The 111,151-nt window shown below is 64.9% G+C and carries 107 protein-coding genes and 1 pseudogene (2 of these 108 cut by a window edge); 72 read left to right on the forward strand and 36 right to left on the reverse strand.

What is annotated here, in order from left to right:
• The 7 genes from ACT89O_RS13635 to ACT89O_RS13665 form a co-directional block, all read left to right on the forward strand.
• Window positions 1-83 carry the end of a PrpF domain-containing protein gene (locus ACT89O_RS13635; RefSeq protein WP_487260320.1) on the forward strand. It extends 1,192 nt beyond the left edge of the window, so only the last 83 of its 1,275 coding nucleotides appear in the window; its start codon lies beyond the left edge, outside the window; it ends in the stop codon at window positions 81-83.
• Between the two features lie 77 nt (window positions 84-160).
• Complete coding sequence (locus ACT89O_RS13640; protein ID WP_487260321.1) at window positions 161-1,024, forward strand: isocitrate lyase/PEP mutase family protein; 864 nt, start codon at window positions 161-163, stop codon at window positions 1,022-1,024.
• A gap of 166 nt (window positions 1,025-1,190) precedes the next feature.
• Window positions 1,191-2,573, forward strand: coding sequence for a sensor domain-containing protein (locus ACT89O_RS13645; RefSeq protein WP_436129225.1), 1,383 nt, complete (start codon window positions 1,191-1,193; stop codon window positions 2,571-2,573).
• Between the two features lie 94 nt (window positions 2,574-2,667).
• Window positions 2,668-3,135, forward strand: a complete 468-nt coding sequence (locus ACT89O_RS13650; RefSeq protein WP_055397820.1) for a CopD family protein — start codon at window positions 2,668-2,670, stop codon at window positions 3,133-3,135.
• A gap of 58 nt (window positions 3,136-3,193) precedes the next feature.
• Complete coding sequence (locus ACT89O_RS13655; protein ID WP_055397818.1) at window positions 3,194-3,871, forward strand: hypothetical protein; 678 nt, start codon at window positions 3,194-3,196, stop codon at window positions 3,869-3,871.
• Window positions 3,872-3,993: 122 nt separating this feature from the next.
• A complete protein-coding gene (locus tag ACT89O_RS13660; protein WP_487260322.1) occupies window positions 3,994-5,838 on the forward strand; it encodes an ABC transporter ATP-binding protein in 1,845 nt (614 codons plus the stop codon).
• Window positions 5,839-5,952: 114 nt separating this feature from the next.
• The gene (locus tag ACT89O_RS13665) at window positions 5,953-6,294 is read left to right on the forward strand and encodes an EthD family reductase (RefSeq protein WP_055397811.1); all 342 of its coding nucleotides are present in this window, start codon (window positions 5,953-5,955) and stop codon (window positions 6,292-6,294) included.
• Here ACT89O_RS13665 and ACT89O_RS13670 read toward each other — a convergent pair.
• A complete protein-coding gene (locus ACT89O_RS13670; protein WP_487260323.1) occupies window positions 6,291-8,285 on the reverse strand; it encodes a tetratricopeptide repeat protein in 1,995 nt (664 codons plus the stop codon). The two genes, ACT89O_RS13665 and ACT89O_RS13670, sit on opposite strands and share 4 nt — an antisense overlap.
• A 266-nt stretch (window positions 8,286-8,551) precedes the next feature.
• On the opposite strand from ACT89O_RS13670, the gene ACT89O_RS13675 reads away from it, so the two are divergent.
• Entirely contained in the window at window positions 8,552-8,821 is a 270-nt protein-coding gene (locus tag ACT89O_RS13675; RefSeq protein WP_487260324.1) for a helix-turn-helix domain-containing protein, read from the forward strand.
• A gap of 93 nt (window positions 8,822-8,914) precedes the next feature.
• Here the strand turns inward: ACT89O_RS13675 and ACT89O_RS13680 are convergent, their stop codons facing one another.
• Entirely contained in the window at window positions 8,915-9,913 is a 999-nt protein-coding gene (locus ACT89O_RS13680) for a Bug family tripartite tricarboxylate transporter substrate binding protein (RefSeq protein WP_487260325.1), read from the reverse strand.
• 102 nt (window positions 9,914-10,015) lie between these two features.
• The gene (locus ACT89O_RS13685; protein WP_487260326.1) at window positions 10,016-11,128 is read right to left on the reverse strand and encodes a lactonase family protein; all 1,113 of its coding nucleotides are present in this window, start codon (window positions 11,126-11,128) and stop codon (window positions 10,016-10,018) included.
• 371 nt (window positions 11,129-11,499) lie between these two features.
• On the opposite strand from ACT89O_RS13685, the gene ACT89O_RS13690 reads away from it, so the two are divergent.
• The 4 genes from ACT89O_RS13690 to ACT89O_RS13705 all read left to right on the forward strand — a co-directional run bounded on the left by ACT89O_RS13690 (window position 11,500) and on the right by ACT89O_RS13705 (window position 15,206).
• A complete protein-coding gene (locus tag ACT89O_RS13690) occupies window positions 11,500-12,471 on the forward strand; it encodes a Bug family tripartite tricarboxylate transporter substrate binding protein (RefSeq protein ID WP_121506279.1) in 972 nt (323 codons plus the stop codon).
• A 69-nt stretch (window positions 12,472-12,540) separates the two neighbouring features.
• Window positions 12,541-13,452 carry a 5-dehydro-4-deoxyglucarate dehydratase gene (gene kdgD / locus ACT89O_RS13695; protein ID WP_487260327.1) on the forward strand — a complete coding sequence of 304 codons (912 nt, stop codon included), beginning with the start codon at window positions 12,541-12,543 and terminating at the stop codon, window positions 13,450-13,452.
• Window positions 13,453-13,594: 142 nt separating this feature from the next.
• The gene (locus tag ACT89O_RS13700) at window positions 13,595-14,068 is read left to right on the forward strand and encodes a nuclear transport factor 2 family protein (RefSeq protein WP_487260328.1); all 474 of its coding nucleotides are present in this window, start codon (window positions 13,595-13,597) and stop codon (window positions 14,066-14,068) included.
• A gap of 169 nt (window positions 14,069-14,237) precedes the next feature.
• Window positions 14,238-15,206 (forward strand): 2-hydroxyacid dehydrogenase, encoded by a 969-nt coding sequence (locus ACT89O_RS13705; protein WP_487260329.1) that lies wholly within the window; start codon window positions 14,238-14,240, stop codon window positions 15,204-15,206.
• 101 nt (window positions 15,207-15,307) lie between these two features.
• Here the strand turns inward: ACT89O_RS13705 and ACT89O_RS13710 are convergent, their stop codons facing one another.
• Window positions 15,308-16,174: a LysR family transcriptional regulator gene (locus ACT89O_RS13710; protein ID WP_487260330.1), complete on the reverse strand. Its 867-nt coding sequence runs from the start codon at window positions 16,172-16,174 to the stop codon at window positions 15,308-15,310.
• 93 nt (window positions 16,175-16,267) lie between these two features.
• Between ACT89O_RS13710 and ACT89O_RS13715 the strand changes: the two genes are divergently transcribed.
• Window positions 16,268-16,696 carry a nuclear transport factor 2 family protein gene (locus ACT89O_RS13715; RefSeq protein ID WP_487260331.1) on the forward strand — a complete coding sequence of 143 codons (429 nt, stop codon included), beginning with the start codon at window positions 16,268-16,270 and terminating at the stop codon, window positions 16,694-16,696.
• Here the strand turns inward: ACT89O_RS13715 and ACT89O_RS13720 are convergent.
• Window positions 16,674-17,600, reverse strand: coding sequence for a LysR family transcriptional regulator (locus ACT89O_RS13720; protein WP_487260332.1), 927 nt, complete (start codon window positions 17,598-17,600; stop codon window positions 16,674-16,676). The two genes, ACT89O_RS13715 and ACT89O_RS13720, sit on opposite strands and share 23 nt — an antisense overlap.
• A 108-nt stretch (window positions 17,601-17,708) precedes the next feature.
• On the opposite strand from ACT89O_RS13720, the gene metE reads away from it, so the two are divergent.
• Entirely contained in the window at window positions 17,709-20,087 is a 2,379-nt protein-coding gene (gene metE / locus ACT89O_RS13725) for a 5-methyltetrahydropteroyltriglutamate--homocysteine S-methyltransferase (protein ID WP_487260333.1), read from the forward strand.
• 12 nt (window positions 20,088-20,099) lie between these two features.
• Here metE and ACT89O_RS13730 read toward each other — a convergent pair whose 3' ends face one another.
• Window positions 20,100-21,053, reverse strand: a complete 954-nt coding sequence (locus ACT89O_RS13730) for a ketopantoate reductase family protein (RefSeq protein WP_487260334.1) — start codon at window positions 21,051-21,053, stop codon at window positions 20,100-20,102.
• 149 nt (window positions 21,054-21,202) lie between these two features.
• Here ACT89O_RS13730 and ACT89O_RS13735 point away from each other — a divergent pair, with 149 nt between their 5' ends.
• The 7 genes from ACT89O_RS13735 (at window position 21,203) to ACT89O_RS13765 (ending at window position 27,962) form a co-directional block, all read left to right on the forward strand.
• Window positions 21,203-21,550: a TA system antitoxin ParD family protein gene (locus tag ACT89O_RS13735; protein ID WP_487260335.1), complete on the forward strand. Its 348-nt coding sequence runs from the start codon at window positions 21,203-21,205 to the stop codon at window positions 21,548-21,550.
• Window positions 21,551-22,192, forward strand: a complete 642-nt coding sequence (locus tag ACT89O_RS13740; protein ID WP_487260336.1) for an ATPase — start codon at window positions 21,551-21,553, stop codon at window positions 22,190-22,192.
• A 214-nt stretch (window positions 22,193-22,406) separates the two neighbouring features.
• Window positions 22,407-22,919 (forward strand): MarR family winged helix-turn-helix transcriptional regulator, encoded by a 513-nt coding sequence (locus ACT89O_RS13745; RefSeq protein ID WP_462386957.1) that lies wholly within the window; start codon window positions 22,407-22,409, stop codon window positions 22,917-22,919.
• A gap of 63 nt (window positions 22,920-22,982) precedes the next feature.
• On the forward strand, window positions 22,983-24,437 hold the full coding sequence (locus ACT89O_RS13750) for an efflux transporter outer membrane subunit (protein ID WP_487260337.1): 1,455 nt from the start codon (window positions 22,983-22,985) through the stop codon (window positions 24,435-24,437).
• Between the two features lie 184 nt (window positions 24,438-24,621).
• Window positions 24,622-25,947, forward strand: a complete 1,326-nt coding sequence (locus ACT89O_RS13755; protein ID WP_487260338.1) for an EmrA/EmrK family multidrug efflux transporter periplasmic adaptor subunit — start codon at window positions 24,622-24,624, stop codon at window positions 25,945-25,947.
• A 15-nt stretch (window positions 25,948-25,962) separates the two neighbouring features.
• A complete protein-coding gene (locus tag ACT89O_RS13760) occupies window positions 25,963-27,591 on the forward strand; it encodes a DHA2 family efflux MFS transporter permease subunit (RefSeq protein ID WP_487260339.1) in 1,629 nt (542 codons plus the stop codon).
• 212 nt (window positions 27,592-27,803) lie between these two features.
• Window positions 27,804-27,962, forward strand: coding sequence for a DUF3309 family protein (locus ACT89O_RS13765; protein ID WP_007856361.1), 159 nt, complete (start codon window positions 27,804-27,806; stop codon window positions 27,960-27,962).
• Window positions 27,963-28,101: 139 nt separating this feature from the next.
• On the opposite strand, the gene ACT89O_RS13770 is transcribed toward ACT89O_RS13765, so the two are convergent.
• From ACT89O_RS13770 to ACT89O_RS13800, 7 genes are all read right to left on the reverse strand, one after another.
• Complete coding sequence (locus ACT89O_RS13770) at window positions 28,102-28,680, reverse strand: EF-hand domain-containing protein (protein WP_487260340.1); 579 nt, start codon at window positions 28,678-28,680, stop codon at window positions 28,102-28,104.
• 129 nt (window positions 28,681-28,809) lie between these two features.
• Window positions 28,810-29,187 carry a PH domain-containing protein gene (locus ACT89O_RS13775; protein ID WP_487260341.1) on the reverse strand — a complete coding sequence of 126 codons (378 nt, stop codon included), beginning with the start codon at window positions 29,185-29,187 and terminating at the stop codon, window positions 28,810-28,812.
• A gap of 48 nt (window positions 29,188-29,235) precedes the next feature.
• Window positions 29,236-29,688, reverse strand: coding sequence for a YiiD C-terminal domain-containing protein (locus ACT89O_RS13780; RefSeq protein ID WP_436129205.1), 453 nt, complete (start codon window positions 29,686-29,688; stop codon window positions 29,236-29,238).
• A 52-nt stretch (window positions 29,689-29,740) separates the two neighbouring features.
• The gene (locus tag ACT89O_RS13785; protein ID WP_436129204.1) at window positions 29,741-30,532 is read right to left on the reverse strand and encodes an expansin EXLX1 family cellulose-binding protein; all 792 of its coding nucleotides are present in this window, start codon (window positions 30,530-30,532) and stop codon (window positions 29,741-29,743) included.
• Window positions 30,533-30,537: 5 nt separating this feature from the next.
• Entirely contained in the window at window positions 30,538-31,107 is a 570-nt protein-coding gene (locus tag ACT89O_RS13790) for an NUDIX hydrolase (RefSeq protein ID WP_121506264.1), read from the reverse strand.
• Between the two features lie 125 nt (window positions 31,108-31,232).
• Window positions 31,233-32,069 carry a sensor histidine kinase gene (locus ACT89O_RS13795; RefSeq protein ID WP_487260342.1) on the reverse strand — a complete coding sequence of 279 codons (837 nt, stop codon included), beginning with the start codon at window positions 32,067-32,069 and terminating at the stop codon, window positions 31,233-31,235.
• Window positions 32,070-32,130: 61 nt separating this feature from the next.
• Window positions 32,131-32,874: a LuxR C-terminal-related transcriptional regulator gene (locus ACT89O_RS13800; RefSeq protein ID WP_121422759.1), complete on the reverse strand. Its 744-nt coding sequence runs from the start codon at window positions 32,872-32,874 to the stop codon at window positions 32,131-32,133.
• Window positions 32,875-33,442: 568 nt separating this feature from the next.
• Here ACT89O_RS13800 and ACT89O_RS13805 point away from each other — a divergent pair.
• From ACT89O_RS13805 to ACT89O_RS13820, 4 genes are all read left to right on the forward strand, one after another.
• Entirely contained in the window at window positions 33,443-33,916 is a 474-nt protein-coding gene (locus ACT89O_RS13805) for a hypothetical protein (RefSeq protein ID WP_431149364.1), read from the forward strand.
• A 147-nt stretch (window positions 33,917-34,063) separates the two neighbouring features.
• A complete protein-coding gene (locus tag ACT89O_RS13810) occupies window positions 34,064-34,498 on the forward strand; it encodes a hypothetical protein (RefSeq protein WP_436129202.1) in 435 nt (144 codons plus the stop codon).
• Window positions 34,499-34,538: 40 nt separating this feature from the next.
• Window positions 34,539-36,293 (forward strand): DUF4384 domain-containing protein, encoded by a 1,755-nt coding sequence (locus ACT89O_RS13815; protein WP_487260343.1) that lies wholly within the window; start codon window positions 34,539-34,541, stop codon window positions 36,291-36,293.
• Between the two features lie 46 nt (window positions 36,294-36,339).
• Window positions 36,340-37,539, forward strand: coding sequence for an SEL1-like repeat protein (locus tag ACT89O_RS13820; protein WP_487260344.1), 1,200 nt, complete (start codon window positions 36,340-36,342; stop codon window positions 37,537-37,539).
• A 111-nt stretch (window positions 37,540-37,650) separates the two neighbouring features.
• On the opposite strand, the gene ACT89O_RS13825 is transcribed toward ACT89O_RS13820, so the two are convergent.
• Window positions 37,651-38,547, reverse strand: a complete 897-nt coding sequence (locus tag ACT89O_RS13825) for a LysR family transcriptional regulator (RefSeq protein WP_487260345.1) — start codon at window positions 38,545-38,547, stop codon at window positions 37,651-37,653.
• Between the two features lie 478 nt (window positions 38,548-39,025).
• On the opposite strand from ACT89O_RS13825, the gene ACT89O_RS13830 reads away from it, so the two are divergent.
• The 21 genes and pseudogenes from ACT89O_RS13830 to ACT89O_RS13930 all read left to right on the forward strand — a co-directional run bounded on the left by ACT89O_RS13830 (window position 39,026) and on the right by ACT89O_RS13930 (window position 60,888).
• Window positions 39,026-39,868 (forward strand): collagen-like protein, encoded by an 843-nt coding sequence (locus tag ACT89O_RS13830; RefSeq protein WP_199726989.1) that lies wholly within the window; start codon window positions 39,026-39,028, stop codon window positions 39,866-39,868.
• Entirely contained in the window at window positions 39,865-40,716 is an 852-nt protein-coding gene (locus tag ACT89O_RS13835) for an aspartyl/asparaginyl beta-hydroxylase domain-containing protein (RefSeq protein WP_487260346.1), read from the forward strand. The genes ACT89O_RS13830 and ACT89O_RS13835 overlap by 4 nt, the downstream gene beginning before the upstream one ends.
• On the forward strand, window positions 40,704-41,729 hold the full coding sequence (locus ACT89O_RS13840) for a sulfotransferase family protein (protein ID WP_487260347.1): 1,026 nt from the start codon (window positions 40,704-40,706) through the stop codon (window positions 41,727-41,729). Before ACT89O_RS13835 ends, ACT89O_RS13840 begins: the two co-directional genes overlap by 13 nt.
• Window positions 41,726-42,916 (forward strand): ABC transporter substrate-binding protein, encoded by a 1,191-nt coding sequence (locus ACT89O_RS13845; RefSeq protein WP_487260348.1) that lies wholly within the window; start codon window positions 41,726-41,728, stop codon window positions 42,914-42,916. Before ACT89O_RS13840 ends, ACT89O_RS13845 begins: the two co-directional genes overlap by 4 nt.
• A gap of 11 nt (window positions 42,917-42,927) precedes the next feature.
• Window positions 42,928-43,473 (forward strand): phage tail protein, encoded by a 546-nt coding sequence (locus ACT89O_RS13850; protein ID WP_487260349.1) that lies wholly within the window; start codon window positions 42,928-42,930, stop codon window positions 43,471-43,473.
• Between the two features lie 306 nt (window positions 43,474-43,779).
• A complete protein-coding gene (locus ACT89O_RS13855; protein WP_055396084.1) occupies window positions 43,780-45,303 on the forward strand; it encodes a CoA-acylating methylmalonate-semialdehyde dehydrogenase in 1,524 nt (507 codons plus the stop codon).
• Window positions 45,304-45,470: 167 nt separating this feature from the next.
• Window positions 45,471-45,893 (forward strand): lysozyme inhibitor LprI family protein, encoded by a 423-nt coding sequence (locus tag ACT89O_RS13860; RefSeq protein WP_487255174.1) that lies wholly within the window; start codon window positions 45,471-45,473, stop codon window positions 45,891-45,893.
• 42 nt (window positions 45,894-45,935) lie between these two features.
• Window positions 45,936-47,102: an acyl-CoA dehydrogenase family protein gene (locus ACT89O_RS13865; protein ID WP_487260350.1), complete on the forward strand. Its 1,167-nt coding sequence runs from the start codon at window positions 45,936-45,938 to the stop codon at window positions 47,100-47,102.
• 280 nt (window positions 47,103-47,382) lie between these two features.
• Entirely contained in the window at window positions 47,383-47,847 is a 465-nt protein-coding gene (locus ACT89O_RS13870; RefSeq protein ID WP_487260351.1) for a TfoX/Sxy family protein, read from the forward strand.
• A gap of 30 nt (window positions 47,848-47,877) precedes the next feature.
• Entirely contained in the window at window positions 47,878-48,279 is a 402-nt protein-coding gene (locus ACT89O_RS13875; protein WP_487260352.1) for a DUF488 domain-containing protein, read from the forward strand.
• Window positions 48,280-48,372: 93 nt separating this feature from the next.
• Window positions 48,373-49,287, forward strand: a pseudogene (gene mmsB / locus ACT89O_RS13880) (3-hydroxyisobutyrate dehydrogenase); the annotation flags it as partial.
• Between the two features lie 246 nt (window positions 49,288-49,533).
• Window positions 49,534-50,193: a hypothetical protein gene (locus ACT89O_RS13885; protein ID WP_487260353.1), complete on the forward strand. Its 660-nt coding sequence runs from the start codon at window positions 49,534-49,536 to the stop codon at window positions 50,191-50,193.
• Window positions 50,194-50,317: 124 nt separating this feature from the next.
• Entirely contained in the window at window positions 50,318-51,745 is a 1,428-nt protein-coding gene (locus ACT89O_RS13890) for a phosphoribosyltransferase-like protein (protein ID WP_487260354.1), read from the forward strand.
• Window positions 51,746-51,881: 136 nt separating this feature from the next.
• A complete protein-coding gene (locus tag ACT89O_RS13895) occupies window positions 51,882-52,307 on the forward strand; it encodes a hypothetical protein (RefSeq protein ID WP_487260355.1) in 426 nt (141 codons plus the stop codon).
• Window positions 52,308-52,418: 111 nt separating this feature from the next.
• Window positions 52,419-52,826 (forward strand): DUF2946 family protein, encoded by a 408-nt coding sequence (locus ACT89O_RS13900; protein ID WP_487260356.1) that lies wholly within the window; start codon window positions 52,419-52,421, stop codon window positions 52,824-52,826.
• A 245-nt stretch (window positions 52,827-53,071) separates the two neighbouring features.
• The gene (locus ACT89O_RS13905) at window positions 53,072-55,264 is read left to right on the forward strand and encodes a TonB-dependent siderophore receptor (RefSeq protein ID WP_487260357.1); all 2,193 of its coding nucleotides are present in this window, start codon (window positions 53,072-53,074) and stop codon (window positions 55,262-55,264) included.
• 18 nt (window positions 55,265-55,282) lie between these two features.
• Window positions 55,283-56,896, forward strand: coding sequence for an ABC transporter substrate-binding protein (locus tag ACT89O_RS13910; RefSeq protein ID WP_487260358.1), 1,614 nt, complete (start codon window positions 55,283-55,285; stop codon window positions 56,894-56,896).
• Complete coding sequence (locus tag ACT89O_RS13915; RefSeq protein ID WP_252635680.1) at window positions 56,893-57,861, forward strand: ABC transporter permease; 969 nt, start codon at window positions 56,893-56,895, stop codon at window positions 57,859-57,861. Before ACT89O_RS13910 ends, ACT89O_RS13915 begins: the two co-directional genes overlap by 4 nt.
• Complete coding sequence (locus ACT89O_RS13920) at window positions 57,858-58,700, forward strand: ABC transporter permease (protein WP_487260359.1); 843 nt, start codon at window positions 57,858-57,860, stop codon at window positions 58,698-58,700. The genes ACT89O_RS13915 and ACT89O_RS13920 overlap by 4 nt, the downstream gene beginning before the upstream one ends.
• Complete coding sequence (locus ACT89O_RS13925; protein ID WP_487260360.1) at window positions 58,697-60,142, forward strand: ABC transporter ATP-binding protein; 1,446 nt, start codon at window positions 58,697-58,699, stop codon at window positions 60,140-60,142. The genes ACT89O_RS13920 and ACT89O_RS13925 overlap by 4 nt, the downstream gene beginning before the upstream one ends.
• Entirely contained in the window at window positions 60,139-60,888 is a 750-nt protein-coding gene (locus ACT89O_RS13930) for a glutamine amidotransferase (protein ID WP_487260362.1), read from the forward strand. The genes ACT89O_RS13925 and ACT89O_RS13930 overlap by 4 nt, the downstream gene beginning before the upstream one ends.
• A 163-nt stretch (window positions 60,889-61,051) precedes the next feature.
• Here the strand turns inward: ACT89O_RS13930 and ACT89O_RS13935 are convergent, their stop codons facing one another.
• The 4 genes from ACT89O_RS13935 to icd all read right to left on the reverse strand — a co-directional run bounded on the left by ACT89O_RS13935 (window position 61,052) and on the right by icd (window position 68,476).
• Complete coding sequence (locus ACT89O_RS13935; RefSeq protein ID WP_487260363.1) at window positions 61,052-64,669, reverse strand: EAL domain-containing protein; 3,618 nt, start codon at window positions 64,667-64,669, stop codon at window positions 61,052-61,054.
• 18 nt (window positions 64,670-64,687) lie between these two features.
• Window positions 64,688-65,083, reverse strand: coding sequence for a response regulator (locus ACT89O_RS13940; RefSeq protein WP_055396057.1), 396 nt, complete (start codon window positions 65,081-65,083; stop codon window positions 64,688-64,690).
• The gene (locus ACT89O_RS13945; RefSeq protein ID WP_055396055.1) at window positions 65,080-66,933 is read right to left on the reverse strand and encodes a PAS domain S-box protein; all 1,854 of its coding nucleotides are present in this window, start codon (window positions 66,931-66,933) and stop codon (window positions 65,080-65,082) included. Before ACT89O_RS13945 ends, ACT89O_RS13940 begins: the two co-directional genes overlap by 4 nt.
• Window positions 66,934-67,216: 283 nt before the next feature.
• Entirely contained in the window at window positions 67,217-68,476 is a 1,260-nt protein-coding gene (gene icd / locus ACT89O_RS13950; protein ID WP_055396054.1) for an NADP-dependent isocitrate dehydrogenase, read from the reverse strand.
• A 199-nt stretch (window positions 68,477-68,675) separates the two neighbouring features.
• Between icd and ACT89O_RS13955 the strand changes: the two genes are divergently transcribed.
• Together ACT89O_RS13955 and ACT89O_RS13960 are read left to right on the forward strand one after the other, a co-directional pair.
• The gene (locus ACT89O_RS13955; RefSeq protein WP_055396052.1) at window positions 68,676-68,921 is read left to right on the forward strand and encodes a hypothetical protein; all 246 of its coding nucleotides are present in this window, start codon (window positions 68,676-68,678) and stop codon (window positions 68,919-68,921) included.
• Window positions 68,922-69,078: 157 nt separating this feature from the next.
• Entirely contained in the window at window positions 69,079-69,576 is a 498-nt protein-coding gene (locus tag ACT89O_RS13960) for a DUF192 domain-containing protein (protein WP_055396050.1), read from the forward strand.
• A gap of 283 nt (window positions 69,577-69,859) precedes the next feature.
• On the opposite strand, the gene ACT89O_RS13965 is transcribed toward ACT89O_RS13960, so the two are convergent.
• Together ACT89O_RS13965 and xseA are read right to left on the reverse strand one after the other, a co-directional pair.
• Complete coding sequence (locus ACT89O_RS13965) at window positions 69,860-70,441, reverse strand: superoxide dismutase (RefSeq protein WP_121420283.1); 582 nt, start codon at window positions 70,439-70,441, stop codon at window positions 69,860-69,862.
• Window positions 70,442-70,651: 210 nt separating this feature from the next.
• On the reverse strand, window positions 70,652-71,977 hold the full coding sequence (xseA, locus tag ACT89O_RS13970) for an exodeoxyribonuclease VII large subunit (RefSeq protein ID WP_487260364.1): 1,326 nt from the start codon (window positions 71,975-71,977) through the stop codon (window positions 70,652-70,654).
• A 352-nt stretch (window positions 71,978-72,329) separates the two neighbouring features.
• On the opposite strand from xseA, the gene ACT89O_RS13975 reads away from it, so the two are divergent.
• The 6 genes from ACT89O_RS13975 to adk all read left to right on the forward strand — a co-directional run bounded on the left by ACT89O_RS13975 (window position 72,330) and on the right by adk (window position 76,555).
• Entirely contained in the window at window positions 72,330-72,974 is a 645-nt protein-coding gene (locus ACT89O_RS13975) for a MotA/TolQ/ExbB proton channel family protein (RefSeq protein WP_055396044.1), read from the forward strand.
• A gap of 106 nt (window positions 72,975-73,080) precedes the next feature.
• The gene (locus ACT89O_RS13980) at window positions 73,081-73,515 is read left to right on the forward strand and encodes an ExbD/TolR family protein (protein WP_176886095.1); all 435 of its coding nucleotides are present in this window, start codon (window positions 73,081-73,083) and stop codon (window positions 73,513-73,515) included.
• 5 nt (window positions 73,516-73,520) lie between these two features.
• Window positions 73,521-74,585 (forward strand): tetraacyldisaccharide 4'-kinase, encoded by a 1,065-nt coding sequence (gene lpxK / locus ACT89O_RS13985; protein WP_487260365.1) that lies wholly within the window; start codon window positions 73,521-73,523, stop codon window positions 74,583-74,585.
• Window positions 74,586-74,655: 70 nt separating this feature from the next.
• Window positions 74,656-74,838: a Trm112 family protein gene (locus ACT89O_RS13990; RefSeq protein ID WP_010458810.1), complete on the forward strand. Its 183-nt coding sequence runs from the start codon at window positions 74,656-74,658 to the stop codon at window positions 74,836-74,838.
• The gene (gene kdsB / locus ACT89O_RS13995; protein ID WP_487260366.1) at window positions 74,835-75,671 is read left to right on the forward strand and encodes a 3-deoxy-manno-octulosonate cytidylyltransferase; all 837 of its coding nucleotides are present in this window, start codon (window positions 74,835-74,837) and stop codon (window positions 75,669-75,671) included. The genes ACT89O_RS13990 and kdsB overlap by 4 nt, the downstream gene beginning before the upstream one ends.
• 227 nt (window positions 75,672-75,898) lie before the next feature.
• Entirely contained in the window at window positions 75,899-76,555 is a 657-nt protein-coding gene (gene adk / locus ACT89O_RS14000) for an adenylate kinase (protein ID WP_121420288.1), read from the forward strand.
• Between the two features lie 121 nt (window positions 76,556-76,676).
• Here adk and ACT89O_RS14005 read toward each other — a convergent pair whose 3' ends face one another.
• From ACT89O_RS14005 to ACT89O_RS14015, 3 genes are read right to left on the reverse strand one after another with little or no spacing between them, the layout of a single operon-like run.
• Window positions 76,677-77,147, reverse strand: coding sequence for a DUF6152 family protein (locus tag ACT89O_RS14005; protein WP_487260367.1), 471 nt, complete (start codon window positions 77,145-77,147; stop codon window positions 76,677-76,679).
• Between the two features lie 24 nt (window positions 77,148-77,171).
• Window positions 77,172-77,594 (reverse strand): hypothetical protein, encoded by a 423-nt coding sequence (locus ACT89O_RS14010; protein ID WP_055396033.1) that lies wholly within the window; start codon window positions 77,592-77,594, stop codon window positions 77,172-77,174.
• A gap of 17 nt (window positions 77,595-77,611) precedes the next feature.
• Complete coding sequence (locus ACT89O_RS14015) at window positions 77,612-78,562, reverse strand: asparaginase (RefSeq protein ID WP_487260368.1); 951 nt, start codon at window positions 78,560-78,562, stop codon at window positions 77,612-77,614.
• A gap of 89 nt (window positions 78,563-78,651) precedes the next feature.
• Between ACT89O_RS14015 and lexA the strand changes: the two genes are divergently transcribed.
• The 3 genes from lexA (at window position 78,652) to ACT89O_RS14030 (ending at window position 81,177) form a co-directional block, all read left to right on the forward strand.
• Entirely contained in the window at window positions 78,652-79,326 is a 675-nt protein-coding gene (gene lexA / locus ACT89O_RS14020; protein WP_176886099.1) for a transcriptional repressor LexA, read from the forward strand.
• Window positions 79,327-79,499: 173 nt separating this feature from the next.
• Window positions 79,500-79,988, forward strand: a complete 489-nt coding sequence (locus tag ACT89O_RS14025) for a hypothetical protein (protein ID WP_487260369.1) — start codon at window positions 79,500-79,502, stop codon at window positions 79,986-79,988.
• Between the two features lie 181 nt (window positions 79,989-80,169).
• Window positions 80,170-81,177 carry a D-2-hydroxyacid dehydrogenase family protein gene (locus ACT89O_RS14030; protein ID WP_121420292.1) on the forward strand — a complete coding sequence of 336 codons (1,008 nt, stop codon included), beginning with the start codon at window positions 80,170-80,172 and terminating at the stop codon, window positions 81,175-81,177.
• A 287-nt stretch (window positions 81,178-81,464) separates the two neighbouring features.
• Here the strand turns inward: ACT89O_RS14030 and ACT89O_RS14035 are convergent, their stop codons facing one another.
• Both ACT89O_RS14035 and ACT89O_RS14040 read right to left on the reverse strand, forming a co-directional pair.
• The gene (locus tag ACT89O_RS14035) at window positions 81,465-82,592 is read right to left on the reverse strand and encodes a branched-chain amino acid ABC transporter substrate-binding protein (RefSeq protein ID WP_121420293.1); all 1,128 of its coding nucleotides are present in this window, start codon (window positions 82,590-82,592) and stop codon (window positions 81,465-81,467) included.
• Between the two features lie 131 nt (window positions 82,593-82,723).
• The gene (locus tag ACT89O_RS14040) at window positions 82,724-82,924 is read right to left on the reverse strand and encodes a hypothetical protein (protein ID WP_055396105.1); all 201 of its coding nucleotides are present in this window, start codon (window positions 82,922-82,924) and stop codon (window positions 82,724-82,726) included.
• Here ACT89O_RS14040 and ACT89O_RS14045 point away from each other — a divergent pair.
• Complete coding sequence (locus ACT89O_RS14045; RefSeq protein ID WP_370628673.1) at window positions 82,923-83,060, forward strand: hypothetical protein; 138 nt, start codon at window positions 82,923-82,925, stop codon at window positions 83,058-83,060. The two genes, ACT89O_RS14040 and ACT89O_RS14045, sit on opposite strands and share 2 nt — an antisense overlap.
• A 280-nt stretch (window positions 83,061-83,340) precedes the next feature.
• Here the strand turns inward: ACT89O_RS14045 and ACT89O_RS14050 are convergent, their stop codons facing one another.
• Window positions 83,341-83,775 carry a DNA polymerase III subunit chi gene (locus ACT89O_RS14050; RefSeq protein ID WP_121420295.1) on the reverse strand — a complete coding sequence of 145 codons (435 nt, stop codon included), beginning with the start codon at window positions 83,773-83,775 and terminating at the stop codon, window positions 83,341-83,343.
• A 7-nt stretch (window positions 83,776-83,782) separates the two neighbouring features.
• Complete coding sequence (locus ACT89O_RS14055; protein WP_121506227.1) at window positions 83,783-85,279, reverse strand: leucyl aminopeptidase; 1,497 nt, start codon at window positions 85,277-85,279, stop codon at window positions 83,783-83,785.
• 73 nt (window positions 85,280-85,352) lie between these two features.
• Between ACT89O_RS14055 and lptF the strand changes: the two genes are divergently transcribed.
• The 5 genes from lptF (at window position 85,353) to ACT89O_RS14080 (ending at window position 90,207) form a co-directional block, all read left to right on the forward strand.
• Entirely contained in the window at window positions 85,353-86,456 is a 1,104-nt protein-coding gene (gene lptF, locus ACT89O_RS14060; protein WP_121420296.1) for an LPS export ABC transporter permease LptF, read from the forward strand.
• Complete coding sequence (gene lptG / locus ACT89O_RS14065) at window positions 86,453-87,559, forward strand: LPS export ABC transporter permease LptG (RefSeq protein WP_055396018.1); 1,107 nt, start codon at window positions 86,453-86,455, stop codon at window positions 87,557-87,559. Before lptF ends, lptG begins: the two co-directional genes overlap by 4 nt.
• Before the next feature lie 33 nt (window positions 87,560-87,592).
• Complete coding sequence (locus ACT89O_RS14070; protein WP_055396016.1) at window positions 87,593-87,973, forward strand: sirohydrochlorin chelatase; 381 nt, start codon at window positions 87,593-87,595, stop codon at window positions 87,971-87,973.
• A 64-nt stretch (window positions 87,974-88,037) separates the two neighbouring features.
• Complete coding sequence (locus tag ACT89O_RS14075) at window positions 88,038-88,979, forward strand: CysB family HTH-type transcriptional regulator (RefSeq protein WP_010458783.1); 942 nt, start codon at window positions 88,038-88,040, stop codon at window positions 88,977-88,979.
• Between the two features lie 55 nt (window positions 88,980-89,034).
• On the forward strand, window positions 89,035-90,207 hold the full coding sequence (locus ACT89O_RS14080) for a pyridoxal phosphate-dependent aminotransferase (RefSeq protein WP_487260370.1): 1,173 nt from the start codon (window positions 89,035-89,037) through the stop codon (window positions 90,205-90,207).
• Between the two features lie 21 nt (window positions 90,208-90,228).
• Here ACT89O_RS14080 and ACT89O_RS14085 read toward each other — a convergent pair whose 3' ends face one another.
• Complete coding sequence (locus tag ACT89O_RS14085; RefSeq protein ID WP_487260371.1) at window positions 90,229-91,131, reverse strand: DMT family transporter; 903 nt, start codon at window positions 91,129-91,131, stop codon at window positions 90,229-90,231.
• 500 nt (window positions 91,132-91,631) lie between these two features.
• Here ACT89O_RS14085 and kdpF point away from each other — a divergent pair, with 500 nt between their 5' ends.
• The 6 genes from kdpF (at window position 91,632) to ACT89O_RS14115 (ending at window position 99,806) form a co-directional block, all read left to right on the forward strand.
• Window positions 91,632-91,727, forward strand: a complete 96-nt coding sequence (gene kdpF / locus ACT89O_RS14090; RefSeq protein WP_010458774.1) for a K(+)-transporting ATPase subunit F — start codon at window positions 91,632-91,634, stop codon at window positions 91,725-91,727.
• A complete protein-coding gene (gene kdpA / locus ACT89O_RS14095; protein ID WP_487260372.1) occupies window positions 91,724-93,517 on the forward strand; it encodes a potassium-transporting ATPase subunit KdpA in 1,794 nt (597 codons plus the stop codon). The genes kdpF and kdpA overlap by 4 nt, the downstream gene beginning before the upstream one ends.
• A gap of 21 nt (window positions 93,518-93,538) precedes the next feature.
• Window positions 93,539-95,605 (forward strand): potassium-transporting ATPase subunit KdpB, encoded by a 2,067-nt coding sequence (gene kdpB / locus ACT89O_RS14100; RefSeq protein ID WP_121420302.1) that lies wholly within the window; start codon window positions 93,539-93,541, stop codon window positions 95,603-95,605.
• A 51-nt stretch (window positions 95,606-95,656) separates the two neighbouring features.
• The gene (gene kdpC, locus ACT89O_RS14105; RefSeq protein WP_487260373.1) at window positions 95,657-96,274 is read left to right on the forward strand and encodes a potassium-transporting ATPase subunit KdpC; all 618 of its coding nucleotides are present in this window, start codon (window positions 95,657-95,659) and stop codon (window positions 96,272-96,274) included.
• 67 nt (window positions 96,275-96,341) lie between these two features.
• Window positions 96,342-99,074 (forward strand): DUF4118 domain-containing protein, encoded by a 2,733-nt coding sequence (locus ACT89O_RS14110; RefSeq protein ID WP_487260374.1) that lies wholly within the window; start codon window positions 96,342-96,344, stop codon window positions 99,072-99,074.
• A gap of 21 nt (window positions 99,075-99,095) precedes the next feature.
• Entirely contained in the window at window positions 99,096-99,806 is a 711-nt protein-coding gene (locus tag ACT89O_RS14115) for a response regulator (protein ID WP_121420305.1), read from the forward strand.
• A 187-nt stretch (window positions 99,807-99,993) separates the two neighbouring features.
• Here ACT89O_RS14115 and ACT89O_RS14120 read toward each other — a convergent pair whose 3' ends face one another.
• On the reverse strand, window positions 99,994-100,944 hold the full coding sequence (locus ACT89O_RS14120) for a helix-turn-helix transcriptional regulator (RefSeq protein WP_121506217.1): 951 nt from the start codon (window positions 100,942-100,944) through the stop codon (window positions 99,994-99,996).
• A 95-nt stretch (window positions 100,945-101,039) separates the two neighbouring features.
• Between ACT89O_RS14120 and ACT89O_RS14125 the strand changes: the two genes are divergently transcribed.
• The gene (locus ACT89O_RS14125) at window positions 101,040-101,648 is read left to right on the forward strand and encodes a glutathione S-transferase family protein (RefSeq protein ID WP_487260375.1); all 609 of its coding nucleotides are present in this window, start codon (window positions 101,040-101,042) and stop codon (window positions 101,646-101,648) included.
• Between the two features lie 24 nt (window positions 101,649-101,672).
• On the opposite strand, the gene rng is transcribed toward ACT89O_RS14125, so the two are convergent.
• The 7 genes from rng to ACT89O_RS14160 form a co-directional block, all read right to left on the reverse strand.
• On the reverse strand, window positions 101,673-103,160 hold the full coding sequence (gene rng, locus ACT89O_RS14130; protein ID WP_487260376.1) for a ribonuclease G: 1,488 nt from the start codon (window positions 103,158-103,160) through the stop codon (window positions 101,673-101,675).
• Between the two features lie 30 nt (window positions 103,161-103,190).
• Window positions 103,191-103,805 carry a Maf family protein gene (locus tag ACT89O_RS14135; RefSeq protein WP_487260377.1) on the reverse strand — a complete coding sequence of 205 codons (615 nt, stop codon included), beginning with the start codon at window positions 103,803-103,805 and terminating at the stop codon, window positions 103,191-103,193.
• 93 nt (window positions 103,806-103,898) lie between these two features.
• Window positions 103,899-104,366 (reverse strand): 23S rRNA (pseudouridine(1915)-N(3))-methyltransferase RlmH, encoded by a 468-nt coding sequence (gene rlmH / locus ACT89O_RS14140; RefSeq protein WP_010458753.1) that lies wholly within the window; start codon window positions 104,364-104,366, stop codon window positions 103,899-103,901.
• Window positions 104,367-104,422: 56 nt separating this feature from the next.
• Window positions 104,423-105,295 (reverse strand): ribosome silencing factor, encoded by an 873-nt coding sequence (gene rsfS / locus ACT89O_RS14145; RefSeq protein WP_431149415.1) that lies wholly within the window; start codon window positions 105,293-105,295, stop codon window positions 104,423-104,425.
• Between the two features lie 194 nt (window positions 105,296-105,489).
• Complete coding sequence (gene hemF, locus ACT89O_RS14150) at window positions 105,490-106,461, reverse strand: oxygen-dependent coproporphyrinogen oxidase (RefSeq protein ID WP_487260378.1); 972 nt, start codon at window positions 106,459-106,461, stop codon at window positions 105,490-105,492.
• Window positions 106,461-107,741 carry a phosphoribosylamine--glycine ligase gene (gene purD, locus ACT89O_RS14155; protein WP_487260379.1) on the reverse strand — a complete coding sequence of 427 codons (1,281 nt, stop codon included), beginning with the start codon at window positions 107,739-107,741 and terminating at the stop codon, window positions 106,461-106,463. Before purD ends, hemF begins: the two co-directional genes overlap by 1 nt.
• A gap of 229 nt (window positions 107,742-107,970) precedes the next feature.
• Window positions 107,971-108,690, reverse strand: a complete 720-nt coding sequence (locus ACT89O_RS14160) for a YebC/PmpR family DNA-binding transcriptional regulator (RefSeq protein ID WP_010458745.1) — start codon at window positions 108,688-108,690, stop codon at window positions 107,971-107,973.
• 71 nt (window positions 108,691-108,761) lie between these two features.
• Here ACT89O_RS14160 and ACT89O_RS14165 point away from each other — a divergent pair, with 71 nt between their 5' ends.
• Both ACT89O_RS14165 and ACT89O_RS14170 read left to right on the forward strand, forming a co-directional pair.
• The gene (locus ACT89O_RS14165) at window positions 108,762-110,282 is read left to right on the forward strand and encodes a helicase HerA-like C-terminal domain-containing protein (RefSeq protein ID WP_218299828.1); all 1,521 of its coding nucleotides are present in this window, start codon (window positions 108,762-108,764) and stop codon (window positions 110,280-110,282) included.
• A gap of 189 nt (window positions 110,283-110,471) precedes the next feature.
• Window positions 110,472-111,151, forward strand: the 5' portion of a protein-coding gene (locus tag ACT89O_RS14170; protein ID WP_487260380.1) for a glycine-rich domain-containing protein. 127 nt of this gene lie beyond the right edge of the window; the window shows 680 of its 807 coding nt (coding positions 1-680); it begins with the start codon at window positions 110,472-110,474; its stop codon lies beyond the right edge, outside the window.

Below are 111,151 nucleotides of genomic sequence, written 5' to 3' on the forward strand. Positions count from 1 at the left end.
GGACAGTGACCAAGGCCCTCATGAGCCGCAGCGCCCGCATCCTGATGGAAGGCTGGGTGCGTGTGCCTGGCGGTATTTTTTGAGTTTTTTGGCCCCTTCCGCCCGTCCATCAAGCCTTAACAGCTACAAAAACAGTAGCAAATCAAGTCCCTTGCAATTCATGAACACCAAACAACAACTCAAGGCCCTGGCCCACGCCCGCCGGGGTGTCATCGTGCCCGGCGCGTTCAACGCGCTTTCCGCCCGTGTCGTGGCCGACCTGCGCTTTGAAGCCATTTACATCACCGGCGCAGGCGTCACCAACATGTGGTTCGGCCTGCCAGACCAGGCCTTCATGGGCCTCACCGACATTACAGACCACACGGCCCGCATCCGCGATGCGGTGGAGCACCTGCCGCTCATCGTCGATGCCGACACCGGTTTTGGTAACGCCCTCAATACCTACCATGCGGTGCGAACACTGGAGCGCGCAGGTGCCGACTGCATCCAGCTCGAAGACCAGGTCAGCCCCAAGCGCTGCGGGCACTTCAGCGGCAAGGAGGTGATCAGCACCGACGAGATGCTGGGCAAGATCAAGGCCGCCGTAGACGCTCGCCGCGACCCCAACACCCTCATCCTGGCACGCACGGATGCCTGCGCCACCCAGGGCTTTGAAGCGGCAGTGGAGCGCGCCCAGCGTTTTCAGGAGGCGGGCGCCGACATCCTGTTTGTGGAGGCCGTCACCACGCTGGACGAGATCCGCGCCCTGCCCCAGCGGCTGGCCGCGCCCCAACTGATGAACATGGTGATCGGCGGCAAGACGCCCATCACCAGCGCTGAAGAACTGGCCGCCCTGGGCTACGGCCTGGTGCTGTACGCCAACGCCGCGCTGCAGGGCGCGGTGGCGGGCATGCAGAAGGCGCTGACCGTGCTGCGCGACACCCAACGCATTGATGAAGACCCCGCCCTGGTGGCGCCGTTTGCCGAGCGCCAGCGGCTGGTCCAAAAAATGGCCTGGGATGCGCGGGAAGAGAAATACACCTAAAAAATGCCTACAGCGCTTTAACTACAAGCGCCAAAAGCTATTAATTTGATAGCAATCGGCACTCGCTTAATGGATATCCCTTGGGTTGCGGGCTGCATCCATGCCGCACAACAAGGGGGCGCACGGCACAATGGGTCTTCTTGGCACCTTGTGCGCGCTACCCTTCATGCAAAGCATCCCTTCTGAAAACGTGGTGGACCTGCTGCTCGACGCGGTCTGCGTCGTCCATGTGGACAGCACCATTGAGTTTGTAAGCCCGGCGTTCGAGCGCATCTTTGGCTACGCCCCCGAGGAAGTCATTGGCAAACGCATGTTCGACCTGGTGCACCCTGAAGACCTGGCCGTCACCCAAAGCCAGGCGCAGCGTGTGATGGATGGCCATCTGCAGTTGCAGTTTGAAAACCGCTATGTGCGCAAGGATGGCTCCATCGCGCACGTCCGCTGGACTGCGCGCTGGTTGCCTGACAAGCAGCGGCGGCTGGCGGTGGCGCACGACATCACCGAGCGCAAGTTCACCGAGTCCATGCAGGCGGTGATCTATGCCATCTCCGAAGCCGCTCACACCACACACAACCTGCAGGCGCTGTTCCAGCACATCCACCAGATCATCGGGCGCCTGCTGCCTGCCACCAACTTCGCGGTCGCGCTCTACGACGCCTGCAGTGATTCGTTGAGTTTTCCGTACCACGTCAATGAACCGGGCGCCGCCCCCACGCCCCCGGCGCCAGTGCAGGATGCGCTGTGTGCCGAGGTGATCCACAGCGGCAGCACCCTTCTGTTGACGCCCGATACCCCCAACAACGCCGACCCCCGCGCCGCGCAACTGCGCCGGCAGCTACCCCAGGAACACGCACCGCTCTACTGGCTGGGCGTGCCGCTGCAAACCCAGAAAGGCGCCATTGGTGCGCTGGTGCTGCAAAGCTACAACGAGCAGGGCCGCTACACCGAAAAGGACAAGGAACTGCTGCAGTTTGTCTCCACCCAGGTCGCAGCCGCCATCGAGCGCAAGCAGATGCACGAGCGCCTGGAGCACATGGCGCAGTACGACCAGCTCACGCACCTGCCCAACCGCCAGCTGTTTCTGGACCGACTCAAGACCGCACTGGCCCGCGCGCGGCGCGACCAAAGCCTGCTTTCGCTGCTGTTCCTCGACCTGGACGACTTCAAGCAGGTCAACGACAGCCTGGGCCATGCCATGGGCGACCTGCTGCTGCAGCGGGTGGCCCAGCGGCTGCTGGAGTGCGTGCGCGGCTCGGACACCGTCGCGCGCCTGGGGGGCGACGAATTTGTGGTGCTGCTCGAAGGCGGCCATGCCCGCGAACACGCCGCCGCAGCGGCCGACAAGATCCTGGCAGCCTTCGGCCAGCCATTTGACCTGGAAGGTATCCGCCTGAGCATCCAGCCGAGCATCGGCGTGGCCATCTACCCCGAGCATGGGGGCGAAGAACACCGGTTGCTGGGCCATGCCGACGAGGCGATGTACCTGTCCAAGAAAAGCGGCGGCAACCAGGTGCGGGTGGCTTCACCCCGGGATGGGCTGGTGCCTTGACGCTGGTTGCCGCACCGCCAGCCTGCTAAGCAGACCCGCCGCGCCCTCTCTCTTTTACTTCCACCCAAACCCTTTATTCCAAACGTTCCACGCCATGCTCTACAACGCGCTCCAGCTCGCCCATGTCCTGTCCATCATCGTGTGGATCGGTGGCATGGTGTTTGCCCATTTCTTTTTGCGCCCCGCAGCGCAGTCGCTGGAGCCCCCGCAGCGCGTGCGGCTCATGCACGATGTGCTGCAGCGCTTTTTCGCCGCCGTGGGAGTGGCCGTGCTGGTGGTGCTGGGCAGCGGGCTGTGGATGATCGGCCGCGTGGCCAAACAAACGGTGCAGGCCGGGGGCAGCTTTGCCATGCCACTGGACTGGACCATCATGGCCACGCTGGGCCTGGCGATGATGGTCATCTTCGGGCACATCCGGTTTGCGCTGTTCCGACGCCTGCAGCGGGCGGTGGCTGCATCGGATTGGCCCGCCGGCGGCAAGGCCCTGGGCAGCATCCGCAGCTGGGTGGGCGTGAATCTGGCCCTGGGCGTGGTGATCGTGGTGGTCACGCTGCTCGTCTAACGGTGGGCGCCCGCAAGCGACCTGTTGGCCACCACACGCCCTGCGCTGTACCCCATTGATGAAACGCATTGCCTGGATCTCTTGTGCGGCCCTGGCCGTGTGCCTGCTCACCGCAGGCGCGGCCAGCTGGTGGGCGCAGCACCGCGTTGACAGTGCCCTGGCACAGACGGCACAACTGCAGCGCCAAGTGACCGAACTCAACAATGCGCTGCTGGGCTATACCCGCTACACCAGCTACCTCACCGCAGGCAAACAGACGCTGGCCGAGCAGATGAAGCTGCTCGCCGCCACCGTGGTCCGCGAAGAAGGCGCCACGCAGATCATCGAAAAATCGGTGCTGGGCATCGCATCCACCGGGGTAGTGGCCATCACCTACACCGCCGAATACGCCTTCGGCTTTGACCTGCGCCCCGAAAGCTACGAGCTGCACGCCACCAACGGCGGCATCGAGGTGCACATCCACCGCCCCGCGCTGGTGGCCGCACCAGCCGTTACCAACCTGAAGCACCGCATCCTCTCGGGCGGGCTGCTGACCGACAACAAGGGCGCTGTCATCAAGCTGAGCCAGGAGGCCGCCAAACGCGCTCGCCAGCAGGGCGAGGCCATGGCGTCCGATCCGGCCGTGCTGGCGCTGTGCGAAAAAAGCCTGACCGAGTTTCTGTACGGCTTTCTGACCAAACAGCCCGGCGTGAAGCAGGTGCCGCGCATCCGCGTGGTCTACAAACCGTCGGCGTAGGGGCCTGCTCCTACCCCAATTCCCCACCCATGGGGCTGACCCTCATGGTCCTGAGTGCATTGCGGCCGGGCGCCACAGAGCGGTACCACCGCACGTACCATGGTGGACAAGGAGTTCTGACTTTGTTCCGTTTTTTCGAAAGCCGCCTTCCCCCCTATCCCCCCGCCGAACCTCACCTGCCCCCCAAAGACTTCATGGCCTTTGTGTGGGATGGCACCCGTGGCCTGCGTGGCTATGTAGCAGCTATGGCAGGCCTGTCTGCGGCCATTGCCATCTATGAAGCGCTGCTGTTTGCGGTGCTCGGCCATGTGGTGGACTGGATCTCCAGCACGGCCCCGGGTGCGCTGTGGGCCGAGCGCAAAGGAGAGTTGATGGGCATCACCGCCCTGCTCCTGGCCTCGGTGCTGCTGGTGGCCGTGCAGACCAGCATCAAGCACCAGGTGCTGGCCATCAACTTCCCACTGCGCTTGCGCTGGAACTTTCACCGCCTGATGCTGGGCCAGAGCATGGCGTTCTACGCGGACGAATTCGCGGGCCGCATCACCACCAAGATCATGCAGACGGCCCTTGCCGTGCGCGACATGATCTTCACGACCACCGACGTGGTGATCGGCATGGGCATCTACCTTGTCACAATCCTCGTGTTGCTGGCCGGGTTCGACGCGCGGCTGCTGGCGCCTTTTGCCGCTTGGATGGTGGCCTATGGCCTGGCCTGCAGGTACTTTGTGCCGCGCCTGGGCAAGGTGGGCAAGGCGCAGGCCGATGCGCGCTCGGTAATGACCGGGCGCATTACCGACGCGTACACCAACATCGCCACCGTCAAGCTGTTCTCGCACACGCGGCGCGAATCTGAATTCGCCCGTGCCGCCATGGACGCGTTCAAGCTCACGGGCTATGCCCAGATGCGCCTGGTGAGCCGGTTCGAGATCGTGAACCACATCCTGGTGGTGGCCATGATCCTCAGCGCCTGCGGCACCGCGCTGTGGCTGTGGTCGGCGGGCGAAGTCGGTGCCGGTGCCGTGGCCGCCGTCACCGCCATGACCCTGCGCGTGTCGGGCCACGCCCACTGGGTGATGTGGGAGATGACCACCCTGTTCGAGAGCGTGGGCACCATCCAGGATGGCATCAACACGCTGACCAAACCCCGCACCGTGGTGGACGCGCCCGACGCTAAACCACTCGTTGTGACGCAGGGCGAAGTGCATTTTGAGGACATGACCTTTGCCTACAGCAGCGGCCCCGGGGCCCGCCCGGTCATCGACCGGCTCAACCTGACCATCCGCCCCGGGGAGAAAATCGGCCTGATTGGCCGCTCGGGCGCGGGCAAGTCCACGCTGGTCAACCTGCTGCTGCGCTTTCATGACGTGCAGTCGGGCCGCATCCTGATCGACGGGCAGGACATCGCCCATGTCACGCAAGACAGCCTGCGCCGCAACATCGGCATGGTCACGCAAGACACCTCGCTGCTGCACCGCTCCATGCGCGACAACATCCTGTACGGCCGCCCCGACGCCAGCGAGGTCGACCTGCACCAAGCGGCGGCGCGCGCAGAGGCCGCAGACTTCATCGCCACACTCACCGACCTGCAGGGCCGCACCGGCTACGACGCCCATGTCGGCGAGCGTGGCGTCAAGCTCTCGGGCGGCCAGCGCCAGCGTGTGGCCATTGCACGCGTGATGCTCAAGGACGCGCCCATCCTGCTGCTGGACGAAGCCACCAGCGCGCTCGACTCCGAGGTCGAAGCCGCCATCCAGCAAAGCCTGGACGGGCTGATGCAAGGCAAGACGGTGATCGCCATTGCCCACCGCCTGTCCACCATTGCCGCCATGGACCGCCTCATCGTGATGGACGCAGGCCGCATCGTCGAAGAAGGCACCCACGCGCAGCTGCTGGGCCAGGGCGGCGTGTATGCCCGGCTGTGGGGGCACCAGAGCGGCGGGTTCCTGGGCGAATCGGAAGAAGACTGAGTCGGCGAGGACGGATACGAGCCACATGGGCGACACGCTGTCGCGCACGCGGCTGTGCGGCGGGTGTGTTGTCCCTACGGTGGCGGGTTTCAACCACCGGATGGAATCGCACCAATGATCAAAGTCACCGCCGTTTACCGCTGGCGTGAAGGCGCCACCTTCAACCACGACTACTACCACTCCGAGCACATGCGCATCGCCCGCGCAGCATTGCAGCCGCTGGGCCTGGTGCGGCTGGAGAGCGACCGTGTTCTCTACCCTGGCGAGCCGCGCCCGGGACAGGTGGTGGCGCTCACCAACGCATTCTTCAGCGACCTGAAGCAGGCCCAAACGGCCGCCAAGGCGACGATGGCCGAGCTGTCGGCAGACATTCCTAACTACACCAACATCCAGCCCGAGTCGTACTTTGCGCAGATGCTGGCGCACGAGGTAACGACCGGTCAAGAACGCGCTTAGCCGCGCTCGCGCACCGCCTTGAACAGCAGGCCCAGGCATACGGCCATGCCCACCATCGGCACTGCGGCCAATACGGCCACCACAGCGCGCGCCAGGGGCGACCAGTCAAAGTCGCGCGCTGTGCGCCAGGCACCAAAGGCTGCGACCAGTCCCAGGCCAAACATGCCCATGCGGAAGCTCGCACCGGGCTTGAAGAAGGCGATGAGCAGCACGGCATTGGCGACGCCGATGGCCAGCGCAACATGGCCCAGGTGGAGGGAAAACGAGGACTGTGCGCCGTGCCTGTGCCCGTCGTCTTCCTCCTCCTCATCGTCCACCCGGCTGCGCGAGCGGCTGGGCGACGGCGGCTGGGAAGGCTGGGCACGCGCAGGAGCTACGGGGGCTGCAGGGGCACCATCGGCCCGCCCCCACTCCGTGGCGGACAGTCCTGCAGCAACTGCACCAGCCACTGCGGCAGATGACGAGGCGCCAGGCGCTGCGATGCTGGGCGACAGCCCACGCTCCTGCAGCACGGCGCGCAGCCGCCCCGGCTCGCGCAAGGCCGTCACCACCGCCCGCACAGGCCCCTGGTCCTGTGGCTTGATGCGCAGGTCGGCAATCTGCATGGTGGTGCCACGCGTATTGGCCAGCATGAACAACGCCTTGGCCACCATTGCGTCTTTGGGGCCGCCCTTGCCGCTTTCGACGAAGGTGCCCAGGTTGTACGTGGCGTCGGCGTGGCCTGCCTCGGCCGCCTGGGCATACCAGGCGCGGGCCTGGGCCAGATTCACGGGGCCGCCATAGCGGCCATGTTCGTCGCTGGTGCCCAGGTGAAACGCGGCGTGCGGATCGCCCTCGCGGGCGTACCAGCCCGGCAGGTCGCGCAGGGGGTTGCCGGTCCACACCACCGGCGCCGGCGAAGGCGCGGCCGGGGTCATGGGCGCAAGGCTCAGGCCACCCGGCGATTCTGACGCTTCCTGGGCCTGCTTCTTTTTCAGCGCCTGCTGCCGCTGCTCTTGCGCGGCGGTGTTCCACTTCGCGGCCTGCTGCGTGTCCACCGGCCCACCCCAACCGCGCTCGTGCATCACGGCCAAAAGGCGCTTGGCGGGCTCGTAATCCCATTCGGCCGCACGCTGGCACCAGGTGCGGGCGTTTTCGTAGTTGGGCTGCTCCCAGCCGATCACGACATCCAGCGCGTGCAGGAAAGCCGCGACCTCATGCCCCTGCGCTGCGGCGGGCTCCAGGGCGTCGGTGGCTTCAATGCGCCTGCGCGAGTACAGCGCCAACTGTTCGCAGCGGGCCACAGCGTCGTCCACCGCCTTGCGCTCTTCGTCTACGATGCGCAGCAATTGCTCCCCAGGGGCAGCCTTCAGTCGCACCATCAGTGCCTGTACACGCTCCTTGGCTTGTTCCGGAAAGCGCCCATAGAAGGCTTGGGCATCCTTGCGGGTCTCTGCGTCGTGGGCGCCCATCAACTGCAGCGCGGCCGCCAGGTCGAAGTGCCTGCGCTGGCCCATGGTGCCAAAACGCAAGGCACGGCCCAGGGCATAGAGGGCGTGGGGGTTGCCGCGCGCAGCCCAGTGGCGGTATTCGGCCCAGGCAGTGGCGTCGTCGCCCGCCTGGCGGGCTCGCGCCGCATGGCGTACTTGCAGGTCGGGCTCTTCCGGGGCATCGCCATTGGCCAGATAGTGCACGCCACTTTGCGGGTCGTACAGGTTCAGGCCCAGGCGCACTGCCTGCTCCCAGCCATCGTCAAACGGAGCGCCCCAATCCGAAGCGCGGGTGTTGATGCCCACGCCCCAGGTCGGGTCGGCCATTTCAGTGCCACCAAGGTAGATGTCCCAGAACCCGGGAGAGCGCTGCTCGACGGCCTGGGCCCAAGCCGCGAACTTGGGGTTCATCGGCACCTGGGGGCCCGCCTCCGCACGCTCGTACTGCGCGTCCGCCTCGGCCTTGGTGGTGGGCCAGGGCCAATCGGCGGGCTTTTCCCAGATCTGGATGGTGTAGCTCACAGGTCCCTCCTCGGATGCCGCTGGGTGCGCGGCGTGTTGTGGTGTTGTCTTTCGTCAAGTGCGAGCGAATTCTAGGAGCGGCCCCCCGCCATGCCCCAGAGGCGCACCCCACCAATTTGTCCAGTGACGCACCAGCACCACACCCGGATGTTGGCGCGCAGTTTTGGGTAAAAATGGGCCTCTGCGCTCGTCCACCAAGACCAAATAGCTCCTACTTTTATAGCAATCCTATGTCCCAGCCGCCACGCCCTGCCCTCGCTCTCGCCATGCCCGTGCCCACCGGCGATCAGCTCAAGGCCGCCCGCACTGCCGCCGGGCTGAGCCAGGCCCAGGCGGCTGAACTCATGGGCTACCCACTGCAGACCGGCAGCCGGGGCGGCGTGCAGTCGCGCACCTGGCAGGCGCTGGAGAGCATGAGCGACGAGCGCAACATGCAGGGGCCGGTGTTTGCGATGTTTCTGCTGCTGACGGGCCAGCACCCCGACTTTCTGCTGACCGCGCGCCCGGCGGACGACAGCGGCAGCGCCACCGGCTGACCAGTTCGCATGCGCTGACACCATAAAAAAAGCGGAACAGCCCGCAGGCGGCTCCGCAAAGTCTTCACAGGGAGATAAGAGTTAGGCAGGCGTTCAATCTACCTTGATGTTCGCCGCCTTGATCACCTGGGCCCACTTCTCCACCTCGGCCTTCTGGAAAGCGGCGATCTGCGTGGTGTTGAGGTCGGCGGGCTCCATGCCAAAGCCCTTCAGGCGGGTCTGCATGTCGGGCTGGGCCAGGATCTTGCGGATCTCGTCATGCAGGCGCGTGACCACCGGCGTGGGCGTGCCAGCCGGCACAAAGATGGCCTGCCAGGACTGCACCTGAAAGTCCTTGAGTTCTGCCACGCCGGACTCGGCCACGGTGGGCACGTCGGGCATGGAGGCCAGGCGCTGGGGTGAGGTGACGACAATGGCGCGCAGTTTGCCGCTCTGGATGTGCGGCGCGGCCACCACCGTGGTGTCAAACATCATGTCCACCTGGCCGCTGATCACATCCTGGATGGCCGGGCCGCTGCCCTTGTAGGGGATGTGGGTGAACTTCACGCCCGACTTGTAGGCCAGCAACTCCACGGCCAAATGCTGCGAGCTGCCTGTGCCGGCTGACGCCGACGACAGGCCGCCTTGCTTGCCCTTCGCCCCCGCCAGCACGTCCTTGAGGGTTTTGTAAGGGCTGTTGGCAGCCACCACCAGCACGACCGGGTTGGTGCCGATCAGCGTGACGGGGCTGAAGGACTTGATGGGGTCGTAGCCCAGCTTGGGGTAGAGGCTCACGTTGATGGCGTGCGAGCTGACGGTGCCGCCCAGCAGGGTGTAGCCATCCGGCGCAGAGCGCGCAGCAGCTTCAGAGCCGATGCTGCCCGCCGCGCCGCCCTTGTTCTCCACCACCACCGTGGTGCCCAGGGCAGTACCCAGTTGCTGGCCAATCAGCCGCGCCAGCGTGTCGGTGGTGCCACCTGCAGCAAACGGCACCATGTAGGTGATGGGCTTGCCGGTGGGCCAGGTGCCCTGGGCTGTGGCGGGCAGGCTGACAAGGGTGCTGAAGGCTGCGGCCGCCAGGGCGGCGGTGTGGATGAGGGTTCTGCGTTGCATGGTGGTGTCTCCTGGGTGTTTTGTGGATGGTGAACGGAACGGCGATAGAAAAACGGAGCGCAAAAAAGCCGGTGCGGCTGGCGCGTGCAATGCAATGGACGCTCAGGGCAGATCGACGATCTCGACCCAATTGGGGTTCTTGCCCACCGGCACCCTCGTGGGCGTGCCGAGGATGCCGGTGGCCGGGTCGACGGGGTGTAGCGCCAGGTGGTGCGACTCCTGCCCTGCCGCGATCAGAAATCGGCCTGACGAATCCACCGCAAAACCGCGCGGTGATTTCTCGGTGGGCACCTGGCCCAGCGGCTGCAGCTGGCCGGTGGCGGCGTCGACGCGGAAGCTGCTCAGCGTGCTGGAGGTGCGCTCGGACGCATACAGCGTGCGGCCGTCGGGCGACAGGTGAATGTCGGCGGCCCAGGGCTTGCCGTTAAAGCCTGCGGGCAGTGCCGTGGTGCGCTGCACCGGGCGCAGCGTGCCGCGCTCCTTGTCGTAAGCCATCACATGTACGGCGGCATCCAGCTCGTCCAGCACATACATGGTGCGCTGGGCGGTATCCCACACAAAGTGGCGCGGGCCGGATTTTTCGGGAGCAACCTGCGTGAGCGCGGGTTCATGGGCGGTCAGCCTGCCGCTCTCGGCATCAAAACGCCAGGCCGAAAGGTTGTCGCCGCCCAGGCTGGTGGCAAACACATGGCGGTTGGCCGCATCGGCGTGGATGGCGTGCGCGTGGGGCGCCGTGGGGATGAGTTGCTGCACCGCACCCACCGCCCCATCCTTGCCAATGCTGTTGACCGTGATCTTGTGGCCGGGGTACGAGGCCGCAAACAGCCAGCGGCCCGTGGCATCGGTGGCGATGTTGGCCATGCTGTCGGCCAGCGGGGCCTCGCCCAGCTTGCGCAGCTTGCCGCTGGCCGGGTCGATGGCCAGGCTCACCACCCGGAACGGCTGCGAGCGCAGGGCCACATACAGCACCTTCTTGTCAGGGCTCACGGCCATCGGCATGGCGGTGCCGCCCAGCGGCACGGTGTCTACCGGCTTGAGCGTGGCACTGCTGCGGTCCAGTTCCAGCACCGAGACATCCTGGCTGTCCGCGTTGGCGACATACACCCAGGTTCCCGCCCAGGCGCCGGGGGTGGACAGGGCGGCAACGGCTGCCAGTGCCAGTTGTGCCACCCGGGTGTGGGTGTGGTGGGTGTGGGTGCGGGGTGCAGCGGTCATTGGCGTCTCCTGTAGGGGCTGCGCGGTAGCAGAGGCTGCACCGCCGGTTATGTGGATTGGGAGGCATTTGCCGGGATGCCGTCGCCTCGGACTACCGGTGTTGTGTCAAGGGACGTTCACACGTTATATGTTGTCGTACAACAAGACTCGCATTGTCGCCATTACTTCCTCAGCGCCACGCAGGGATTACCCGAATTTCAGACGGCCGTATACGCAGCGGTGCGCTGTATCCTGCACAGGGAAAACTCGCCCAAACGCGCTAGTGAAAACCCGTACTCCCCCTCGGATCCACACAAAATTCGTGCACTTTCTATTGCCAATTTGCAATCTTAGTTGTACGATGACTAACAACTTAACTTAGGAGACATTCCATGACCCTGCGCCGTAGAGCCGCCCTTCTCGCCTGCATCGCCACACTGGCAGCGGCCTCCGCCACCGCACAAAGCGCTGACTGGCCTGCCAAGACCCTGCGCATCGTGGTGCCCTACCCGCCCGGCGGCAGCTCGGACATCATTGCCCGCTCCATCAGCCAGGCGATGTCCGAGGCGCTCAAGCAGTCCGTCATCGTGGAGAACAAACCCGGCGCCAACGGCAACCTGGGCGCCGACTTTGTGGCCAAGGCCGAGCCCGATGGCTACACCATGCTGCTGTGCGACGTGGGCGCGCTGGCCATCAGCCCTTCGGTCTATACCAAGCTGTCGTTCGACCCCTCCAAAGACCTGCGTGGCGTGACCATGCTCGCCTACTCGCCCCACCTGCTGGTGGTGCACCCCTCGGTGCCCGTCAGCAACCTCAAGGAGCTGGTGGCGTACTCGAAGAAGAACGACCTGAACTTCGCCGTCACCGCCACCGGCAGCGCCCCCCACGTCGCTGGCGTGGCACTGGAACGCGCCGCCGGTGCGCGCTGGCAATACATCCCCTACAAGGGCGGCGTCACCGCCATCCAGGACACCGTGGCCGGGCAGACGCAGATCCTGATGAACGGCATGCTCGCCACCCTGCCCCACGTGCAAAACGGCAAGCTCAAGGTGCTGGGCGTCTCCAAGGCCACGCGCATGCCGCTGATCGGCGACGTGCCCACCATTGCCGAGCAGGGTGTGCCCGGTTTCGAATCGGGCACATGGCAAGGCATTCTGGTGCCGCGTGGCACGCCGGAAGCCGTCGTGCAGAAGCTCAACAAGGCGCTGATCACCGCCATTCGCGCGCCCGAGATCCGTTCGCGCCTGGCCGGCCAGGGTGCCGAGGTGGTCACCATGACCCCTGCCGAACAAGACCAGTTCTTCGCCAAGGAGCGCGCCCGCTGGGCCACCGTGGTGAAGGCCGCCAACATCAAGCTCGACTAAGAAGGTGTCAGCGAACCCCTCATGCCTCCTCCCTCGCCTTCCCATTTCCTACTACCGCCCCGCACTGACATGACTCCCCAAGAACTCAAAACCATCATGGGCTCCGGCCTGCTGTCGTTCCCGATCACGGACTTTGACGAGCAGGGCGAATTCCGCCCCAAGACCTATATCGAGCGCCTGGAATGGCTGGCCCCCTACGGCGCCAGCGCGCTATTTGCCGCCGGTGGCACGGGCGAGTATTTCTCGCTGTCGGGCCCCGAGTACGGCCAGGTCATCAAGACCGCAGTGGATACCTGCCGTGGCAAGGTGCCCATCATTGCCGGTGCCGGTGGCCCCACCCGCACGGCGATTGCCCATGCCCAAGAGGCCGAGCGCCTGGGCGCCCACGGCATCCTGCTCTTGCCGCACTACCTGACCGAAGCGGGACAGGAAGGCCTGATCGCCCATGTGGAGCAGGTCTGCAAGAGCGTGAAGTTCGGCGTCATCGTCTACAACCGCGACCGCACCAAACTCACGGCCGATTCCCTGGCCATCCTGGCCGACCGCTGCCCGAACCTGGTGGGCTTCAAGGACGGCGTGGGCAACATCGAGGTGATGTCCTCCATCTTCATGAAAATGGGCGACCGCTTTTCGTACCTGGGCGGCCTGCCCACGGCCGAGGTGTATGCGGCGGCCTACAAGGCGCTGGGCACACCGGTGTATTCGTCGGCAGTGTTCAACTTCATCCCCCGCACGGCGATGGAGTTCTACAAGGCCGTGGCCAGCGACGACACGGCCACCCAGCACCGCCTGCTCAAGTCCTTCTTCATGCCCTACCTGGCCATCCGCAACCGCGTGGAAGGCTATGGCGTGTCCATCATCAAGGCGGGTGCCCGCCTCGTGGGCCACGACGGCGGGCCGGTGCGCGCGCCGCTGACGGACTTGAAGCCCGGCGAGATGGAAGAGCTCAAGGCGCTGATCGACAAGCTCGGCCCGCAGTAAGCACGGCCTGACAGATACCTCCAAGGGCCTGGTTCTCCAGGCCCTTTTTTCAGCGATTCCACACACCACGCGCCTGGCCGTGCACGAGCGCGTGGTGCCAATGCGGCACGCCAACACACAACACCATCAGGAGACAGACAACATGCTCAAGACCCTCATCCTCGCCGCAGCGAGCGCCCTGGCCCTTGTCACGCTGAGCGGCTGCGCCAGCCACGCTACCACCGCCGCGGCGCCCCCTGCACCGGCCGCTTCCGAGCAGGCTGTGGCCGCCGCTGCCGAACGCCTGCGCTTGGCCATGATCGACCCCACGCCCGCTGCGCTGACTGCCCTCGTGGCCGACGACCTGAGCTATGGCCACTCGGGCGGCCGCGTGGACACCAAGGACAGCTTCATTGGCGATCTGGTGGCGGGCAAGTCTGACTTCGTGACCATCACCATCACCGACCAGACCATCAAGGTGGTGGGCAACTCTGCCATCGTGCGCCACACCCTCACGGCCGACACCAACGACTCGGGCAAGCCCGGCAAGGTGCAGATCAAGATCCTGGGCGTGTGGCAACAGCAAGGCAGCCAGTGGAAGCTGCTGGCCCGCCAGGCCGTGCGCGTAAACACTTGATGCCCCCTGAGTCGCTTCGCGCCATCCCCCTCAGGGGGACGCCGCCCCTGCGGCGGGGCGGCCCTTGCACGGCGGCGCTGGCGGGGCCGCGCCCGTCTCCGTAGCCCGGCGATACGCGACACTGCGACTCAAGTCCGCCTTCTCAACATTCCAGGTTGCACTCCATCCAATGACCACCAACGCCCCGCCCCGCATCCTGCAAATCGGCCGCCTGCCCTTGCCCGCCCTCGAAACCGAACTGGCCGCGCGCTACAGCGTGGCCTGCCTGGCCGACCAGGCCGACCCGCAGGGCTTTCTGGCGGCGCACGGTGCGGAGTTTTCGGGCGTGGTCACCACGGCGTCCATCGGGCTCACGGGCGAGGTGATCGCCGCCCTGCCCCATCTGCAGGTCATCAGCAGCTTTGGCGTGGGCTTTGACGCGCTCGACATCGGCGCCGCCACTGCCCGCGGCGTGCAGGTGGGCTACACGCCCGGCGTGCTCAACGACTGTGTGGCCGACATGGCGTTTGCGCTGATGCTGGACGTGTCGCGCGGCATTGCCACCAGCGACCGCTTTGTGCGCCAGGGCCAATGGCCCAAGGCGCGGTTTGCGCTGGGCACGCGGGTGTCGGGCAAACGCCTGGGCATCGTGGGCATGGGCCGCATCGGCCAGGCCGTGGCCGAGCGCGCGGCGGGCTTCCGCATGGAGGTGGGCTACCACAACCGCCGCCCGGCCGAGGGCTGCGCGCTACCCTACTTCGAGTCGCTGACCGCACTGGCGCAATGGGCCGACTACCTGGTGCTGACGGTGGCGGGCGGCGCGGGCACGCGCCACCTGGTCAACCGCGATGTGCTCGATGCCCTGGGCCCGCAGGGCTACCTCATCAACGTGGCGCGTGGCAGCGTGGTGGATGAGGCGGCGCTCATCGACGCCCTGGCCGAGCGCCGCATCGCCGGTGCGGGCCTGGACGTGTTCGACAACGAACCCCATGTGCCCGCCGCCCTGATGGCGCTGGACAACGTGGTGCTCACCCCCCACACCGCCAGTGCCACACACGAAACCCGCCGTGCGATGGCGGACCTGGTGCTGGAGAACCTGCACGCGTTCTATACCTCGGGTGCCGTGCGGGTGCCGGTGCCAGGCACGGTGGCTGGCTGATCGTTGGGTTTTCAAGCTTTTCAGGCCGTTTGCGCGCGTCCATCATGCCAGATTAGCTATCAAATAAATAGCATCAATCTCCACACCCGGGCGCCCCTGCCTCACACCCGCCCCGCAAACACCTCCGGCCCCAGGCGGGGCTTGCGCGCCTTGCGCTCGAACAGCCACATGCCATACAGCGGCAGTGCCTCGGCCAGTTGCAGCGGCGCCACCTGCTCTGCCGCAGCCCCCAGCAGCGCGGGGTGTGGCAGCACGGCCAGCAGGTCAGAGCCCACCACCAGGTTCAGCAGGCTGGCAAAGTCCGGGCAGCGCACAGCCATGCGCGGCGCGGGCATGCGCCGCACGCGGTGCGCCTCGGTCAGCACGTCCACCGGGCCGCTCACGCTCGGGCCCACACAGCCCCAGGCAGCGCCTTGCAAATCGGCCAGCGACCGGGCCTGCGCGAGCGGGTGGCGCCGCCGTGCATAAATTTGCGGCTGCAGCTCGTACAAGCGCCACTGCAGCACATCCGGGTGGGCAAACTGGCGCGGCCGGGGCGCAATCACGGCGTCGAAACTGCCATGCAGCAGGCCCGTCAGCAGGCTCCCCTCGTCGGTGGTGGTCATCTCCAGTGAACGCTGGGGCTGCGGCAGACACCAGGCCTCGTACAGCAACGGCCCACAGACCAGCGCGGCGGAGGCCGTGAGCCCCACGCGCAACCGATTGCGGTCCACAGCGGCCCGGCGGGCCTGCGGCAAGGCGTCGATGCGCTGGGCCAGCGGCGCGCCTTCGGCCACCACACGCCGGGCCAGGTCGGTTGGCACATACCGGCGCCCGTCCCGCACCAGCAGCGGCGTTTCGAACTGCGCCTGCAGCGCCTTCATGCCCTGGCTGATGGCGGGCTGCGACACCCCACAGGCCTGCGCCGCGCGCGCAAACGAGCCCTGGTCGATGACGGATTGGAGGTAGTGCAGGTAGCGCAGATACATAAGCAGCTTTTATGTATGAGGCGCCATTGTCCCTTGCCGCAGCCGCCGGGCGCGGCGAAGCTCTGGGCTTCTTTCTCCACCACGCTTCTGCCCATGACCACGCCACTCGACACCGTCCGCGCCTACCTCGCCCACCTGCACGCCAGCCACACTGACGGGTTGATTGCCTGCTTTGAAGACGATGGCGTGGTGCACTCGCCGTTTCTGGGCACCATGCGCGCGAGCGGCTTCTTCCAAAAGCTCGCCCAGGCCTCCAGCGGCAGCGTGATCACCGTGCTGGATCTGTTCGTGTCCGCCCAGCCAGACAACGGCGGCGCCGTGCGGGTCGCTGCCTATTTCCGCTACGACTGGACCTTGAACGATGGCCGCGAGGTGACCTTCACCTGCGTGGATGTGTTCACGTTCGACGCGGGCAGCCCTCGCATCCGCGACATGAACATCGTCTATGACACCCACCCGCTGCGCGAAGAGGTGGGCGACAAGTACGCGCCCGATCCGGTCACAACAACTCCACGCCCTTGAGCGTCACAAAACTCGTCTCCCGCGTCACCTGCACAAAGTCCTGCAGGTACGGCTTGGCCGACAGGCTGGGCAGGCAGGCGGCGTGCAACTCGCCGCGCAGGCCTTTTTCACCGATGGGTCGCGCCGTCACGTACCCCCGGTCCAGGTAGCTCTGCACCGCCCACAGCGGCAGCGCCGCCACGCCGCGCCCGCTGGCCACCAGCTGAAGCATGGCCACCGTCAGCTCGGTGGTGCGGCGCGGGGGGCGCACACCGGCGGGCTCCAGCACCTGGCGAATCAGGTCCAGCATTTCGTCGGGCACGGGGTAGGTGATGATGGTCTGGTCGGCAAAGTCCTGCGCCACCAGATGCGGCCTGGCCACCAGCGGGTGCGTGTTGGCCAGCAGCGCGCGCATCTCAAAGCCAAAGAGGGCGTGGTAGTCCACGCCCGCCTCGTCCCCATCCACCTCCGACACGATGGCAACATCGGCCCGCCCCTGGTGCAGCAGGCCCACGGGGTCGGCATGAAAGCCGCTCACGATGTCCAGCTCCACCTCGGGCCAGCGGGTGCGAAACGCGTCCATGGCGGGCATCAGCCAGTCAAAACAGGTGTGGCACTCCACCGCAATGCGCATCTGACCGCCCTGCCCCAGCACCAGACGGGCGATGTCGCGCTCGGCGCCCTCCACCTGCGGCAGCATCGCATCGGCCAGTGCCAGCAGGCGCTCGCCCACGGCGGTGAACTGGGGCGGCACCGATTTGCGCTCAAACAGCGGCTGGCCGTAACGGTCCTCCAGCAGCTTGATCTGGTGCGACAGCGCCGACTGCGTGAGGTTGAGCAACTGCGCGGCCCGCACCAGGCTGCCGCTGTCACGCAAGGCCACCAGCGTGCGCAGGTGGCGCACTTCCAGAATCGACTGGTTCATTATTAATTTTCAAGTTGATCGACTAAAACTTTCGTTTGAATAATAAACGAGCCCGCGCGACCATCGGTGCCTTCATTGCTTTGCTCCATTCAGAAGAAGGAAATCACCATGTCGCTCGCCGCTCCAACCACCCGCCGCCCCGTGCACACACACATCCTGGGCTTTCCGCGCATGGGGGCGCAGCGCGCGCTGAAATTCGCGCTCGAATCCTTCTGGCGCGGTGACAGCACCGAAGCCGATCTGCAGGCAACCGCCGCCCAGCTGCGCCAGCAACACTGGCAGGCGCAGGCCGATGCGGGCCTCGGCTTTGTGACCGTGGGCGACTTTGCGCTGTACGACCATGTAGCCAACCACATCCAGCTGCTGGGCTGCGATCCTGCGCGTTTTGGCTTTGACGCCCACGCGCCCGAACTGGCGCGCTACTTTGCGATGGCGCGGGGCGTGTCAGCCCAAGCCGAAAACCACCAAGGCTGCAGCACCGGGTGCACAGCCCAGCACCCCACCACCGGCCAACCAGCGCTGGAGATGACCAAGTGGTTCGACACCAACTACCACTACCTCGTGCCCGAGTTCAGCGCCCACACCCAGTTCCACTTGGCCAGCGAGCGCCTGTTTGCCGAAGTGGCCGAGGCCCAGGCGCTGGGCCATCGGGTCAAGGCCGTGCTGCTGGGTCCACTGAGCTTTTTGTGGCTGGGCAAATCCAAGACGGCCGGTTTTGACCGCTTCAGCCTGCTGGAGTCCCTGCTACCGGTGTACGAAACCGTGCTGGCTCGCCTGAAGGCGCAGGGCGTGGAATGGGTGCAGATCGACGAACCCATCCTGGGCCTGGACCTGCCCGATGCGTGGCGCCATGCCTTTGAGCCCAGCTACTGGCAACTCGCCCGCAGCGCGCCCAAGCTGCTACTGGCCACCTACTTCTCGCCCCTGGCCGAGAACCTGCGCCTGGCCTGCCAGCTGCCCGTGGCCGGCCTGCATGTGGACGCCGTGCGCGCCCCCGACGAGCTGGTGGGCGTGGCCGACTGGCTGCCCTCCCACAAGGTGCTGTCGGTGGGCATCGTGGACGGCCGCAACATCTGGCGCACCGACCTGGATGCGGCGCTGCAAAAGCTGCGGCCCGTGGCCGACAAGCACCAGGGCGAGTTGTGGCTGGCACCGTCGTGCTCTCTGCTGCATGTGCCGTTCAGCTTAGAGGCCGAAACGCAGCTGGACGCCGAAGTGAAATCCTGGCTGGCGTTTGCGGTGGAAAAACTCGATGAGCTGCGCGTGCTTGCCACCGCCTTGTCGCAAGGCGAAGCGGCGGTAGACGACGAACTGCACGCCGCCCGCACGGCCCTTGCCGCGCGCCGCGCCAGCCCGCGTGTGCACCGCGCCACCGTGGCGGCCCGCATTGCCGCGGCCGCGCCAGGGGCCGACCAGCGCGCCAGCGCCTTCCCCGCCCGGCAAAAGGCCCAGCGCGCGCGGCTCAAGCTGCCGCTGCTGCCCACCACCACCATCGGCTCGTTCCCGCAGACCGCCGAGATCCGCGCCGCACGCGCCACCTTCAAGCGCGGCGCACTCGATGCAGCCCACTACCAGCAAAAGATGGAAGCGGAAATTGCCCTGGCCGTGCGCAAGCAGGAAGCCTTGGGGCTGGACGTGCTGGTGCACGGCGAAGCCGAGCGCAACGACATGGTCGAATACTTTGGCGAACAGCTCGACGGGTTTGCCTTCACCGCCAACGGCTGGGTGCAGAGCTATGGCTCGCGCTGCGTGAAGCCGCCCATCATCTACGGCGACGTGGCCCGCCCCACGCCCATGACGGTGGCCTGGACCCAGTACGCGCAGAGCCTCACCGCCAAACCCATGAAAGGCATGCTCACTGGCCCCATCACCATCCTGCAATGGAGCTTTGTGCGCGACGACCAGCCCCGCGCCACCACGGCCGACCAGATCGCCTGGGCGATCCGCGACGAGGTGTGCGACCTGGAAGCCGCAGGCATCGCCATCATCCAGATCGACGAGCCCGCCATCCGCGAGGGCTTGCCGCTGCGCCGCGCGGGGTGGAAGAGCTATTTGGAGCGCGCCACCCGCGCCTTCCGCATCAGCGCCAGCGGCGTGCGCAACGATACGCAGATCCACACGCACATGTGCTACAGCGAGTTCAACGACATCCTGCCCGCCATCGCGGCCATGGATGCAGATGTGATCACGATTGAGACGAGCCGCTCGGACATGGAGCTGCTGCAGGGCTTTGGGGACTTCAAGTACCCCAACGAGATCGGCCCCGGCGTGTACGACATCCACTCGCCCCGTGTGCCCGGAGTGCAGGAGATGGCCGCACTGCTGGAAAAAGCCGCCGAGGTGGTGCCCGTGGAGCACCTGTGGGTGAACCCCGACTGCGGCCTCAAGACCCGGGGCTGGCCCGAGACAGAAGCCGCCCTGCGCCACATGGTGCAGGCCGCGCAGGAAGTGCGCGAGCGGTTGCTGGAAGAGGCGGCGCTGGCCTGACGGATCCCCGGTTCAGCCCGCAGTGCGCTTCATCTCGGCCAACTTGACCAGCACTTGCAGCGCGTGGTTCAGCGGCGTCGGCACTCCCAAGGCGGCGCCGCGCTTCACCACGTAGCCATTCAGGTGGTCGATCTCGGTGGGTTTGCCCCGCGCCAAGTCCTGCGCGGTGGACGAATACTGCCCGGGCATGGTGCTGGCAATGCCGCGCACCGCCGCCTGCACATCGCCCGGAATCGTCACTCCGTCGGCCGCAGCCACGGCCAGGCATTCGGCCACGATGTCGGCAATCACCTGCGTCACGCCGGGCACCTGCACCAGCGGGCCGTAGGGCTGCTGCGACAGGGCCGACAGCGCGTTGTAGGCGCTGTTGAGCACCAGCTTGGCCCAGAGTGCGCCGCGCAAGTTGTCTGACACCTGGGTGGGAATACCCGCCGCTGTGAGCTCGCGGGCCACCTCGTCGCTGCGCGGCGAAGGTGCAATCACCAGCTCGCCCCGGCCATGGTGCACCACGTGCCCGGGGCCGCCCATGGCGGTGGCCACGTACACCACGGCGGCGGCCACAGGGGTGCTGGCGTCCAGCACGGCGCGCACTCGTTCATCGTTGTCCACGCCGTTCTGCAAAGTCAGTACCAGCGTGCCGGGGGCCAAATGTGGACGGATCTGCTGCGCGGCGTCTTCCGTGTCGGACGACTTCACGCAGAACAGCACCACGTCCGCGCCATGCACTGCGCTGGCCTCGGTGCTGGCCGCCAGGGGCACTTGCACGTCCATTGCCGCCGTCTGCAGCCGCAGGCCGTTATCCCGTATCGCCAGCACATGGGCCGGTCGCCCGATCAGCGTGACGGCATGGCCCGCCCGGGCCAGCAAGGCGCCAAAGTAGCAGCCTACGGCGCCCGCGCCCATCACAGCAAAACGCAGCGGTGGGCTGGCGGAAGGGGCGGATGCGAGCAAGGAAGATTCGGTCATAGGGCAGTCTGCGGGCTGAATCAGCGGGTGAATGAAGGTTTGAGCGCGCATGGTATCGCCCTATACCCATGCACGCAGAGAGTGAGGCCGGCCAGGCACTTTGCTTTCAAGACCTGATTGGCGCAAAATGCGCCAATCAGGAGATCATCATGTCCGCCACTGCCTTTTCTTCCGTCAAGCTCCCCGCCCACCTGGTGGAGCAGGCCCGCCAGGCCGCGCAGCCCATGCGCCGCTCGGTGGCCAGCCAGATCGAATACTGGGCCACACTGGGCCAGATCGTGGAACACACGGGCCTGAGCGTGCAGGAGGCCCGCAGCGCCATCGAGCAGTACGAAGCCGCAGCGGCGCGCACCGCCGCCCTGGCGGCCCCCACGTCGGTGGACGCCCTCACCGCCCGCCTGCTGGCAGCCCAAACGCGCGGCACGCTGGCCCAGCGGGTGCGTGAGGTGGTGCTGGAGAACCAGGCCAAAGTCGCCACCCCTGTCGCCTCACACTGAATGGTGCCCCCCGCCCAGCAGCCCTTCTCACCGCCCCGCCACAACACGCCACCCCGCTGGTTCCACCTGCTGGCAGGCCCGAACGGCGCGGGCAAATCCACGCTGTACCGCGCCCTGGTGCGCGAAGGCATCCTGGGTCCGCCGCTGGAGTTTGTGAACGCCGACCTGTATGAACAGGCGCACCTGCAGCACATTGCTGACCCCGAAGCCCGGTCCGAAGCCGCCCGCCAATGGGCCGATGACCGCCGTGCCACCCTGCTGCGCGAAGGCACCGACTTCGCCAGCGAAACCGTGTTTTCGCACCCTTCCAAACTGGAACTCATCGAAGAAGCCCAGCGCTGCGGCTACACCGTGGCCCTGTACATCGTGGCGCTGGACGACCCAGCCCGGCTGCTGACCCGCGTGGCGCAGCGCGTGCGCGAAGGTGGGCACCCGGTGCCGCCCGAACGCATCCTGGCCCGCTACCCCCGCACCATGGACAACCTGGCCCAGGCCGTGCGGCAGGCGGATGTGTCCTATCTGTATGACGCTGCCGAGGCCACCGGCACCGGGCCGCAGCTGGTGGCCGTGTGCTCTCCCGCCCAAGTCACCCCCTTGGCCCAGCCGCTGCCCGCCTGGGCGCAGCGCCTGACCGGTCAATAGCCGATACGTCCACGCGCTGCACGGGCCTGGGCGGGCTGCCACTCTCATCTGCTGTACCGTCGGCTCAATGCCAAATTGGTGCCCTGCGCACGTCTGTATTCATCTATAGCTATCCCTTTGATAGCAACCATCACCCCGTAAAAACCCTGAGTACATCGCGGGTGTTATCTAATTGCCAAGACAATCATTGTCTAGTCAATTAAATTCACCGTCCATGACTTCCAACACCTCCTCGCCGTCGCAGCCCGGCCCTGGCTTTTACAGCCCCAACCAACTCCAGCCCGAAAACAGCGTGGGCTACCTGATGCGCAAGGTGATGACGTCCATCCGCACCCAGGCAGATGCGCAGCTGTCCACCCACGACCTGACCTACGCCCAGTGGCTGCCGCTGTTCAAGATCTCGCGCTGCCCCACCACCACCGTGGCCAGCCTGGCGCGGGACCTGGAGACCGACCCGGCCTCCATGACCCGCGCACTGGACCGCCTGGAGGCCAAGGGCCTGGTGGCGCGCGAGCGCTCCACCACCGACCGCCGCGTGGTGCAACTGGCACTCACCCCCGAGGGCGACAAAGTGGCTGCCCAGGTGCCCCCAGTGCTGGCCGACGTGCTCAACGGCCACCTCAGCGACTTCACCCATGACGAATGGCAACTGCTGCTGCGCCTGCTGCGCCGCATGCTGGCCAATGGCGAAGCGCTGCGCCAGCAGCGCGGCGCAGACGCCGACTGAACACACAGACAGCCCACACCGTTTTCCTCCACACAACACCCCAAAACCATTCTGGAGAACCCCGTGAACACCCCATCCTCCCTGCCCTCCACCCGCTCGGCCCTGGCGGCCCATTTCGCGGTATCGGCCCTGGCGCTGGCCGCAGCCATCCTGCTGGTCGGATGCGCCAGCCCCGGCACTGCCCACAAGCCGCTGGTGCAGACCACCCCGTCGGCCGTGGGCTTGAACGCCGCCGTTACCGACACCGCCGCCCCCAGCCAGTGGTGGAAAGCGCTGGGCGACGAGCAGCTCAACACCCTGATCGACCAAGCCCTGCAAGGCAACCCCAGCCTGGCCGTGAGCCGCGCGCGGCTGGAGCAGGCCGTTGCGCTGAGCCAGGTGCGCGAAGCCGCCAACGGCCCGCAGGCCACCCTGGGCGTGGACGCCACCCGCCAGCGCTACACCGCCAACGGGCTGGTGCCCGCCCCGGTGGCAGGCAACACCTACAACAGCGGCACCGTGCAGGCCACGCTGAGCTGGTCGCCCGACTTCTTTGGCCAGCACGCTGCCGAGCTGCAGGCCGCCCTGGGCCAGGCCCGCGCCGCCCAGGCCGATGCGGCAGCCGCCGCCAACACCCTGGCCGCCCAGGTGGGCCGCAGCTATGTGGCGCTGGCCCGGCTGGTGGCCCAGCACGACGTTGCCGTGCGGGCGCTGGCGCAGCGCGAAGAGCAACGCAAGCTCACCCAGGAGCGCACCTATGCAGGCCTGGACAGCCAGGTCGAGCTGACCCAGGCCCAGGCCGCTGTGCCCGATGCCCGCACCCAGATCGAGGCGCTGGATGAGCAAATCACCCTGGCCCGCCGCCAGCTGGCCGTGCTGACCGGCCAGGCGCCCGACGCACTGCCCACGGTCACGCCGCAACTCGCCGCACTGCAACCCACCGCCGTGCCCGAGGTGCTGGGCGCCGACCTCCTGGGCCGCCGCCCCGACGTGGTGGCCGCGCGCTGGCGCGTGGAGGCTGCGACGCAGGGTGTGAACAGCGCCCGCAGCGAGTTCTATCCCAACATCAACATCGGCGCGTTCATTGGCCTGAACTCGCTGGGGCTGGACCGCTTGTTCAACGGCAGCTCGCGCCAGATGGGTGTGACCCCCGCGCTGCGCCTGCCGATCTTTGACGGCGGCCGCCTGCGCGCCCAGCTGGGCGGCCGCGCTGCCGAGCTGGACGCGGCCATCGCCCAGTACAACGCCGCCGTGCTGGATGCGGTCAAGGAAGCGGGCGACGCCGTGGCCTCCATCCAGTCGCTTACCCGCCAGCAGGCCTTGCAGGACGAGGCCGTGGCCAGTGCTGAAAAAGCCTACCGCTTTGCACAAGAGCGCTACCGCGCGGGCCTGGGCAACTACCTGGTGGTGCTCTCCACCGAAAGCCAGGTGCTGGCCCAGCGCCGTCTGGCCGTGGACCTGCGTGCTCGCCAGCTCGACACACGCCTGGTGCTGATGAAGGCCCTGGGCGGCGGCTGGACAGATGACACAGCGGTATGAAACACCCCCTGAGCCGCTTCGCGTCTTCCCCCTCTCTCGCTTCGCGGGAGGGGAACGCACCCAGTGGCCTGGCAAAGCCAGTTCCACGGGTGCACTGGCCTCGGCCGCGCCCGTTGCGTAAGTAGCTGGCAAGGCCCGACCCGATCAAAAACACATAACAACACATTCCTGAAAGACCACCGCCATGACCGCCCACAGCGAACCCCTCACCGCCAACGAAGCCAACACCGCCCGCCGCCGGGGCCTCACCCTCATTGCCGCCGCCGTCGCGCTGGTGGCCATCGGCTGGGGCGGCTGGCACTGGGCCAATGGCCGCCATGTTGAGACCACCGACAACGCCTATGTGGCGGGCAACGTGGTACAGATCACGCCGCAGATCGGCGGCACCGTGGTGTCTATCGGCGCAGACGACACCGACTACGTGAAGGCTGGGCAACTACTGGTCAAGCTGGACCCTGCCGACGCCCGCGTGGCGCTGGAACAGGCCGAGGCCCAGCTCGCCCAGACCGTGCGCGAAGTGCGCACCCTGTATGCCAACAACGCCACGCTCAAGGCTCAGGTCAGCCTGCGCAGCGCCGACCTGGCCCGCGCCCAGGCCGATGCCGCCCGCATGCAGGACGACGTGAACCGCCGCGCCCCGCTGATGGCCAGCGGCGCCGTGGGCAAGGAAGAGTTCCAGCACGCCACTGCCCAGCTGGCCGCTGCCAAGAGCACCGTGGCCGCCGCCCAGTCGGCCGTGCTGGCCGCGCAAGAGCAGCTGGCAGCCAGCCAGACGCAGACCGAGGGCACCTCCATCGAGCAGCACCCCAACGTGGCGCGTGCCTCGGCCCGCGTGCGCGAGGCCTACCTGGCCGTGCAGCGTGCCCAGCTGGTCGCACCGCTGGACGGCCACGTGGCCAAGCGCGGCGTGCAGGTGGGCCAGCGTGTGCAGGCCGGCGCCCCGCTGATGACGCTGGTGCCGCTGAACGACCTGTGGGTGGACGCGAACTTCAAGGAAAGCCAGCTCAAGACCCTGCGCATCGGCCAGCCTGCCGAGCTGGAAGCCGACGTGTACGGCACCAAGGTCACCTACCACGGCACAGTGACGGGCCTGGGCGCAGGCACCGGCGCCGCCTTTGCGCTGCTGCCCGCGCAGAACGCCACCGGCAACTGGATCAAGGTGGTGCAGCGCGTGCCCGTGCGCATTGCGCTCGACCCCAAGGAAGTGGCCGAGCACCCGCTGCGCGTGGGCCTGTCGATGGAAGTCAAGGTGGACACTGCCGACCAGAGCGGCAAGACGCTGGCCGACACACAGCGCACCACGCCCGTGGCCGCCACCGCTGTGTTCGACGCGCAGTTCAAGGCCGCCGACGACGAAGTGGCCCACATCATTGCCGCCAACCTGGGCCGCAATGGCAAGGCCGCCGTGGCCGTGGCATCGCCCAAGGTGGGCAAGGCACCCGCGCAAAGCCAGCAGCAACACGCCTCGGCCCCGGTGGCCTCGGCAGTGCAGTCGCCTGTGGTGCAGTAAACGGGGTGGAAGCGCATGACCGCCGCCAACCCCACTGCAGACGCAGCCGATCAGGCGCCCGCCAAGGCGACGCCCGCAACTGCGCAACCACCGGCCCCCGCCGCCTACCCGCCGCTGCAAGGCACGGCCCTGCTGCTGGGCACGCTGTCCCTGTCGCTGGCCACGTTCATGAACGTGCTGGACTCGTCCATCGCCAACGTCTCCATCCCCGCCATTGCCGGTGACCTGGGTGTGAGCCCCGGCCAGGGCACCTGGGTCATCACCAGCTTTGGTGTGGCCAATGCCATCTCGGTGCCGCTCACCGGCTGGCTCACGCAGCGCTTTGGCGCGGTGCGCCTGTTCACAATGAGCGTGATGCTGTTTGTGCTGACCTCCTGGCTGTGCGGCTTTGCCTCGTCGCTGGAAATGCTGGTGTTCTTCCGCGTGCTGCAGGGCCTGGTGGCCGGGCCGATGATCCCGCTCAGCCAGACGCTGCTGCTCGCCAGCTACCCCAAGGCGCTGGCAGGCACGGCCCTGGCCCTGTGGGGCGTGACCACGCTGGTCGCACCCGTGGTGGGGCCGCTGCTGGGCGGGTGGATCACGGACAACATATCGTGGCCGTGGATCTTCTACATCAACGTGCCGGTGGGCCTGCTGGCCGGGCTGCTCACCTGGGGCATCTACCGCCAGCGCGAGACCCCCATCCGCAAGCTGCCCATCGACACGGTGGGCCTCAGCCTGCTGGTGCTGTGGGTGGGCGCGCTGCAGCTCATGCTCGACAAGGGCAAGGAGCTGGACTGGTTTGCCTCGGGCGAGATCATCACCATGGCCGTGGTCGCCGTGGTGGCGTTTGCGGTGTTCCTGGTGTGGGAGCTGACCGAGAAGCACCCGGTGGTGGACTTGAAGCTCTTCAAGGGCCGCAACTTCACCTTTGGTGCGCTGGCGCTGTCGGTGGCCTACGCCCTCTTCTTCGGCAACGTGGTGCTGCTGCCGCTGTGGCTGCAGCAGTGGATGGGCTACACCGCCACCTCGGCCGGCATGGCGCTGGCGCCGGTGGGCATTTTTGCCATTTTGCTCACACCGCTGGTGGGCAAGAAGGTGGGCCAGTGGGACCCGCGCCGCATGGCCACGGGTGCGTTCATCGTGTTCAGCACGGTGCTGTGGATGCGTTCGCAGTTCACGGTGCAGACGGACTTCATCCACATCCTGATCCCCACCCTGCTGCAGGGCGCGGCCATGGCGTTCTTCTTCATCCCGCTGACCACCCTGACCTTGGCGGGTATCGCGCCAGAGCGTATCCCGGCAGCTGCGGGCCTGAGCAACTTCGTGCGCATCACCGCTGGGGCCATGGGCACGTCGATCGCCACCACGCTGTGGGAGAGCCGCGCCGCCATGCACCACGCGCACCTGACCGAAGGGCTGGTGCAGGGCCAGGGCGTGTTTGCACAGACGCTGGACAACCTCACCGCGTCCGGCCTCACGCAGATGCAGGCGCTGGCGCAGATCAACCGGCTCATCGACCAGCAGGCGTTCACACGCGCGGCCAATGACATCTTCTTGGGCTCGGCCGGCTTGTTCCTGCTGTTGATCGGGCTGATCTGGCTGACCCGCCGCCCCGCCAGAACGGGGGGCGCAGGTGCTGCAGATGCCGCTGGAGCGCACTAATTTGATAAAAATTAGCTGCTAGCGCTTATCCATAAAGCGCTAGCAGCTATATTTTCAATAGCACTTTACTGTTTCCCATCAGCACGGCCTCAGCCCTCCATCCCACACGGCGTGTCGGAAAACCCTGACCACCGTGCGGGCGTGGCACCTGCGGGTAGCGCGCTGGATGCACCCAACAATGCATTCACCGCAACCCACAACAAGGAACCGCCATGTCACTCTCGCTGATTCTCCTGATCGTCCTGATCCTCATCCTGGTCGGCGCGCTGCCCACCTGGGGCCACAGCCGCTCATGGGGCTACGGACCCAGCGGCGGGATTGGCTTGGTGGTGCTGATCCTGGTGATCTTGCTGCTCATGGGTCGGATATAGACCTCTGACCGTACTGCGCACATGCCGCCAGCCCCTGAAAAGTGGGCAGCGGCCACCGCATAAATCACAACGGCCCTTCGTGGGCCGTTGTGCTTTTTTGTGAATGGAACCGCGTATCGCGCCCAGACGAAGCCGCCGCTTACGCCACCCCAGTCCGCTTGGCGCCCGTCGCGGCAAACGCGGTCGAAAACGCAGCAAACTCCTTGTCCGCCACACTGCCATCGGCATTGCCGTTGCGGTCCATCAGTTGCATCACGGCCTGCGAGAAGTCGCTGCCCGCCTGGGCGCCCTTGGTCTTGGCCAGGCCCTTCAAGAATTCATCCTGCGTGATGGAGCCATCCTTGTCCGCATCAAACCCCGCCGTCAGCTGCGCCTTTTGCGTATCGTCGGCACCAAAACGGGTTAGCAGTTCCTGAAAATCCTGTGTAAACACCGGGCGGCCCAACAATGCGGCCGACGCTGCATTGGCGGCCGCACCCGCGCTGCCGCGTGCCACCGCACCCAGGGTGTTCTCCAACTTGCCCTGCGACACCAGGATGCCCTTGCCTGCAAAGCCCGCCAGAGCCTCCGCCTGCGGGCTCAGGGTGAGCACGGCAGACGGCTCGGGTTCCACATCGGCCCCGCTGCGCCGCGACGCAGTCGACTTGCCAGGGCCACCGGCGGTAGCGTTGAAAATCAAGGAGGCGACCGAAGCCAGGCCAGAGATAAGGGGGGACATCGCTGTGAACTCCTGTGTGGCGAAAGCCCCGGTGCCTGTGTCAAAAGGACAGGCCACCACTTCGCCCAGTGAACGGAGGGTACGCGACCCCCATTGCTGCAATGCCCGGATGAAACTGGGTAAACCGCGTTACTTCAGCACGTAGCCAGCCAGCACCGACTGCACCTCATAGATGCTGAGCTTCTTGTTGAACCGCTTTTGAAACGGCGCTGCTGAGCCAGAGATCCAGATCTTGAGCTCTGCATCCAGATCGAACGTGCCACCGGTCTCGATGCTGAAGTGCGTGATGCTCTTGTACGGGAGGGAGTGGTATTCGACCTTGCTGCCCGTCATGCCCTGCTTGTCCACCAGCACCAACCGCTTGTTGGTAAACACAAAATAGTCGCGGATCAGCTGGTAGGCATGCTCCACCACCTCCCCCGGGGCCAGGATGCGGCTGAATTCCTCCTGAATCTTGGCAGCATCAACCTTGGATGCGTTACCCATCACGCCATCAAGCAATCCCATGTTTTGTGCTCCAGTGAAGTCGTTGGATCGCGTGTTGTACCTCAACGGCTATGAATAGCCAGGCCCAAAGGCCACAAACGCCCCCACCAGCTGGCCCGCAGGCTGCCCCTGGTAGTGCAGCGCGGAAGCCTGCGCGATCCGCCCTAGCCCCTTGCGCTGCAGCATGCGGGTGAACGGCTGCCAGGTCTCTGGCGCAGGAGCCTGGGCCACGGCGGTGAAGGTGCCGTCGATGGGTGCCAGATAGTCCATGGTGTTGCGCTGAATCACCAGGCGGCTGCCCAGCCCCTCGGCCGACAGCCGCAGGTGCAACATCGACCACGCAGCCAGGATGGCCACGGCCGACGCGCTACCGCCAAACACCGTCTCGCGGTGGTTGATGTTGGGAGCCAGCGGCGCGCTCAGCACCACCTGGTGCGGCGATGCCTCGACCACGGTGACTTCCATGGCCTGGGACAAGGGGATGTGCTGGTGCAGATAGGACTGAAGTTCGAGAGGGTTCACGGCTTGGCGTCAGAGGGTCAGAGGGTGACGAGATGGAGACGAAACAGGACGCTCACGGAAACTGCCCGGCCCCCGCGACCACAACTCCGTCAGAGGGCTCTGGCAGCGTGTCGATCAACGTGGCGCCGCCCAGAGCGGTGATGCGAACCTGCAGCGGGCCTGTGGCGATCGCGCTGGGGTGGACGAAGTAGTTGTAGTCGGTCCGCGCCACGGCAATCCAGTCTGCGCTGCCGCTGGGCTTGATCTCCAGCCCGGTGATGGGCAAGCGGTGGTTGCGCACCTGGATGGCCACCCACCAGCGGCTGCTGCCCTCCTTGTAGCGGTAGCTCACCGGGCCCGTGACATCACCCGGCACCACATGCCAGCGGATGGGAACACGGCCTGCGACGGGGTCGGCAATGCGGGCGAATGCGGACTCGCTCAGGTCCAGGTCGCCCGTCTTGCACTCGGGGCACTGGTCGGTGATGCGCACGGTGATGGACCCCTTGGGCCCGGTCACCGCCACGAACTGGCCGCAGACGGCACTGCCCGCGTAGTCAGGGCCGTTCATCGCCGCCACCATGAGGTTGTCGGGGCTCGCGTCGAAAGTGCAGTTGCCCTCGCCCGTGGCGCCGTAGAACGTGCCTTCGCCGGTGTAGGTGGGCGACAGCGCACCGGGCATGGACGGTGCAGGGGATGCCCCCGGTGCGGGCGCCGGGGCCGGTGCCGGAGATGGCGCATCGGCACCTGCGGTGGGTCCGTCGGCCGAGCCGCCGCCACCGCAGGCAGCCAGGGAGACCAGCAAAAGCAGTGCGGTGAGCCGGACCCAGCGGGTTGGATGGGCCTGAGAATTTTGGGGAGTCATCGTCGTCATCCTGTGGTGAGGGCAGTGTGTTGATGGGCACCAGCCGTTCCATCCGTTTTTTGCGGGGGAGTATCGCGGTGCACGATGTGCAGAACGCCTGCGGGCTCCTGCTTCAAAAAGTCGCCAAGGAATGCCCGCAGAAAAGCAGGCCGAATATCCAAGCCGGCCAGCTCGGCAGCAGAAAACCAAGCAAACACCAGCCTGCGAGCGCCCTCCACGCCGTCATAGGGGCCATCAGTCGCTGCCAACGGGCTGCCGGGCAGAGGGCTGGCGCGCAGATACAGCCCGATCTCGTGGTACGACACGCCCCCATAGGCAAAAAAATTCTCAGCCACCACGGCCAGGGAGCCCACGGCGATGCACGTGCCCCTGTCCGCGCCCAGCTCTTCTTGCAGCTCGCGCGCCAGGGCATCGCACGCGCTCTCGCCAGGCTCGATCGCGCCGCCGGGCAGAGCCCAGAAGCTGTCGCCGTCCAGCTGGTGCAGCAACACCCGTCCGCCGTGGGTGACGAGGGCTGCTGCGCGGTGGCGCACACACCAGGGTGGAGTGGATGGAGGCAGGCTTGGGTCAGGCATGGGAAATCAGCGTGGGGCGAAGGACAGCAGCGAGGCGATCCTATCCACTTGCGCCCGCTGGTCCACTCCCGCCGGCGATCAGCTTGAAAGCAATCGCAACAAGGCATGCCACGGTGCGTGGCGCTTCATGTTGCGCGTGCCCAGGGCACCACCACCCGGATGCAGGTGCCGCCGTGCTCGCCCTGGAGCACCTGCAAATCTCCACCCGCCAGCGTTGCCCTGTGCGCCATCCCTGCCATTCCTTTGCCAGTGGCCACCGTGCTTTGCGGCCCCGGCGGCTCCATACCCCGGCCGTTGTCGCGGATTTCCATGCACCAGGCCCCGGTGTCCGGGAGGTTCCTCGCGCGCACCTCGATCTCGGTGCCCTGCGCATGTTGCAGCGCATTGCTCAAGGCCTCCTGAACAATGGCTACGAGATGGGTCGTGCTCTCCGGGAGCGGAAAATCTGCACATGGGGGCGTTTCAACATCCCACAGCATGCGGATGCCGCGCTGCGCCAGCACAGGACAGATGCGGTATCTCAGCTGCGCCAGGCGATCCGCCAGCGGTGCGTCCGCACTGTCCATGGAATCCACGATCAACCGCAGGTCGAGCAGGCACTTCTCCAGCGCCGCATGAAGCGCGGGCTCGCGGAGCTTCGAAGATTCCAGCAAGACCAGGGCGCAGACCAGTTGGGCGCCCAGGTTGTCATGCAGATCCCTGGCGATTCGCCGCCGCTCGGCGAGGACCTCCGTACTGGGCCGCGGGCTGAGCCGGGGGCGCCACTGCAGGGCCCTGGGCAGTTGCACCAGCAGCATTGCACCAAGCCCCATGGTCGCGCCCACCACAGCCAGCTCCCACCACCGCTGCATTGACGAACTTACGGACCCGATCCAGTGAAATGCCACGGCAATCAAAGCCATCTGTAGTAGCCAGATACCAATGCAGACGACGGCAAACCATGGTGGGCGGGTGCGAAACATAAGGGCATCTGCCTTTCCGGGACCTGCACATGTACAGCGGCTCCCCCCCAATGAACGCTCGCTAAAACAGTCCCCGCAGCGAGGCAAAACGCACCGCTTGCGCGCGCGTGCGCACCTGCAGCTTGCGGTAAATGTTGCGCAGATGGGTGTTGACTGTCATGCCGCTGATCAGCAGGCGCGAGCCCACTTCGGCGCTGGTGTAGCCGCTAGCCACCATGCGCAGGATTTCTTTTTCGCGCTCAGACAGGCGCTCTGCCTCGTCGGGTTGTCGCCGCTTGGTCTCGGCGCCGTGGATGCGGTCAAAACGCTGCAGCAGCCTGCGGGCCAGGTTCGGCGTGATGGATGCGCCACCGTTGGCCACCTGCAGCACCGCCATCGAATAGTTGCGAAACCACGAGTTCTTGGCCACGTAGCCTGCAGCTCCCAGTTCGAATGCGCGCATGACCTGCTCGTCGTTTTCCATGACCGAAATGACCACGGCCTGCGCAGAAGGCCGCGCCGACTTGAGGAGCCCCAGCAAATCAAAGGCATCGCCATCGCCGAGATTGAGGTCCACCAGCAGCACATCAAAATCATGCTGCTTGATCGCTCTGCGCCCTTCCCGCACGCTGCCGGCCTGCGCAACGAGCAGGGTGCGGGGATCTGCCATCAGCTCCTGGGCGATGACAAGGCGGATATGCGGGTCGTCGTCCACCAGAAGCACCCGCACCGGGCTGGCCTTTTGCCCCGTGAGAAAGGCAGGCCACACAGAAGGCGGGCTGTCAAAAGTGTCGAATTGCCCGGATGACCACTGCGGCGCTGGCATTGCATCTGCAAAGGGTAAGCAGGCCAACGCCGGCACGGGCGGGTTCGGAGAGTTGTCAGGCTGCCAGTTGCTCATCACTAGAAACTCCTGCGGACTTGGTCCATTGCGACTCAATGACGGTTTTCGCTGCTGTATCTCTGTACGAGGCTCCAAAGCCGACGCGGCTTTCAATTCCATTTTTTCCGCGCGCCACCCCAAGGGGCTGCGGCACATCAAGATGCGGCAAAAAAAGATTGAAATCTATAACTAATTGTGAACTTCACAAACTTCACAAATGGTTACTACCTGAAATTCAGCGCTCGTTCCCAGCTTTTTCCTATTCACAGCAGTGCGCACCTTTGACCATGGCAGAGGAAGCAAAGTGAACGCAAGAAGCGGGTCGCTCCATCGATTGAGGTAGCCCGCCCAGCGTATTTGCGGCCGACACATCCAGGAACACACTGAAACCAGACAGCGCCACACGGCCATCGCCCCCTTCCGGGCACTGACCAGACAGCCTGTCCAGCCCTGCATCGCAGATTCGCTGCGGTTGCAGCACGTGTCGAAGTTCATCCTTGAAGGATCTGTCATGAAAACCCTTGCTTTCATTGCACTCAGCGCCGTTGCCTCTGCCGCCCTGGCCACCGGTCCCGTAGCTTCCAGCCCGGAAATCACCATCACCGGGAACTCCACCCAGTCTGTGTCCCTGACTTCGGTGTCGGTGAACAACAACTCGACAGGCGCAAAGAGTGAAGCGTTCCAGAACCTCGCTTCCAACACAGGCAACGTCACCATCAGCGGCAACTCGGTCCAGACCGTGACCGGTTTCGGCGGAAGTCTGACCAACACCGCCAGCGGCAGCGAAGCCTATGCCAGCCAGAACCTCTCCTCCAACGTTGGCGAGGTCACCATCGGCGGCAATTCCAACCAGTTCACCGCCATGATCAATTCGTCGGTCAATAACCTGTCCAGCGGCAGCAACAGCAAGGCCGTGCAGAACATTGCCTCGAACAATGCCTGCTTCACCTGCCAGCCCACCAAGACAGTTGGCTGGCCCCACTGAGAGCGCCGCCACTGCGGCACACAACGGCCGATGGCGGCCTGGGTCCGGGCCGCGCGCAGCTGCCCGGACGTGTTTGCCAAGGAGCGCACTGGCATGGCTGCATTGGCAGCCCGGGTGCGGTCCTTTCCCCTTTCCAGGAGGTGTTCCATGAGCACACGATTTTTTGCACACTGGGCGACATGGGCAGCCGCCTTCGCAGCCGTGCTTTTTGCGGTCCCGGCGTGGGCCCAGGCCCCCGGCGAAGACCCGGTCGTCCTCACCAAAAAGCTCACCATCCAGATGCAGCCCACAGGGGCGGCAGCGGCATCCACAGGCCTGGACAACGCCAGCACTATGCCGTCGTGGCTGCGCGCTCGCATTGCACGCTATGAGGCCAAGGCTTTCTCCGACGACCCGGGCGGCGTTCTGACCAACAACGACGTCGTCACCACCGCCAACGCGCAAGGCATGCAAAAGACCTGCGTTCAGGAGGTGGGCAGCAACACCGTATCGGGCGCCGCAACGGGCACAGGTAAATACGGCCCAAACCAAGCCCCCCAGGTGGTGGTGCTGCGGGGCGATCTCGTCAACATCTGCAAGTAACCCGTTCTGCCCTGCAGTTCCTGCAGCGAGGAGAGACAACATGCCGCCCATCGCACTCGGCCAAGCCCGTGCCGACAAGCACACTCAAGCAGGTCCCCATCACGCAACGCTGTGGGCGGTGCTGCTGGCGCTGGTGCTTGGCGGCTGCGCCACCCCCCGGGACCCGCGCAAGGACCAGGAGTTTCAAAGCCTGGCCTCCATCACCGACCGGCCCGTGGTGCGCCCTACCCGCTCCATCTCCAGCTTTTCCGATTCGCTGATGTGCATGGACCATCTGCTGCGCGACGCACAGCTGCCGACCACGCTCATCACCAGCAAACAGATCCCCGACTACTCCACCCGCGTGACCGTGGCCACCAAGGACATGGTGATCACCGCGCTGTCGCAGATGTCGCGCCTGAGCAATGCGTTCCGCTTCGTCGACTACGAGGTGGACATTGCGCGCCAGGACACGGTGCAGAACCTCACGACGATCCTGCTCAACAACAACCAGATGCAGTTGCAGCGGCCCGCGCTGTACCTATCGGGATCGATCTCGTACGTGGACCAGAACGTCATCAACAACCGGTTCGATACGGGGCTTTCCGGACCGCGGATCGACCTGGGCTACAGCCAGAGCCGCAACGCAACCATCATCGGGCTGGAGATGCACCTGGGCGACTTTCGCACCCGTACGCTGATCCCCGGGCTCGACTCGGCCAACGAAGTCATCATCGGCAACGGCGGCCAAGGCGTTGATCTGGCCGGGCGTATCGGCACCTACGGAGTCCAGTTCAATGTGGGGCGCGACTACACCCAGGGATCGGGCGGCGCCGTGCGGACCCTGGTGGATCTGGCCACCATCGAGCTCGTCGGCAAATGGGCCCGCGTGCCTTACTGGCAGTGCCTGACGCTGGAGCAAAACCACCCCGATTTCCAGCGGCAGCTGCGTGACTGGTTTGACGAGGGCTCGCCTGCAGTGCGCACGCAGCTGGTGGCGCGCTCGCTCGCCAGCCAGGGGTATCTGGCGCCCAGCGCTACACCGCTGCCCGACAACAGCCCTCTATTGCGCAGGGCGCTGGCGCGCTTTCAGGCCGACAACGGCATGGTGGTGACAGGGGTGGTGGACTTCCCCACCTACGAACGCGCGTTGCGCAACTTTGTGGGACTTTCGGCCCAGGGCACGCTGGCCCGCATTGGCTGGGCCAGCACCCATGCTGAGCCCTTGGCACAGGCCGCCGAAGGGCAGGCAGGGCCAGATGCTTTGGACGATGTGGTGACAAGCACGCAAAGTGCGGTGAAGTATGGCGCCACACCGCCCGAGCGCACCATCAACCTGCAGATCGAGAATGTGCTGCTGGAGCGCACAGCCTTCGAAGTGGGCGAGCAGATCTTCCTGTCCGCCACGGTGTCACGGGCCTCCTATCTGCAGTGCTATCTGGCTGACGCGACCGGAACCGTCATACGCCTGCTGCCCAACCAGGCACACCCTACAGGATGGGTGTCTGCCAACCAGGCAATCCGCATCCCCGACTGGATGAGCCCCAACCCCGGTTTCATCATGGATGCGGCCAGCCCCGGCACCGAAGGTGTCGCCTGCTTTGCCACCGACGAAGACAGCACGCCCAGGCTGCCGGAGGCGCTGCGCGGCCCGCCGCTCAAACCCCTCAAGAACTACCCGACACTGGAGCGACTGAACGAAGCCTTTGCGGCGGCCTGGGGCGCCGGGGGATACACGGGCAACGCGGTGTACTGGAACGTGGTGCCCCGCAGGGTGGTACCGCCCGCCCCCGCACAACCCGCTGTGCGCAAGTAAGGCCCGGCCCGCAAAGCCAGGCCATCCAGCACCGCGCAAGCCAGCCATGACCACCCTGCCCCTCACCCGCCGCCGCTTCAACTGCAGCCATGCGGCCCATGCACTGGCAGCGGTCGGCACCGCCTTTCTGGGCCTGGCCTTGCCGGCGCTGGGGTCCGTGCATGCACTGCCCTCACCTGCCGAGGCCCCCATCGAACGTTCCTCCCTGCATGCAGCATCGCCACGCGCACCGGGGCCTGACCATCCTGACCGGGAGAAAAAGTTGCAGACACTTCGCCGCACAGCGCAAGGCGATGGGGCGGCCATGCGCAAACAGCGCCCCTCCGCAGTCCGTGTGACCTCCGACATGACCCCTGCCGATGCGGCCTGGTTGCTGGGCTTGCTGGCGCTGCATGGCCTGGCCATGCCGGCAGACCCGCCACAAGCCCAACATTGGTTCGAGCGCGCGCAAATGCTGGGCCACCCACTGGCACCTGCCGGCCTGGCGTGGTGCCAGCTCAGCGGCTGTGTTGCAGCGCCCAACCCGGTCGCGGCCATGCACTGGATCGCTCTGGTGCGCCGTACAGAGCCTGGCTTGGCCAAGTACCTGCAATGGCATGCCGCCAAGGCACTGGCCCCCCTGGACGAGCCCAGTGTCGCAGCACCGGCGCGGGACGCAGGCGCGTTGGCCCCGCCCCCATCGAGCCCCACCCTGCTGAAGCTGCTGACCGAGGCCAGCCGCGCGGGCAATGCGCAGGCCAGAAACGAACTCGGGTTGGAATACCTGGCGGCAGGCGACTTCGAAAAAGCGCTGGCCCAGTTCCAGTCGGCGTCCACACGGTCTGAAGCCGCGGCAGCGAACGCCAGCCTGCTGACCAGCCGCATCCAAAGCGGACCCGCCGGGGGCGCACGGTCCGCACGCTACAGCGCAGCAGACTGGTACATCGAAGCCCGGAGGTATCACCAGGGCGATGGCGTTCCCGCCAACTACACCGAAGCCGTGCGCCTGTACCAGATCGCTGCCAGCAGCGGCGATCCCCAGGCGCGCCGGATGCTGGCGCTGATCTTCTCCCGCCCGGCGCCCGACGGCACCGTGGACGTCACCTGGATGCAGCAACTGGCCGCCATCGACATGGGTCCAGGCGGCGGCCTGCCCGCAGGCACTGCCCGGGCCGTGGCGCCCCAGGGCTGGCAGCGGGACCCCAGCCCTTTGTATGAATGGGTTCCAGCAGAGTGGAGAACCTCCGCCACAGCAACCCGGCGCTGATCGGCCCCGGCGCCAGCGGGATGAACACGGCTTTGTTGGGCAAAAAATGAATGAAAACAGGCCCTGGCGCTTTTAGATAAAGCGCGAAACGCTATTATTTATATAGCAAATTCAAACAACTGGTGGCAACAAGAGCCCCTGCTGCGCTGCCACGGCTTCGCGCAAGAACGCCCACGTGGCCTGCATGCGTGCAACGTGTTTGTTCTCTGCAGGCATCGACATCCAGAACGTTCGCTGAAACCGCGCCAGCCCAGGCAGCACCGGGATCAGCGACGGGTCCTGCGCCGCCACGAACGCAGGCAGCACCGCAAGCCCAGCGCCGGCACGCGCCGCCTCGTACTGCGCCAGGATGCTGGTGCTGCGCAGCACAAAATGCGCCGGGCGGTGCAGCTCGTCCAGGATCTGCAGTTCCTTGCTGAACAGCAGGTCATCCACGTAGCTGATGAAGGTGTGGCCGCGCAAATCATCGGCCGTATGGGTGGGCGCATGACCCGCCAAGTAGTTGCGCGCACCGTACAGCTGCAGCACATAGTCAGTGAGCTTGACCACCAGCACCGCCCCGCGCGCCGGGCGCTCCAGCGAGATCACGATGTCCGCCTCGCGCCGGGACAGGTGCACCAGCCGGGGCAGCGCCAGCAGGTCCACCACCAGGCCCGGGTGGCCCAGCGCAAAGCGGGCCAGTTGGGGCGCCAGGATCAAATTGCCAAAACCTTCGGTGGTGCCAATGCGCACCAGGCCGTGCAGGCCCTGGCGCACACCCGGGGCCGCGCTCTCGACCGCAAGGAAGGCCGTCTCCATCGCCTCCACCTTGGGCATCAGCTGCCGACCGGCCTCGGTCAGCCGGTGGCCGCCTGCTTCACGGGCAAACAGGGCCGAGCCGACCTGCTTTTCCAGCGCCTGCAACCGGCGCGACACGGTGGTGTGCTCCACCCCAAGGCGGCGGGCGGCGCCTGCCAGCGTGCCAGCGCGCGCCAGCTCCAGAAAATAGCGGAAATGGTCCCAATCCATGGCCCGATTGTGGCGCTCCGCGCAGAGATGGAGGAAGAACACCCGGCCCAGCGCCGCCGAAATCAGCCCGGCCGGGCCCACCAAGACCCACTGGATAGGTACGTCATGTCGCCACGTATCGTTTGATACATGTCATTTAACAATTTACACAGTATGCTTTCTATTGCACACTCCGCCCGCGCTGAAACCTGCACACAGAACAGGGCAGCGCACCGCAACCAGAGCCAAACGGGTCTACACACCCGCCATGGCGGCCAGCAACAGTTCAGCGCAAGGGAGAAAAGATGAACGCATTCGCGCAGCCTCCGGGGCTCTCTGCCGGCATGCCCATGCCGTGCAACGGGTCCCACCGGCTCCCGCGCCTGTCAGGGCGTTCACCTTCGCGGCCACGGGCCATTTGTCACCCCTCCCATCTTTTCGCACCACGGGGCCTGTGCTGCCCTGCTTTGCCCACCCGCATCCTTAGCCCTCAACCTCTATGAAACGCACCACTTTTCCCTATAAGTCGCTTTGGGCTGGTCCAGCCTGCCTGGCACTGGCCACTGTGTCCGTCCACGCTGCGGATATAAGTTTCACGCCCCCGGCAGGTGGTGGATTCGTGGTCAAGGGGCCGGGCAATACCGAGCGCCTGCGCGTACAAGACTCTGGCGAAGTGCGGGTTCCCAGTCTCTCGGGAACGGCCAATACCAATGCCAATGTGCTGTGTTTTGACGGCCCAACCGGGCGTCTGGGCCAATGTGCTCCCGGGGTCACCACCGGAGCGACAGGCGCCACCGGTGCAACAGGAGCAACAGGCCCGGCGGGCCTGACAGGGGCTACGGGCGCCACAGGCCCGGCGGGAGCGACAGGAGCCACGGGCAGCGCAGGTCCAACGGGTGCCACGGGCTCGGCCGGCGCTACAGGCGCTACCGGACCAGCGGGAACACCCGGCGCCCAAGGAACAGCAGGCCTTACCGGCGCCACGGGTGCCACCGGCTCGGTGGGCCCGGCAGGTGCCACAGGGGCCACCGGCCCCCAGGGTCCTGCAGGCAGCAACGCGATCACTGTCAATATTCGGCCAGCCACTGGCACAGGCACGGCAGACAGCTGCGCTGTGACCTCCTGCTGCAATGCGGGCGAGAAAGTCATCGGCGGCGGGTACGAAGGGGCCAGTGGCGCTGGGGGGATCGAAGCAGACGGTGTATACGTGGCGGCCAACCGCCCCGTCGAAGGCGGTGCTTGTGCGGCCGGGGTGCAGGGCTGGTCAGTCCGCCTGCTCAACTCCTACCGCGTTCCCGCTTTGACGACCGCCTGCAGTGCTTACGCCATCTGCACGCAATGACGTCTGCGGAATCATCGCTTGCTGAACTGCCACCACGGGGCCTGTGGGTGCAGGGCGCGCAGACAGCACGGCTGCCCTGGCGGTTTGACACCCCCTCCGCCCTGGCAGAGGTGAATGCGCTGCCGGCCTCCCTCTGGCGCACCCATTTCAATGAAGGCCGCCATGACGGGGGATGGCAAGCGCTGGCGCTGCGTTCTGCGCCCGAGGCACCTATCGATGTCGTTCCCGTGGATGTGGCTGCATCGCGCTATGCCGACACACCGGCCCTGGATCAATGCCCCACGCTGCGCGCCATGCTGGACACCATGGCATTGCCATGGAAGTCCGTGCGGCTGATGCAATTGCTGCCGGGCTGCGAGATCAAGGAGCACACCGACGCCGACCTGTGTGTGGGGCGCGGTGAGGCTCGCCTGCATGTGCCGCTACAAACCGGCGAACGGGTGTTCTTCCATGTGGATGGAGAGCGCATTCCGCTGCGCGCTGGCGAATGCTGGTATGTGGATGTGTCGCGCCCGCACCGGGTGCGCAACCGTGGCACCCTGAGCCGAGTCCACCTGGTGGCCGACACCTCGGTGGACATGCGCTTGGTCGATGCCCTGCGCGCGAGCGACTGCGGTGACCCCCTGCCCGACGCGGATGACCCGTGGCGCCAGTTCATCCAGTTCCGCGACCTGGTGGGGACCAACGCTGACTACGCAGAGCGACTCAGCACCATCACCAACATGGCCGACTTCGTGCGCGAGTCGGTGCACATGGGGCAGGCCGCGGGCTTTCAATTTGACGCATCGGACGTGGAGTCGGCCATGAAGGCCGGGCGCCGCGCATGGACTGAGCAATGGGTACTGTGAACTTCAGCGGCTGGCGACCCATTCGCTTTTACATCGCCCAGGGCCAGGTGATGGTGGACTGGGCTCGCCTGCTGGACACGCCGCTGCGTGAACCGTTTTTCCAGCATGGCATCCAGAATCAACTGAGGCACCCGTTCCACCTAGCGTTTCGGCGCCAGACGCCGCTTCACGACCTGCTGGCCTGGCATGAGCAATCCCCAGGTCTCGATCCTTCGCTCGTCATCTTCCATGTATCGCGCTGCGGGTCCACCCTGATCACACAAACGCTGGCAGAAAGCCCCCACCACCTGCAACTGTCTGAGCCCGGCCCCGTGGACTTCCTGGTACGACAGGCGCTGGCCTCTGGGCTGATCGACGAAGCCCAGGTAGTCCGTGCGTTGCGCGCGTGGACCAGCGCCTGGGCGCAGCGCTGCGACAGCGCCAGCCCGCCGCTGCAAACCATGAGCCTCAAGCAGGACGCCTGGAACACCGACAAGGCACCGCTGTTTGCAAAAGCCTGGCCTGATGCACCTTGGGTCTTCCTCACCCGCGAGCCGCTCGCGGTGCTGGTGTCCCAGATGCGCGAGCGTGCGTTTTTTATGATCCCGGGCGCGCTGGGCCTGAACTTTGGTGGGGTCAACCCTGGCGAAATGCCCGCCATGTCTGCTGAGTTGCACTGCGCCCAGGTACTTGGCAGTATTTACGCAGCCATGGCGCAGCAGTTCGACCCCACACGCGCGCTGTTGCTCGACTACGCCCAGTTGCCCGATGCCATCGAAACACAGGTGCTCCCCCACATGCGCTGGCAGGTCTCGCACGCGGATCGCGAAAGAATGCGCGAGCGCGCCACGCGGCACGGCAAGCAACCCCACGAAGTCTTTGAACCAGATACACAAACCAAACACAGCATGGCAAGCGACCTTCTCCAATCCTTGACTGCGCAGTGGATCGCACCTCACTACGAGAAGCTCCATGCGCAGCGGCGCAGCCACCCTGCGGCAGTTACCACCCAGTCTGAGGAAGCACTGCAATGATTGCGGCACTGCATCGACGCCATTTTCTGGCCACCGGCGGGGCTGCAGCGGCCACCGGCGTTCAGGCTTCCACCCCCCTCCTGAACTCCCTGGGCACAGCAAACCCACGCTGGCGCATCTTGGCCATCGCCCCCAGCTCTGAAAAGCTGCCGGAGCTGACCCGTGACTACCAGCAAGGTGTGGAGTTAGGGCTGGCCCAGGCCGGAGCCTCGTCCCAAGTCGCCCTGACCTGGCTGACTGCAGGCTTGCTGCCATCAGCGCCTGCCAAGGCAGTGGGTGCGGCGCTTCAAGCCAGGCCGTTTGACGCGGTGATGGGATGGATGCCCCCTGCGCTGGCAAACAAAGTGTCGCCCTTGACAGAGTCGGCAGGCTTGCCACTGTGGATCAGCGACACGGGCGCAGACATGGTTTCGCAGTCTGATACCCACCCGCTGACGGTTCGCCACAGCCTGGAACTTTGTGCCATGGCCACAGCCCTCGCCGACAGGGTGTACGCGCAATGCGGCCCGCGCGCCTTTCTCAGCATGGGGCGGCACGAGTCGGGCTTTGACTTCCTACAGTCTTTTCAGCAACGCTGGCAGGCGCTGGGTGGGAAGGTGGTGGGCCGCCACATTGCCGACATGCCGAACAACGCTTCCGAATTTGGGGGCCTGAAGCAGTCCATCATTTCGCACCAGCCCGATGCGGTGATTGCACTGTATTCGGGCCCCCAGTCGCAGCGCTTTGCGCAATGGTGGCAAAAGCACTCTGCAGCGCTGCGCACCAATCTGGCGGGCTTGCCGTGGCTGTCTGAACACAACCCAGGTGTACATGCACACACGATTGCGACCTGGCCCCAGGCCGAATCGGCAGACGCAGGCTGGAAGGCCCGCTTGGCCCAAGCGGGCCTGGGCTGGACGGCCGCTGCACTGCTAGGCGCCGAGGCGGGCGCCACCCTGGGAAAAGCCGTGGTTGCTGCTCCACTGGGCACCCACATGCGCGACCTTTGGGCCGACCTGCACCACACCCCCCTTGTAGGCCCCCGCGGGGAGCGCCAATGGGTAAATGCAGGCACCGACAGCGCAGGCCCCCTGTGGGACAACACCTTCCTGGGCGTCAGCGCCCGACGACAACACCCTACCTCACACCCCACACCAGCAGCAGCCGTTGCACAACGCGGCTGGACCACTGGCTATCTTTTGACTTAAGGAGTACACCTATGTCCAATCCGTTTATCGGTGAAATACGAATGTTCGGAGGCACCTTTGCCCCCAACGGCTGGGCGTTTTGCCACGGCCAACTTATCTCTATTGCACAAAACACGGCATTGTTTTCCCTGCTTGGCACCACGTATGGAGGAAATGGGCAAACAACCTTCGGCTTGCCCGACCTGCGAGGCCGAGTGCCCATGGGTTTTGGCAATGGTCCGGGACTTACACCGCGCGTCCTGGGCGAGATTGAGGGCACTGAAAATGTCACGTTGCTATCCACCAATTTGCCGGCACACACGCACGTCGTCTCTCTCTCCTCACCCGCAACCACCAGCCTTGGCACGCTCATGGAACCAGGTCCAGCTGCCATACCAGCAGCATCCAACCAGCGCAATGCGCAGTACGCGCCTAGCGCCAGTGCCAATACGCAATTGCCGGTGAGCGCCGGCAACACCGGCAGCGCAGGAAACAACTCGCCCGTTTCCGTTATGCAACCCTCTCTGGCTGTGAACTTCATCATCGCTCTGCAAGGCATTTTTCCCTCTAGAAATTGAGCACACCGTGCTGCGCCAGCGAACGCTGGCAAACACCCAAAAATGGGGCAGGCCGTACAGGGCATGCCCCATTTTTTTTAGGGAGGCCCTACGGCCCATTCGGCAAAGTACGACCTCCTGAGATCTATCCCGCACCCATGAGCCCATGAACGACAGGGGCACAGTCAAGGGCAAAGGCCAGCCGCCAAGACCGTGCGTAAAAGCACATCCAAATTGCAATTTGACGCATTGCAATTACATATTTGCACGCATACCATGCACAGGTTGGCCCCATTGCAGGCCCTTCACCACCCCGGAGACAAACCCATGAACGCACCCACCAACGTGGCCGCACTGGCCCCCACCGTCAAGCTGCTGATCGGCGGCCAGTTCGTCGAATCCAAGACCACTGAATGGCGCGACGTAGTCAACCCCGCCACGCAAGAGGTGCTGGCCCGCGTGCCGTTTGCCACCGCTGAAGAAATCGACGCCGCCGTGGCCTCGGCCAAGGAAGCGTTCAAGACCTGGAAGAAGACCCCCATCGGCACCCGCGCCCGCATCTTCCTCAAGTACCAACAGCTCATCCGCGAAAACATGGCCGAGCTGGCCGCGATCCTGACGGCAGAACAAGGCAAGACCCTGCCCGACGCCGAGGGCGATGTGTTCCGTGGCCTCGAAGTGGTCGAACACGCTGCCAGCATCGGCAACTTGCAACTGGGCGAGCTGGCCAACAACGTGGCTGGTGGTGTCGATACCTACACCCTGCTGCAGCCGCTGGGAGTGTGCGCAGGCATCACCCCCTTCAACTTCCCGGCCATGATCCCGCTGTGGATGTTCCCGATGGCGATTGCCACGGGCAACACCTTCGTGCTGAAGCCCTCCGAGCAAGACCCCATGGTGACCATGCGCCTTGTGGAGCTGGCGCTCGAAGCGGGCATTCCACCTGGCGTGCTCAACGTGATCCACGGCGGCGAAATGGCCGTGAACGCCATCTGCGACCACAAGGACATCAAGGCCGTGTCGTTCGTGGGCTCCACCAAGGTGGGCACCCATGTGTACAACCGCGCCACCCTGGCCGGCAAGCGCGCGCAATGCATGATGGGCGCCAAGAACCACGCCATCATCCTGCCCGACGCGAACAAGGAACAAACGCTCAACGCGATTGCGGGTGCCTCGTTTGGCGCTGCGGGCCAGCGCTGCATGGCCCTGCCGGTGGTGGTGCTGGTGGGCGAGGCACAAAAGTGGATTCCCGAGCTGGTGGCCAAGGCCAAGACGCTCAAGGTCAACGGCGGCACCGAAAAGGGCACCGATGTGGGCCCGCTGGTGTCCTGCGCCGCCCTCGCCCGCGTGGAAGGCCTGATCGAGCGCGGCATTGCCGACGGCGCCACGCTGGAGCTCGATGGCCGCAAGCCCGTGGTGCCCGGCTATGAAAAGGGCAACTTTGTGGGCCCGACGATCTTCTCGAACGTGAAGCCCGGCATGGCCATCTACGACCAGGAAATCTTTGGCCCCGTGCTGGCCCTGGTGCCCGCCGCCGACATCGACGAAGCCATCGAATTCATCAACGCCAACCCCAACGGCAACGGCACCGCCATCTTCACCCAGTCGGGTGCAGCAGCGCGCAAGTTCCAGGAAGAGATCGACGTGGGCCAGGTCGGCATCAACGTGCCGATCCCTGTGCCAGTGCCGCTGTTCTCGTTCACCGGCTCGCGCGCTTCCAAGCTGGGTGACCTGGGCCCATACGGCAAACAGGTCGTGATGTTCTACACACAGACCAAGACGGTAACGGCCCGCTGGTTTGATGACAGCACGGTGAGCCAGGGCGTCAACACCACAATTAGCCTGAAATAACCCCCTGAGCGGCTGCGCCGCTTCCCCCTTTTTTCTCTGCATCGCTGCGCGATGCGGAAAGGGGGACGCCACCCGTGCCTGAACCGTGAGATGGCGGCCCTTGCACGGTGGCGCTGGCATTGGGCCGCGCCGGTTTCGACTGCATTGGTCGGTGGTAAAAGCAGGACATGCAAATTTTCAAAGTGAAGAATTGGGTGTCAACGGTGGCCGTAACTGCAACCGCCGTGGGTGCGTTGTTGCTGAGCCCGGGTGTTTACGCCCAGGCAGGCGCAGCATGCCGCGACGCCGGTAGCCTGGAAGAGACCAACGCGTGCGCAGTCAAGGCCTACCAGGCCGCGGACACGCAGATCGCCATCCTCTACGGTGATGTGATGCGCGCCCTGTCGGCCCATGAACGCCCCCAGCTGCGCCAGGAGCACACCAACTGGCAGCGCGACCGCATCACGCGCTGCAAGCAGGCCACACGCGCCAGTGAGTCAGAACCCGAGTGGCCGCGCCTGTACCACGACTGCCTCACCGCAGAGACCGAGAACCGCCGCAGAGGCCTGATGCGCTGGCTGACGCTGGACCATCCGTCTGCCAAGCCTTAAAAACTTCACCCCAGAACAACAAGAACCAACGAGACAAGCAGTATGGACTTTGAACTCACCGAAGAACAACGCGCCTTTGCCCAGACGGCCCGCGACTTTGCACAAGCTGAGTTCGCACCCCACGCCGCGCACTGGGACGAGGAAGGCATCTTCCCGAAAGAAGCCATCGCCAAGGCGGGCGAGCTGGGCTTTTGTGGCCTGTACGCGCCCGAAGCCGCCGGTGGCCTCGCCCTGCCCCGCCTGGACGCCACGCTGGTCTTTGAAGAAATGGCGGCTGTGGACCCAAGCACCACCGCCTTCATCACCATCCACAACATGGCCACCTGGATGCTGGGCACCTGGGCCACGCCCGCCGTGCGCGACCACTGGGGCCCGCTGCTCACCACGGGCGAAAAGCTCGCCAGCTACTGCCTGACTGAGCCTGGCGCGGGCTCCGACGCCGCCTCGCTCAAGACCCGGGCCGAGTTGGTGGGCAACGAATACGTCATCAACGGCAGCAAGGCCTTCATCAGCGGCGCAGGCAGCACCGACGTGCTGGTGCTCATGGCCCGCACCGGTGATGCGCAATCCGGCGCCAGCGGCATCAGCGCCTTTGCCGTGCCCGCCGATGCGCCCGGCATCAGCTACGGCAAGAAGGAACAGAAGATGGGCTGGAACAGCCAGCCCACGCGCACCATCAGCTTCGACAACGTGCGCATCCCTGCCGACCACCTGCTGGGCCGCGAGGGCGAAGGCTTCAAGATCGCCATGAAGGGCCTGGACGGCGGCCGCATCAACATCGCCACCTGCTCGGTGGGTGCGGCGCAGGGCGCGCTGAACGCCGCGCAGCAATACATGCAAGACCGCAAGCAGTTCGGCAAACCCATCGCCAGCTTCCAGGCGCTGCAGTTCAAGCTGGCCGACATGGCGACCGAGCTGGTCGCCGCCCGCCAGATGGTGCGCCTGGCCGCCAGCAAGCTCGACGCCGGTGCGCGCGACGCATCCACCTACTGCGCCATGGCCAAGCGTTTTGCCACCGACGCAGGCTTCACCGTCATCAACGACGCCCTGCAGTTGCACGGCGGCTACGGCTACATCCGCGAATATCCGCTGGAGCGCCTGCTGCGCGACGCCCGCGTGCACCAGATCCTGGAAGGCACCAACGAAATCATGCGGGTGATCATTGCGCGGCGCATGCTGGATGGGGATGCGACGGAGGTGATTCGCTGAGCGCTTACTCCTGTTTTCATAGCTGCTAGCGCTTATCCGACGGGCGGTAACGGCCAATTTCCCTCATGAAATACATATCTCAGACAGGAACATCAGCCCACGCACCCGCAGCGGCGCCGGGGGTTACCCCCTCTCCCCTCGCGGGAGAGGGTTGGGGAGAGGGGGCCCGCACCCGCGCCGCGCCCGTTTCACCCCCTCTCCCCGGCCCTCTCCCACAAGGGGAGTGGGAGTGAGAGCCATCTGAGATAGCGACCTCATCAGCCCATGTGAATCAGAAGCCATGCCCGCCCGCCCTCTCTCCGACGAAACCCTGCACCTGATCGACGCCATCCGCACGGCGCTCGCGCACCGCAGCGACGTGGAAGAGCGGCCGCTGTTCGGCACCTATGCCTTCTTTGTGGACGGCAAGATGTGCATCGCCGTCAAAGGTGAAGAGCTGCTGGTGCGCCTGCCACCGGACCGCCACGGCGCATTGCAGGAGATGCAGAACACCCGCGAGCTGTCGCCCGGCGGCGGCATGCAGGGCTACTTCTGGGTGGAGCCCAACGGCTACACCACACGCGCGCAGTGGAACTACTGGGTCGAAGAAGCCCTGGCTTACAACCCGCTGGCCAAGGCCTCGCCGCGCAAGAAGAAAACAACCAACACCCCGGCTGCAGCGAAGAAAGCACCCGCCAGCACCGGCACCAAGCCGAAGACAAAAGCCGCCGCGAAGAAGCACAGCATCTTCGAAGCCGACGACTGATCTGCCCCACCCAACCCGGAGCCCACCACCATGCCCCTTCGCATCGTCCGCCTTGGCACCCCGCGCGCCGCCGGGGAAGGCACCCGCATCGGCACCGTGCGCCGCCCGCCGCGCGGTGTGCCCAAGGCCGAGTTCGCGAGCCGCGACTACTACGACGTGTGGTACCCCCTGCTTTCCCCCAGCGCCGACCTCATGGCCCAGGGCCAGCAGGTGCCCACCGGCCAAGAAGGCGACAAGGCGTGGGAGGCCTTCGCCAAACAGTTCCGCAAAGAACTGGCCCAGCCCGAGGCCAGCCGCACGCTCGATTTGCTGGCCGCGCTGTCGCACCACAGCGCCATGTCGCTGGGCTGCTACTGCGAGGACGAAGCCCGCTGCCACCGCTCGGTGCTGCGCGCCGAGCTGGTCGGCCGTGGTGCCGACATCAGCCCCTAGATTTCAAGCCTTTTTGGCCTCTAGCGCTTGATGGATAAGCGCTAACAGCTATCAAATTCATATCAAACCGCACATCTTCACTTTCACCATCACAACGACATCCAGGAGCAACACAGCATGAAAATCGCATTCATCGGCCTCGGCAACATGGGCGGCCCCATGGCACACAACCTGCACAAGGCAGGCCACGAAGTGCGCGCGTTCGACCTCTCGCAACCCGCGCGCGACAAGCTGGCGGCAGACGGCGTGCCCATTGCCACCGACGCCAAGGCAGCAGTCGCAGGCGCCGAAGTCGTCATCAGCATGCTGCCCGCCAGCCAGCATGTGGAAGGCTTGTTCCTCGGCGCGGGCGAGCTGCTGGCCCAGCTGCCTGCGGGCACGCTGATCATCGACTGCTCCACCATCGCAGCCGCCACCTCCCGCAAAGTGGCCGAGGCCGCCAAGGCCAAGGGTGTGGCCTTTATCGACGCGCCCGTCTCCGGCGGCACCGGCGGCGCCATCGCAGGCACCCTTACCTTCATGGTGGGCGGCGACGCCACCGACCTGGAACGCGCCCGCCCCGTGCTCGAAAAAATGGGCGCCAACATCTTCCACGCAGGCAGCGTGGGTGCAGGCCAGACGGCCAAGATCTGCAACAACATGCTGCTGGGCATCTTGATGGCCGGCACCAGCGAAGCCATCGCCTTGGGCGTGGCCAACGGCCTGGACCCCAAGGTGCTGAGCGAAATCATGCGCCGCAGCTCGGGCGGCAACTGGGCACTGGAGAAGTACAACCCCTTCCCCGGCGTGATGGAAACCGCGCCTGCCAGCAAGGGCTACGCGGGTGGCTTTGGCACGGACCTGATGCTCAAGGACTTGGGCCTGGCGCAGGAGAATGCAATGGCGGTGAAGGCTGCCACGCCGCTGGGGGGGATGGCGCGCAATTTGTATGCGGCGCACAGCCTGGCGGGGCATGGGGGGCTGGATTTTTCCAGCATTATTAAGATGGTGCAGAAAAATTTCGATTGATAGGGCTACGGCTCTTTGAGGGTAAGCGCGGGCGCTGTAGCATGTAGTTACAGCGCCCGTAGTGTTTTTCATCCGGGATTTTTTAGGTTTGCCTAGTCGGGGGGCGAAATGATTTGGCAGGACGAAACCATGGCAGAATTTTTTATCAGATCCACGACCACATATGCGGTGTCGTCCATTTCCAGTTGGGCATCTTTTGAATGGCATACCCTGTTTGCTCGGGTGATTAGCAAGAGAACTACATAAATGAACTGGAAACTCATACTTGCAGCTGCTTTTCTATTTATTACCTGCTTCTTCGTAAGCTGGTATTCGATAAGGCAACTTCGGAAAGATCACGGTGGAGATGTTCGGGTTGTGTGGTACCTTTTCTCCTTAACGTTGGTCATTACATGTGGAATTGCTTCGTGGGCCGTTAGTAACGGGGTACTCAACGAGCATGGTTTTGAGGGAGAACTGGGGGCGTTCCTTGAGAAACTCCTTATAACCATGCTTAATTTGGAAGCAAGTCTAATTTTCGTGCTCTCCATTGCGGGTCTTATAGTGTTGCCACAACTTATTGGCTATTTACTTAGTGGCCTATCTGGTTGTGCGGGCACCCCATTCTTAATTGAAGGAAGCTTGAGCTTCCTGGCTTGGGGGCTGGTGAAGTCATTTTCCGTGTGTGGAGGGATCGTAATTTCACTTGCTGTATTTGGTACGTGGCATGGCTGGCACACATGGCAGCAAGGCGGCTTCGTAATGATGTACACATCATCAATGTTGATTATGTTTTCGTTCGCCGTACTGCTTATGTATCGGGAGGCAGAAACTGTGGCATCCGATATTCAGAAGCATTTCCCAAAGCTTTACGCTAGGTGCTTGGCAATTCATCTTTGGTGCAGTAGGCACACTACCTCAATTTGAGTACGTGCAGCTTTTCATGGCTTTCCGTATATGCCAAACCCATCATTCCACTGGACCTGCACGAAAAGCCGCGCAGGCCGGTGAATTCAGACGTTAGAACTCATCAAATAAAGGGTCGTAACATATGAAATACCCCATATCACACAATCGGCGCTTTCAAGAGATTGAGGAGGTGGTCGCCTCATGGCCGGTTGAAAAGAGCTTTGACGATGTATTGAAGTGGCTGATGCAATTCGATACCGAAGACATCGATCTGGGCGTTCGAATAATTAAAAATCTTAATGTAATTGGTTTCGAGGATCTAAATACATCTCTTTCGATTGCGTACAGCAAATTAGAGCGCGTAGCAATAGACAAGGGATCCAAGATATCCAGCCGCAACACACTGTTCGCAGGGATCGGTGATGGCGCCAAAAGTGGAGCGATGATCGGCTACAACTTCAGAATTGCCAATGAACTCCCCGAAGACAACTTTATGACAGATGAGTCAATAGATCATCTAGAAAGCGGCCTGATCGAGAATATTGTTTTAGTTGATGACGTCATTGGAACCGGGCATCAAGCAACTAAAGAAATTAAGAATCTTACGGAAAAAGTCACGCCATTCGGTGTAAAAAACATATTTCTACTAACCGCCGTAGGCATGGATGACGGGATAAAGAACATCATCACCGACACCAAGGCACATGTTTTTAGTGCATTTGAATACACAGATTTGGATACCGCAAAAAATCTAGACTCATCCTTTTACGATGGAATTTCACACGAGCGCAGAGAAAAGCTCAAAGCACGCCTCGAATACTATGGCCGGGTCTCAAACAAGGCTTCCCTTGGCTATGGCGGAATTGGCGCATTGATCGCATTCTATTACAACACCCCAAACATATCCTTGCCCGTGATATGGGGAAGCAAGAACTCCTGGATCCCATTATTTAAAAGAGCCGTCAAAATAAGCGGAATAAGCTCGTACTACAAACAGATTGATTCATCTCTAACAAAGAAAAAGAGGGAGAACAACCCCATCGCGCAAAAAGAGAAAGAGCTACTTCTCTTTGTTGAAGGGAGGTTTGATGAAGCATTTTTTGAATTCGTCACATCGACCATGCAAACGGATTTCTTTGAGAAAATCAGTGTAATCTCACTCGGCGGATACGGCTCAAAAACTCTTATCGAGAACATCACAAAGCTATCCAAAAATTCTTTGTTCGTGGTTGAAAACGACGACGATGTACCCGCGAGCTTCGTGGATAGATACAAAAAGAATATTGGAAATCATCCACTCCTCCAAGTGGATCCCCCTGAGCTATATATTGACGTCGATTTACTCTCCGCTGATGAGCGATGGGCCAAGTTTTTCAAGTTACCAGAAGGGTTAGAGCCTGCCAAAGCGGCGCTTCATACAAGACGTATGCTTCACGAGATAACCAGACGATTGGTCATGCAAAACTCATCTCAGAATGAATTCTTTGCTGCATACCTAAACAAGGGAAAAATAAAAGCACTACAAAAACAGTTATGTGATAAGTTTGAGGAAATAGCCAAGGGAAATTAAGCACATGAGTTCTAACTGTCGGTTCAACGCGGACGCCAACACTGCCCATTGCTTCGCCATTTTAACGACCAGTGTTGGTACCCTCCGCGCTTCGCGCTCCGGCGCCGGTTAACTTAGGCATTAGTTGTAAAAATTCATGAACTGGGAGACTACCGCACTCGTTGTTCTCGCCGCGTTGGCTGTGCTTGTCATCTTTGGTAAGCGCATGTCAAAGCGAATGCCAAACTGGACTCCAGAGAGAAAAAGTTCAGCCTCAAGCAAACTTGTAAAACATAATTTTGACTTAAACGATCCTTCGATTGGTGATCCAAAGAGCAAAATGAGTGCTCTTAGCTGGGTTCAGGTTGTAGTTCTCAGACATGCTGATGATGGGCTGCGCATTCTTTATGCCGAACCAGGTAGAGCACACTCTGAAAGTGCTGATGGAGAATACTTCCACCAAAAGCGCACCATTGATTCCCTAGTCAAAGCTGAATTTTTGAGTCCGAGGAAGGATGGAGGCTTTATTATCACTGCACTTGGTCATAAAGCTCTTCACACTCTTCCTGAGCGTGGCAATTAGAGCTTTATTCATTTTCAGAGCCCAAATCTCTACACTCCGTCTGTCAATGGCGCTTCCGCAGACTCGCTCACGAAACGGTCACCCGCAGTTGAGTATGATTCGCATCCCCTCATGCTGCGCCGCACCATCCCCGCCCTGCAACTCCACATCCTGCTTCTGCTGGCCGCGTTGTTCAACGCCCTGGCAGGTGTGCCCCTGCACGAGGCACGGCACATTCGCGAGGCGGTGCACAGCGTGCAGGTGGCGACAGCCGCTGCCCAAGGCGCGGAGGCTTTGGCCGCAGCCGAAGAGCGCCTGGATGCCGCCACCAGCGAACAAGACACCGAAGAAACCCACGCCCCCTGCGCCTGGTGCCTGACGCATGCGCTGGAGGCGGGGCTGGGCCAGCCGCTGGCCTACCAACTGCCTGTGCCCGAGCCGCCGCGCGCGGCTCAGCCCACCGCAACGCTCACCTTCACGGCCCAGCCTATGCGCTGGCCGTTTGCTGCCAGAGACCCACCGCCAGCCCTGCGGGCCTGACACGTTTCAGGCCTGACGGGGCTAGTGCATGAATCTCGCCCGGTGTGGCGCGGTTTGGGCAAACGCCCCAGCCAGCTTGCGCCCTTTGAACACGTTCTGGGGCGCCCCCCTTTTTTGCAGCCATGCAATCACCCTGCCGGGGTGCGTGCGGGTGTGCGGCTGTTTGCGCCCCACTCCTTTGCGGATGGGTGCCCTGCCCCGCTGCCCTTTGGCGATTGCATTCATTGCTTTTGGACTGGTTTGCCATGCGTTCTTCTTTGGTTTCTTTTTCTCGCCCATCTACCCCCTTTACCTCACCCCGCCTGCCGCGCCCCACGCTCACGGCTTTGGCTGTCGCTGCTCTGGTGGCCTCTGCCCCCGCCGCCTGGGCGGCAGAGGGTGATTTGGCGACGCCCCCCACGATGTCTGCCGTGGACGTGGTGGGCCGCAGTGCCTCGGGCGCCTATTACGCCGACGAGGCCGAGGGCGCCAAGACCAGCCTGCCGCTGCGCGAGCTGCCGCAATCGGTGCGGGTAATGTCGCGCCAGACGCTGGACGACCTGGGCGCCACGCGGCTCGATGATGTGCTGGACTATGTGGGCGGGGTCTCGCGCCAGAACAACTTTGGCGGGCTGTGGGACAACATCGCCATCCGGGGCCTGCCGGGCAACGAGAACACGGGCATGGCGACGCTGCTCAACGGCTTTTCGTCCAACCGGGGCTTTAATGCGCCGCGCGACCTGGCGGGGGTGGAGCGGGTGGAGTTTCTCAAAGGCCCGGCCGCCGCGCTGTATGGCAGCAGCGAGCCCGGCGGCACGCTCAACATCGTGAGCAAGAAGCCGTTGTGGAAGGCCGCCCATTCGGTGGAGGCCTACGCGGGCAGCTACGGCCTGGGCCGTGCGGCGCTGGACACCACCGGCCCCATCAGCGACCGGCTGGCCTACCGCCTGAACGTGGCGGTGGAGGACAAGGGCAGCTTTCGCGACCATGTGCGCGGGCAGCGGCAGGTGGTGGCCCCAGCGTTGACCTGGAAGCTGTCGCCCGACACGGTGCTGGAGTACACGGCTGAATTTCTGCGCCATGCCACGCCGCTGGACCGGGGCGTGGTGGCGGTCAACAACCGCCTTGGGGCCGTGCCCGCCAGCCGCTTTTTGGGCGAGCCCGCCGATGGCGATGTGACGGTGACCAACCAGACACACCAGCTGGTGCTTTCGCACGAGTGGAACCCCGACTGGCGCAGCCGCGTGGGGCTGTCGTACCGTGAGACGGGGATGGAGGGCTTCTCGACCGAGGCCACGGCGCTGCAGGCCAATGGCCGCACGCTGACGCGCCAGCGCCGCCATCGCGACTTCCAATCGGATGACGTGGCCGTGCAGGCCGAGCTGCAGGGCAACCTGCGCACGGGCGGGCTGGAGCATGAGCTGCTGGTGGGGGTGGAAAGCTACCGGTTCAGCATGGACTCGGTGATGCTGCGGGTGAACCCCAGCGCTGCCGCGCCGTATGCCATTGACATCTTCAACCCCGTGTACGGGCAGTCCCAACCCGCGCCGGGGCGCAATACCGACACGCTGGAGAAGCAACGCAACACCGCGCTGTATGTGCAAGACACCCTCAAGCTGGGCGAGCAGTGGCGCGTGATGGCCGGGCTGCGGGCCGACAACTACGACCAGAGCCTGCAAAACCGCATCACCAACCGCACCACGGCGCAAAGCCCATCGGCCGTGTCGCCGCGCCTGGGCGTGAGCTGGCTGCCCACGCCGGGGTGGACGGTGTATGCCAACACGGGCAGTTCCTTCCGCCCCAACACGGGCAGCAATGTGGCGGGCAATGGCTTTGACCCCGAAAAATCCCGCGCGCTGGAGCTGGGCGCCAAGTGGGAGAGCGTCGACCAGCGCCTGGGCGCCACGGCAGCGCTGTTCGACATCACCAAGCGCAATGTGCTGACCAGCGACCCGCTGAACGCGGGCTTTTCGGCCGCCGCTGGCGAGGTGCGCAGCCGGGGGCTGGAGGTGGACCTGGCGGGCCGCCTGAGCACCCACTGGCGCGTGAATGCGAGCCTGGTGGTCAACGACGTGGAGGTGACCCGCGACAACACGCTGGAGGTGGGCGGCCGCCTGCTGAACGTGCCGCGCGTGAACGGCAGCGTGCTGGCGGTGTACGAAAACCAGCTCGCCAACGGCCAGCGCTACGGCATGGGCGGCGGCGTGACCCACATGGGCAAGCGCCTGGGCCAGGCCCGCACGCAGGCCGAGGCCAATGCAGGCACGGCTGCGTTTGAGCTGCCCAGCTACACCACGGCCAAGCTGATGGCGTACTGGCGCCTGAGCCCCACGCTGAACCTGTCGCTGGACGTGGACAACGTGTTCAACAAGGTGCACTACACCAGCTCGTACAGCCGCGTGTGGGTGGCACCGGGGGCCGCACGTACCGTCACCCTTGGCCTGCAAGCCAAGTTCTGAGTGGTGCCGGTGACCTGCATGACAACACTTTCAAGCGGCCCCAAACCCGTGACGCGCCGCCGTGCCTTGCAGGCCCCTGTGGCCGCGCTGGCGGCGGGCGCCCTGCCCGCTGCCTGGGCGCAGGGCACACCACCAGCCTCCACCCCCGCACCGCTGCAAATCGTCGGCCCGTGGGAGATCAGTGGCCTGGCGCCCGCCAGCAGCGGCTATGTGTTCACGCGCATGCAGGTCACCGAAACCCTGCTGGATGCGGCAGACGACGGCCAGCCCCGGCCCGCGCTGGCGCGGCTCTGGCGCCGGTCGGCGGATGGGCTGGTGTGGCACTTTGAGCTGCGGCCAGGGGCGCGTTTTCATGACGGCACACCTGTGACGGCCGCCGCCGTGGTGCGCAGCCTGCAGGCTGCGCAAGTGGCGCCCGCATTGCTGAGCCAGGCGCCCATCGAATCCATCACCGCGCCCGACGAGGGCACGGTGGTCATCCGTCTACAGCGCCCCTACACCGCCCTGCCCGCGCTGCTGGCGCATTCCAGCACCATGGTGCTGGCCCCGGCCAGCCATGGCGCCGACGGCAAGGTGCGCAGCATCATTGGCAGCGGCCCCTACCGCATTGCGGCGCTGGTGCCGCCGCAGCAGGTGGAGACGGTGGTGTTTGACGCCTACGACGGCCCGCACCACGCCATTGCCGCCGTGCGCTACCTGGCCGCCAGCCGTGCCGAAACCCGCGCGCTGATGGCCGAGAGCGGCCAGGCCGACCTGGCCTATGGGCTGGACCCGGCCAGCCTTCGGCGGCTGCAGCGCCATGCAACAAACCCTGCGTTGGCACGCCGCACGCCGGTGCGCATTGCCTCGGTCACGCTGCCGCGCACCGTCATCGTCAAGCTCAATGCGGGCCTGCCTGCGCTGCGCGATGTGCGCGTGCGCCAGGCGCTGAGCCTGGCCATCGACCGCGCGGGCATTGCGCTGGCGCTGATGGGCGACGAGGCGCTGGCCGCTACGCAGCTGCTGCCGCCCACGCTGGGCGCTTGGCACAACCCGCACCTGCCCCCGCTGCAGCATGACCCCGAAGCTGCCGCACGCCTGCTGCGGGCCGCTGGCTGGCAGCGCCACAGCGACGGTCTGCGCGATGCCGAGGGCCAGCCGCTGCACCTGGTGATCCGCACCTTTGTGGACCGGCCCGAGCTGCCGCTGATTGCCACCGCCTTGCAGGAGCAATGGCGACTGGCGGGCATGGCGGTGAAGGTGAGCATCGGCAACTCGGGCGACGTGCCCCGGGGCCACCGCGACGGCAGCCTGCAACTGGCGCTGGCTGCGCGCAACTACGCCAACGTGCCCGACCCCACAGGCACGCTGGCGGGCGACTTTGCCGCCCAGGGCGGCGACTGGGGCGCCATGGGCTGGCACAGCGACACCGTGGTGCAGGCCCTGCACGAGCTGACGCGCACCCAGACGCCGCCCGAGCGCACGCGCGCGCTGCGGCACACCATCACGCGCACCCTGCAGACCGAGCTGCCCGTGATCCCCGTGGCGTGGTACCGCCAGCATGTGGCCGTGGCCCCCCGGCTGGCGGGCGTCACGCTGGACCCGCTGGAGCGTTCTTACCGCCTGACCGGCATGGAGTGGAACAACCCATGAACCCCTTGATTTCAACACCCTGGGCCGCCCTGCTCGGCCGCAGGCTGGTGCAGGTGCTCGCCGTGTCCCTGCTGATCGGCACGCTGTGCTTTTTGATGGTGCGCGCCCTGCCGGGCGACCTGGCCATGCGCGTGGCGGCGGGCCGCTATGGCTATGACCTGGTGAGCAACGCCGCCGCCGACGCGGTGCGCGCGGAGCTGGGGCTGGACCGACCCGGCTGGCTGGCGCTGCTGCACTGGTGGCGCGACATGGCCACCTTCAACCTGGGGCAGTCGCTGGTGTCACAGCGATCGGTGTGGCACGAGGTCACGCACCACCTGGGCGCCACGCTGCGCCTGTCTGCCGCCGCGCTGGCCATTGCCTTTGCCGTGGGTGTGCCGCTGGGCGTGTGGGCCGGGCTGCGCCCCCAGGGCTGGGTGGACAAGGCCAGCTGGCTGATGGCCGTGGTGCTGCGCGCGCTGCCGCCGTTTTTGCTGTCGGTGCTGCTCATCCTGCTCGTGGCGGTGCAGTGGGGCTTTTTGCCTGCGGGCGGTGACGAGAGCCAGGCCAGCCTGGTGCTGCCCGCGCTCACGCTGGGGCTGGGCCTGGCCGCTGGGCTGGCGCGCGTGACCCGCGCTGCGATGCTGGAGGTGGTGGTGTCGCCCTTCTTTGAATTTGCGCGCACCAAGGGCCTGAGCGACTGGCAGGCGCTGGTGCGCCATGGCCTGCGCAATGCCGCCGTGCCGGTGACGGCCTACCTGGGCGTGCAGGCGTTGTTTCTGGTGGAGGGCGCGCTGGTGGTGGAGACGCTGTTTGCCTGGCCCGGCATCGGCCATGCGCTGGTACACGCCGTGTTCGGGCGCGACATCCCTGTGGTGCAAGGCACGGCCTTGTGCATGGGCGTGCTGTTTGTGGTGTTCAACCTGCTGGTGGATGCGGCGTGCCTCGCGCTGGACCCCCGACATACCCAGAAGGTGGCTGCATGAGTGCCGTGCCTTCCACCCTTTCATCGCCCACAGGCGCCGTAGTAGCCCAGCCCCGCTGGCCGCTGCGCACCACATTGGGCCTAGCCATGCTCGGCCTGCTGGCGCTGTTTGCCCTGCTCGGCCCCTGGCTGGTGGGCGCCAGCCCGGTGGTGCAAGACCTGCGCAACACCCTGGCGCCCCCCAGCGCCCAGCACTGGCTGGGCACCGATGTGCTTGGCCGATCGGCGCTGGCGCGGCTGGCGTATGCAGCGCAGCTGTCGCTGGGCATGGCGCTGCTGGCGGCCGTGAGCGCCGCCGTGCCCGGCACGCTGCTGGGCATCGTCGCCGCGTGGCGCGGCGGGCGCACCGAGCGGGCGCTGCTCATGCTGTCGGACTCGGTGCTCGCCATCCCCGGCCTGCTGCTGGTGCTGCTGATCGCGGCCCTGGCGCCCGGAGCGCTGTGGGCGCTGTATGCGGGCCTGTCGGCTGCGCTGTGGGTCGAATACTTCCGCGTGAGCCGCGCGGTGGCCCGGCCCGTGCTGGCAGGTGATGCGGTGCAGGCATCGCGCCTGCTGGGTTTTGGGCGCGGCTACGTGCTGCGCCGCCACCTGCTGCCCGCGCTGGCGCCCACGCTGGGCACGCTGCTGGCCTTTACCACGTCGCAAGCCGTGCTGGCGCTGGCCGCGCTTGGGTTCGTGGGCGTGGGCATGCAGCCGCCCACGCCCGAGCTGGGCCTGATGATGACCGAGGCCATGCCCTACTACGAAGAAGCCCCGTGGCTCATTGCCGCCCCCACCGCCCTGCTGGTGTGGCTAGTGGCCGCGATGATGCTGCTCAACCCCGACCGGGAGACCGCATGACCACGCCTTTGAAATCCGACGCCCTGCTGGCCGTGGAGGGGCTGGGCATCCAGGTGGGCGGCAAGCGGCTGCTGCGCGACATCGGCTTCAGCCTGCGGCCGGGCGAGGCGCTCACGCTGGTGGGTGAAAGCGGCGCGGGCAAGTCGCTGCTGGCCCAGGCCATCATGGGCAACCTGCCGCCCGCGCTGCAGGCCACGGGCCAGATCACGCTGGATGGCACCACCACCCGCGCCCAGGACGCCGCCGCGCGCCGTGCCCTTTGGGGCCGCAAGCTGGCGCTGCTGCCGCAGGAACCCTCGCTGGCGCTCAACCCGCTGGCCCGCGTGGCACCGCAGCTGGCCGAGGTGTACCGCCTGCTGCACCAGCAGCCCCCCAGCGCCGCCAGCGCGCAGGCCGAACAGGTGCTGAGCGCTGCGGGCCTGGGCGGTGCAGGCAGCCACTACCCCTGGCAACTGTCGGGCGGCATGGCCCAGCGCGCCGTGGCCGCCATCACCCTGGCCGGTGGCGCCGCGGTGCTGATGGTGGACGAGCCCACCAAGGGCCTGGACGCGCATTGGCGCGGCCGTATGGTGGAGTTGTTCCGGGGCGTGCTGAAGGCAGGCGGCTGCCTCCTCACCATCACCCACGACATGCAGGTGGCGCAGGCGCTGGGCGGCCAGGTCATCGTGCTGCGCCATGGGCAGGCGGTGGAGCAAGGCGACATCCACACCGTGGCCGCCGCGCCGCAGCACGCCTTTACCCGCCAGCTGCTGCAAGCCGACCCGGCCCACTGGCTGCCGTTTGCCGAGCCCACGCTGGGCGAGCCGGTCGTACAGGCGCATGGCATCTCCAAAGCCTATGGTGCGCAGAAGCTGTTTGCGCCGCTGGACCTGGAACTGCGCAGCGGTGAACGCATCGCCGTGCAGGGCCCCAGCGGCACCGGAAAAAGCACGCTGGGCAATGTGCTGCTGGGTCTGGTGGCACCCGACACGGGCCGTGTGGAGCGCAGCGCCCGGCTACGCCCGCATGCGTTCCAAAAGCTGTACCAGGACCCGGTCAGTTCGTTTGCCCCGCACATCAGCCTGGCCCAGTCGCTGCGCGATGCCGCCCGCCTGCACCGCTGCGACTGGAAGGCGGTGCAGCAGCGCCTGGCGCAGCTGCGCGTGCCCGAGGACCTGCTGGCGCGCAGGCCCGACCAGGTATCGGGCGGCGAGCTGCAGCGCATTGCGCTGGCGCGGGTGCTGGTGGCGCAACCGGCGCTGCTGTTTGCGGATGAGCCCACCTCGCGCCTGGACCCCATCACGCAGCAGGAGGCCATCCAGGTGCTGCTGCACGCGGTGCAAGACACCGGCGCCGCGCTGATGCTGGTGACCCACGACCCGCACCTGGCCGCCGCCGTGGGCACGCGCACGCTGGACTTTGCAAGCAGCGATCAGCCCACCGCCGCTATGCTCGCCGCATGACAGCGACACCCTCCCGCACCCTCTGGATCATCAAGACCGGCGACACCCTGCCCGCCCAACGGGCCCGGCATGGCGACTTTGAAGACTGGATTGCGGGCGGCCTGAACCAAGCCCCCGCCAGCACGCAGCTGGCGCTGCAGACACTGGACGCCCGCACCGCCACCGCATGGCCACAGCCCGGCCAGATAGCGGGCGTGGTGGTGACCGGCTCCCCCGCCATGGTGACCGACCGCGAACCCTGGAGCGAGCGCACCGCCGCATGGCTGGCCAGCGTGGTGGCGGCCCGGGTGCCCGTGCTGGGCATCTGCTACGGCCATCAGCTGCTGGCCCACGCGCTGGGCGGCGAGGTGGCGCGCCACCCCGCCGGGCTGGAGATAGGCACCGTGGCCGTGCAGCGCCTGGCCGGTGCCGAGGGCGACGCCCTGCTGGGCCACCTGCCACCCCGCTTTGGCGCCCAGGTGGTGCACGAGCAAACGGTGCGGCGCCTGCCCCCTGGTGCCGTGGCGCTGGCCGCCAACGCCCACGAGCCGCACCACGCGTTCCGCGTCGGCCCCTGTGCCTGGGGCGTGCAGTTTCACCCCGAGTTCAGCGATGCGGTGATGCGCGACTACGTGGCGTGTTTTGCGCCTGCGCTGCAGCGTGCAGGCATGGATGTGGCAGCACTGGAGCAAGGTGTGCAGGCCACGCCAGAATCGGCCAGCCTGCTGGCGCGTTTTGCGCAGCTGGCGGCAGCGGCCGCCACTTGAAATCTCAATGAAAATTGGCTCTAGCGCTTATCTATCAATCGTAAGAAGCTATCAAAACAATAGCTACATCTCCGCTGCGATTGCTCTGCATTGGGCGTAGTGCCTCGCCAGTGCATCACCCGCCGCAGCCCCGGCGCACCGCCGATTTTTCAGATTCAGTGGACTAGGAAGCTAGGAAGCGGGCTTCAAACACCTCGGCGGCCACCGGCCTGCTGAGCAGGTAGCCCTGGATTTCGTCACAGCCCAGCAGCGCGAGCCGGCCGCATTGTTCGTCCGTTTCTACGCCTTCGGCAACCACCTTGAGCCCCAGCGAGTGGCCCATGTTGATGATGGCGGAGACCAGCGCCTGGCCTTGCGGGCCGGTGTCCATCCCCATGATGAAAGAGCGGTCGATCTTGAGGGTGTCAGCGGGCAGCGTGGCCAGGTAGCTCAGTGATGAGAACCCGGTGCCGAAGTCATCAATGGCAATCGTGATGCCCATCTCGCGCAGGGCGTGCAGGCTGCTACGGCTGTGCTCCACATCCTCCATGACCATGCTCTCGGTGATCTCCAGCTCCAGCCCGGCCCCTGCGGCCGGGTCAAACGCCAGCGCCTCGCGCACCTCGGCCACAAAGCTGCGGTGGCGCAGCTGCAGAAACGACACGTTGACCGCCACCCGCAACGGCGCATGGCCGGCCTGCCGCCAGCGCTGGTTGTCTGCCAGTGCCTGCCCAAGCGCCCAGCGCCCCACGTCGTAGATAAGGCCGGTTTCCTCCAGGATGGGGATGAAAAGCCCCGGCGGCACCAGCCCACGCTCAGGGTCGTTCCAGCGGATCAGGGCTTCTGCACCTGCCAGGGCGCCACTGGCCAGGCACCGCTTGGGCTGGTAGTGCAGGACAAACTGCCCGCGCTCCAGGGCCTCGCGCAGGCGGCCTTCCATGCCCAGGGCCTCGGCCACGCGCGTATTCATTTCCGACATGTAGAACAGCAGGCTGTCTGCCGATGCCTTGGCCTTGTTGACGGCAGCCTCTGCGTTGCGCAGCAGCGTTTCGGCATCTGCGCCATCCATGGGGTACAAGGCCACGCCCGCCTTGGCGGCCATGCGCAGCTCTGTGCTGCCCAGCACAAAGGGTGCATCAAAACAGGCGCGCAGGAGGTGGTCCACCGCCATGGCCACGGCGCCCGCATCGCGTGCGTCGGTCACAGCGATGCCGAAACTGTTGATGCCGATGCGTGCCACGTCGTACACATCGCGGCTGGCGTGCTGCAACCGCTGCGCGACCTGCTTGAGCAGTTCGTCGCCCATCTGTCGCCCCAGCGTGTCATTGACAAAGCGAAAGCGGCTGATGTCCATCAGCGCAATACCCAGCAGGGGCCGTGTGTCCTCACGCGGGCGCAGGTGCTGGCCGGTGCGCTCCAGAAAAAGGGTGCGGTTGGGCAGCCCGGTGATTTCGTCGTAATAGGCGAGGTAACTCAGCCGATCTTCCTTGTCGAGGTGGTCCAGGGCAAAACCGATGTCGCCGGACAGCTCTGTCAGCAGCTTCATCTCGGCCTCGTCGAAGAAACCCACCTCGTCTGCAAACAGGGCCAGTGTGGCGGCGACCTCCTGGCCCACCAGGATGGGCAGTACCGCAATGCTGGCCACACCCCGATGGCGCAGTTGATCGCGCAGCATCACGCGTGGGTCGCCGCTGATGTCGTCGCACAGCACGGCCTTGCGAGTGCGAACCACTGCGGCGGCAAGGCTTTCACCCGGTGTGGGAACGTCAAACAAACCCAGTCGGTCGCGGATGTTGTGCACAAAATCGGCCTCTACGCCCGACAGCCCTACCGGTACCACCTGCTGCGCCGCGCGGTCCACGCGGCCTATCCAGGCGATGCGGAAATGGCCGTGCTCCACGGCAATGCGGCAGGCCTCGCGGAACAGCTCTTCGCGGTCGCGCACGCGCACGATCAGCGTGTTGATGCCGCTGAGCATCGCGTACACGCGGTTCAGGCGCTTGATCTTGCGCTCGGCCTCACGGCGCTCGGTAATGTCTTCGCCCAGCGCGGCCACGCCCGTCACCTGTCCGCCCACAGAGCGCAGCACGGTGTTGTTCCAATGCACCAGGCGCTTCTCGCCCGAGCGGGTGAGGATCTCGTTGTCGTAGTGCCAGGCCGAAGGCCGGTCCGCCAGCACATCGGCAAACACGCTGCGCACATTGCCCATCTCAGGAGGCACAAACATGTCAAACCAGTTGCGGCCAGCGATCTCTTCACGCTCCCAGCCTGTCAGGCGCAGCAGGTAGTCGTTGCAATAGGTGATGTGCCCTTCGCAGTCGAGCATCAGCGAGATCATCTCGACCTTGTCGAGCATGTCATTGAAACGGCGGTCGCTTTCGTGCAGCTCTTCCTCGGCGCGTTTCTCCCGGGTGACATCCTGGATGGTGTTGAACCAGCGGCCCTGCTCGCCCCGGCCCGCCTCATCCTCCAAGGGCTCCATCACCTGGCGCAAATGCAGCAGTTCGCCATCTGCGCGCAACAGGCGGTAGGTGAAATCCAGGCGGGCGCCTTGCTGTGCGGCCTGCAGCGCATGCTGGCGGAACATGTCGCGGTCTTGCGGGTGTACCAGCGCCAGCCACTCGCGCGCGGACTTGGGCATGGCATCGGCCCCCAGCCCCAGCATATCGGGCAGCGTGTCCAGCCAGCTCTCGAAAGCACCATCAGCACCGCTGATCACATGGGTGATTTTTGCCAGTGCCTGCGCCCTTCGCAGGCTGGCTTTGCTGGCGCGCAGCGCGTCCATGGCCCGCTGGCGTTCGAACACTTCCACCTGCAGTTGCTCGGCATGCTTCTGGATCTCGATATAAAGGCTGCCGTTTTCGTAGATACGACCCACCTGTGCGCCCAGGACGGCCAGGACTTTTTCATCGTCGGCCGTGAACGCTTCTTCCCCCTGCTTGTTGGCCAGGCAGATCCAGCCATAGGAGAACGAGAGCGAAGTGATGGGCGCAATCAAGCCAGTGTGCAGCGGCGGGTAGCCTGCAGGCAGGCCGATATCGCTCGGCGCACCGCTTTCATTGACCAGCCGCTCAGAGCGGCGCGCAGCGCGCAACTGACCCAATAGGCCGTGCGATACCACGGGCAGGTCCAGCAGCCCGCTCAGCGCAGGTTCGATGCCGCTGGTGCACACGATGGAGGCATCGCTTTGCTTGCGCACCACACACAGCACCGCATACTGCGCCCCCACCAGTTCGCGCGCGCCACGGCATACATTGGCCAGCAGCACCTGCGGGTCGCGCTCGGAGGCCAGTTGCAGGTTCAGGTCGGTCAGGGCCGCCAGACGCCGGTTCATGGCCTCCAGCTCGGCGACGTTGCCCGTGAGCTTGTCCGTCATGAGCTGCAGGTGCCGGGTCTGAAAACTGTGCTCCATCCGGTGGAAGGGCTGCGGCGGCACCTGCGACAAGGCCTGCTCAATGGCCGAGGTGATGTCCTGTGGCTCGCAGGGCTTCACCAGCACCTGCGTCACCCCACAGGCCAGGGCCAGGTTGCGGGCCTCTTGCTCGCGGTAGTGCGCGCTGTAGAAGATCACCTGGGTTGCGGCGAGCTGGTGGTCTGTGCGCAGCTGGCGCACAAACTCGTACCCGTCCATGGTCGGCATCAGGATGTCGGAGATCACCAGATCGGGACGCTCGGCACGCACCAGGGCGAGGGCCTCGGCACCGTCTGCGGCCTCCAGGGCCTGGTGGCCACTGTGCCCGATGAGCGTGACCACCAGCGCACGGTTGGCCGGCAGGTCATCGACAACAAGGATCTTGGCCATGCTACCCGGGGTCCAACGTCAGGCTGCGCCCGGCGGCGCGTGGAATGAAGAACCCAGAAACGCCTCGACCTGGCTCACGAAGGTTTCGGGCGTGATGGGCTTGGACAGGTGTTCGTCAAAACCCACCTCAAGGGCCTTTTCGCGGTCACCCGGCATCGAAAAAGCGGTCACAGCCACCAGCGGCACCACACGCCACCCATGGTGCGAGCGCAGGCTTTGTGCCACCTCATAGCCATTCATCACCGGCATTTGCAGGTCGCACAGGATCAGGTCGGGCCCCTCGGCCAGCGCCAGCCCCAGGCCCAGGGCGCCGTTTTCGGCGGCCAGCACACGGTGGCCCGCGGCTTCCAGCAGGTAGGTGACGAGTTGCCGGCTGGCATCATCGTCTTCGATGACCAGGATGGTGGCTTTCATGGGCTGGTCTCCTGAAACTCCACAATGAACGTGCTGCCCTGCCCTTCGGCGCTCTCCAGCCCCACACTGCCCCCCAGCGCTTCGGCAAGCTTGCGGCTCAGGTGCAGGCCCAGGCCGGTGCCTTCGTGGTGACGCCGGTCGGCGCTTTCGACCCGGGAGAAGGCCTCGAAAAGCCGCGACTGCTCCTGCAGCGGAATGCCAGGCCCGGTGTCGCGCACCTGAACCTGCACAGTGCGCCCTTGGGCCGACGAGGTCTCCTCCAGCATCACATCCACACGCCCCTGCGGCGTGAACTTGATGGCATTGCCCACCAGATTGATCAGAATCTGGCTGAAGGCCCGGCGGTCGGTGTGCAACTGCACGGCCTGGGCGGGGGCATGCACACTAAACACCAGGCCCTTGCGCACGGCCTCGGGCTCCAGCGTGGCGGCGACCTCGGCAACAATGCTGCGGCAGTCAAGCAGCTCCTTGTGGAGCGACACCTTGTTGGCGCTGAGCTTGGCCACATCGAGCAGGTCGTTGATGAGCGAAAGCAGATGCCGCGCCCCAGTCTGCACGATGCGCAACTGCTTGTCCTGCTCCGGGTTGAGCGGCCCCGGCAGCTGCATGAGCAAGGTGCCCGTGAAACCGATGATGGCGTTCAGCGGGGTTCGCAGTTCGTGGGACATGCTGGCCAGGAAGCGGTCTTTGACCAAGGCGGCATTTTCAAGCTCCAGGTTCTTGTCGCGCAAGGCCCGCTCGATCCGCTTGCGCTCCGTCACATCGCGGATCGCACTGGAGACAAACAGGCCTTCTTCCGTCTCCAGCGGGCTCAGGCTGATCTCGACTGGAAACTCGGAACCATCCTTGCGCAAACCATACAGATCAAGGCCAGCCCCCATGGAGCGGGAGCGTGGTTCGGCAAAAAAGCCGCGGCGGTGCTCAGGGTGCCGACCACTGAAGCGTTCTGGCACCAGTAGCTCGATCTTCTGACCCAGAAGTTCGCTGCGGCTCCAGCCAAACAGTTTCACGGCCTGCGAGTTGACGAGCACGATGCGGCCGTCGCGGTCAACGATGACCATCGCGTCCGGCGCGGCTTCGAGCAGGTCCTTGAACTTCTGGTCGGCCCGCTTGCGGTCGGTGATGTCTCGGATCGCGCTCATCACCATCGCGCCTTCTTCGGTGTCGATCGGGCTCAGGCTGATCTCCACTGGAAACTCGCCACCATCCTTGCGCAGGCCATGCAGCTCCAGCCCCGCACCCATGGTGCGCGTGCGCGGCGCCCCAAAGAACCCGCTGCGGTGCCCCAGGTGCGCGCCCCGGTAGCGGTGTGGTAACAGCACCTCCACGGCCTGCCCTAGCAATTCGGTCCTTTCATAGCCAAACACGCGCTCGGCCTGGGAGTTGACCAGGACGATGCGGCCTGTCACGTTGACCATCACGATCGCGTCGGGTGTGGATTCGAGCAGGTCACGGAACCGCGCCTCCAGCAGCTTGGCCTCGCGCTGGACCTTGAGCTGGGTGACATCCTTCTTGCTCGACAGAAAGTACAGCAGCTGGCCAGCTTCGTCGCGCACGGCCTTGGTGGACACGTTGACATGCACCAGCGATCCATCCTTGCGGCGGCGCACCGACTCGTGCACGGTGCTGCTCAGGCCCCGCAGGGCCTCGGCCCGGATCTCGTCTTCTTCATGGGCCCGGTTCTCGGGAACGATGAGATCAATGAGGCGCCTGCCCTGAGCCTCTGCCGGTGCATAGCCAAAGATCGCTTCTGCAGCCGGGTTCCAGTTGAGCACCACCCCCTCAGGCGACAGCACCAGCAGCGCATCGGGGTTTTGCTCCCAATATGCGGCAGAAAAATCAGATGCCATGCAGAACTCCCTGTGGGGACCCATCCCTCTGCATCCCGTTGTTGTGTTTGTGAGCGACTGCGGGTGCAAGCCCGTGCCATCGCCCGCGCGGGCCCATGGCTGGACCCATCTTAGGCGGGAAGCCTCCCGATTGCCAACTCTGAAATGCCACAGCCAGTTCCGCGCCGACGACCATCGGGGCAGTTTGGCCCTGGGCGGAGCCCTGCAGCCGCCAGACGACAAAAAAGCCCCTGCACCAACACGGGAACAGGGGCTTGTTAAACGGCGCAAAAGCCGCGCTGGCTTACATGTGGTCGATCATGACCTGGCCAAAACCCGAGCAGCTCACCTGGGTGGCTCCGTCCATCAGGCGGGCAAAATCGTAAGTCACCTTCTTGGAGGCAATCGACTTCTCCAGCGAACTGATGATCAGGTTGGCGGCCTCGATCCAACCCATGTGGCGCAACATCATCTCGGCCGACAGGATTTCGGAGCCGGGGTTCACATAGTCCTTGCCTGCATATTTGGGGGCCGTGCCGTGGGTGGCTTCAAAACAGGCCACCGAGTCGGACATGTTGGCGCCGGGCGCAATGCCGATCCCGCCCACCTGGGCTGCGAGCGCATCGGAGATGTAATCGCCATTGAGGTTGAGCGTGGCCACCACCGAATACTCGGCCGGGCGCAGCAGGATCTGCTGCAGGAAGGCATCGGCAATGCTGTCCTTGATGGTGATGTCCTTGCCCGTCTTGGGGTTCTTGAGCTTGCACCACGGGCCGCCGTCGATCAGCTCGGCACCGAACTCTTTTTGCGCCAAGGCGTACGCCCAGTCGCGGAAGCCACCTTCGGTGTACTTCATGATGTTGCCCTTGTGGACGATGGTCACGCTGGGCTTGTCGTTGTCGATGGCGTACTGGATGGCCTTGCGCACCAGGCGTTCGGTGCCCTCGATGGAGACGGGCTTGACGCCGATGCCCGAGGTGTTGGGAAAGCGGATTTTCTTCACTCCCATCTCGTCCTGCAGGAACTTGATGAGCTTCTTGGCCTTGTCCGACTCGGCTTCGAACTCGATACCGGCATAGATGTCCTCCGAGTTCTCGCGGAAGATCACCATGTTGGTCTTTTCGGGCTCTTTCAGCGGTGAAGGCACGCCCTTGAAATACTGCACGGGGCGCAGGCAGACATACAGATCCAGCTCCTGGCGCAGTGCCACGTTCAGCGAACGGATGCCGCCACCCACGGGCGTAGTCAGCGGGCCTTTGATCGACACCACGTACTCGCGCAACACCTGCAGGGTTTCTTCGGGCAGCCACACATCAGGGCCGTAGACCTTGGTGGATTTCTCGCCCGCATACACCTCCATCCAGTGGATCTTCTTCTTGCCGCCATAGGCCTTGGCCACCGCAGCGTCCACCACCTTGATCATCACCGGCGTGATGTCGAGCCCCGTGCCATCGCCTTCAATGAATGGAATGATGGGCTGGTCCGGCACATTCAGCGACATGTCGGCATTGACCGTGATTTTCTGGCCTTCGGCAGGCACCTTGATGTGCTGGTAGCTGGTCATGGAAGGGGTGTCTCCTGTGGAAGCTGAAGCAGATTCAGCAGATGGGGCAAAGCGCTCGGTAGCCAGTCAATTCTAATGACAATTTTTTGGGCAAAGTCCCTGCCAGCCTGCGCGCCGCTGCTATCGTTGCGGGCGAAGCCGTGCAGGTTTGCGCGGCTTCAGATCCTCTCTTTCAACCCCTTCACTGGAAACGGCATATATGAAAAAACTCCTCGCTGTCCTGGTGGCTGGTCTGTTGGGTGCAAGTGCTTTTGCACAGGCGCCTGCAGCCGCTCCGGCCCCCGCCCCTGCAGCCCCAGCGCCCATGGCTGCACCCGCTGCACCTGTAGCTGCTGCCCCGGCACCCGTCGCCAAAACCAAGGCAAAGGCCAAGGCCACCAAAACGGCCAAAAAGAAAACCACCAAGAAGGTCGCCAAGAAAAAGACCACCCACAAGGCAGCCTGACGCTGGCATGCAGCACCCTTAGCGGGGTCATGCACATTGCTTCAAAATCGCCCGCTACTGCGGGCGTTTTCTTTTTTCCGTTCTTTTCCCCTTCTTTTGCCCGCCGGTTCGGCGCCCCTTGTGCGGACGCTGCCCCCTTGTCCAGAAAGCCTTGCCCATGACCGCTTTTGCACTTGCCTTGCCTTTTTCCGCTGCCACACGGCGCACCGTGGCCGCCGCGCTGTTGACCGCTGCTGCGGGACTGCCGTTCACCACGGCACAGGCCCAGGACGGCCCCCAGCTGAATTTGCAGCGTGTGGAACTGACCGCAGGCATGCACCGCATTGACGCCCAGGTGGCCGCCACGCCCCAGGAGCGCCAGACCGGCCTGATGCATCGCAAGGAGATGCCCCAGCACGAGGGGATGCTGTTTGTGTTTGAACAACCCGCGCAGCAGTGCTTCTGGATGAAGAACACGCTGCTGCCGCTCACGGCAGCATTTGTGGATGACGACGGCACCATCGTGAACCTGGCCGACATGAAGCCCCAGACGCTGGATTCGCACTGTTCGGCAAAACCGGTGCGCTACGTGCTGGAGATGAACCAGGGATGGTTTGCCAAGAAAAACATCAAGGCAGGCGCCAAGCTGGGTGGAGCGCTTTTCAGCCGCAAGTGACGCAGGACCACCCAGGGGCTTGCGCAGATCGGGATGCCACAGCCCCATAGGCCTTGGCCCTGGGCCCTGCCGCTTGCCCAAGCGCTGTCTTGCCGACATCGCACTCCCAGGATCCGGGAGTGCAAATTACTATCATTTATATAGCTACCAGCGCTTATCCAGCAAGCGCCAGATGCCAAAAACGCCTCAAAGTCCCCAACAAAAAACGGCCCGAAGGCCGTTTTTTGTTGCCCGCAGACCTCAGTCCGTCAGGACAGGTCACTCGCGGGGCGCGGATCGCGCATCAGGCGAAGTTGGCTTCGGCAAACTTCCAGTTCACCAGCTTGTCGAGGAAGGTCTCAACGAACTTGGGACGCATGTTGCGGTAGTCGATGTAGTACGCGTGTTCCCACACGTCCACGGTGAGCAGCGCCTTGTCGGCGGTGGTCAGCGGCGTGCCGGCGGCGCCGGTGTTGACGATGTCCACGCTGCCATCGGCCTTCTTCACCAGCCAGGTCCAGCCCGAACCGAAGTTGCCCACGGCAGACTTCACGAACGCTTCCTTGAAGGCTGCGTAGCTGCCCCACTTGGCGGTGATGGCTGCAGCCAGTGCACCAGAAGGCTCACCGCCGCCCTGGGGAGCCATGCAGCTCCAGAAGAAGGTGTGGTTCCAGATTTGCGCTGCATTGTTGTAGATGCCGCCGCTCGACTTCTTGACGATCTCTTCGAGCGTCATGGCTTCGAACTCGGTGCCCTTTTGCAGGTTGTTCAGGTTCACCACATAGGCGTTGTGGTGCTTGCCATGGTGGTACTCCAGGGTTTCCTGGCTGTAGTGCGGAGCCAGGGCATCGATGGCGTAGGGCAGCGGGGGAAGGGTATGTTCCATGGTGGTGTTTCCTTGTGGTTTGAAATTCCGGGATGCCATCTGCAACGCTTTTCTTTCCTGAGCAATGCAGTCGGACACAGCGCGAAGGGGGCATTGTAGGAACATCAGGTGACCTGTGCAGCGTGAGGCCACCCAGATCCGGTCTGCAGCACCACAAACCGCTGCTGTCCTACAGAGGCGCGCCTTCTACCGCGCCGCGACATCACCCCGTTACAGCAGTCGCGGCTGGGCCACCGTCACGTCCACCACGCCATCGGCCAGTGTGGCGCGCAGGGCATCGCCAGGCTGGGCCTGGCGCACGCTGGTCACGGCCCGGCCCTCGGTATCGGTGAGCAGCGCGTAGCCGCGCTGCAGCACCAGGCGCGGGTCGAGCAGCTCCAGCCGCAAGGCCGCGCGGTCAAGCCGCTCGGCCTGCTGCACCAGGCGCCGTTGCATTTTTTGAGGGAAATCGGCCTCCAGCGCTTTCTGGGATTGCGCAAGCCGCTGCAATTTTAATAGCACTCCATGACGCATGCGCTGGGCCAGGCGTGCCAGTTGCATCTGCTCACGCGCCACCAGGCCCGACGGGCGGCCCAGCCGCGCCGCTGCCTGGTCCAGCCGCTGGTGCCGGGTGTCGAGCTGGCGCTGCACGCCGTCGCTGATACGCCCAGCCAGCAGCCCGAGCGCCCCCAGCCACACATCGCGCGGCTGGGCGACCAGCTCGGCGGCAGCGGTGGGCGTGGGGGCGCGCAGGTCGGCGCAGAAGTCGGCGATGGTGAAGTCGGTCTCGTGCCCCACCCCGCTGATGAGCGGCACCGGGCTTTGCACGATGGTCCGGGCCAGTTGTTCGTCGTTGAAGGCCCAGAGATCTTCGATGGAACCGCCCCCGCGCACCAGCAAGATCACGTCAATGGGGGGATTTTTGGTCAAATCAGCCCCTGGCGCTTGTCCCGCTTGCGCAAGCATGTACAGTTTTGATAGCGCCGCAACCAGCGAAGCAGGTGCTGCGGCGCCCTGCACCTGCGCAGGCACCAGCACCACCGGAATGTGCGGCACGCGACGGCGCAGCGCCGTGACCACGTCGTGAAGGGCCGCAGCCCCGGTGGACGTGACAAGGCCAATGCCACGCGGCTGCAAAGGCAGCGGGCGCTTGCGGGCGCTGTCGAACAAGCCTTCCGTTTCGAGCTGCGCCTTCAGGCGCAGGAACTGCTCGAACAACGCGCCCTGCCCGGCCCGCTGCATGCTTTCCACAATGAACTGCAGATCGCCCCGCGCCTCGTACACCGAAAGGCGCCCGCGCACTTCCACCAATTCGCCATCGCGCGGCGAAAAGTCAAGCAGGCTGGCGGCGCGGCGGAACATGGCGCAGCGCAACTGGCCGTTCGCGTCTTTGACCGAGAAGTAGCAATGTCCGCTGGATGCGCGCGAGAAGCCCGTGATCTCGCCGCGCACCGCGACAGGATTGAAGCGCGCCTCCAGAGCATCAGCAATGGCGCGGCATAGCGCGCCAACTTCCCAGACGCGCGGCGCCGCTGCGGGGCTGGGGCGCTCAAACATGAGAAACGGCGGGCGTTTGCGCCGCACGCACCGCGCAAGTACTCCACAGAATCTGGCCAGCGGCGGTTACCACAGCCACATAACTAAAAACCGCCCGCAAAACACCAGAGCACGTACAAGTTATTGATTTATATAGCTTTTTCATTGCGCAATTTTTCATCAATCTGTTGCAAGCACGGCGTGGCGCCACTTTGCGTGGCCTGGAACAGTGGTTGCCCACAAAGTTATCCACAGATTTTGTGGGTGAGCAGATGGGGCGACGGGGCGCACAGCAACGTAACGGTTTGTGACGAGGTGGGCCCTGCAAGCTGGGCCATAATCGCCGATTGCTTTCATCTGCGCGGAGAGAGATTTGCTGTCCATCATACAAGCCGCAGGCTGGCCCATCTGGCCCCTGATTGCGTGTTCCGTCCTGGGAATGGCGCTGATTTTTGAACGGTTCGTGGCCCTCAAGACGGCCCGTGTCGCCCCCCCGAAATTGCTCGATGAAGCCATTACGGTCTCGTCCAAGGCCGTGCCCACCCCCGACGTGGTGAACCAGTTGGCGCAAAACTCCGCCCTGGGCGAGGTGCTGGCCAGCGGCCTGCGCACCCTCAACAGCAACCCCCAGTGCAGCGAGACCGACCTGCGTGCCGCCATGGAAGGCGCAGGGCGCGCCGTGGCGCACCGGCTGGAAAAATACCTGTCGGCACTGGCCACCATCGCCTCGGCCGCGCCCTTGCTGGGCCTGCTGGGCACGGTGATCGGCATGATCGAGATCTTTGGCTCGCAGGCCGGCAGCGGTGGCGTGGGCCAGGCCATGGGTGGCGGCAACCCGGCCCAGCTGGCGCATGGCATCTCGATCGCGCTGTACAACACGGCTTTTGGCCTCATCGTGGCCATCCCGGCGCTGATCTTCTGGCGCTACTTCCGCGCCCGGGTGGATGCCTATCTGCTCACCTTGGAGTTGGCTTCGGAACAATTTGTGCGCCACATCCTGCGTTTGCGGAAGAAATGACGCCCCCACGGTCCGCCCGCTGCGCGTGGCTCCCTGCCCCCCAAGGGGGCCGCGTTTTGCCTTGGGGCGGCCCGGCGGCAAAACCTCAGCCTGAAAGGCTTCGCCAATGAACTTCCGTCCCCGCGCCAAGGAAGAGCCGGAGATCAACCTGATCCCGTTCATCGACGTGCTGCTGGTGATCCTCATCTTTCTGATGCTGACCACCACCTACAGCAAGTTCACCGAGCTGCAGCTCACGCTGCCCGTGGCCGATGCCGAGCAGCAACGCGACCACCCCAAGGAAGTCATCGTGTCCGTGGCCGCCGACGGGCGCTACGCCGTCAACAAGACGGGCGTGGACGGCAAAAGCGTGGACGCGATCGCGCAGGCCTTGCGCAGTGCCGCCACAGCGGGCCAGGGCAGTGTGGTCATCATCAGCGCCGATGCGATGGCGCCGCACCAGTCGGTGGTTTCGGTGATGGAGGCCGCGCGCCGCGTGGGCCTCACGCAGATCACGTTTGCCACGCAGTCTTCGGCTGCGGCGCGCAGCCCCAGCCGCTGACACGCATGGCTGCCCCCGGGCTGCAGCCGCCCTCGCCCAGCGCCCCCGCATTGCGGGGCGCAGCCCTCCCCCCACCCGCCTCCGGGCTCCAGAAAATCTGGCAGACACGCGGCCCGCTCGCCTGGGTGCTGTGGCCGGTCTCGCGGGTCTACCGCACGCTGGTCGGTATGCGGCGCGGGCTTTACCGCATCGGCCAGCTGAAGGCGGAGCATCCTGGCCGCCCGGTCATCGTCGTGGGCAACGTGATTGCCGGAGGCGCAGGTAAAACCCCCGTGGTCATTGCCGTTGTCCAGCATCTGCAAGGTCTGGGCCTGCGCGCCGGCGTGGTCTCACGCGGCTACGGCCGCAGCACCACCGACTGCCGGGAGGTGACGCCCGACAGCCCCGCCCATGAGGTGGGCGATGAACCCGCCCTTATCGCGCGCAACTGCCGGGTGCCCGTGTTTGTGGCGCCTCGCCGCATCACCGCCGCCCGCGCCCTGCGGGCTGCTTACCCGGACACCGACGTGATCGTTTGCGACGATGGCCTGCAGCACCTGGCCTTGGCGCGCGATCTGGAGGTCTGCATCTTCAACGAACAGGGCGTGGGCAACGGTTTCCTGCTGCCAGCGGGGCCCCTGCGTGAGCCCTGGCCACGCGCGGTGGATTTTGTGCTGCATGCAGGGACTCTGCCGCCTGGAAGCGACCCCGCCCATGCCTATGGCCTGCAACGCCGACTGGCCCCCTATGCCTTGCGTGCGGACGGCACCCGGGTGCCGCTGTCGGACCTGCAAGGCCAGCCGCTGCATGCCGTGGCGGCCGTGGCACGCCCCGAAATGTTCTTTGCCATGCTGCAGGCTGAGGCGCTGCAGCTGGCACACACGGAAGCCTTACCAGATCACTATGATTTTGATAGCTGGAACCGCTCACCTGACAAGCGCCACCCGCTAATTTGCACCGAAAAAGACGCTGTCAAGCTCTGGCAACACCACCCGGACGCGCTGGCCGTGCCCCTGCAATTGCACATCGACCCGGCCTTTTTCGCAGCGCTGGATGTGCGCCTGCTGGCCTTGGGCGTCCACAGGCATTAACGATTCACCGCCCGGGCCGCCGCTATCATCCTTGCCTGCCCGAACGAACCTCCTGGAAAGCGCTGTCACCATGGATCCCAAACTGCTTGAACTGCTGGTCTGCCCCGTCACCAAAGGCCCGCTGACCTACGACCGCGATGCCCAGGAACTGGTCTCCCGCAGCGCTCGCCTGGCCTATCCGGTGCGGGACGGCATCCCGGTGCTGCTCGAAAATGAAGCCCGCACACTCACCGATGAGGAACTGGAGCAGTGAGCGCAGCAACGGATCCCGGCACGCCAGGCGTTGCGACCGCGAGCGGTCGCTTCACGGTGCTGATCCCAGCGCGCATGGCATCCAGCCGCCTGCCCGACAAACCCCTGGCCGATATCGCTGGCCTGCCCATGGTGGTGCGCGTGGCCCAGCGTGCCGCCCAAAGTGCAGCAGCCTGCGTGGTGGTGGCAGCCGATGACCCTCGCATCCTGCAGGCCTGCGCCGCCCATGGCGTACAAGCGATACTGACCCGCGCCGACCACCCCAGCGGCAGCGACCGCCTGGCCGAAGCCTGTACCCAGCTGGGCCTGGACGGGGACGACGTGGTCGTCAACGTGCAAGGCGATGAACCTTTGATAGACCCGGGCCTCATCGACGCTGTGGCAGCCCTCCTGCCCACCCGGCCGGAGGCCAGCATGGGCACCGCAGCCCACGCCATGGCGTCACTGGCCGACTACACCAACCCCAACGTGGTGAAAGTGGTGCTGGACGCGCGTGGCCTGGCCCACTACTTCAGCCGCGCGCCCATCCCTTTTGCGCGGGACCATATGGGATTGGCCTGGTGGCAAGGTGCGGCCGAGGCGGCGGCACCCGGTGTAGCAGCCCTGGCGGGGTTCGCGCCACTGCGGCATGTGGGCATCTACAGCTATCGTGCGGGCTTTCTGCGCCAATTTCCTGCCCTGACACCCGCCCCCACCGAGGCGGTGGAAGCGCTGGAGCAACTGCGCGCGCTGTGGCACGGCCACCGCATTGCGGTTCACCTGGCCAAAGCGGCCCCTGGCCCGGGCGTGGATACGCCCGAAGACCTGGAACGGGTTCGCCGCCTTTTCCGATGAGGAGCGGGCCGGTGGCGCGCGCCGCGCCGGTCCGCCGAATGCCCCGGCTATCCTCCCTGCGACACCCCTGCCCAACCCGGTGCAGCATGTAAGTCAGCGCAAGGGAGTCGCATGCTATCCTCGACCGCAACGAGAGCACCGCATCCCGGGCGCACAGAACGGCTTCAGGCGCCCTTCGAACGTCCCCGCCAGCGGCGCCAACCGATTTCTAACCTTCGAGGACTTCCATGAGACTGATTTTGTTGGGCGCGCCTGGCGCCGGAAAGGGCACGCAAGCCACGTTCATCTGCCAGAAGTACGGCATCCCCCAGATCTCCACCGGTGACATGCTGCGCGCAGCCGTCAAGGCCGGCACCCCTCTGGGCCTGCAGGCCAAGGCGGTGATGGATTCCGGCGCCCTGGTCAGTGACGACATCATCATCGGTCTCGTCAAGGAGCGCATCACGCAAGCAGACTGCGCCAACGGTTTCCTGTTCGACGGCTTCCCCCGCACCATTCCCCAGGCCGATGCCATGAAGGCAGCGGGCGTCAAGCTCGACTACGTGCTCGAAATCGATGTGCCCTTTGACGCCATCATCGAACGCATGAGCGGCCGCCGCTCGCACCCCGCCAGCGGCCGCACCTACCATGTCAAGTTCAACCCGCCCAAGGTGGAAGGCAAGGACGACGTGACGGGCGAAGAGCTGATCCAGCGCGAAGACGACAAGGAAGAAACCGTCAAGAAGCGCCTGCAGGTCTACAGCGACCAGACGCGTCCGCTGGTGGACTACTACAGCAACTGGGCCCAGGCCGAACCCGAGCTGGCCCCCAAGTATCGCGCCATCAGCGGCACGGGCAGCGTGGACGAGATCACGGCACGCGCACTGCAGGCACTGGCCAGTTAAGGCACGAGCCTATCGCCCCTTGCAACCAGCGACGCCATGGCAGCAGGGCGTCGCTTTTTTATGCGGTGCAGGGAACAGTTTCAGGTCTTTCGCATGGCTATCCCCGGGCCATACCGATGGCTCAGGCTGGGCTGGAGCGTAAGCCGTAGGCTTTGCCATCCACAAACAGGTATTCCGCCCGCAGCACCGCGTCGCCCTTCTCTTCGCGCAGGGTAAAGCCCACCACCGATACCGCAGTGCCGGGTTTGATCTCCTGCACCTGCCAGGCCTGCATGCGGGTCAGGGGCGCCAGCTCCACCTCCCAGTGGCGGTCTTTGCGGGTAGGCAAAACCGTCTTGGCCAGCAAGGCCTTGCCATCCACGGGGGACGCCTGCGCAGGCACCGCACGCTGGGCCAGATCCGCAGGCAGCTTCAGCTCGGCAGGTGTCTCCAGCTCCAGCTCGGCGTGTGGATTTTGCCAGCGCACTTTGCGCACGGTGCCTTCCAGGTAGATGGGACGGTCGGGGTCAAAACTGCTCCACCCATGGTGGGCACGCGCGCCCCAGGGAATGGCCGTGGCGGCCAGGAGCACGTGGCGGCGTTGCAGGCTCATCGGTTCTCTCCTTGTCATGTCTGATCAGAGGTAAGCAATCCAGCGGCCACACACCACCACAGCCAGCCAGATCACGGTGGAACCCAGCATCTGTACCCGCGCCAGAGCATCCAGGCGAGCCAGGGAACCCCGCCCATGGAACCACGCGGCGTTGCAACCTGCAAGCATTAACAGCAGCATCTTCAAGGTGAATGCGCGGCTGGCGAGCAGTTCGGCAGGCTGTGTGGCAAACATCAAGAGGCCCGACGCCGCCGCCAGGCCAAAACCACACAATGCCAGCGACAGGCTGAGCCGCGCCAAATCCTTGACGGGCAGCGCCGCCCCACGGCCAAACACCCGCAACTCCAGCAAGACCAAGTTGCCCAGCAGCAAGGCAATGCCTACGATGTGCACCACCTCCAGCGCGGGGTAGGCCCACGCATGGGACTTAAGAGCTGCAAAAAACATCGGAGCGGCCTTGTTGCTCAGTGCAGCAGTTCGAGCATCAGCGAGATCCTGGCCTTCAAGGGGGATAGCCCTTTGGAGTCCGGTAATGCGTCCCCCGGCTTGGGCAGCACCTGCCCCTCGGAGCAACGTGTGGTCCGCACCACGCGCACACCCGCCTCCTGGGCACGCAGCAATGCGGCCTCCAGAGCATGGTGGATGGTGCCATTGCCGGTGCAGGCCACCACCAGCCCCTGGACCCCATCTCGCACCAGTGCGTCCACCATGGTTCCCGATGCGCCAGCGTGGCTGATGACCACTTCCACGCGGGGCCAGGCTGCGGCATTCACTACATTTTCAATAGCATTCAATGCCCGAACACCAGGCGCCAGGGGCCAATCCTGCACAAGGCGGACAGCCCCCTCCTCCACCCAACCCAAAGGCCCGGCCTCGCCCGAGTTGAACGCATTCACCCGGTAGGGGTGCACCTTCTGAACCTGCCGTGCCCCATGAATTTCGCCAGCGGCGACCGCCAGCACACCCCGTGCGCCGGGCGTGACCGCCACAGCAACAGCATCCAGAAGATTCTGAGGCCCATCGGGCGTGAGCGCCGTGGCCGGGCGCATGGCACAGGTCAGCACCACGGGTTTCGCGCGGGTGTCCAGCACTTCGTGCAGAAACCACGCCGTCTCTTCCAGCGTGTCGGTTCCGTGGGTAATGACTACACCACGCACCTCGGGATCTTCCAGGTGGTGCGCACAGCGCAGCGCCAGCGCCTGCCACACCTGGCCATCCATGTCCTTGCTGTCGATCTGGGCCACCTGCTCCGCCACCAGCACGCCCCGCGCGGCCTGCTGCAATCCGGGAACAGCTGCAAGCAGCTGCCCGACCCCTACCTGCGCAGCGGTGTAGCCGATGTTGTCGCCAGCCTGCGCGGACGTGCCTGCAATGGTCCCTCCGGTGCCCAAAACCACAATTTTTTGCCCACTCACTTGCGTACTCCGAAAAACTGGTGAAAAATACAGTTACTGGATTAAAAAACAGTTGTCCATCACTGTAGCCGCCTCCACCGGAAACCACCATGCTCGACAACCCGAAACTCACTGCCCGCCAGCAACAAATTCTGGATCTCATCCAGACGGCCATTGCACGCACCGGGGCGCCGCCCACCCGTGCAGAGATCGCTGCCGAACTGGGGTTCAAGTCGGCCAACGCGGCAGAAGAACATCTCCAGGCGCTGGCGCGCAAAGGCGTGATCGAGCTGGTCAGTGGCACATCCCGTGGCATCCGGTTGCGCGGTGACACCGTGCGCTCCATCAATGCAGCGCGCGGCAACCAGTTCAGCCTGCCGATTCCCGGACTCTCACAACTGGTGCTACCCCTGGTGGGACGTGTGGCGGCAGGGTCGCCCATTCTCGCGCAGGAACACGTTGATCAAACCTACAGTGTGGAAAACAGCCTGTTCCATCACAAACCCGATTACCTGCTCAAAGTGCGCGGTATGTCGATGCGCGATGCCGGAATCATGGATGGCGATCTGCTGGCTGTGCAGTCCACCCGCGAAGCCCGCAACGGCCAGATCATCGTGGCCCGCCTGGGAGACGATGTGACGGTCAAGCGCCTGCGCCGTACTGCGACTGCCATCGAACTGCTGCCCGAGAACCCGGATTACCCGGTCATAGTGGTGCAGCCCGGCGAACCCTTTGAGATCGAAGGGCTGGCCGTCGGCCTCATCCGCAACACCATGTTGATGTAGCCACAGCGCTCCATCGCATTCACTCATGAATTAGTTCGTTAGCTGCCGCGCTGCAGGTGGCGGGCGTTTGGCGCACTGGTAAAACCAGTACGCCAGCCCTGCGGTGCCGGTTTACTTTGCAATCCTGCCTATGTCCAACCCCCGACCTTCGGAGTTTTCACATGGGAATTGCCTTGACCACCTTTTCTGCGCTCTCCAGCACTCTGCGTACCCTGACCCACTGGCTCCACACCTTCAAGGAGCCGTCTGCAGCAGACCTGCCAGCGCCCCGCCCCCATCCCGATGACGCGGACCTGGGCCGCAGGCGCGGATCAGCAGGCACTGACAAACCCCGCCATCCATCCAACATCCCCAGCCAACGTCCACCGCGAGGCAACTGGCCCTTTACGGTCAGCCCCCAGACACCACCCACCGGAGCCACCACGCGGTTTGTGGCCACCAATACCGATGCCCGGGCGTTCATACCGCCGCCTGCCGCTACCCGCGTTGCCTGTGGATCATCCAGATTGGCAGACGGCTCAGGCTGCAGGGCTGCCAAGGTCCTGCGCAGGCTCCCCACATCGGGCGGCTCAGGCCGACTGGTGATCGCCGGCCGCATGGCCGATGTGTGCGCCGAGCTGGACCGCCTGGCTGCATCCGAGGCGGCGCTGCAAGCCTGTTGAGCCCAAGGCATGCACCACCCAGCGATCCATTGACTGCTTTGTATATGGAGGATGCCGCCTGATCGCTGTGGACGGCGCTTGTCGAGGTCGCCAACACTCCGTCACCAAAAGCCCCATCCTTTCCTGTGCCAGGGGGCGGTCCGGTATGAAACGACCGGCGTGGCCAAGGCACAATGTCGGGATGAACATTGTGATCCTCGACGACTACCAGGACGCAGTCCGCAAGCTCCACTGCGCATCCCGGCTCGACGCGTACACCGCCAAGGTCTACACCAACACCGTCAAGGGGCTGGGCCAGCTGTCCGTCCGCCTCAAAGACGCTGACATCATCGTGCTTGTGCGGGAGCGCACCCAGATCACCCGTCAACTGGTGGAGAAACTTCCCCGTCTCAAGCTCATCGCGCAAACCGGCAAGATCGGCAGTCACATTGATGTAGCTGCCTGTACGGAACGTGGGATTGCAGTGGCAGAAGGCATAGGCTCACCCGTGGCCCCCGCAGAGCTGACGTGGGCGCTTGTCATGGCCGCAATGCGCCGACTGCCGCAGTACATCTCCAACCTCAAGCATGGCGCCTGGCAACAATCAGGGCTGAAGACGGCGTCCATGCCTCCCAACTTTGGCCTTGGCAGCGTGCTGCGGGGCAAAACGCTGGGTATCTGGGGTTATGGCCGCATTGGCCAATTGGTGGCGGGCTACGGGCGTGCTTTTGGAATGAACGTCCGCATTTGGGGGCGTGAGGCATCACGCGCCCAGGCCTTGACGGATGGATACCAGGCTGCCACCACGCGCGAGGAGTTTTTCTCGCAATGCGATGTGATCTCGCTCCACCTTCGGCTCAACGACGAAACGCGCGGCATCGTCTCACTCGAAGATCTGTCTTGCATGAAGCCCACCTCCCTGCTGGTTAACACTTCGCGTGCTGAGCTGATTGAGACCGATGCCCTGATTGCAGCCCTGAACCGGGGCCGCCCCGGCATGGCCGCAGTCGACGTATTCGAGAGCGAACCCATCCTTCAGGGCCATGCCCTGCTGCGGCTGGAGAACTGCATTTGCACGCCCCACATTGGCTATGTCGAGCAAGACAGCTATGAGCTTTATTTTGGTGCAGCATTCGACAATGTGGTGAATTTCATCAAAGGCACTCCCACCAACATCGTGAATCCAGGCGCACTGCAGGTGCGGCGTTAATCTGGCGCAAAAATCGGGTACATCCATCCTCGCTATTGCGGGAAGCAACAAGACTGGAAGCTCCTGACCTCAGTACGATTGCACCTTCTGCTGCGCCTAGCGCCGGTTTTGGTCATCGCCCGAGTCTTCAACAAGCTCCAGCTCCTGGGCATTGAGCAGCCAAGCAGAACAACCTGCTCACCCCACCTAGCTGCATTTGAACAACAAAAAAAGGGCTTCCCAAAGGAAGCCCTTTTGTTTGGAGCTCTCCAAAGCCAAAAAGACCTTGAAGAGCGAGACCACTCCGATTACAGAGGGGTCTTCTTGCCGTCCTTGTAGACGTACAGAGTGATGGCGGGGTTCTTCATTTCGCCATTGGGTTCAAAAGCGATGGTGGAGGTCACACCCTTGAAGTTGGACTTGGCCAGTTCGTTCACATACACCTTGGGGTCCACGGAGTTGGCGCGCTTCATAGCGTCCACCAACAGGAACGTGGCGTCGTAGGTGTAGGGGCTGTAGACCTGGAACTGGTTGGGGTACTTGGCGTCGTACTTGGCCTTCCAGGCCGTGCCGCCGGGCATCTTGGCCAGCGAAGAGCCGCCTTCAGCACAGATCACGTTGCCCAGGGTCTTGGCACCCGCTGCGAGCTTGGCGATTTCAGACGTGCAGACGCCGTCACCACCGAAGTACTTGACGTTGCCCATGCCCAGTTGTTCCATCTGGCGCAGCATGGGGCCGGCTTGAGGGTCCATACCGCCGTAGAACACGGCATCAGGGTTCTTGGACTTGATGGCCGTCAGGATGGCCATGAAGTCGGTAGCCTTGTCGGTCGTGAACTGCTCGTCCACCACTTTCATGCCCTTGGCAGTGGCAGTCTTCTTGAACACGTCTGCCACACCTTGGCCGTAAGCGGTACGGTCGTCGATGATGGCAACGGTCTTCAGCTTGAGCGTATCCACAGCGTAGAACGCCAGGCCAGCGCCCAGGGCGTTGTCATTGGCGATGATACGGAAGGTGGTCTTGTAGCCAGGCTTGGTCAGGTTGGGGTTGGTCGCAGCGCCCGTCACCATCGGGATGCCGCAGTCGTTGTAGACCTTGGAAGCAGGAATGGTGGTACCGGAGTTGAGGTGGCCGACAACGCCTGCAACTTTGGAGTCGCACAGCTTTTGTGCAGCGGCCGTGCCCTGCTTTGGATCGGCAGCGTCATCTTCAGCTTGAAGTTCGAACTTGATCTTCTTGCCGCCGATGGTGATGCCTTGAGCGTTCAGCTCTTCAATGGCCATGCGGGCGCCATTTTCGTTGTCCTTGCCGTAGTGGGCTTGGGCGCCGGAAACCGGAGCCACATGGCCGATCTTGACCACCTGCTCTTGTGCAGAGGCCACACCAGCAACAGCCGCGATAGCAGCAACCACGGTCAGTTTCAACTTCAATTGCATATCAAATCTCCAGTAAAGATAAACGCTGAGAATCTTCTTGTGTCTCAACGCAGGCGAACATATCGCAATTTACGGGCCAGATCATTAGGGAACACGATTAAACGCGAGAGAAACCACAGGGGAATACCCTGTCATCCCTTTGGCACCGAGGCCGCGCCACTGGCCAGCTCGTCCGCCACCGCCTCGTACACGGCATGCCGGACCACGGATTCAATCTCTTCACGCAGTCGCGGCAGCACCGATCGTGTCTGTTCCTGCACCACGGTGGCGATGGCTTCGCGCAAACGTTGATCCAGCACAACGTCCACACGCTGCATGACCCTGTGCACCATGTACTCCTCCATGCCTTCAGGCAGTGGCCGGGTGAGCTGCGGTCTGGGCGTCTTTGAAGGCCCGAGGGTCGACGCGAGCGATGCAGGCGAAGACGAAGAGGCGGGAGCCGCCACCGCCGCAACGGGAGCCTGGTGAACCAATGGAGCGGGCGCACTCTGCACGGGCGCTGGTGCAGCCGGGCGTGGCGCCATCACAGCAGGCGGGCGGGCACTGGGCAGAGGTGGGCTCAGCGGTCGTGTCGCAGGCTGCGCTGCTGTCGGGCTGGGTCTTGCAGCGGGCAACGCGGACGGAGACATGACCGTGGTGCGCAATGGTGCAGAGGACGCCGGCGGCAGAGGCGCGGAGTCCGGCACCTGCACCACTTCGGTGAGGGTGGGAACAAAGCGCGGGGGCGTTTTGGGAGGAGGCAGCGCCATCAGCCAGCTTTCAGCACCAAGTCGTGGCGAGTAATGGCATAGCCGCGCGATGCATAGTGGCGCCAGCGCGCCCGGGCCTCGCCACGATCCAACTCATCCTGTGCACTCACCACTTCCACTAACCGATCAAACCGGCCAAATCCCTCGGGCACCTCCGCGTGCAGGTTCAGTAGCACTTCATGGTGCGGGGCAGACCGGGCATCGGCAGTCAGCAACACGGGAGACGCATGGACCAGGTCTTCATCAGCATCGCCAAGGCAATGGGCCACAAAGTCCTGCGGAGCAAGGGCCCAGAGCATGCGGTCCAGCGCCGCCAAGGTGTCGGGTGGCGCCGCAATCACCAGGCGGGCCCCGCTGCGCTGCACCTTGCGCGCAAAGCGGCATGCGTAGGCCAGCTTGTCCGGCGCATTGAAATGAAACGCAACCTCGGTCATGGCACGCTCAGGCCGTCTTGGTGCGCACGGAGCGTTTTGCCGCCGCAGGCTTGGAAACCGGCTTGGCACGGGCCTGGCCCATCAGATAGTGCACCAGAAGTCCCACCGGCCGCCCTGTGGCACCTTTCGCGGCGCCACCCTTCCAGGCCGTGCCAGCAATATCCAGGTGCGCCCATGGCACGTCGCCCACGTACTTTTGCAGGAACTTCGCGGCGGTGATGGAGCCCCCCGCACGGCCGGCTACATTGCCCATGTCGGCGAAATTGCTCTTGAGACCATCGGCATAGTCGTCGTCCAGCGGCATGCGCCAGCAAGGGTCCTGGGCAGACTCGCCGGCCTGCTGCAATGCGGATGCCAGGGGATCGTTGTTGGCGAACAGACCACTGCGCACACCACCGAGCGCAATCACGCAGGCGCCGGTCAGGGTGGCAATGTCCACCACGGCGGCAGGCTTGAAGCGGGCGGCGTAGGTGAGCGCATCGCACAGCACCAGACGGCCTTCGGCGTCGGTGTTCAGGATTTCGATGGTCTGACCGCTCATGCTCGTGACCACGTCACCCGGCTTGACGGCACGGCCATCGGGCATGTTCTCGCAGGCGGGTATCAGCCCCACCACATTGATCGAGGGCTGCAACTCTCCCAGAGCGCGAAAGGTGCCCAGCACGCTGGCAGCGCCGCACATGTCGAACTTCATCTCGTCCATCTCCGGGGCAGGCTTGATGGAGATGCCCCCGGTATCGAACGTAATGCCCTTGCCCACCAGCACGACGGGAGCCTGGTCCTTGGCCGCGCCGTTGTAGCGCAATTCGATGAATCTCAGGGGTTCCTCGGAACCCCTTGCCACAGCGAGGAAGGCGCCCATGCCCAACCGGGCCACTTCGGCCGGGCCGTGGACCTTGCACTGGATGCGGGGCAGCTTGCTCAGAGTCTTGGCGGCATCGGCGAGCAGGGTGGGGGTGGCATGGTTGGCGGGGCGGTTGCCCCATTCCCGCGCAAACTCCACCCCAGCCACCAGCGCCACACCGGCGTCGAAGTCCTCGCGCACATCCGGGGCGGTGGGTACACCCACCACGCAGCGGCTCAGGCTGCGTGCCTCCACCTTGGTCTTGGTGGTGGTGTAGACATAGCTCACTTCGGCCACAGCCTGCACCGCGGCGCTGACAGAAGCGGCTTGCACGGCTCCGGCAAAACACAACACCACCCGTTTGGTCTGTGGCGCCTTGACGGCCCCCCCCACCGCCTGCAGCGCCTGGCGGGTGGCACGGGCAGATCCGTCACCCTGCCCCACCAACACTACGCGACGGGCGGCAACGGCAGGCACCTGGTACAGCTGCAGGTGCTTGCCCGCCTTCGTGGCCAGATCCCCGTTCTTGAGCGCCAGGGCCGCCAGGGCGGACAGCGCATCCTTGCCGGGCTTGAAGCCCTCAGGGAGCAGCACAACCAGCAGGTCGCATTTCTCTGAAGCTGCCGCAGCAAGGTCAAGGGTCTTGAGATCAAAGTTCATAATCGGTGTTTTCCTTTTGAGCGTGCTATGCACTTTGATATGCACGCAAAAGTGCATAGCGCGCTCCTAGCCAATGTTATTCGATTCATCCATCCGCAAGGAGCTGGCGCGCAGCTTTGGCGCGACGCTCGTGGTGCTGGTGACCGTGGTCATGACCATGATGCTCATCCGCACCCTGGGACAGGCATCCAAGGGCAGCGTGAGCCCTTCCGATGTGATGCTGGTCATGGGCTTCACGGTGCTGGGGCAGTTGCCCACCATCTTGAGCCTGAGCCTCTTCATCGCTGTGGTCGGCACACTTTCGCGCATGTACCGTGACAGCGAAATGGTCATCTGGTTTGCCAGCGGCCGTGGCCTCATCAGCCTGCTGCGGCCCTTGCTGCGTTTTGCGTGGCCGGTCATGGTGGTCATTGCTGTGCTGTCGCTGCTGGTGTGGCCCTGGGCCAACTCCCAGATTCAGGAACTCAAGACGCGCTACGAACAACGCAGCGACATCGACCGCATCGCGCCCGGCGAATTCCAGGAATCCTCCAACGGAAGCCGGGTGTTCTTCATCGACAAGGACAGCCCCGACACGCAGGCTGGCAACAACATCTTCATCGCCGCCACCGACGGCGCCCGCGAATCCGTGACCTCTGCGCGCAGCGCGCGGCTGGAGACACGGGGCGGCGAGCGCATGGCGGTGCTGAGCGAAGGCCAGCGCCTGGAGACCTCGCGCGACAAGCCCGGCGTCAAGATCAGCGAGTTCTCTGAATACGGCACCCGCATTGGGTCGGCACCTGCAGGCTCGGCGGAAGAACTGTCTGTGAAGACCCGCGCCACGCACGAGCTGCTGATGCAACCCTTGCCCGCCTACCGCGCCGAACTGGGCTGGCGCTTGGGGCTGGCGCTGGCCGCCATCAACTTCGTCGTGCTGGGCCTGGCCGTGGCCAGCGTCAACCCGCGCGCTGCGCGCAGCACCAGCCTGGTGTTCGCGCTTTTTGCTTTCATCGTGTACTACAACCTCATGACGCTGGGGCAAAGCTGGGTGGGTGCGGGCCGTTTGGGCCTGGTGAGCTTCATGGTGCTGCTGCATGGCGGCATGCTGACGATGTCGCTGCTGATCCTGGCTGCGCGCCACAACCACTGGACCGTGCGGCGGCTCTGGCAGCCCCGTCCGACCAGGAGCCCCGCATGAAAACCATTCGCCGCCTGATCCACCGCGAAGCCCTGTTCGCCGTGGCCTTTGTCACCGCCGGATTTCTGGCGCTGTTTTTCTTTTTTGACCTGGTGGACGAACTGCGCTGGGTGGGCCGCACCGGCGCCGAGGGCTACCAGCTCTCGCACGCATTCCTGTTCGTGGTGCTGAGCATTCCCAGCCACCTGTACGAATTGCTGCCCATTACCGTGCTCATCGGAACCATCTTCGTGATGGCGCGGCTCGCCCAAAGCTCCGAGTTCACCATCATGCGCACCAGCGGCATGGGCCCGTGGCGCGCCTTGCGCACCCTCGTGGCGCTGGGGGGCTTCTTTGTACTGTTGACCTTTGCGGTAGGCGACTACATTGCGCCGCTGACCGACCGCGCCGCTCAACTCGTCAAGGTGCGATACCTGGGGCGCCTGACCACGGGCGCCACGGGCGCCTGGCTCAAAGAGCGCCAGGACGACCACTCCTATGCCGTGAACGTGCGCGCCCTCACACCCAATGGCGGCATGCTGGACGTGCGCATCTTTGAATTCGATGCCAAGGGCCGGCTCGCCTCGCAGACGCGGGCCGCATCCGGCCAGTTTGGGCCGGACGGTGCGTGGAACCTGGAGCAAGTGCAGCGCAGCCGCTTCGAACAGCGCGGCAACGACGAGGCGCGTGTGGAGCACCTGGATGCACCCACCTTGCAGTGGCCCACCCGCATCAGCGCCGACATGGTGGCCGCCTCGCTGCTCAAACCCGACCGCATGGCCACCATCGACCTCTTCCAGTACATCCGCCACCTCGACGCCAACGGCCAGTCTGCCCAGCGGTACGAAATCGAGTTCTGGCGCAAGGTTTTCTACCCGCTCAGTTGCCTGGTGATGGTGGTGCTGGCCCTGCCTTTTGCCTACCTTCATTTCCGCTCGGGCGGCATTGCGGGCTATGTGTTTGGTGGCGTCATGGCGGGCATCAGCTTCTTCTTGCTGAACAACGTGTTCGGCTATGCAGGCAACCTGCAGAACTGGTCGCCCTGGCTCACCGCCGCCGCGCCGGGGCTCATCTATTCCGTGCTGTCGCTAGCCGCCTTCGGCTGGCTGGTGCTTCGCCGGTAAAATTTTTTTAAGCCTTTTTGGCCTCTACCGCTTATGCAGCAAGCGCAAGCCGCTATCATTTTATTCGCACACGGATCGCGGGACCCACTCTGGCGTGTGCCGCTGGAAGCCGTTGCGGCGCATATCGCCGCGCAGCAGCCTGGCAGGCCGGTCCTTTGCGCTTACCTGGAACTGTGCACACCATCGCTGCCAGATGCCGCCCAGCAACTCGCCGCACAGGGCGCCACGCAGGTCACCGTGGTGCCCATGTTCCTGGGCACCGGCAAGCATGCGCGTGAAGACCTGCCCGTGCTGGTGCAGGACCTGCGTGCCGCCCACCCCGGCGTTCATTTCCACGTGCAGACCGCCATCGGCGAAGACCCGCGCATGACCGCATTGATGGCAGAAATCGCGTGCGAGGCGCCCCAAAGCTGAGGTTCTTCCAATATCTCTTAGATGCTTGCAGCATAATGATGCAACCCTTTAGGCGATATCAGATATGAACCTGCACCAATTCCGCTTCGTTCAAGAGGCAGCACGCCGCAACCTCAACCTGACTGAAGCCGCCAAGGCCCTGCACACCTCCCAGCCCGGCGTCTCCAAGGCCATCATCGAGTTGGAAGAAGAACTGGGCGTGGACATCTTTGCCCGCCACGGCAAACGCCTCAAGCGCATCACCGAGCCCGGCCAGCACGTGCTCAAAAGCATCGAAGTCATCATGCGCGAGGTGGGTAACTTGAAGCGCATTGGCGAGCAGTTCAGCGCGCAAGACAGCGGCACCTTGAGCATCGCCACCACCCACACCCAGGCCCGCTACGTGCTGCCCGTGCCCGTGGCCCGGCTGCGCGAGGCCTACCCCAAGGTCAACATCAGCCTGCACCAGGCCACGCCGCACGAGGTGGCGCGCATGGTGATCGATGAAGTGGCAGAAATCGGCATGGCCACCGAATCCCTGGCCGATTACCCCGAACTCGTCACCCTGCCCTGCTACGAATGGCAGCACGTGCTGGTCGTACCCAACGACCACCCGCTGGCGCAGAAGGAACGCATCGGCCTGGACGACCTGGCGCATGAGGCGCTGATTACCTACCACCCCTCGTTCACCGGCCGGGGCAAGATCGACCAGGCCTTTGCCGCCCGCAAGCTTCAGCCGCGCATCGTGCTCGAAGCCATCGACTCGGACGTGATCAAAACCTACGTGCGCCTGGGCCTGGGCATCGGCATCGTGGCCGAGATGGCCATGCGCGACGACCCGGTGGGCGACCTGGCCGTGCGCCCTGTGGGCCACCTTTTCGGGCAGAGCGTGGCACGCGTTGCCTTCAAGCGCAGCGCCTACCTGCGCAACTTTGTCTATAAATTTGCCGAACTGCTCAGCGACCGGCTGAGCCGTGACCTCATCGCCCGAGCGATGACGGGGCACGTCAACGACTATGAGCTGTGACTTCGCCGTAGTTCGCCTGTCTTCAAAACACCTTTGATTTTTACGTTGTTGCGCCATGACCCAAGCTAACGCTGCCGCCCGCACCCCAGCCTTTCCCAGCAAGCTGCCCCACGTCGGCACCACCATCTTCACGGTGATGTCGGCCCTTGCCACCGAACACAAGGCCGTCAACCTGGGCCAGGGCTTTCCAGACTTTGAATGCGCCCCTGAGCTGGTGAACGCCGTCACCGCTGCCATGCAGGCCGGGCACAACCAGTACCCGCCCATGCCCGGCATCCCTGCGCTGCGCGAGGCCGTGGCTCGCAAGATCGAGGCGCTGCACGGCCGCGCCTATAACCCCAACACCGAAATCACCATCACTGCGGGCGCCACGCAGGCCATCATCACCGCCATACTCGCCATCGTGCACCCGGGTGATGAGGTGATCGTGCTCGACCCCTGCTACGACAGCTATGTGCCCAACATCGAGCTGGCTGGCGGCAAGGCCGTGCGCGTGCCGCTCACGCCAGGCACCTTCCGCCCCGACTTCGCCAAGATCAGCGCCGCCATCACGCCGCGCACCCGCGCCATCCTCATCAACAGCCCGCACAACCCCAGCGCCACCATCTGGACGGCCGAGGAAATGCGCCAGCTCGAAGACCTGCTCGCGCCCACCGACATCCTGCTGATCAGCGACGAGGTGTACGAACATATGGTGTTCGACGGCGCCGACCACCAGAGCGCCGCGCGCTTTGCAGGCCTGGCCGCCCGCGCCTTCATCGTGTCGAGCTTCGGCAAGACCTTCCACGTTACCGGCTGGAAGGTCGGCACCGTGGCTGCGCCCGCAGCGCTGACGGCCGAATTTCGCAAGGTGCACCAGTTCAACGTGTTCACCGTCAACACGCCCATGCAGCACGGCCTGGCCGCCTACCTGCAAGACCCCACGCCCTACCTGCAACTGCCCGCGTTCTACCAGGCCAAGCGCGACTTGTTCCGCCAGGGCCTGGAAGGCTCACGCTTCAAGCTGCTGCCCAGTACCGGGAGCTACTTCCAGTGCGTGGATATCTCGGCGATCAGCGACTTGAACGAGGCCGATTTCTGCCAGTGGCTCACCCGCGAGGTAGGCGTCGCCGCGATTCCGCTGTCAGCGTTCTATGGCGACGGGTTTGACCAGCGCGTGGTGCGGTTCTGCTTTGCCAAGAAGGACGAAACGCTGCGCGCCGCGCTGGAGCGACTGCGCAAGCTTTGATCTGCAGGGCCTATTGAGGCCCTACCTCGTCTGCCGCGCCAGCCACACCCCCACCACTGCCAACGCCATCCCCACCAGCGCCCAACCGCTGAGCGTCTCGCCAAACATGGCCCAGGCGATCAGCGCGGTGGTGGGCGGGGTCAGGTAGAACAGGCTGGCCACGTTCACCGCGCCGCCCCGGCGAATGAGCAGGTTCAGCAGGCTCACCGCCCCCAGCGAGAGCACCAGTACCAGCCAGCCCAGCGCAAACACAAACTCTCCCGTCCACGATATGGCCATGGATTCGGTGGCGTAGGCGACGGCGGCCATGGCCACGGCACAGGGTAGGTACTGAATCACCGAGCCCGTACGCAAGTCGAACGAGGGGCAGAACCGCTTCTGGTACAGCGTGCCGGCCGTGATGCCCAGCAGCGCGACCACAGCGGGCAGCAGCATTCCCAACAAAGCACCCGCCGGCACGGTGGCCACCTTGCCCGCCACCACCAGCGCCACGCCGGTAAAGCCCAGGGCCAGGCCCGCCCACTGGGCCGGCCGCACCTTCTCGCCCAGCAAAGCCCCGGCCACCAGGGCTGTCAGCAGTGGCTGCAACCCCACCACCAGCGCCGTGATGCCTGACGGCAGCCCGTGCCCGATGGCCATGAACACCCCACCCAGGTACACGCCGTGCACCAGCAGGCCCGACACCCCAATGTGCAGCCAGGCCCGTCCCGTTGGCGGCCACGGCGCACGCGCCACGGCGACCACCGCGAGCATGAGCACGATGACGATGGCAAACCGCAGCGCCAGAAAGGTCAGTGGCTCCACATACGGCAGCCCCAGCTTGGCGCCGATAAAGCCGGTGCTCCAGAGCGCCACAAAAAGCAAAGGAACCAGCGAATTGAGCGGACTGGAAGCGCTGGGACGGAGTGGAGTGGCCTGGGTCATGAAGAAAAGAAACGAAAACCGGGGTGGGGATGATCTCACCTCGCGAGCGCCTTGGCTCCGGGCTGGCATCCAAGCACTGCTGTGACCCGGCTCTCTTGCTAGAAAGCCTCAGTGTGTGCCCCAGCAAGGCGTTCAGCAGCAGACACACCCAACGCCTGCACCACCATCAGCCGGCCCGTGCCCCGCACAAAGGTGAATCAGAGCAAAAACAGCCTTTAGCGCAGGAAGATAAAGCGCCAACAGCTATCAACTGGATAGCACACCACCACACACCTGTTTGATAGTCCGGCCGCGCGCCCGCGCATCTTGATGCGATCTTGATACCCCACCCCGCACTCTTGCGCTCGTCTTGATGCGGCCATTCCTAGCATCGGTCCATGTCTCAAGGAGGACGCTATGGACTGGATATTTTTGGCGGCAGCAGGCCTGCTCTGGCTGGCTGTCTATGGGCTGGCCCAGGGTTGCGCGCGGCTGCAACAGCAAGCGCAAGGGGGGCGGTCATGACCAGCGGCTGGATGATTCTGGCGGCCGTGCTGGCTGCTGCCCTGTTGGTGTATCTGGTCGCCGTGCTGCTGCGGCCGGAGGACTTTTCATGAGCACCGGTGCCTGGCTGCAATTGGCAGTGTTTATCGCACTGCTGCTGGCGCTGGCATGGCCGCTGGCGCGTTGGATTGATACCGTGATGGCAGGCCGCTTTACCTTAGGGCGGCGGCTGGAGGGGCCGCTGTTCAAACTGGCTGGCGTGCGGCCCGACGAAGAAACTGGCTGGCTGCGCTACGCGCTGGGCCTGCTGGTGTTCAACGGCCTGGGCGTGCTGGCCGTGTATGCGCTGCAACGCTGGCAGGCGGTGTTGCCCCTCAACCCGCAAGGCATGGCTGCCGTGTCGCCGGACTCGGCCTTCAACACGGCCGTCAGCTTTGTCACCAACACCAACTGGCAAGGCTATGGTGGCGAGAGCACCATGAGCTACCTCACGCAGATGCTGGCGCTGACGGTGCAGAACTTTCTGTCTGCCGCCACGGGCCTGGTGGTCGTCATTGCGCTGGTGCGTGGTTTTGCAAGGCACTCTGCACAATCCATCGGCAATGTGTGGGCCGACCTGACCCGCGCCACGCTATGGGTGCTGCTGCCCCTGTCGCTGGTGTTGGCCGTGGTGTTTGCAGGCCAGGGGGTGATTCAGAACCTGTCGTCCTATACCGAGGCACAGACGCTGGAGCCCGTCCACTACGACGCCCCCAAGCTCGATAGCGCAGGCCATCCCGTGCTCGACGCACAAGGCGCCCCGGTCACCGAGCCCGCCACACAAACCACCCAGACGCTGGCCATGGGCCCCGTGGCCTCACAGCTCGCCATCAAGATGCTGGGCACCAACGGCGGTGGCTTCTTCAACGCCAACTCGGCCCACCCGTTCGAGAACCCATCGGCCGCCAGCAACCTGCTGCAGATGCTGGCGATCTTCCTCATCCCCGCCGCGCTGTGCCTGGTGTTTGGCCGCATGGTGGGCGATGAGCGCCAGGGCTGGACGATTCTGGCAACGATGAGCCTCCTATTCCTGGTCGCAGTGGTGGCAGCCACCACGTTTGAGCAGCAGGGCAACCCGCTTCTGGCCTCGCTGGGCGTGGACCAAGCCGCCAGCGCGCTGCAGCCGGGCGGCAACATGGAAGGCAAGGAAACGCGGTTTGGCATCGCCGCCTCGGCCCTGTTCGCAGTGATCACTACAGCCGCGAGCTGCGGCGCGGTGATTGCGATGCACGACAGCTTCACCCCCCTGGGCGGCATGGTGCCCATGGTGCTCATGCAGATGGGCGAGGTGGTATTTGGCGGCGTGGGCTCGGGCCTGTACGGCATGCTGGTGTTCGCCATCATGGCCGTGTTCATTGCCGGGCTGATGATTGGCCGCACGCCCGAATACCTGGGCAAGAAGATCGAGGCGCACGAGATGAAGCTTGTGTCCATCGCGATCCTCATCACCCCGCTGCTGGTGCTGCTGGGCACGGCCGTAGCGGTGATGAGCGAGGCGGGCCGCGCTGGCCTGGCCAACCCGGGCGCGCATGGGTTCAGCGAGGTGCTGTATGCGCTGTCTTCCGCCGCCAACAACAACGGCAGCGCCTTTGCAGGCCTGTCGGCCAACACCCCGTTCTACAACACGCTGCTGGCCGTGGCCATGTGGCTGGGGCGGTTTGGCGTGATCGTGCCCGTGCTGGCCATGGCCGGTGCCCTGGCCGCCAAGAAGCGCGCCACCGCCACCGACGGCACCCTGCCCACCCACGGCCCGCTGTTTGTGGCGCTGCTGGCTGGTGTGGTGCTGCTGGTGGGTTTGCTGAACTATGTACCCGCCCTGGCGCTGGGACCGGTGGTCGAGCATTTGATGCTCTGGCCACGTTAAGAAGATAGCTGGGAGATTGTGATGACTCGCAAAACATTGACCCTGTTCGACCCCGCTCTGGTGCGCCCCGCGCTGCTGGAGGCTTTCAAGAAGCTGGACCCGCGCGTGCAATGGCGCAACCCCGTGATGTTTGTGGTGTATGTGGGCAGCGCCTTCACCACTGCGCTGGCCGCCAGCAAACCTGAGAGCTTCACCGCTGCCGTGGCGCTGTGGCTGTGGTTCACCGTGCTGTTCGCCAACTTTGCCGAGGCCATGGCCGAGGGCCGCAGCAAGGCCCAGGCGGCTTCGCTGCGCGGCCTGAAAAAGCAGACCTGGGCGAAAAAGCTGGACGGCCAGTTTGACCGCAACACCCCACGCACCGCCATGACCTGGCTGCCCTTGGAGGCAGCCAACCTGCGCAAGGGCGATGTGGTGCTGGTGGAGGCGGGTGACACCATCCCTGCCGATGGCGAGGTGATCGATGGTGTGGCCTCGGTGGACGAGAGCGCCATCACCGGCGAATCCGCCCCGGTGATCCGCGAATCGGGCGGAGACTTCTCGGCCGTGACTGGCGGCACCCGCGTGCTGTCCGACTGGATCGTAGTGCGCGTGGCCGTGAACCCCGGCGAGACCTTCGTGGACCGCATGATCGCCATGGTGGAGAACGCCAAGCGCCACAAGACACCCAACGAGATCGCGCTGACCATTTTGCTGGTGGCGCTCACCATCGTGTTCCTGGGTGTGGTGGTCACGCTGCTGCCGTTCTCGCTGTTCAGCGTGCAGGCCAGCGGTGCGGGCGAGCCTGTGAGCCTGGTGGTGCTGGTGGCCCTGCTGGTGTGCCTGATCCCCACCACGATTGCTGGCCTGCTCAGCGCCATTGGCGTGGCGGGCATGAGCCGCATGATGCAGGCCAATGTGATCGCCACCTCAGGCCGCGCGGTGGAGGCTGCAGGCGACGTGGACGTGCTGCTGCTGGACAAGACCGGCACCATTACCCTGGGCAACCGCCAGGCCAGCCAGTTCATCTCGGCCCCGGGTGTCACGGATGCCGCCCTGGCCGACGCCGCCCAATTGGCATCGCTGGCCGACGAAACGCCCGAAGGCCGCAGCATCGTCGTACTGGCCAAGCAGAAGTTCAACCTGCGCGAGCGCGACATCGAGGCCATGGGCGCCCAGTTCGTGCACTTCACCGCCCAGACCCGCATGAGCGGGGTGGACCTGCCCGGCCCGCGCCTGCTGCGCAAAGGTGCAGCAGACGCCATCCGCAAGCATGTGGAGGCACTGGGCGGACGCTTTCCTACCGCCGTGCAGACGGCGGTGGACGACGTATCCCGCCGTGGCAGCACGCCCCTGGTGGTGGCCGATGGTGCCCACGTGCTGGGCGTGGTGGAGCTCAAAGACGTGGTCAAGGGCGGCATCAAGGAGCGCTTCGCCGAGCTGCGCCGCATGGGCATCAAGACCGTGATGGTGACCGGCGACAACCGCCTCACGGCCGCCGCCATCGCGGCCGAAGCGGGCGTGGACGACTTCCTGGCCGAGGCCACGCCCGAAGCGAAACTGCAGCTCATCCGCAGCTACCAAACGGCCGGGCAGCTGGTGGCCATGACGGGCGACGGCACCAACGACGCCCCCGCCCTCGCCCAGGCCGACGTGGCCGTCGCCATGAACACGGGCACACAAGCCGCCAAGGAGGCCGGAAACATGGTGGACCTGGACAGCAACCCCACCAAGCTCATCGAGATTGTGGAGACCGGCAAGCAGATGCTGATGACGCGCGGCTCGCTCACCACCTTCAGCATTGCCAACGACATCGCCAAGTACTTCGCCATCATCCCAGCGGCGTTTGTCACCACCTACCCACAGTTGTCGGCGCTGAACTTCATGCACCTGGCCAGCCCCTCGTCGGCCATCCTGTCCGCCGTGGTATTCAACGCGCTGATCATCATCTTTTTGATCCCGCTGGCCTTGAAGGGCGTGGCCTACCGCGCTGTGGGTGCCGCCGCGCTGCTGCGCCGCAACCTGGCCATTTATGGGCTGGGGGGCATGGTGGTGCCATTCGTTGGCATCAAGCTGATTGACATGGTGTTGGCCGCCGCAGGTCTGACCTGAGCCGTGCCCCAACCAAAGACACCGCCCCCAATCACTGACAAGGAAAATCGTATGCCTATCCGTATCCCCCGAGACGACACGCCCGCCAGCCCAGGCGGCCTGCTTCGCCCTGCACTCACGCTGTTTATCGCGCTCTCCATCGTCACCGGCCTGCTCTACCCGCTGCTCGTCACCGGCGTGGCGCAGACCGCGTTCCCCCACCAGGCCAATGGCAGCCTGATCACCCAGGGTGGCAAGACTGTAGGCTCCGAGCTCATCGGCCAGTCGTTCACCGAACCCGGCCACTTCTGGGGCCGCCCTTCAACCACGGCGCCCATGCCCTACAACGCATCGGCATCGGGCGGCTCCAACCTGGGCCCCACCAACCCGGCGCTGGCAGATGCCGTGAAGGCCCGCATCGAGGCGCTGCGTGCTGCGGACCCTGGCAACACCCGCCCCGTGCCCGTGGACCTGGTCACCGCATCGGCCAGCGGGCTCGACCCGCAGATCAGCCCCGCCGCTGCCGACTACCAGGCAGCCCGCGTGGCAAAGGCCCGCGGCCTGCCGCTGGCGCAGGTGCAGGCCCTGGTGCAGCAGCACACCGAAAGCCCCTGGCTGGGCCTGCTGGGCGAGCCGCGTGTAAACGTTCTCGCCTTGAACCTCGCCCTTGAATCGCTACCAAAACAATAGCTGCTTATGCTTGACGGGCAAGCGCCAGAGGCCAATTTGATTCAAAATTGACGAGTACACTGTGCCCATGCAGGATCGCCCCGACCCCGACGCGCTGCTGCAGCGCATCCAGCAAGAGCAGGCCCAGCAGCAGCGCGGGCGGCTCAAGGTGTTCTTCGGCGCCTGCGCGGGCGTGGGCAAGACCTTTGCCATGCTGTCGGCGGCAAGGGCCGCACAAGCGCAGGGCCTGCCCGTCACCATCGGCGTGGTCGAGACGCACGGCCGGGCCGACACCGAGGCGCTGACCACGCACCTGCAGCGCCTGCCACTGCGCGCCCTGCCCTACAAAGACCGCACCCTGCCCGAGTTCGACCTGGACGCCGCCCTGGCCTGGGGGGCAGAGCACCCCGAAGGCCTGGTGCTGCTCGATGAACTGGCCCACAGCAACGTGCAAGGCTCGCGCCACCCCAAGCGCTGGCAAGACGCCGAAGAACTGCTGGCCGCAGGCATCGACGTGTGGTCCACCATGAACGTGCAGCACCTGGAGAGCCTGAACGACATCGTCAGCGGCATCACCGGCATCCGCGTGTGGGAGACGGTGCCCGACCAGTTCTTTGACGCGGCCGACGAAGTGGTGGTGGTAGACCTGCCGCCCGACGAACTGCTGGAGCGCCTGAAGGCCGGCAAGGTCTACCTGCCCCAGCAGGCCGAACGCGCCGCCGCCAACTTTTTTCGCAAAGGCAACCTGCTGGCCCTGCGCGAGCTGGCCCTGCGCCGCACCGCCGACCGGGTGGACGATGAAATGCGCGCCTACCGCCGCGCCAGCACCACCACTGCCGAAGCCGTGTGGCCCAACCGCGAGGCCCTGCTGGCCTGCGTGGGCACGGGCGACAACGCCGAAAAGGTGGTGCGCAGCTGCGCCCGCCTGGCCGCGCAGCTCGACCTGCCCTGGCACGCCGTGCATGTCGAGACGCCCGAGCAGCAAGGCCGGTCGGCCACGCTGCATCCGCAGGTGGAACGCACCTTGAAACTTGCCCAACAGCTGGGGGCCGTGGCCTGCACGGTACTGCCTGCTGCCCAGCCTGCGCAGGCCCTGGTGCGCTATGCGCGCGAGCACAACCTGGTGCGCGTGGTCATGGGCCGCAGCGCACGCCGCTGGCCCTGGCAGACCACGCTGGCCGACCAGGTGGGGCATCTGGCCAGCGACCTCGACCTGCTGCAGGTGGGCACGCTGCCCGCCCGCGCAGGCCTGGCGCGCCCCCCCACCTCCAATGCATCGTCTGAAACCACGAACAAGGGCACTGCCTTCTGGCCTGGCTACCTGGCGGCGGCCCTGGCCTGCTGCATTGCCGCCGTGGTGGCCACGCCGCTGGCCGATGTGCTGGAGCTGACCAACATCGTCATGCTGTTTTTGCTGGTGGTGGTGGGCGTGGCCTTGCGGTTTGGACGCGGCCCTGCCGTGATGGCCGCTATTCTGGGTGTGGCGTTTTTCGACCTTTTCTTTGTACCGCCGCGCTTCACGTTTGCGGTCAGTGACGCGCAGTACCTCGTCACATTTGCCGTGATGCTGGTGGTGGCCCTGGTAGTGGGCCAGCTCACCGCCGGGCTCAAGGTGCAGGCAGAGTCCGCCACCGAGCGCGAACACCGCGTGCGCAGCCTGTACGACATGGCGCGCGACCTCTCTGCCGCGCTGCTGCCCGAGCAGGTGGCCGAAATCGGCGCGCGGTTCATGACCGGCGAGTTCAACGCAGGCAGCACCTTGGTGGTGGCTGACGACGACAACCGCCTTCAGATACTGCCCGGTGGCAGCGCGCCGGTGGACATGGCCGTGGCGCAATGGGCGTTTGAGCGCGGTGAGCCTGCTGGCCGGGGTACGGACACCTTGCACTCCAGCCCCACGCTGGTGCTGCCGCTCAAGGCGCCCATGCGCATCCGCGGCGTGCTGGTGGTGGCCATGCCCCAGGGCCAGGTGCCAGGGGTGGAACCGCGCCGCCTGCTGCAGACCTGTGCCTCGCTGCTGGCCATCTCGCTGGAGCGCATCCACTACATTGATGTGGCGCAAAAAAGCACGGTGCAGATCGAGTCCGAGCGGCTGCGCAACTCGCTGCTCTCTGCCATCTCGCACGACTTGCGCACGCCGCTGGCCTCACTGGTCGGCCTGGCCGAATCACTGGCCATGGTGCAGCCGCCCCTGCCCGCCCACCAGCAGGAGCTGACCGGCGCCATCCAGCAATCGGCCCAGCGCATGAGCGCGCTGGTCAACAACCTGCTGGACATGGCCCGCCTGGAGGCTGGGGCCGTGCAGCTCAACAAGGCCTGGCAGCCGCTGGAAGAAGTGGTGGGCAGTGCGCTGGCTGCCGGCGCCCCCGCCATGGGCGCCCACCGTGTGGTCGTGCACCTGCCCGACGACCTGCCACTGCTGCAGATCGACGCCGTGCTGATGGAGCGCGTGCTGGTCAATCTGCTGGAAAACGCCGCCAAGTACACGCCCGCCGGCACGGCCATCCACATCGGGGCGCAGGCCCAGAGCGATGCGGTGGCCCTGACCATCACCGACGAAGGCCCCGGCCTGCCCAAAGGCCGCGAGGAGCTGCTGTTTGAAAAGTTCGAGCGTGGGGCCCGCGAAAGCGCCACGCCCGGTGTGGGCCTGGGGCTGGCCATCTGCCGCGCCATCGTGCAGGCGCATGGCGGCAGCATCAGGGGCGAGACCATCCTCAACGCCCAGGGCCAACCTGCGGGCGCACGCTTCACGCTGCTGCTGCCACGCGGCACACCGCCCACCGATCTGGGCACCGATACCGATACCAACAGCGACGTTTGACGGCACGGCCCCGCAACCACCATGACCGACCTACCCACCCACATCCTCATCGTCGAAGACGAAGCCGACATCCGCCGCTTTGTACGCCTGACGCTGGAGAGCGAAGGCCACACCGTGCACGAGGCCGCCACCCTGCAGCGCGGCCTGATCGAAGCTGGCACGCGCCGCCCCGACCTGGTGGTGCTGGACCTGGGCCTGCCCGATGGCGACGGCGTGGACCTCATCCGCGACCTGCGCACCTGGTCGGCCATGCCCGTCATCGTGCTCTCGGCCCGCAGCACCGAAGCCAGCAAGATCGCGGCCCTGGATGCGGGGGCCGACGACTACCTGGTCAAACCGTTCGGCTCGGGCGAGCTGATGGCCCGCGTGCGCGCCCAGCTACGCCGCAGCCAGCGGGCCTCAAGCGCCGAGGCCACACCCGTTATCCAGTTCGGCCCCGTCACCGTGGACCTGGCCCGCCGAACGGTAGAGCGCCGCACGGGGGAGGATGGCAGCGAGGCCCTGCACCTCACGCCCATCGAGTACAAGCTGCTCACGCACCTGGCGTCACAGCCCGACCGCGTGATCACGCACCAGCAGTTGCTCAAGGCGGTATGGGGGCCAGGCCATGCCGAAGACACGCACTACGTGCGCGTGCACATGGCCAACCTGCGCAAGAAGGTGGAACTCAATGCCTCCATGCCCCAGCATTTGCGGACCGAGGCGGGCATCGGGTACCGTTTCGTGCCTTGAGCATTCATACCCATTTGCTTTCAAAAATATGAAACCGTAGTTGTCCGTTGCGTTGTGCGCCGCCCGCGATGCATGAAACTGGCGCAGCCCAAACCCAGTGCCGCCGCGCTGGGGGCGTACCCCTCACAGATGGCGAAGCAACGTGAGAGAGGGGGAAGGCGCGAAGCGACTCAGGGGGTGTTTCACTTCAGGCGCAGCGCAAGGCCCGCTCCCCCGCCACCCGCAAGCGCTCCTTCAACGAAACGGGTGCAAGCACTTCGAACTCCACATCGAGCGCCATCAGCCAGTACACCAGCGAATCGTTGGCGCCGCATTCCAGCTGGCACCGCTGCCCCTCATCGAGCGCCGACACCACACCTGCCGACTGCGGAATGCGTCTGGCCATCTCTTGATACGGTGCATGCAACACAATGCGCGCCTGTTCGGCATGGGGCGCCACTGCAATCGAACGTGAAACGTATGCCTTCAGATCCCCGCCATCGGGCGACACCCGGGGCGCGAAATGAGCACCCACCGTGGGAGCCCCCACGATGCGGTCGATACGGAAGGTGCGCCAGTCCTCCCGCACCCGGTCCCACGCCACCAAGTACCAGCGGTGGCCGGTATGGGCCAGGCCCTGGGGCTCCACGCTGCGTTCGGCGCTGCGGCCCTTGCTGTCGCCGTAGGTGAACGCCAGGCGCAACTGGTCACGGCAGGCCGACGCCAGCGTGGCCAGCAGCGAGGCATCCACCACCGGCCCGACACGGTCCATGGGCAGGATGGTGGAGCGTAGTGCATCCACCTGCTGCCGCAGGCGGGCGGGCATGGCCTGCTCCAGCTTGACCAGGGCCCGAAGTGCGGGCTCTTCAATGCCGCCGACCGCGCCGGCGGTGGCAGTGCGCAGGGCAATCGACACGGCCAGCGCTTCGTCGTCGTCCAGCAGCAAGGGCGGCAGCGCCTGACCGGCCCGGAAGGCATAGCCGCCCGCCACGCCGCTGCTGGCATGCACGGGGTAGCCCAGCTGGCGCAGGCGGTCGATGTCGCGCCGTAATGTGCGCGGGTGCACTTCCAGGCGCTCGGCCAGTTCCGGCCCCATCCAGTGGTTGCGCGTCTGCAGCAAGGAGAGCAGACGCAGCAGGCGGGTTGATGAAGTGAGCATGGCGCGACTTTACTTTCTATTGCGGACTGAAATTGTCCGCAATGGCTTTTACAGTGGCACCACCTTTTCTTCCACAACCACCCAAGGAGCTTTCCATGTCCATCGTTCTCTACTGGCATCCCATGTCCAGCGCCACCCCCATCGCCTGCGCCCTGACCGAGCTGGCCGTGCCCCACGAACGCGTGAAGATCGACATCCGCACCGGCGAGCAGCGCCGCCCGGAATACCTGGCCATGAACCCCAACGGCAAGGTGCCCACCTTGACTGTGGACGGCGCCCCCATGTTCGAGGCCCTGGCCATCCACCTCTGGCTGGGCCATCGCTTTGGCATTGAGCGCGGGCTGTGGCCCGCTGCGGGCACGCCCGAGGCGCTGCAGGCCCTGTCGTGGTGCACCTGGGCGTATGTGACCTATGGTGCGCTCGTGGGACGCCTGCATGTGGCAACCCAAGGCGAAGAGGTTTGGCGCAACGCCGCCCAAGCAGAAGCCCTCCTGCGTCAACTGAGCGAGTTGCTGGCGGTGCTGGACGCGCGGCTGGCTGCGCAGCCCTGGATGCTGGGTGCCGACTATTCGCTGGTGGATTTAGTAGTGGGCTCGGTGCTGGGCTACAGCCTGTACCTGGGCGCCCCCGTCAACGCGCACCCGCATGTGCAGACCTGGCTGGCGCGGGTGCAGGCACGCCCGGCGATGCAGATCGACGCTTGAAGACGGCGCGCAGAACGATGGGCGCTACAGCAGCACGATGTCGTACTGCTCCTGCCCCATCGCGCTCTCGGATTGCAGCGAGATCGGCTTCTTGATGAAGTCCGAGAGACCAGCCAGGTGCTGGCTTTCCTCGTCCAGGAACAGCTCCACCACGCGGGGCGACGCCACCACGCGGAATTCGCGCGGGTTGAACTGGCGGGCTTCGCGCAGGATCTCGCGCAGGATGTCGTAGCACACGCTGCGCGCGGTCTTCACGCTGCCCTTGCCCTGGCAGGCTTCGCAGGGCTCGCACAGCATATGGGCGAGGGATTCGCGCGTGCGCTTGCGCGTCATCTCCACCAAGCCCAGCTGCGAGAAGCCACCTGCCATGGTCTTCACGCGGTCGCGGGCGAGTTGCTTTTTGAACTCCGCCAGCACGGCCTGCTGGTGGTCGTCCCGCACCATGTCGATGAAGTCCACGATGATGATGCCGCCCAGGTTGCGCAGGCGCAGCTGGCGGGCAATGGCCTGGGCGGCCTCCAGGTTGGTCTTGAAGATGGTGTCGTCGAAGTTGCGTGCCCCCACGTAGCCCCCGGTGTTCACATCGATGGTGGTGAGCGCCTCGGTCTGGTCCACGATGAGATAGCCGCCAGACTTCAAATCGACGCGGCGCCCCAGGGCCTTGGCCACCTCTTCGTCGATGGAGTACAGGTCAAAAATCGGGCGTTCGCCCTTGTAGTGCTGTAGCTTGCCGGCAGCCGCTGGCATGAACTCCTGCCCAAACGCACGCAGGCGCTGGAACTGCTCCATCGAGTCGAGACGGATGGTCTGCGTATGGTCACCCACCAGATCGCGCAGCACGCGCTGCAGCAGGTCCAAATCCTGATGGAGCAGCGACATGGCAGGCAGCTTGAGCGATGCCTCCTTGATGCGCGCCCAGGTCTTGCGCAGGTAGGCAATGTCTTCGGCCAGTTCTTCGTCGGTAGAGTCTTCGCCATTGGTGCGCAGGATGAACCCGCCGCCACCGCCCGTGGATTTGTCGCCCACCAGCGCCTGCAGGCGCGCACGCAGCGCATCGCGCTCTGCGGGCGGAATCTTCTGCGACACGCCCACATGGTCGTCCTGCGGCAAAAACACCAGCAGGCGCCCGGCCACGCTGATCTGCGTGGAAAGGCGCGCGCCCTTGGTGCCAATCGGGTCCTTGATGACCTGCACCATGAGCGACTGGCCTTCGAACACCTGCTTTTCAATCGGCACCTGCGGCTCGTTCTTGCGGGCAAATGCGGGCGGCTCGCCATCGGGCTGGCGCTGCCACACATCGGCCACATGCAAAAAGGCCGCGCGCTCCAGGCCGATGTCGATGAAGGCCGACTGCATGCCCGGCAGCACCCGCGAGACCTTGCCCAGGTAAACGTTGCCCACCAGGCCACGCTCCAGCGTGCGCTCGATGTGCAGCTCCTGCACGGCGCCGTGCTCCACCACGGCCACCCGGGTTTCCTGGGGGGACCAGTTGATCAGGATGTCTTGTTGCATGGCGTTGTTGTTGTCTTTTGTTAGCGTCGCTTAGATGGCAAAGCCCGAAGCGCGCAGCAGTTGCGCAGTCTCGTACATGGGCAGCCCCATGATGCCCGAATAGCTGCCCGCCAGGTGCTCCACATACGCCGCCGCCCGGCCCTGGATACCGTACGCCCCCGCCTTGCCCAGTGGCTCGCCAGTGGCGACGTAGGCGTCAATCTGCGCGGTGGTCATGGCTGCAAAGGTCACTCGGGATATGGACAGCGCGCTCAGGCGCTTGGGGCCCACCTGCAGCGCCACGGCGGTGAGCACGCGGTGCTCGTGGCCCGCCAGCTCGGCCAGCATGCGCGCGGCATGGGGCGCGTCGTCGGGCTTGCCGTAGATGGTGCGGCCCAGCGCCACGGTGGTGTCAGAGCACAGGATGGGCGCATCGGGCAAACCACGGCGGGCGCGCCGGGCCACGGCAGCGTCGAGCTTGAGGCCCGTCACGCGCTCCACATAGGCCGTAGGCGCTTCGCCGGGCAGCACCACCTCGATGGCTTCGGCGTCCTCGGACTCGTCACCCTCCACATTGGGCAGCAGCAGTTCGTGGCGTACGCCCAGTTGTTCGAGCAGCTGGCGCCGACGGGGGCTTTGGGAGGCAAGGTAGATGAAGTCAGGCATGAACAGATTTTGATTAAAAATCGGCTCTAGCGCTTACCCATCAAGCGCCAGAAGCTATAAAAACAGGAGTTCCGTGCACCACCTGCCCGCACCCTACTCGCGGTGGTAAGGGTGCCCGGCGTTCACCGACCAGGCTCGGTACAGCTGCTCGATGAGCAGCACCCGCACCATGGCATGGGGCAAGGTCAGGTCCGACAGGCGAATGCGTTCATGGGCGCCCTGGCGAAAGGCCGGGTCCAGCCCATCAGGGCCGCCAATGACCAAGGCAACGTCGTCGCCGCCCAGTTGCCAGCCCTTCAGGCGCTCGGCCAGAGCCTTGGTGGTGAGATTGGTGCCGCGCTCATCCAGCGCCACCACGCGCGTGCCACGGGGGATGGCCGCCTCGATGCGCTCGCGCTCGGCGGCGTAGAGCGTCTCCAGCGTCTTAGAGCCGCGCGGTTCGGTCTTGACGGCTTTGAGTTCGACCTTGAGCTCCGGCGGAAACCGCTTGGCGTAGTCGTCGTACGCCGTCTGCGCCCAGTCGGGCACGCGCTGGCCCACGGCCACGATCAGCAGCTTCATGGCAACTCAGGCGCGGTGCGCGGGTACAGGTGGTCGTCGATGGGCCGAGGCTGCAATCACTTGCGGCCCGGTGCCCTCTTGGCGGCGGGCTTGGCGGCTGCTCCGCCACGCGCGGGTGCGGGCTTGGCGGCAGCGGTCTTGCTACGGGGGGCCGATGGCTTGACGACCACGGTCTTGATCGGTGCCTTGGTAGCTGCGGGCTTCTTGGCGGCAGTGGTTGGCTTTGCAGTCGTCTTGGCGGGTGCGGCCTTGGCAGTGCTGCTGCTCTTTGCGGGCGCCCTGGTCGGGGCTTTCGCAGATGTTTTGGCAGGTGCTTTTGCAGTTGTCTTGGCTGCAGGTTTGGCAGCAGATTTGGCAGGTGCGGCAGCGGACTTGGCAGCTGTTTTGGCCACGGCCTTGACCGTAGCCTTGCCCGACCGGGCCGGCACGGCTGGTGCGGCTGCCTTTTTGGCGGTCGCCTTGCCTGCAGCCTTGGCGTCGGACTTGGCAGCCTTCTGGGCCGACTTCTTTTCTGCCAAGTCGGTGGCAGCGCTGGACACCGGCTTGGCGGCGCCCAGCTTCAGGCGCACGGGCGTATCGCCCCACAGCTCTTCCAAGCGGTAGTACTGACGGATGGCGGGCTGCATGATGTGCGCCACGGCGGCGCCGCAGTCCACGATGATCCATTCGCCGTTGTCTTCGCCTTCGATGCGCGGCTTGGTAAAGCCCGCTTCCTTCACCGCGTCGCGCACGCTGGCGGCCAGGGCCTTGGTCTGGCGGTTGGAGGTGCCCGATGCCACGATCACCCGTTCAAACAGCGGCGAGAGATGCTCGGTGTTGAAGACCTGGATGTCTTGCGCCTTGACGTCCTCCAGTCCATCAACGATGGCGCGCTGGAGTTTGGTAACGTCTTTTTTGGCGGCGGTTTCCGATTTGGTGGAGGTGGTCATCAGGCGGTGATTAGAGAGGAAATGGAATCAATATAGCGTGCAACGCAGCGCGCAACCAGTGGGGCTGCGCCTTGGGTGTTGCGCAGCTGTTGCGCGTTGGCGCTGCGTCAGTTTGAGGTGTTTTTGGCCTCTTGCGCCGGTGTGAAAAGCGCGGGCAGCTATTGAAATTATAGCTTTTGCGCTTTTCAAGGCTTTCAAACCGCTGCAGCAGACTCGCCAGCCAGCCAGTCGCGCCGCACCAGAAAGCGCTGCGTGAGATCAGCTTCGGCGGAATCGGCCGCATCCGAACGCTGGTACGACCACGCCACCAGCGGCGGCATGGACAGCAAAATGGACTCGGTGCGCCCACCCGACTGCAGGCCAAAATGTGTGCCCCGGTCCCAGACCAGGTTGAACTCCACATAACGGCCGCGACGGTAGAGCTGGAAGTCCCGCTCGCGCTCGCCGTAGGGCGTGCCCTGGCGCTTTTCCACGATAGGCAGGTAGGCCTTCAAAAAGGCGTCGCCCACCGACTGCGTCATCGCCAGGCTTTGCTCAAAGCCCAGCTCGGAGAAGTCGTCATAGAACACGCCACCCACGCCTCGCTGCTCGCTGCGGTGCTTGAGGTAGAAGTATTCGTCACACCACTGCTTGAAGCGCGGGTACTTGTCGTCACCAAAGGGTGCCAAGGCATCACGGCAGGTGCGGTGAAAGTGCACCGCATCTTCCTCAAAGCCGTAGTACGGCGTGAGGTCCATGCCACCGCCAAACCAGCAGGTCGGCGCTTGCCCAGGGTGACCAGCCGCGATCATGCGCACGTTCATGTGCACCGTCGGCACGTAGGGATTGCGCGGGTGGAACACCAGCGACACGCCCATGGCCTCGAACGGTGCGCCCGCCAGCTCGGGCCGGTGCTGCGTGGCCGAGGGTGGCAGCTGGGGGCCGCGCACATGGCTGAAGCCGCAACCCGCGCGCTCGAACACGCGGCCGCCTTCCATGATCTTGGTGATGCCGTCGCCCTGCAACGGCTCACCGGGCGTCTTGCTCCAGGCGTCGGCCAAAAAACGTGCACCGCCCTCGCCTTCCACGGCTTCGAGCGCGTCGGTGATGCGCGCCTGCAGACCCACCAGATAGCCGCGCACCCTCGCCACTGTGTCGGCGGGGTTCAAGGTCTGAACGTCTGCCATCAGCTCTTGAGTGCTCTGAAGCCGATATCGCGGCGGTACTGCGCACCATCGAACTGGATGCCGCGCGCCACGTCATAGGCACGCTGCTGCGCCTGCTTGACGCTGTCGGCCAGCACCGTCACGCACAACACGCGGCCACCGGTCACGCTGACCACACCGTCTTTCAGCTGCGTGCCCGCATGGAACACCACGGCATCGTCCGCCTCAGCAGGCAGGCCGGTGATGGAATCGCCCTTACGCGGGTTCTCCGGGTAGCCGTGGGCGGCCATGACCACGCCCAGTGCGGTGCGGCGGTCCCATTGCAGTTCCATCTGATCGAGCTTGCCGTCAGCGGCAGCGGCCATCACGTCGCTGAAATCGCTTTTCAGGCGCATGAGGATGGGTTGCGTCTCGGGGTCGCCCATGCGGCAGTTGAATTCGAGCGTCTTGGGCTGGCCCTTGGCGTCGATCATCAGGCCGGCGTACAGGAAGCCGGTGTAAGGGATGCCGTCCTTTTCCATGCCACGGATCGTGGGCAGGATGATCTCGCGCATGGCGCGGGCATGTACATCGGCCGTGACCACGGGAGCGGGCGAATACGCACCCATGCCGCCGGTGTTGGGGCCTTCGTCGCCGTCTTTGAGGCGCTTGTGGTCCTGGCTGGTGGCCAGGGCCAGCACGTTCTTGCCGTCGCACAGCACGATGAAGGAAGCTTCCTCGCCTTCAAGGAATTCCTCGATCACCACACGCGCGCCACCTTCGTTGTGGGTCACGCCGTATTTGTTGTCCACCAGCATAAAGTCCACAGCATCATGCGCCTCCTGCAGCGTCATGGCCACGACCACGCCCTTGCCCGCCGCCAGGCCGTCGGCCTTGATGACGATGGGCGCGCCCAGCCGGTCCACAAACGCGTGGGCCGCAGCGGGGTCGGTGAAGGTGTCGTAGTCGGCCGTGGGGATGCCATGGCGGCGCATGAAGGCCTTGGAAAAGGCCTTGGAGCTTTCGAGCTGGGCAGCAGCCTTGGTGGGGCCGAAGATGCGCAGGCCATTGGCACGGAACTCATCGACCACACCCGCCGCCAGTGGCGCCTCGGGGCCCACCACCGTCAGTGCGATCTTTTCGGCCTGCGCCCACACACGCAGTTCGCGCACGTCGGTGATGGCCACGTTCTCGAGCTTGGAATTCAGCGCAGTGCCGCCATTGCCAGGTGCCACATACACCTTGGTCACCTTGGGGGACTCGCTCAGTTTCCACGCCATCGCGTGTTCACGGCCGCCGCCACCAATCACAAGTACTTTCATAGGAACCTTTGGTGAACCTCTGCTTGGCACTACGCCACAGCTCAGGGGCTCGTAAAAAAACTCTATCGCGACTGATCGCGCTGCTCGCTACATACAAAACCGTTGAAACTGGCACGACCCAAGCCCGTGCCCCCGCGCAAGGGCCGCCCCGCCGCGCTGGGGGCGTCCCCCTCCCGCAAGCGCAGCGCAGCGAGAGAGGGGGAAGCGGCGCAGCCGCTCAGGGGGAGCTTCACAATGCAGCGTTGTGGTAGACCTCCTGGGTATCGTCCAGGTCCTCCAGCACATCCAGCAGCCGCTGCATGCGCGCCGCGTCGTCGCCCGTCAGTTCGATGGTGTTTTCAGGCCGCATGGTCACGCCCGCCACTTCAGGCGTCAGGCCTGCGGCTTCCAGGGCATTCTTCACGGCTTCAAAGTCGGCGGGGGCGGTCAGCACCTCTACTGCGCCGTCGTCGTCGGTCACCACGTCTTCGGCCCCCGCCTCCAGCGCCACTTCCATCACCTTGTCTTCGCTGGTGCCGGGGGCAAAAATCAGTTGGCCGCAGTGCTTGAACTGAAAAACCACCGAGCCCTCGGTGCCCATGTTGCCACCGTGTTTGCTGAACGCGTGTCGTACTTCGGCCACGGTGCGCACCCGGTTGTCGGTCATCGTGTCGATCATGATCGCTGCGCCACCAATGCCATAGCCCTCGTAGCGGATTTCCTCGTAGGTCAATCCCTCGGCGTTGCCCGTGGCCTTGTCGATGTTGTACTTGATGCGGTCGGCGGGCATGTTGGCCGCCTTGGCCTTGTCCACCGCCAGGCGCAGGCGGGGGTTGGCAGACAGGTCGCCGCCGCCCGAGCGGGCAGCCACAGTGATTTCACGAATGATGCGGGTCCAGATCTTGCCGCGTTTTTCATCCTGCCGCCCTTTGCGGTGCTGGATATTCGCCCATTTGCTGTGTCCTGCCACGAGAAGTCCTTTTGTATTGATTTAATCTACTGACCGCGATTTTACTTTTGACTCCACCCGGAACCTCCGCCATGGCCGAACCCCTCCTGATTGCCAAGCACGACACCATCGAATGCCACCTGCTGCCCGGCCTGGCCAACCGCCACGGGCTCATCACCGGAGCCACCGGCACGGGCAAGACCGTCACCTTGCAGACGCTGGCGGAAAACTTCTCGCGCATCGGTGTGCCGGTGTTTATGGCCGATGTGAAGGGCGACCTCACGGGCGCGAGCCAGCCGGGCAAGATTGGCGACAAGCTGGCCGCCGTGCTCAAGGAGCGGGGCCTTCCCCTGCCCGCCCCCCTGGCCTGCCCCACCACGCTGTGGGACGTATTTGGCGAACAGGGCCACCCTGTGCGCGCCACGGTGTCGGACATGGGCCCGCTGCTGCTGGGCCGCATGCTCAACCTGAATGAAACCCAGCTGGGCGTGCTCAACCTGGTGTTCAAGATCGCCGACGACAACGGCATGCTGCTGCTGGATCTCAAAGACCTGCGCGCCATGCTGCAGTACGTGGGTGACAACGCCAAGGAGTTCACGACCGAATACGGCAACGTCAGCGCAGCCAGCGTGGGCGCCATCCAGCGCGGGCTGCTGCAGATTGAGCAGCAGGGCGGCACGCAGTTCTTTGGCGAGCCCATGCTCAACATCCAGGACTTCATGCAGACGGTGGACGGCCACGGCGTGGTCAACATCCTGGCGGCCGACAAGCTCATGAACTCGCCGCGCCTGTATGCCACCTTCCTCTTGTGGATGCTGTCTGAGCTGTTCGAGCAACTGCCCGAGATCGGCGACCCCGAGCAGCCCAAACTGGTGTTCTTCTTCGACGAGGCCCACCTGCTGTTCAACGAGGCGCCGAAAGTGCTCATCGAGCGCATCGAGCTGGTGGTGCGCCTGGTGCGTTCCAAGGGCGTGGGCGTGTACTTCGTCACGCAGAACCCGCTCGACATCCCCGACAGCGTGCTGGCCCAGCTGGGCAACCGCGTGCAGCACGCGCTGCGCGCCTTCACCCCGCGCGACCAGAAGGCCGTGAAGGCCACGGCCACCACCATGCGGCAAAAGCCGGGCCTCGATATCGAGACCGCCATCACGGAACTGGCCGTGGGCGAGGCGCTGGTGAGCTTTCTGGACGCCAAGGGCCGCCCGAGCGTGACCGAGCGCGTGTTTGTGCTGCCACCCGGCAGCCAGCTCGGCCCCATCACAGCGCAGCAGCGCCAGGTGCTGGTGGCCAACTCGCTGGTGGCGGGCGTGTACGAAAAGGTGGTGGACCGCGAGTCCGCCTACGAAAAACTCAAGGGCCGCGCCGCCGAAGCCAGTGCGCAGGCACCTGCCAATGGCAAAGGTGCACCCGCCAACACGGAAGACAGCGGCGGCGGCCTGATGGGCGGGCTCAACGACGTGCTGTTTGGCAGCACCGGCCCGCGCGGCGGCAAACGCGACGGCTTGGCCCAGACCATGGCCAAGTCGGCGGTGCGCACCATGGGCACCACCATTGGCAAGGAAATCCTGCGCGGGGTGCTGGGCAGCATCTTCGGCGGCAGCAAGCGGCGTTGAACGCAGGGGGGCACAGATTCCGCCCCCCCTGCTCAGCGCCTCCAAGCGCGGCCCCATCACGGCAGCTTCGGCATGCGATGGTGCTGGGGGTAACCCCCGCGTGACCATCTGGCGACACCACCCAAAGTGTCATCAATCAGTCACCAAACAGCCGTGAAATCGCCACACAACAACAAAAAAGGAGGGACGATGAAGCGCATCGAAAACGTTCTGCTGTGGTGGGGAAGCAAGGTCGTGCTGCTGGCGATTGCCGTGTGGGTGGCCGCCATCGTCGGGATCTTCGCGGGCGCCTGGCGCCTGCGGTGGCCCTGGATTCTGTATTTTTTGGCCACAGTCATCATCACCGCCCTGGTGATCCAGTGGACCAACGCGGTACGCCAGCGCTATATCCGCGAGGCCCCCCTGCCCCGCTTTCTGCAGCGCAAGCTGCGCGAAACCTACCCCCACCTGAGCACCCGCGACTGCGAGCTGGTCGAACGCGGCCTGCGCCAGTTCTTCATGGCCTGCCTGCGCGGCAACAAACAGTTTGTGGCCATGCCCTCCAAGGCGGTCGATGCGCTGTGGCATGAGTTCATCCTGCACACCCAGGCCTACAAAGCCTGGTGCCACAACGCCCTGGGCTTCTTTTTGCACCACACACCCGCCGAGGCGCTGGGCAAAAAATCCCGCCACAACGACGGCCTGCGCCGCTGTTGGTACTGGGTATGCAAGGAGGAGTCCATCGACCCCAAGGCCCCCAGCCGCCTGCCCCTGCTGTTTGCGCTGGATGCAAAGTTCGCCATTGCAGGCGGCTTCACCTACGTGCCCGACTGCTCCGACATCGCCCGCAAGAGCGACGCGGGTGGCAGCGGGGGAGACAGCTACTGCGG

The sequence above is a fragment of the Acidovorax sp. NN32 genome, assembly GCF_057597245.1.

What these genes read in the sequence shown, in the direction of transcription:
- ACT89O_RS13640 (WP_487260321.1), top strand. Translation starts at nt 161, where the DNA reads ATGAACACCAAACAACAACTCAAGGCCCTGGCCCACGCCCGCCGGGGT.
- ACT89O_RS13645 (WP_436129225.1), top strand. Translation starts at nt 1,191, where the DNA reads ATGCAAAGCATCCCTTCTGAAAACGTGGTGGACCTGCTGCTCGACGCG.
- ACT89O_RS13650 (WP_055397820.1), top strand. Translation starts at nt 2,668, where the DNA reads ATGCTCTACAACGCGCTCCAGCTCGCCCATGTCCTGTCCATCATCGTG.
- ACT89O_RS13655 (WP_055397818.1), top strand. Translation starts at nt 3,194, where the DNA reads ATGAAACGCATTGCCTGGATCTCTTGTGCGGCCCTGGCCGTGTGCCTG.
- ACT89O_RS13665 (WP_055397811.1), top strand. Translation starts at nt 5,953, where the DNA reads ATGATCAAAGTCACCGCCGTTTACCGCTGGCGTGAAGGCGCCACCTTC.
- ACT89O_RS13675 (WP_487260324.1), top strand. Translation starts at nt 8,552, where the DNA reads ATGCCCGTGCCCACCGGCGATCAGCTCAAGGCCGCCCGCACTGCCGCC.
- ACT89O_RS13680 (WP_487260325.1), bottom strand. Translation starts at nt 9,913, where the DNA reads ATGCAACGCAGAACCCTCATCCACACCGCCGCCCTGGCGGCCGCAGCC.
- ACT89O_RS13685 (WP_487260326.1), bottom strand. Translation starts at nt 11,128, where the DNA reads ATGACCGCTGCACCCCGCACCCACACCCACCACACCCACACCCGGGTG.
- ACT89O_RS13690 (WP_121506279.1), top strand. Translation starts at nt 11,500, where the DNA reads ATGACCCTGCGCCGTAGAGCCGCCCTTCTCGCCTGCATCGCCACACTG.
- kdgD (WP_487260327.1), top strand. Translation starts at nt 12,541, where the DNA reads ATGACTCCCCAAGAACTCAAAACCATCATGGGCTCCGGCCTGCTGTCG.
- ACT89O_RS13700 (WP_487260328.1), top strand. Translation starts at nt 13,595, where the DNA reads ATGCTCAAGACCCTCATCCTCGCCGCAGCGAGCGCCCTGGCCCTTGTC.
- ACT89O_RS13705 (WP_487260329.1), top strand. Translation starts at nt 14,238, where the DNA reads ATGACCACCAACGCCCCGCCCCGCATCCTGCAAATCGGCCGCCTGCCC.
- ACT89O_RS13710 (WP_487260330.1), bottom strand. Translation starts at nt 16,174, where the DNA reads ATGTATCTGCGCTACCTGCACTACCTCCAATCCGTCATCGACCAGGGC.
- ACT89O_RS13715 (WP_487260331.1), top strand. Translation starts at nt 16,268, where the DNA reads ATGACCACGCCACTCGACACCGTCCGCGCCTACCTCGCCCACCTGCAC.
- ACT89O_RS13720 (WP_487260332.1), bottom strand. Translation starts at nt 17,600, where the DNA reads ATGAACCAGTCGATTCTGGAAGTGCGCCACCTGCGCACGCTGGTGGCC.
- metE (WP_487260333.1), top strand. Translation starts at nt 17,709, where the DNA reads ATGTCGCTCGCCGCTCCAACCACCCGCCGCCCCGTGCACACACACATC.
- ACT89O_RS13730 (WP_487260334.1), bottom strand. Translation starts at nt 21,053, where the DNA reads ATGACCGAATCTTCCTTGCTCGCATCCGCCCCTTCCGCCAGCCCACCG.
- ACT89O_RS13735 (WP_487260335.1), top strand. Translation starts at nt 21,203, where the DNA reads ATGTCCGCCACTGCCTTTTCTTCCGTCAAGCTCCCCGCCCACCTGGTG.
- ACT89O_RS13740 (WP_487260336.1), top strand. Translation starts at nt 21,551, where the DNA reads ATGGTGCCCCCCGCCCAGCAGCCCTTCTCACCGCCCCGCCACAACACG.
- ACT89O_RS13745 (WP_462386957.1), top strand. Translation starts at nt 22,407, where the DNA reads ATGACTTCCAACACCTCCTCGCCGTCGCAGCCCGGCCCTGGCTTTTAC.
- ACT89O_RS13755 (WP_487260338.1), top strand. Translation starts at nt 24,622, where the DNA reads ATGACCGCCCACAGCGAACCCCTCACCGCCAACGAAGCCAACACCGCC.
- ACT89O_RS13760 (WP_487260339.1), top strand. Translation starts at nt 25,963, where the DNA reads ATGACCGCCGCCAACCCCACTGCAGACGCAGCCGATCAGGCGCCCGCC.
- ACT89O_RS13765 (WP_007856361.1), top strand. Translation starts at nt 27,804, where the DNA reads ATGTCACTCTCGCTGATTCTCCTGATCGTCCTGATCCTCATCCTGGTC.
- ACT89O_RS13770 (WP_487260340.1), bottom strand. Translation starts at nt 28,680, where the DNA reads ATGTCCCCCCTTATCTCTGGCCTGGCTTCGGTCGCCTCCTTGATTTTC.
- ACT89O_RS13775 (WP_487260341.1), bottom strand. Translation starts at nt 29,187, where the DNA reads ATGGGATTGCTTGATGGCGTGATGGGTAACGCATCCAAGGTTGATGCT.
- ACT89O_RS13785 (WP_436129204.1), bottom strand. Translation starts at nt 30,532, where the DNA reads ATGACTCCCCAAAATTCTCAGGCCCATCCAACCCGCTGGGTCCGGCTC.
- ACT89O_RS13790 (WP_121506264.1), bottom strand. Translation starts at nt 31,107, where the DNA reads ATGCCTGACCCAAGCCTGCCTCCATCCACTCCACCCTGGTGTGTGCGC.
- ACT89O_RS13795 (WP_487260342.1), bottom strand. Translation starts at nt 32,069, where the DNA reads ATGTTTCGCACCCGCCCACCATGGTTTGCCGTCGTCTGCATTGGTATC.
- ACT89O_RS13800 (WP_121422759.1), bottom strand. Translation starts at nt 32,874, where the DNA reads ATGCCAGCGCCGCAGTGGTCATCCGGGCAATTCGACACTTTTGACAGC.
- ACT89O_RS13805 (WP_431149364.1), top strand. Translation starts at nt 33,443, where the DNA reads ATGAAAACCCTTGCTTTCATTGCACTCAGCGCCGTTGCCTCTGCCGCC.
- ACT89O_RS13810 (WP_436129202.1), top strand. Translation starts at nt 34,064, where the DNA reads ATGAGCACACGATTTTTTGCACACTGGGCGACATGGGCAGCCGCCTTC.
- ACT89O_RS13815 (WP_487260343.1), top strand. Translation starts at nt 34,539, where the DNA reads ATGCCGCCCATCGCACTCGGCCAAGCCCGTGCCGACAAGCACACTCAA.
- ACT89O_RS13820 (WP_487260344.1), top strand. Translation starts at nt 36,340, where the DNA reads ATGACCACCCTGCCCCTCACCCGCCGCCGCTTCAACTGCAGCCATGCG.
- ACT89O_RS13825 (WP_487260345.1), bottom strand. Translation starts at nt 38,547, where the DNA reads ATGGATTGGGACCATTTCCGCTATTTTCTGGAGCTGGCGCGCGCTGGC.
- ACT89O_RS13830 (WP_199726989.1), top strand. Translation starts at nt 39,026, where the DNA reads ATGAAACGCACCACTTTTCCCTATAAGTCGCTTTGGGCTGGTCCAGCC.
- ACT89O_RS13835 (WP_487260346.1), top strand. Translation starts at nt 39,865, where the DNA reads ATGACGTCTGCGGAATCATCGCTTGCTGAACTGCCACCACGGGGCCTG.
- ACT89O_RS13840 (WP_487260347.1), top strand. Translation starts at nt 40,704, where the DNA reads ATGGGTACTGTGAACTTCAGCGGCTGGCGACCCATTCGCTTTTACATC.
- ACT89O_RS13845 (WP_487260348.1), top strand. Translation starts at nt 41,726, where the DNA reads ATGATTGCGGCACTGCATCGACGCCATTTTCTGGCCACCGGCGGGGCT.
- ACT89O_RS13850 (WP_487260349.1), top strand. Translation starts at nt 42,928, where the DNA reads ATGTCCAATCCGTTTATCGGTGAAATACGAATGTTCGGAGGCACCTTT.
- ACT89O_RS13855 (WP_055396084.1), top strand. Translation starts at nt 43,780, where the DNA reads ATGAACGCACCCACCAACGTGGCCGCACTGGCCCCCACCGTCAAGCTG.
- ACT89O_RS13860 (WP_487255174.1), top strand. Translation starts at nt 45,471, where the DNA reads ATGCAAATTTTCAAAGTGAAGAATTGGGTGTCAACGGTGGCCGTAACT.
- ACT89O_RS13865 (WP_487260350.1), top strand. Translation starts at nt 45,936, where the DNA reads ATGGACTTTGAACTCACCGAAGAACAACGCGCCTTTGCCCAGACGGCC.
- ACT89O_RS13870 (WP_487260351.1), top strand. Translation starts at nt 47,383, where the DNA reads ATGCCCGCCCGCCCTCTCTCCGACGAAACCCTGCACCTGATCGACGCC.
- ACT89O_RS13875 (WP_487260352.1), top strand. Translation starts at nt 47,878, where the DNA reads ATGCCCCTTCGCATCGTCCGCCTTGGCACCCCGCGCGCCGCCGGGGAA.
- ACT89O_RS13885 (WP_487260353.1), top strand. Translation starts at nt 49,534, where the DNA reads ATGAACTGGAAACTCATACTTGCAGCTGCTTTTCTATTTATTACCTGC.
- ACT89O_RS13890 (WP_487260354.1), top strand. Translation starts at nt 50,318, where the DNA reads ATGAAATACCCCATATCACACAATCGGCGCTTTCAAGAGATTGAGGAG.
- ACT89O_RS13895 (WP_487260355.1), top strand. Translation starts at nt 51,882, where the DNA reads ATGAACTGGGAGACTACCGCACTCGTTGTTCTCGCCGCGTTGGCTGTG.
- ACT89O_RS13900 (WP_487260356.1), top strand. Translation starts at nt 52,419, where the DNA reads ATGCTGCGCCGCACCATCCCCGCCCTGCAACTCCACATCCTGCTTCTG.
- ACT89O_RS13905 (WP_487260357.1), top strand. Translation starts at nt 53,072, where the DNA reads ATGCGTTCTTCTTTGGTTTCTTTTTCTCGCCCATCTACCCCCTTTACC.
- ACT89O_RS13910 (WP_487260358.1), top strand. Translation starts at nt 55,283, where the DNA reads ATGACAACACTTTCAAGCGGCCCCAAACCCGTGACGCGCCGCCGTGCC.
- ACT89O_RS13915 (WP_252635680.1), top strand. Translation starts at nt 56,893, where the DNA reads ATGAACCCCTTGATTTCAACACCCTGGGCCGCCCTGCTCGGCCGCAGG.
- ACT89O_RS13920 (WP_487260359.1), top strand. Translation starts at nt 57,858, where the DNA reads ATGAGTGCCGTGCCTTCCACCCTTTCATCGCCCACAGGCGCCGTAGTA.
- ACT89O_RS13925 (WP_487260360.1), top strand. Translation starts at nt 58,697, where the DNA reads ATGACCACGCCTTTGAAATCCGACGCCCTGCTGGCCGTGGAGGGGCTG.
- ACT89O_RS13930 (WP_487260362.1), top strand. Translation starts at nt 60,139, where the DNA reads ATGACAGCGACACCCTCCCGCACCCTCTGGATCATCAAGACCGGCGAC.
- ACT89O_RS13935 (WP_487260363.1), bottom strand. Translation starts at nt 64,669, where the DNA reads ATGGCCAAGATCCTTGTTGTCGATGACCTGCCGGCCAACCGTGCGCTG.
- ACT89O_RS13940 (WP_055396057.1), bottom strand. Translation starts at nt 65,083, where the DNA reads ATGAAAGCCACCATCCTGGTCATCGAAGACGATGATGCCAGCCGGCAA.
- ACT89O_RS13945 (WP_055396055.1), bottom strand. Translation starts at nt 66,933, where the DNA reads ATGGCATCTGATTTTTCTGCCGCATATTGGGAGCAAAACCCCGATGCG.
- icd (WP_055396054.1), bottom strand. Translation starts at nt 68,476, where the DNA reads ATGACCAGCTACCAGCACATCAAGGTGCCTGCCGAAGGCCAGAAAATC.
- ACT89O_RS13955 (WP_055396052.1), top strand. Translation starts at nt 68,676, where the DNA reads ATGAAAAAACTCCTCGCTGTCCTGGTGGCTGGTCTGTTGGGTGCAAGT.
- ACT89O_RS13960 (WP_055396050.1), top strand. Translation starts at nt 69,079, where the DNA reads ATGACCGCTTTTGCACTTGCCTTGCCTTTTTCCGCTGCCACACGGCGC.
- ACT89O_RS13965 (WP_121420283.1), bottom strand. Translation starts at nt 70,441, where the DNA reads ATGGAACATACCCTTCCCCCGCTGCCCTACGCCATCGATGCCCTGGCT.
- xseA (WP_487260364.1), bottom strand. Translation starts at nt 71,977, where the DNA reads ATGTTTGAGCGCCCCAGCCCCGCAGCGGCGCCGCGCGTCTGGGAAGTT.
- ACT89O_RS13980 (WP_176886095.1), top strand. Translation starts at nt 73,081, where the DNA reads ATGAACTTCCGTCCCCGCGCCAAGGAAGAGCCGGAGATCAACCTGATC.
- lpxK (WP_487260365.1), top strand. Translation starts at nt 73,521, where the DNA reads ATGGCTGCCCCCGGGCTGCAGCCGCCCTCGCCCAGCGCCCCCGCATTG.
- ACT89O_RS13990 (WP_010458810.1), top strand. Translation starts at nt 74,656, where the DNA reads ATGGATCCCAAACTGCTTGAACTGCTGGTCTGCCCCGTCACCAAAGGC.
- adk (WP_121420288.1), top strand. Translation starts at nt 75,899, where the DNA reads ATGAGACTGATTTTGTTGGGCGCGCCTGGCGCCGGAAAGGGCACGCAA.
- ACT89O_RS14005 (WP_487260367.1), bottom strand. Translation starts at nt 77,147, where the DNA reads ATGAGCCTGCAACGCCGCCACGTGCTCCTGGCCGCCACGGCCATTCCC.
- ACT89O_RS14010 (WP_055396033.1), bottom strand. Translation starts at nt 77,594, where the DNA reads ATGTTTTTTGCAGCTCTTAAGTCCCATGCGTGGGCCTACCCCGCGCTG.
- lexA (WP_176886099.1), top strand. Translation starts at nt 78,652, where the DNA reads ATGCTCGACAACCCGAAACTCACTGCCCGCCAGCAACAAATTCTGGAT.
- ACT89O_RS14030 (WP_121420292.1), top strand. Translation starts at nt 80,170, where the DNA reads ATGAACATTGTGATCCTCGACGACTACCAGGACGCAGTCCGCAAGCTC.
- ACT89O_RS14035 (WP_121420293.1), bottom strand. Translation starts at nt 82,592, where the DNA reads ATGCAATTGAAGTTGAAACTGACCGTGGTTGCTGCTATCGCGGCTGTT.
- ACT89O_RS14045 (WP_370628673.1), top strand. Translation starts at nt 82,923, where the DNA reads ATGTACTCCTCCATGCCTTCAGGCAGTGGCCGGGTGAGCTGCGGTCTG.
- ACT89O_RS14040 (WP_055396105.1), bottom strand. Translation starts at nt 82,924, where the DNA reads ATGGTGCACAGGGTCATGCAGCGTGTGGACGTTGTGCTGGATCAACGT.
- ACT89O_RS14050 (WP_121420295.1), bottom strand. Translation starts at nt 83,775, where the DNA reads ATGACCGAGGTTGCGTTTCATTTCAATGCGCCGGACAAGCTGGCCTAC.
- ACT89O_RS14055 (WP_121506227.1), bottom strand. Translation starts at nt 85,279, where the DNA reads ATGAACTTTGATCTCAAGACCCTTGACCTTGCTGCGGCAGCTTCAGAG.
- lptF (WP_121420296.1), top strand. Translation starts at nt 85,353, where the DNA reads ATGTTATTCGATTCATCCATCCGCAAGGAGCTGGCGCGCAGCTTTGGC.
- lptG (WP_055396018.1), top strand. Translation starts at nt 86,453, where the DNA reads ATGAAAACCATTCGCCGCCTGATCCACCGCGAAGCCCTGTTCGCCGTG.
- ACT89O_RS14070 (WP_055396016.1), top strand. Translation starts at nt 87,593, where the DNA reads ATGCAGCAAGCGCAAGCCGCTATCATTTTATTCGCACACGGATCGCGG.
- ACT89O_RS14075 (WP_010458783.1), top strand. Translation starts at nt 88,038, where the DNA reads ATGAACCTGCACCAATTCCGCTTCGTTCAAGAGGCAGCACGCCGCAAC.
- ACT89O_RS14080 (WP_487260370.1), top strand. Translation starts at nt 89,035, where the DNA reads ATGACCCAAGCTAACGCTGCCGCCCGCACCCCAGCCTTTCCCAGCAAG.
- ACT89O_RS14085 (WP_487260371.1), bottom strand. Translation starts at nt 91,131, where the DNA reads ATGACCCAGGCCACTCCACTCCGTCCCAGCGCTTCCAGTCCGCTCAAT.
- kdpF (WP_010458774.1), top strand. Translation starts at nt 91,632, where the DNA reads ATGACCAGCGGCTGGATGATTCTGGCGGCCGTGCTGGCTGCTGCCCTG.
- kdpA (WP_487260372.1), top strand. Translation starts at nt 91,724, where the DNA reads ATGAGCACCGGTGCCTGGCTGCAATTGGCAGTGTTTATCGCACTGCTG.
- kdpB (WP_121420302.1), top strand. Translation starts at nt 93,539, where the DNA reads ATGACTCGCAAAACATTGACCCTGTTCGACCCCGCTCTGGTGCGCCCC.
- kdpC (WP_487260373.1), top strand. Translation starts at nt 95,657, where the DNA reads ATGCCTATCCGTATCCCCCGAGACGACACGCCCGCCAGCCCAGGCGGC.
- ACT89O_RS14110 (WP_487260374.1), top strand. Translation starts at nt 96,342, where the DNA reads ATGCAGGATCGCCCCGACCCCGACGCGCTGCTGCAGCGCATCCAGCAA.
- ACT89O_RS14115 (WP_121420305.1), top strand. Translation starts at nt 99,096, where the DNA reads ATGACCGACCTACCCACCCACATCCTCATCGTCGAAGACGAAGCCGAC.
- ACT89O_RS14120 (WP_121506217.1), bottom strand. Translation starts at nt 100,944, where the DNA reads ATGCTCACTTCATCAACCCGCCTGCTGCGTCTGCTCTCCTTGCTGCAG.
- ACT89O_RS14125 (WP_487260375.1), top strand. Translation starts at nt 101,040, where the DNA reads ATGTCCATCGTTCTCTACTGGCATCCCATGTCCAGCGCCACCCCCATC.
- rng (WP_487260376.1), bottom strand. Translation starts at nt 103,160, where the DNA reads ATGCAACAAGACATCCTGATCAACTGGTCCCCCCAGGAAACCCGGGTG.
- ACT89O_RS14135 (WP_487260377.1), bottom strand. Translation starts at nt 103,805, where the DNA reads ATGCCTGACTTCATCTACCTTGCCTCCCAAAGCCCCCGTCGGCGCCAG.
- rlmH (WP_010458753.1), bottom strand. Translation starts at nt 104,366, where the DNA reads ATGAAGCTGCTGATCGTGGCCGTGGGCCAGCGCGTGCCCGACTGGGCG.
- rsfS (WP_431149415.1), bottom strand. Translation starts at nt 105,295, where the DNA reads ATGACCACCTCCACCAAATCGGAAACCGCCGCCAAAAAAGACGTTACC.
- hemF (WP_487260378.1), bottom strand. Translation starts at nt 106,461, where the DNA reads ATGGCAGACGTTCAGACCTTGAACCCCGCCGACACAGTGGCGAGGGTG.
- purD (WP_487260379.1), bottom strand. Translation starts at nt 107,741, where the DNA reads ATGAAAGTACTTGTGATTGGTGGCGGCGGCCGTGAACACGCGATGGCG.
- ACT89O_RS14165 (WP_218299828.1), top strand. Translation starts at nt 108,762, where the DNA reads ATGGCCGAACCCCTCCTGATTGCCAAGCACGACACCATCGAATGCCAC.